This is a genomic window from Sphingomonas palmae (assembly GCF_900109565.1).
Lineage (GTDB): Bacteria > Pseudomonadota > Alphaproteobacteria > Sphingomonadales > Sphingomonadaceae > Sphingomonas > Sphingomonas palmae.
Genome location: NZ_FNZZ01000002.1, coordinates 113,568 through 228,910 on the forward strand (window position 1 = coordinate 113,568; position 115,343 = coordinate 228,910).

The following is a 115,343-nucleotide window of genomic DNA, read 5'->3' on the forward strand; positions in this document are numbered from 1 at the left end:
GCGATGCGTGGTCGGACAAGGTGGCGGGGTTCAAGGCGGGCGCCGACGATTACCTCGTCAAGCCGTTCCGCGTCGAGGAACTGGTGATGCGGCTGCGCGCGCTCGTCCGACGCGCCGCGGGTCACGCGCAGCCGCGGATCGCGTGCGGCCCGCTCGTCTTCGAGACCCAGACCGGGCAATTTGAACTCGACGGCCTGCCGCTCCGGCTAACCGCATTCGAGTGGCGCGTGCTGTCGCAGCTTATACTGCGTCGCGATGCGGTGATTGAGCGGCTCGAGTTGCTAGAACGCGTGTACGAAGGCGATGCGGACGTTGATTCGAACAGCCTGGAGGTGATCGTCGGCCGGTTGCGCAAGAAGATCGGCGCGACGCTGATCGAGACGGTGCGCGGCCGCGGCTACCGCCTCGCCTGCCCGGCGTGACGCGCGTGCGGCTGCTGCCCCGTTCGCTCCATGCGCGCATGCTGGCGCTGTCCGCGGCGGCGACGCTGGTCGCGCTCGTCATTGCCGGCTGGTCGATCGCGGCGGTGCTCGAACGCTTCGTCACCGCAGGGATCGACCGGCGACTGGACAGCGAGGTCGCGCTGCTGGCGACGGCGGTGAACGACGACGGCACGATCAATCGCGAACGCCTGCGACAACAGGTTGGCGTGCTGGAGGCCGGACGCGGGTGGCAGTGGCAGATCACGACACCAACAGCGACGCTGAGCTCGACTGATTTCGCCCCGCTGACCGTAGCTGCGCCGCCGCCCGGCGACCCGGCTCGACCGCCCGAACCTTCGCACTCGACGCCGCCCCCCACCGCGCGCGCGCCTGCTGCACCGCCGCCGCCGCCCTCACCGTCGCCACGACGCGCGCTCGATGGCGAGACCCGCGACGGCGCGTCGGTCCATGCCAGACGCGTGACGCTCGACACCCCCGCAGGTCCGGTCACGATCACCGCTGCTGCACCGCGCGATGTCATTCGCCAACCAATCCGCGAAGCGGTCGAACCGCTGCTGCTCGTGCTGGCGATACTGGGTGGGTTGCTGGGCGCGGCGTCGGTGGTGCAGCTGCGGCTCGGCCTGCGTCCGGTCAGGCGATTGCGCGACGAGGTGGCGGCGATCCGCGCCGGTCGGCGCGAGCGCGTCGACGAGGATCAACCGGCCGAACTGCTGCCACTCGCCACCGAATTGAACGCGCTGGCCGAGGACAATGCCGCTGCGCTCGCCACCGCAAGGCGATCGGCGGCGAACCTCGCGCACGCGCTCAAGACGCCGGTCGCGGCGCTTGCGCTCGATCTGCGTGACGAGCCCGCGCGGGCGGCGCAGGTCCGGCGCATCGACGACACGATCCGCCATCACCTGTCACGCGCGCGCGCGCAGACCGCCGATCCGCGAGCGCGCACTCCGCTCTCGCCAGCGCTCGCGGACCTGACCGCGACGATCGCGGCGATTTACCGCGATAAGAGTCTGGCGATCACGCAGGATCTGCCGACCGCTCCGCTCGCGCTCGCGATGGACCCGCGCGACGTTGATGAACTGCTCGGCAATCTGCTCGACAACGCGGCCAAGAACGCTGTGAGTCGGGTTACCGTACAGGTGGCTGCGGCGGACGCGCGCGCAGTCGCGCTGTCGATCTGCGACGATGGTGCGGGCATCCCGGCGGCGGATCGCGCGCGGGCCGAGCAGGTCGGCGTCCGGCTTGACGAACGCCGCGAGGGGCATGGCTTCGGCCTGTCGATCGCGGTCGAGCTCGCCGAGCTGTACGGCGGCACGTTGATGCTGGACGACGCAGCCGGCGGCGGATTGTGCGTGCGGCTGCGCCTGCCGGGCGGCGCCATCGATTGATCAGGTCAGGCGCCGGGCGCCGTAGCTGGACCGGTCCAGCCGCCCGCGGTGGCGACGTAGAGCCGCGCGACGTTGAGGAACTGCCGCGTGCGCGCGACAACCAGACCGTTACTCGCGCGCTGGTACAACCGTTCCGATTCGAGCACCTGCAAGATGCCCGAATTGCCCACCTGGAAGCTGCGGCGCGACAGGTGGCGCGACCGCTCCGCGACCTGCACCGACGATCGCTGATCCGCGACCGAGCGCGCGTCGTTCTGAATGGCGGATAGCAGGTCAGCAACCTGGCTGAACGCGACCAGCACCGTCTGCTCGTAGCTCGCCTGGCTCGCCCGCGCGCGGTCGACCGCCGCCGCGCGCTCGGCCTTGAGCGTTCCACCGTGGAAGATCGGCGCGGTCAGCCCGGCAAACAGGTCGTAGCCGCGGAACGCGTTCTTCACGAGGTCGCCGATCGCGGGCGCGCCCTGCGTCAATGTCGCGCCTAGCGTGATGTCGGGATATAGCCGGGCAGTCGCGACGCCGACCGCGGCGGTCGCGGCATGCAGCTCCGCCTCCGCCTGCAGGATGTCGGGGCGGCGGTGGACAAGGCTCGAGGGCAGCGCGACCGGCACCTGCGCGGGCAGGGTCAGCTGATCGAACGCGATGTCGTTCGCGGGCAGCGCTGAAGGCGTGGTGCCGAGCAGGGTCGCGAGCAGGTGCCGCGCTTCGGCCAGTTGCTGGTCGAGCTGCGGCAGGTCGCTGCGGTCGGCGGCGTACTGGCTCTGCGCGTTCAGCACCTCGACCAGCGTCCCCTCGCCGCCTGCGCGACGCTTCTCGGTCAGATCGACGTTGCGCTGATCGTCGGCGAGCAGCGCGCGCGCGGTGTCGATCTGGGCGTGGAGCGCGGCGATCGTCAGCACCTGATTGACCACCTGCCCCGCGATCGTCAGGTGCGCCGCTTCGGTCTGGCGCTGCTGCGCCTCGGCCTGCGCCGCGCTCTGCTCGACGCTGCGCCTGAGGCCACCGAACAGGTCGAGGTCGTAGCTGACGCCGCCGCCGACCGTGTAGAGGTGGAACTCGGGATTGCCCGCGGGTGCGAGCGGGTTGCTGCCCGAGAACCCAAATCCGGCGAGGTTCACCTGCTGCTGGTCGGCCCGCGCGTTGGCGTCGACCTGCGGCAGGCGACGCCCCGCGATCGCGCGCACCTCGTCGCGGCTGGCGGCGAGGGTCGCGTTGCTGGCAACGAGGCTGCGATTGTTGGCGATCGCCTGATCGACCAGTGCGTCGAGCTGGGCCGAGCCGAACGCGGTCCACCAGCGCAGTTGCGGTCCTTCGCCGAGCGCGATGCCAGCGGGCGTCACCTCGCCCGGCGACTGGTAGGCGGTGGCCGCCGGTGCCTGCGGACGCGTGAAGTTCGGACCGACCGTGCAGCCGGCGAGCGCGGTGGCGAGTGCGAGGGTGGCAAAACGCTTCATGGCAATCAGTCCATGTGGATCGTCGGGCCGTCGGCGGCACCGCGACGCGGGCGGCGCATCAGCAGCAGCAGCGGAACGACCGCGAGGGTGAGGATGAAGAGCAGCCAGAAGGCATCGACGTAGGACACCATCGCCGCCTGCCGCGTGATCTGCGCATTCAGTGCGGCGACCGCGCCGGGCGCATCGAAGTCGAAGCCGGAGGGCAGCACCGGATTGTCGGGGCGGATTTCCTCCACCAGCCGCGAGTGGACGGTCGCGCCATTGCGGATCGTCAGCGCCTGCAACACCGAAATGCCGACCGCCGAGCCGATATTGCGCGTCAGCGTGAACATCGCCGCGCCCTCGTTGCGGTATTTCGGGCTGAGCGTCGCGAAGGCGATCGTTGTCAGCGGCACGAACACGAGTCCGGTGCCGATCCCCTGGATGAACCCGGAAATGATCACCAGCCGCTCGTTCATGCCGAGCGTAAAGCCCGACATCATGTGGAGCGAATAAGCCGCAATCATGAACCCGGTGAAGATCAACAGCCGCGGGTCGACCGTCTTGATCAGCCGCCCGACGACGATCATCGAGATCAGCGTGCCGATCCCGCGCGGCGCGGTGACGAGGCCGGTCAGCACGACCGGATAACCCATCAGCGTTTCCAGCATCGTCGGCAGCAAGGCGAGCACCCCGAACAGCACGGTGCCGAGGAAAAAGCCGAAAATCGAACCTGTCAGGAAATTCCGGTCCTTGAACATGCCGATGTCGATGAACGGACGTTTCGCGGTCAGCGTGTGGACGACGAACAGATAGCCGAAGAACAGCCCCAACGCCGCCTCGATGCACACTTCGGTCGAGCTGAACCAATCCTTGGTCTGGCCGCGGTCGAGCATCAGCTGGAACGAGCCGATCGCGAGCGCGAGCATCGCGAAGCCGAACAGGTCGAGCCGCGGTTTCGCCGCGTCCTTCGTTTCCGACAGGAACGCCGACAGACCGGCAAAGGCGAGCGCGCCGATCGGCAGGTTGATGTAGAACACCCAGCGCCACGACAGATTGTCGGTCAGCCAGCCGCCGAGCGCGGGTCCGATGATCGGCCCGAGGATCGCACCCATCCCCCACACCGCCATCGCAGGGCCGTGGCGTTCGGGCGGGTTGATGTCGAGCAGGATGGCCTGGCTCATCGGCACCAGCGCGGCGCCGAACACGCCCTGCAGCAGCCGGAACCCAACTAGTTCGCCGAGGCTGTTGGCGATCCCGCACAGCCCCGAGACGGTGGTGAAGCCGATGATCGACCACAGCATCAACCGCTTGCGCCCGAACCGCCCGGCGAGCCAGCCGGTCAAGGGCGTCATGATTGCCGCCGCGACGATGTACGACGTCAGCACCCAGGTGATCTCCTCACCCGAGGCCGACACGCTGCCCTGGATATGCGGCAGCGCGACATTGGCGATCGTACTGTCGAGCGAGTTCATCACGGTCGCCGCCATCACCGACGCGGTGATGAAGCGACGCGACACCGCGTCGGGATAGGACCCTGTCATGGCTAACCCGCCGTCAGCGCTCGGCCGTGCCACCGCCGAACAGGTGGCGCTTGTAGCCGGTGTCGACGCTGACCTCGACGCTCAGCCCCGCGTGCAACGGCACGTTCGGCGGCAGGCGGTCGATGCTGAACTCGACCGGCAATCGCTGCACGACCTTGACCCAATTGCCCGTCGCGTTCTCGGCGGGCAGCAGCGCGAAGCTGTTGCCGGTGCCGGGGCTGAAGCTGGTCAGCCGCCCGGTCAGCTTCAGGTCGGGGAATGCGTCGACGTGGAAGGTCGCGGGCTGCCCGACACGCATGTGGTTGAGCTGGTCTTCCTTAAAATTGCCCTCGACCCACATCCGCGTGCCCGCGAGCGTGAAGACGGGTTTGGACGCGGTGACATAGCTGCCGCGCTGCAATTGATCGACCTTGGTGACGATGCCGTCCTGCGCGGCGCGCACCACCGTATAGCCGAGGTTGAGGCGCGCGCGCTCGAGCGCCGCCTGCGCGCGCTGCACCGCCGGCTGCACCGCGGTCGGTGCGTCGACGCTGCCGGTCAGCGTTGCTGCGACGCCCGCATTCTGCTGCACCGAAGTCTGGATCTGCTGGCGCGCGGTCTGCGCGGCGAGCACCGCCTGATCGTACTGGTTCTGCGACGAAATACCTTCGGCCAGCAGCGATTTCTGCCGTGCCGCCTCGCGCTCCGCATAGGCGAGCCGCGCGCGCGCCGCCGCCAGCGCGGCTTCGCCCTCGCGGTAGCTGGCGCGGGTGGACGACACCTGCGTGCGCGCGTTGGCGAGTTCCGCCGCCGCCTCGTCGACCGCAGCCTGGAACGGCGCGGGATCGATGCGGAACAGCACGTCGCCCGCACGGACGCGCTGGTTGTTGCGCACCAGCACCGCGACGACGGGTCCGCTGACGCTGGCGCTCACCGGCACCAGCCCGGCCTGAATGTAGCCGTTGTCGGTTTCCTGATAGCGCCCGCCGCTCAGGTAGAAATACAGCCCCAGCACCACCGCCAGGATCGGCGCCGCGATCAGCAGCGGCAAGCGCAGGCGATTGCGCCGCGTGCGTGGCTCGTCGGCGGCCTCGACCACCGGCGCTGGTTCGGTGACCGGAACCGAGTCGCGGAGCGTCTCGGGTGCCGGTCGTTGGTTCTGTGGGTCGTCCAGGCTCATGTTTCCTCACGGATCGGGCGCCGCACGGGCGGCGCGATCTCGATTGCTACCGCGCGTTGCACCTCTCGTTGATCAAACGCAACATGATAATACGCTACCTAATGATTATGTTGCATTGACCCAAGTACGCGATAGAGGTGCGCGGGATGAAGGAAGAGGAAGTCACCCCGGCAATCGCGCCGACAGCGGCGGTCGCCGAGCCCGCGGAGCAGCGCAGCCTCGTCGCGCAGATCAAGCTGGTGTCGAAGCTGCTGCGCAAACGCTTCGACGAGCGCGCGCGCGCGGTGGCGCTGAGCGAGGGTGCGGACCGGGGCGAGGCGTTGACGCAGGCGCAGTGGCGCGCGCTCGCCACCATTTACCTCAACGCCGGCTGCACGCAGAAGGAACTGGCCGAGAAACTCGAAATCGGCCCGGTCGCGACCGGGCAGACGGTCGACCGCCTCGAGCGATTGTCGTGGATCACGCGCCGCAGCGATCCGGGTGATCGCCGCGTCAACCGGCTCCACGTCACCGACGCGGCGCTGCCGATCCTGGAGCGACTGGGCGTTTTCGCCGACCGCGAGGATTATTTCGCCGCGGTCGGGCTCAGTCCCGAGAAGATGGCGACGCTCACCGCGCTGCTCGACGAGGTGATCGGGAATTTGTCATCGGCAAAGGAGCCGGGCGGGGTCAACTCTTCAGCCGCCACCCGCTCTTGAAGATCCACGCGATCACCGCGAGGCAGGCGACGAGGAAGCCGAGCGTCACGCCAAGGCTCAAGGCGATATCGACGTCGCCGCGTCCGAAGAAACTCCAGCGGAACCCGCTGACCAGATAGACCACCGGATTAAACAGGCTGACCGTCCGCCACGGCTGCGGCAGCATGTCGATCGAGTAGAAGCTGCCGCCCAGGAACGTCAGCGGGGTGATGAGCAGCAGCGGCACGAAGTTCAGCTGCTCGAAACTGTTCGCCCAGATGCCCAGAATGAACCCGAACAGGCTGAACGCGACCGAGGTCAGCAGCAGGAACGCGATCATCGCGAGCGGGTGCTCGACGACAACGGGAACGAAGAAGGCCGAGGTCGCGAGGATGATTGCACCGATCACCACCGACTTGGTCGCCGCCGCCCCGACATAGCCGATCACCAGCTCGATCGTGGAGATGGGCGCCGACAAAAGCTCGAAGATCGTACCGGTGAATTTCGGGAAATAGATGCCAATCGAGGCATTGCCGACGCTTTGCGTGAGCAGCGACAGCATGATGAGGCCGGGCACGATGAAGCTGCCGTAGCTGACCCCGTCGACATTCTGCATCCGGCTGCCGATCGCGCCGCCGAAGACAATGAAATACAGGCTGGTGGTGAGCACCGGCCCGATCAGGCTCTGCCACAACGTGCGCAGCGACCGCGCCATCTCGAAGCGGTAGATCGCCCAGATACCGTGAAGGTTCATGCCGGGAACGGTCATGCGCGTTCCTCCACCAGGTCGACGAAGATGTCCTCTAGGCTCGATTTCGATGTCTCCAGATCCTTGAACGCGATGTGCCGATCGCCGAGCGCGCGCAGCAGCGACGGAATGCCGGTGTCCTCCTGCGTCGCGTCGAACACGTAGCGGAGCGTGCGCCCGTCATTCTCCAAACTAAGCTGCCACTGCTCGAAGCCCGCGGGCACTGCGTCGAGCGCGTCGACCAGCGTCAGGTCGAGCTCGCGCTTGCCGAGCTTCTGCATCAGCGCCGTCTTGTCGTCGACCAGCAGCAGCCGGCCCTTGTTGATGACGCCGACGCGGTCGGCCATCTCCTCGGCCTCCTCGATGTAATGCGTCGTCAGGATGATCGTGGTGCCGCGTTCGCGCAGCGAGTGAACCAGCTTCCACATGTCGCGGCGCAGCGCCACGTCGACGCCCGCCGTGGGCTCATCGAGGAACAGGATCTCGGGCTCATGCGCCAGCGCCTTGGCGATCAGCACGCGGCGTTTCATGCCGCCCGACAATTCCATGATCTTGTTGTCGCGCTTGTCCCATAGCGACAGGTCGCGCAGCACCTGCTCGATATACGCGTTGTGCCCCGACCGCCCGAACAGCCGGCGCGAGAAGGTGACGGTCGCCAGCACGGTCTCGAACATGTCGACCGACAGTTCCTGCGGCACCAGCCCGATCAGGCTGCGCGCCGCCTTGTAGTCGGCGAGTGCGTCGTGCCCGCCGACGCGGATCGTCCCCGTCGACGGCGTCACGATGCCGCAGACAATGCTGATCAGCGTCGTCTTGCCCGCGCCGTTGGGGCCGAGCAGCGCGAAGATCTCGCCCTTGTTGATCGACAGATCGACGCCGTGAAGCGCGGTGAAGCCGCCCTTGTAGGTCTTTGACACGCCCGAAAGCGTAAGGATTGGTTCGGTCATGAAGTCCCCTTGTCGCTCGCAGATAGGAGCGCGCAGGCCAGATGGGAGGGGCCAAGCGGCATTGATCTCACGCCCTCACCCATGAAGGTGCGTTGTGACGCGACCGTGACCGGCCTAACGCGCATGTCATGGCGCAGAACCGACCCGCGTGATGACCCGAACGAGCGCGCCGCACGGCTGGGCGAACAGGACCGCGTGGCTGCGGCGCAAGCTGCGCGCGAGCGAGGCGGCGTTCATCGTCCTGTCGGTGGTCGTCGGCGCAGTGGCCGGGTTGAGCAGCGTGCTGCTGGGGACGCTGGCGCGCGCGGTGCAATCCTGGGCCTTCGCGCTTCCCGACGACGCGCGCCTGAGCGCCGCGCCCGCGCTTTCACCCGCGATACTCGTCATGCTGCCGATCGGCGGCGCGGTGCTGGTCGCGTTCAACTGGCTGGTCCGCGCACGCAGGCGACGGCTGGTCGACGCGGTGGAGGCGAATGCGCTCCACGGCGGGCGCATGTCGTCGATCGACAGCCTGGTAATCGCGGGGCAGACCGCGCTGTCGAACGGTTTCGGCGCGTCCGTTGGGCTGGAGGCGGGCTACGCGCAGCTCGGCGGCGCCGGCGCCTCGGTCGCGGCGCGTTGGCTGGGCCTCAGGCGCAGCGATTTCCGCACGCTTGTAGGTGCGGGTGCGGGTGCGGCGATCGCGGCGGCGTTCGGTGCGCCGCTGGCGGGCGCGTTCTACGCGTTCGAGATCGTGATCGGCGCCTACACGCCCGCCGCGATCGCACCCGTCGTCGCCGCCGCGCTGACCGGCGTGTTCGTGGCGCAGCTGTTCGGCGCGCGCCCGTATCTGATCGACGTGGCGACGCGCGCGCCGATCGAGACGCATCATTACCTGCTCTACGCCACCCTCGGCGTCATCTGCGCCGGCGCCGGCATCGCCCTCATGCGCGTGATCGCGCTCGCCGAGCAGGGCACGCGGCGGCTGCCGCTGCCCGATGCGCTGCGGCCGATCCTCGGCGGCGCGCTGCTGATCCCGATCGCGCTGATCTCGCCGCAGGTGCTCTCCGCCGGGCACGGCGCGCTCCACGCCGATCTGGCGGTCGGCGTGCCCCTCACCTTTGTCGCCACCATCCTGCTGGCAAAGGCGCTCGCCTCGATCGTGTCGCTGGGGTTCGGCTATCGCGGGGGATTGTTCTTCGCGTCGTTGTTCATGGGTACGCTCGTCGGGCACCTGTTCGCCGGGGTGCTGGCGACGGCGGGCTGGGTCGTGCTCGACCTGCGCGATGCGGCGATGGTCGGCATGGCGGCGCTCGCCGTCGCGGTGATCGGCGGGCCGATGACGATGGCGATGCTGGTGCTGGAGGCGACGCACGATTTCGCATTGACCGGCGCGGTGCTCGCCGCCGCACTGGTATCCTCGTCGCTGGTGCGCGAGACGTTCGGCTACAGCTTCTCGACGTGGCGGCTCCACCTGCGCGGAGAGACGATCAAGAGCGCGCGCGACGTCGGCTGGACCCGCATGCTGACGGCCGGAAAGATGATGCGCCGCGACGCGCGCGCGACCCCGGCCGACACCAGCGTCGCCGAGTTCCGCCGCCGCTTTCCACTCGGCGCGACCAGCCGCGTCGTGCTGACCGATGCGGAGGACCGCTATGCCGGGATCGTCCAGACCCCTGCCGCCTATGCCGAGGCGCTCGACACCAAGGCCGCGGTCGGCGAGCTCGCGATCAACCGCGACGCCGCACTCGCGCCCGACATGGACATTCAGGCGGTGATGAAGCGCTTCGACGCGTCGGGCGCGGACGAGCTGGCGGTGCTCGACGCCGACCGGCGCGTGCTCGGCTTGCTGTCCGAAACCTTCGTGCGGCGGCGCTATGCCGAGGAGCTGGAGAAGGCGCAGCGCGACCTGTTCGGCGAACGCTAGCGTCTTTTATTCGCACAGGCTCGATTCACGCGGCCGAACGTTCAGGCGCGATGAACGGTGCAACCATCGCTGATGCCACCATAATCTTGGGCTCGCCGCGTCCGGGTCTCAACCGCGGCAAAACCGTTCGAACAGGTAGCGACGCATCGTGACCACGCCGCAGTGGATGTCGATCGGGCTGCTCGTCGCGATGATGGGCATGTTCCTGTGGGGGCGGTTCCGCTACGACGTGACGGCGATCCTGGCGCTGCTCGCCGGCGTCGCGATCGGGCTGGTCAAGCCGGCTAAGGCGTTCACCGGCTTTTCCGACGACATCGTCATCATCGTCGGCTCGGCGCTGGTGATCTCGGCCGCGATGCAGCGATCGGGGTTGATCGAGAGCGCGCTGGGGGTGATCGCGCGGCGTGTCACCCGCGTGCGCTCGCAGTTGCTGGTCCTGACCGGCGCCGTCGGCGTGTCGTCGGCGCTGGTGAAGAACGTCGGCGCGCTCGCCATGCTGATGCCCGCCGCGGTGCAGACTGCGAAGAAGTCGGACGCCAGCCCGTCGGTCTTCCTGATGCCAATGTCGTTCGCGTCGCTGCTGGGCGGGTTGATGACGCTGGTCGGCACCTCCCCCAACATCATCGTCAGCCGCGTGCGCCAGCAGATGACGGGTCAACCGTTCGGCATGTTCGACTACCTGCCGACCGGGCTCGGCCTGCTGATCGTCGGACTGGCCTTCCTGCGCTTCGGCTATCGCCTGCTGCCGCGCGAGCGCCGCGCCGCACCGACGATGGGGGAAGCGCTCAACATCTCCGACTACGTGACCGAGGCGAGGGTCGACGAAGGATCATCGGCGGTCGGCGAGACGGTGGCGGCCTTCCTCGAACGCCACGACCATTCGATCACGATCACCGCGCTGCTGCGCAGCGGCGTTCGCACGTTCATCGCGCCCGACCTGACCATCTGCGCCAACGACACGCTCATCATCGGCGGCGACCCCGACACGCTGGAACGCGTGATCGCGGGCGATCATCTGGCGCTCGCCGGCCAGGACCGCGATGCCCCTAAGGGGAGCGAGGACGACGAGGTCGGCGTGATCGAGGCGGTGGTCACCAGCGAATCGGTGCTGGTGCGCCAGTCGGCCGGGCGGCTGCACCTGCAACAACGCTACGGCGTCAACCTGATCGCGATCTCGCGCGCGGGAAAGCGGCTGACCAAGCAATTGCGCGACATCGTGCTGCGCGCGGGCGACGTGATCGTGCTGCAAGGGCCGCTCACGCTGCTTCCTGAGCGGATGCGCGATTTAGGCACGCTGCCGCTCGCTGAGCGTCCGCTGCGGCTGGGCAGTTCGAAGCGCCGCTTCGTTCCGCTCGCGATCCTCGCCACCGCCATGTTCGTGACCGCGATGGGCTGGGTGCCGGTCGCGGTCGCGTTCTTCGCGGCGGCGGGATTGATCATGGCGAGCGGCGCACTGCCGCTGCGCGAAGCGTACGAGGGCGTCGAATGGCCGATCCCGATCATGCTCGGTGCGCTGATCCCGGTCAGCGAGACGCTGCGCACGACGGGCGCATCGGACGTGCTGGCGACCAGTCTCGCGCATCTCGCCACCTCGCTGCCCGCCTGGGGCGCGGTGGCGCTGATCCTGGTGGCGGCGATGGCAGTGACGCCGTTCCTCAACAATGCGGCGACCGTATTGGTGATGGCACCGATCGCCGCGGTGTTCGCGCACGATCTGGGCTACCGGCCAGAGGCGTTCCTGATCGCAACCGCAATCGGTGCGGGGTGCGATTTCCTGACCCCAATCGGCCACCAGTGCAACACTTTGGTGTTCGGACCCGGCGGTTATCGCTTCGGCGACTATGCCCGGCTGGGCGCACCGTTGTCGCTGCTGGTGGTGCTCGTCGGCACGCCGCTGGTCATGTGGACGTGGCCGCTGCAGTAATGCGTGACAGGCAGCCGTGGCGGTTGTCGGTTCGGACTGGAGCGGGTGAAGGGAATCGAACCCTCGTCGTAAGCTTGGGAAGCTTCTGCTCTACCATTGAGCTACACCCGCATTTCAACGCCTTAGCGTCGAAAAGGCCGTTGCTGGGTCCCGGTTTACAGTCCGGTTTACATCGGCGACGCCAGCCAATGCCATGAGCATCATCCTGCCGTCAACACGTATGCCGATACCGACGTTCGATAACGGACGGCGAAACGCGATCCAGGCGTCAATCCGCAAGGAGGCCACGGGCGATGCGTTTGCCCAAGGCGATCTGACGAGCGGTATCATCGACGTAGATACGGCGGATGCGCTCGACCTCCGCTTCGGACCAGCCCATGATGCTGGCGATCTCAGCATCCGTGAGGTCCGTCGTGGTCATGAGGTAGGTGGCGAAGGTGCCACGGGCATCGTGCAGATGCTTGTGCCGCCGGCCGGACTGGCCCGCCTCATCGACCTCGACATGAAAGATGCCCGCCAGCTTGGCGATACGGGAAACTTCCTTGGTGAGCGTGTCGAGGTTCCACGGTCGCCCCTTCGGGTTGACCAGCACCGTGTCGACACCTGACGCACGCGGCTGATCCTTCAGCTTCGCTAGGACGGCATCGAGCTCTGGAATCCGCGGAACTGTCGCGAAGTGACGGCGGCCTCGGCTGGTCTTCTTCGCCTTCTTGACGATCGCGAACTCGCCGATCGACGCCCACGTCAAGCGCGCGAGATCCTCTCGCCGAAGCCCGGTCACGGAGCAGAGAAGCAGGGCGTAATAGACGCAGCGATCTTTTTCTCCCGCAGCCTCTTCGAAGGCGAGCAGGTCGATCTTCGTCCACACGATCTCCGCTCGCTGCCCGTTGACGTAGATCTTCCCGATTTTCTCGGCGACGTTGATCCGTAATGAACCGCGCTGAATGCCGTATTTCAGCAGCGCGCGTAGCACGGTGACGCCGTTATCCGCCGCCCGCGGCGTGGCAGCACGCGCATCGCGCCAGTCTACGACTTTCTCGATCATGCGCTCATCGTTGAAAACCGCGAGCGGAACCTTGCCCCATTTCCCCTCGATCGTCCGCACGATCGAACCCCAGGTCTTCTTCGTATTCTCGCTCAGCCGCGACCATTCGGGACTCGCCTGCCACTTGTCGATGAGCGATTGGAGTGTCGTGGGATTCGGCTGCCGCGCTGCGTCCCGATCCCTCCTGGCGGCGGCGAGCCTTTCCAGTGCCTCGGTTGTCAGATCCGGCCGGGCTCCATCTGCCGACATGACGGGAGGACCGCCGCGCCATGCGTAGACGTGCCAACGGCTGCTCCCGTCGGCGAGACGCTTTTCGACGAAGTGCAGTCCCTTGATCACAGGCGCGCTTCCCATTCGCGGAAGATGTCTTCCGGTGTCGTCGCAGCGGGTCGCGTTGTTTCCGCAACGCTCAGGCGGATGGTGCCGTCGGTTTCGACCTCGAGCCTGCCGATTGGCAGACCGGCTTTCATTGCCGCTTGGATCGTGCGGCGGATCGCAACCGTGCTGATCGGGCTCTTCTTGCGCGATACGCGCACGCCATTTTCCTTTCGAGAACCGGTGGTCTCGAAATTGCCCTCATCCTCACCCTTGCCGGGGCGGATCGAACGGGTGTTCTGATCCGAACGGCCCGCGATCGTCGCGAGGCATTCGAACCCCAACCCGATGGGGTTCATCTCCTCTATCGAGGAGAGCAGCGGTTGGACGAACGGTGTCGGACCAGGCCGGGTTTCGTCCACCTCCGCACGGCGCGCTGACGCCTGGTGTGCGACGGGTTCTTTATGATCCAACACGAGAGCATGCTCACGGGCTGCCGCTGGCAGACCCCCGGCCTAGGTGACGACGTTGACCGAGGGCCTGCCAGCGGTAATTCGGAGAGCCTCGCCGCACCGAAGCGCGGCCGCAGCCGTGCTTCGTGAATCAGCGTGGTCCGGAATCGCTAAGAAGGGAAGAACCCCCGTCGCACTAATCTACATCAACTTTGGTCTGGTCGCGCGCTAGGGCAGCGAAAGGTGAAACGACCCAGAAGTCGCCATTCAGCGCGATCCGTGCACCTCCCAGAAGCGGACGCTCGTTCATCGTGGTCTTCGACGGCGGCTGTGCGCCCTAATTTCGGCCATTCGATCTTGGTTTCGATGATCCCGGAAACAGTCATTCGGTCAGCTTGCCTGCAACTCGCGTATTGGGCGCTAGCGCACAACCGAATCTGAGCGACGCGCCGCCTACTACCCGAAGAGGTCGCTGGACAACAAGTTGCCGGGTTCGGATCACCCAACCGACTGGCTTGATCCGTCGAACCGGCAAGTGATCGTGCGGTCCAACCTCGAAGACTGGATGGCGAAGGAAATCGGTCCCGGGCAGTTGGAAGGACCGGAGTTCTTCGACGTCTACTATCGCGAGCACGAGGGCGAAAATCCGTTTCGCGCACAGGCCGCGACGCGTGAGGGTTTGGTCGCGATCCTCGGCAGCCTCAAGGCGAAGCTGCAGGCCGTCTATCCGGATTACGCGCCGCTTCGACAAGAGCTCGACCGCATTGACATGTCGGTGAAGCTCGTCGGCCGGATGAAGCCGACCCAGGGCTGAATTCGAACGGCAACGCGCCAGCGGTGCGCTGCCTTCGTACCGAACCGGCTTTGCGTCGTCACGCGTCGCCTTCCGCATCGCGGGCTTGCTTTGCCGTGTCGACCCAATCCTCAAGTTTGATGTCGTCGCAATATTCTCGCTGCGCTTTCCGAAGACCATGATGGCGATCGATTGCGGCCAAACGTCCCTTCTCCACTTCCGCGAGAACGGCTTCGCTCGCGCCACATCGCTTTCCGATCTTGCCGATTCTCGACCAACTTTCCATCAGGCGTGGCGACGCCGCTATCGCGGTGGTCACGGCGGCATCGAACAGGGTCGCTCTTTTCACCGGATCAGATGCGCTGTCGTTTGCGTCGGTTTCCTGCGACCCGATTTCGTCCAGGGCTTTTGCGACGTCGATTACGAGTCTGAGAGCACGCAGGTCGTTCCTAAGCATCTCGAACACGCGGTCCGCGAACCGACTCTTCGCCAACCACCGTTGGACGTCGGACAAGCTCTCGAGAATTGCGTCCAGCTTGTCGTCGATGGTCTTCAGCCACCCGTCGAGCTGTCCAGCCATCTCGCCGCGTTCGAGCAACGCCACCCAAGCGGCGCAGTGCCATTCGCCCGTCGTCTTGATCTTGTTCGCGAGCATGACCTCGAAGGCGCGGGTCAGCCCGTCGACGGGTATCTTGTTTACGGTCCTTTCGATCGTGTCCTCGTCGTCGAACGACACCACGTTCGACAATGCGTCGTCGAACAAAGGATGTGTCGGGATCCTCGCCAACGATCGGATGATCGGTTCCCAAAACGGCCTGTTGCCGTGATGTTTGCCGTACCACCACAGCGGCTGCGGTCGGCCGACGAAAGTCCGGACACAGGCTTCAAACAGATCGGCCCCGAGCAGGTTCTCGAGCTCGCGAGGGTCGAGACCCGAGATGTCGTCGCGACCGGTGATCGCCTTCATGATCGCGGGATCAAGCTCTCGCCGGGTCAACATGATCGCCGAGAGCCAGCGCTGATCTTGACGGCCCTCGGTAAGCCAGCTGACGATCCGTATCCGCTCGTCGGCGTCGAATCCTTCCCAATTGTTCGCGATGTCGGCGGCGATAACCGTTCGTGCGCCGGTGTCCTCAATCGCGAACAGCTCTTCGAGCAGAGCGTGGCGCTGACCAGGTTTCGTGACGGCGACGAGCGAGTCGACCATCGCCAATTCGTAGTCGTCGAGAAAATAATCCCGTAGCCGCTCGATACACCGCCTCGTCCAAGCTTCGACGGCCGGGATCAGCTCTTCGGTCAGACCGGCGGCGACCGCGCTTTCCATGGTAGTGTTGAACCGACCGTTGTTGAGCGCGACGTTGGCAGGAAGCCTGTCGAGCACCGTCGGCACCAATCTGACGAAGATCGGCCAAGGCGGCGCGTCGCCGAACTCCTCTTCTCGGTCGAACATCACCAGGCGCGAGAACAGAACGCTGGCGGTCGCCATGGATGCAGCTTGATGTTCGACCGCCTCCATGAGTGCCTCGCGACGGTCGTCGTCGATTTCGGGCCAAACCTCCGCCAAGGCTTCGAACACGGCGATGCCGACCGCGGGGGCGCCGTCTGTGCGGAGGCGCTCGATGATCGGCCGATCGTCGACCCGTGGAATGCTGACCCAGATCCGCGCCGCTTCAGCGCGAACGAGTGCCTCGTCTGCGAGCAGGAAACGCTCGACGATCTTGGGCGTCATCGCCACCGGATGAGCGCGCAAAGCCGTCAATATCTGTCGCGACAATGGGAGATCGAGCCCGAGCGGCCGCCCTTGGTCGATCGCATCGAGATATGGCTGAACGACCGAAAGTGCGACGTCGTGCGATCGAAACAACGAGCCCTTCGACGAGAGAAACGCGACGCCGCGATCGACGACGATGTCGTCCAGATCGTTCAAGCCGTACTGTGCCCAGTGCGGCACCTGCTTGCGCATCTCTCGCGGGAGCCGTTCGGCGTGCTCCATCAGGAACGCGAAGCATGCGTCACGCGTCGCCGGAAAGATCGATCGCAAGCCGTCTTCGGCGACCGAATACGAGATCGGCTCTTCGGCATCGGCATCGAGCGTTTGGAGGATCCAACCGAGATTGCGCGCTGCCGAGAGCGACACGTCCGGCGAGAGCGAGCCGATCGCGCGAAGCAGTCGATCGCGGGTGAGCTCCTTGTCTCCGGGTAGGTCGGGCCGCAGCAGCATTTGCGCTCCGGCTCGCAGATAAGGGTGCGGGAAGTTCGTGCGGTGCTCGCGCTCTTCGATGACCCTGCGGCGAGCCAGCAGGTCGTGCGCCGCCTGCTGGTCCGCCGTCAGCGCCGGTGGAGCTGCGTAGTTCGGAAGCTCGGGTTCGGGCCCTCCCATGCTGACCACAGCCCATTTGGGCCGTAGGCCAGGCAAATCCTCTTTGCCGTCGATGACATAGGCGAGCTCGGTTCGGGACGCGCCTCGATCGGAACGCGTGGCGATCGCCGCCGTCGCCAGCATCGGTTCGACGGCTTGGTTCTTCGTCACGAGGATGCGTGCGAAATCGGAGGCATCGCTGTGCGCGAAAACCGCAATGGCTTCGTCGCCGATCGTATCCGGCAAGTCCGGTAACGCGTGGGCGAGATAGGTCAGCGCACCCGGACTGCGAAGGCGATCGTCGCTCGCGATCAAGGCGTCGACGCGGGCAATCGTGGACGCGGGAAGCGACATCTCGGACGCGGCGCTCGCCCATATTTCGGTGGCCTTGTCGGCGGCCAAGGGCTGCACGGGCGTCCAGCCGCGCGTTCCCAACGAACATTTCGACAGCTCCGATGAGCGGCAGATCTCGTAGAGTATGTGATCGACCTGGGCGACGATCAGCCGCCTGTCTCCACGGAGGCGTTCGACGAGCCGACGGAGATCGGCGAAATACGACGAAGCCTTCTCATGGGCCTCACGGGAGCCGAAGGGATCGTCGAGCAGAAATAGGCGTTCGCCACCCGATGCATCGGTCAGGAAACGGTCGGCCTCTTCGACGCTGGCGCCCTGTCGAACCTCGTAGCCGGCGCTCTGCAGCGCCCCGCCCAAAGCGCGTTGGGTCCAACTCTTTCCGGCCCGGGGCGGCCCGGTGAGCAACAAGACACCGTCGCTTCGAAGCCTGTCGAGCAGATCCGCTTCTAGACCGAGTGTAACGTAATCGGCCGGTGCGACGGCGGCGGGCGCCAGTTCGTCGAGGCGACGACGGAGCGTTTCGAGAACGTTGGCTTGCGATTTCTTCGCGGCGTCGAGGTCGTCGGTCAGCGCGGCGATGGTCCCACGAAGCGAGAGCGTATCGAAACGCATCGCGCGCAAGCGACCGTGCAGCCGCGTCTCGACGGTTGCCTGGATCTCTTCGGCGATGACGAAAACGCGCGAGAGCGCGCCGCGCAGCTTCGCCGACGACAACGCCGCGAGCTTGGCGATGTCGGCGCGACGTTTCGCGTCCAATGCCGACGTCGGCGTTCCCGCGGCGAGTAGCGTCAGCTCCGTGACGAAGTCGCCCAGTTCGGCGTGGCCGACTGTATGCGCCTTCGGGAGCTGTTCGAGATTCGGCTGGAGCCTGAACCGGCTCAACGGATCGGTAAGCCGACCCGACGTCACGAATAGAACCGCGCGGTCGGTCTCGTCGGCGAGTCGTTCGAGCAGGGAGCCGGTCGCCCTTCGGTCCGGATAATGAGTCAGGTATTCGGCCAACGCGCCGAGGGTGAGGTCTTCCAGCGTTCCCTTCACCTGGACTTCGAGCACGCGGATTGCCTGCGCTCCGCTCCACTCGAACACCGTGTCTTCGCCCCCGTTGGGCTCGGGCACCATCGATTGCAGCCCGGACGCACCGAGCGACAGCCCTAGGTCTAGGCAGACCAAGTCTTGGAACTTGTATTTCTCCGGACCCACGATCGCGATGTTCAAAATGCCGACTTCCTCGTCATGCCCAGGTCACAGCCGCGTACGCATCGCCGGTCTGAGGCGGTCTTGGATTACGAACTGATCTAGCCAAGCGATCTCGAGATTACAAAGGTGCGCGGAGCCATTTGGCAATGCTCGCAATCTCTCGCGCGTGGGTCTTAGCAGCTCGACCAGCGAGCAAAGCCAATGTCCACCTTGCGCGATCTGCCGCCCGGAAGCTGCCAGGCTGCGACCGGCCCACTTCCAGCCGTTCGGCATGCGGGACGCCAGGATGGCGGCTACTGCGCCGAAAGCGGTCCGACATCTTTTGGCATCATCACTAATGAAGCTGATTTGGGCAGTTAGCGAGGCGCGTCGATCGCGTTACACGGCCGCGAAATCCGGAGTTTGCGTCTGCGACCAAACCGGACGCAATGCTTGAACTTTGGAGATGGGCGCGATTGACCTGCTGCAAGCTGTATGCGAGCCATCGCTCGTGGGCGGGCCAGTGAAACGATACTCGAACAACGTCGTTACGACCGATCCCGACGATCATCAATGGGCGGTCGTTCTCGAGGCATGCGATATCGACGCGCTCGACGATGGCATGTTACGCCATGCGGTGGATGCGATCCGCGCCGCTTATGGCGAGCAGGAAATCCGCGACCTTGCCCAAAACGAACCGCTTCTCAACGTCCCCAATCCGGCCGAGGGCATCGGCGGCTTCGAGACCGATCATCTGATCAACGCCTTCCGGGCCTCGCTGCCCGATCCGGGGGCCGAAGGCGCCAAGCCCGTCCACCTCACCAATTACCGATCGGAGACCACCGAAATAATCGCGCGCGAAGCGCTGAGTGCCGTTTTCGGCATGGCCACACCACCGGCCCTTCATGCTACCAAAGGTAATCGCAACCAGCCGATTCTCGGGTTCGACGGCTGGAGCGTGATGAACAAATCTACCGGTGAGCTCGCGTTGGTCCTTATTCAGGTCAAGGGAACGGACGACGACAAGCGCCCCCCTGGCGAGGCGGCGAAGCTCATCGTCGAATGCGGAAAAGTCACGACCGAGATCGAGAAACTCAAGGGTTTCCTCATGGCGTGCGTGCTCCGCTGCAAGGATACTCAATATCGCTCACCGCTGCTCGAAATGGTCATCGAGCTCGAAAAGACTGGTAAGGTCGCCGATCTGGTGGTCGCGCCCGTGATCATCCGGGGGCTGGTCGATGCGGATCTCGACGACCTCTCAACGTTGAGAGCCGCCACGAGCGGTTTTGGTCATGCCAAGGCCCGCGGCATGACGCTTTCGCTGGGCGCAGAGCTGGGGAAATTCGGCCGAACCGCTATGGATGCGGCACGCCAGCATGACTGACGTCAAAAACATTCTCAACGCCAGCCACCTAGATACGTTGGTGTCAGCGCTCGACGATGCCGCATTCCAGGCCATACTCGATGCCAGCCGAAAGCCTCCGAGCGCCGACTTGATCGAGCTGAAGGTAGGCGCGCTGTTCGGTTACGAGGCATTGCTCGCCTCGACTGATCTTAGCTCGAGCCTGTTCGGCGCCGAGCCCCGCCTTGCGCGCGAAGCGCTTGACGGCAGCCAGCGTGTCTTCGAGCAATGGCAGGCATATATTTTCGCCGCGATCGAACGCCGAACGGTCGAGATGCGGGATCTGCTGCTCCTGACGGCGACCGGACTCGCGGCCCGCCGCCCGACCGAACTGCGCCAGTTGCTCGGGCTCGGCACCATCGATGCCTTGCTCAAGGACCCCGGCGGTAGCACTGCCTGGCCGCTGCGCGTGCAGGCGACGGTGTCTCGCGCACTGATCCTGACGGCGCGGCAGCGCGATCGGCACGATATTGAGGCGGCTCGCGCCTTGATAGCCAAGCTCGCCGAGCTCCAGGCCGGCGCCGATCGCGACTGGCTGGCGGAAGCACCGCGCGAAGATCAGGCCGCGCTCACCCTCCTCGCACTGTATCATGCCGCGCAGGCGACCGTCGCGATCGTCAGCTATTTGCTCGATGGCGAAGTGCGCGGCAAGCGCGGACAGACGCTCAATGTGCAAACCGAGCTCGAGATGCTGCTCAACAAGGCACATCAATACGCCGAGCTCTCTTCCGACCCCGAACTCATGACATGGACGCGGTCGATCGCGCTGATCGCGGCTAAGCTACGGTCGGATTCGATCTGGTCGAACGGTCTCAACATAACCCAGAAGATTGACGCTCTCATCCGCAACATGAGTGCGCGGGAGGGTGCAATCTACAGCATGCTCCCCTCGCAGCAGGAAGCGCTCAGCAACAACCTGCTCGACCCGCGGCAGGACGCGATCGTGCTGCAGATGCCGACCAGCTCTGGCAAGACTCTGATGGCCGAACTGGCGGCCGTCCAGACAGTTTCGAGTTACGAAGATGCCAAGATCGTCTATCTGACACCGACACGGGCGCTCGCGACCCAAGTCAAGCGCACGCTCGGCGCCGATCTTTCGGATCTCGATATTCTTGTCACCGCCGCCGGCGGCGCGTTCGAGGAAGATCCCTTCGAGCTGGCGCTCCTCGAACAGGCGAAAGGCGTCGTGGTCTCTACGCCAGAGAAGCTCGATCTGCTCTTGCGTGCACATAGCGACTGGTTCACCGGCGTGCGCCTGATCATCGTCGACGAAGCGCATCTTTTGAAGGACGGCGAACGCGGCGTTCGCCTCGAATTGCTGCTTGCCAATCTACGCCGCGAGCACACGCATATCCGTCTCCTGTTGCTCACGCCCTTTGTCGAGAATGCAAGAGACGTAGCCGACTGGCTGAGCGCCGGGCGCAGCCACGAAGTCGGCGTCCAGTGGCGGCCGTCGCGACTGATTGTCGGCCTGACCAAGCTCACCGGACGCGGGAGCACGCGCGCGATCGAGATCGAGTGGAAGGAGCCCCACCGCCCAAGCAATGCGATCAGTTCGACCCGGCTGCCGCTGACCGAAGCGGAGCGCGAGGAAATGAAACCGCCGTCGGCGCGGGCGAACGCCGTGATCCTGAGCAAACGGCTCCGAGCTTTCGGCCCATCGTTGGCGATGTTCCCGGGCTCGCGGCTCAACGCCGAGGTCGCCGCCCTTTCGATGGCCGCCACCAACCCAATCGTGGATGCAGCTGCAGCCCCTCCTGAATTCAGGGTCGCGATTGCCCTTGCAACCGCGGACTATGGGACGAATAGCGATCTCGTCAAATGTCTCAGCCGTGGTGTTGCCTTTCATCATTCGGCCTTGAGCGGCGAGTTGCGGTATCTCGTCGAGCGGCTCGCGACGCTCGGCGTGCTCGATTTCATCGCCGCCACGACAACGCTTGCCCAGGGCATGAACTTCCCGGTTTCGAGCGTCGTCATCCATTCGGTCACGAAGCCCCGCTCGGGGCCGTTGTCGGCGGGCGAGTTCTGGAACATTGCCGGGCGCGCAGGTCGTGTCGGCCTGTCCGAGAAAGGCGTCGTCGTCTTCGCCAATCCCGAGCATCGCGAGGACTGGGAACGCTACACCACCTATTTGAGCGAACGGATCGATTCCGCGCTCACCAGCGCGATCGGCCGGATCAACGAATCCGACACGATCAAATGGACCTACAAGATCAACGAGGGGATACGTCCCTTCATTCAGTATCTGGGCCATGCGGTCGCAAGCCTCGGCGTTCGCGAGACCCAGACCGAGCTCGAGCGGTTAGTCACGGCGAGCCTTGCCGGAAAGTCGGCTGAGACGCGCCACGCGTTGATGCGGTTGGCGCGGCGCTACGTGTCCGAAGTGTCGGGCAAGCAGTCCGGCTATATGAAGGCGGCCGACCAGACCGGACTGGCCTCCTTCAGCTTCGATGAGCTTTACGCCTCGATCGGTAGCGATCCGGTCCTGACGCGCGGCGACGCCTCCGAATTGCAGGCGCGTGACGGCTTGAAGCATCTAATCGACGCGTTGGTAAAGCTGCCAGAGCTGTCGCTCGCGCTCGAGAAAGGACATGGGGCGATCAACACCCAGCTCGTCGCCGACGTCGTCCATCAATGGATGAACGGCGCGGCGATCTATGAGATCGCACCCGCCTTCACGGGCAGCGACGAGGCCGAGCGAATTCGCGAAGCGGGCAAATATGTCTTCGGAAAGGTCTCGCAGACAGTGTCGTGGGGCGCCCATGCCTATCTGCGCGGCCGCGACATGATGACCGGCGACCAGCAGTCGCCCGATGACGAGCGCCGGATGTTGCCGGCCTATATCCAGTATGGCGTGAATGATCCGGGCGCGGTCTTGGCATCGATGTTCGGCGTGCCTCGTCAGGCAGCGACCGGCATTGCCGCCCAATATCACGCACGGCACGGCGTTCTTAAGCCCGGTGACAATATGCGCTTCCGAAGCTTCCTCGAGGGCAGTTCGATCGAGGTCTGGCGCGGCGCCGTGATGGGATCGCGCGTCGATGGCCTGGTGTCGGCGGAGGACCTTCGGCAGGTCTGGCGTGACGCTCAGGGCCTTCGTGCCGTTGGCGGCGCGTCAACGGTCTGACGCTTGCCGATGCCGACGAAACCTCTCACCCTCCCCAACGGCAAGACCTTCGTATCCCGCGGTGCGGCCGAGGCTCACTTCCTCGACATGCGGTGGCGGTATCCGCTCAACACGCCGATCGACGATCCTGCCGATCATGACGACCTGTTGAGCCTGCTCGAGCGATATGACGAGGCGATCCAAGACGGTCCTTCGAAAATCGGCACCGGTATTCTGCATTTCGAGACACGCCTGAACCGCACAAACGGGGGCGCGAATGTCGGCTTTTGGGCCGTTCGGCAGAACAATAGCGAAACCGACTTCAGCATCATCAAGGCGGTCGCCGCCAAGGGTTCGACCGAGGCGCAGCAATTTTCCGATGCGTGCCGCGTAGCGCTCGCTGACGATTTGAACGAGGCCAAACGCGTCCATTTCGAAACCTGGGGAGACCCCGCTGGGACGGTCGAATGCGAAGCAACGGGCGCGCGCATCGAACGGTCTCAGGCGCGCGCCGATTACGTCATGATGCCAATCCGCGACATCGTGAATGGCTTTCGCACCGCTAACGGTTGGGCCGAGAAACTACCGACCGGTGTCATCACCAAGCCAAACGACGCACAGACGATTACGCGATTTGAAGACCCGATCGCGGCGGAGGCGTTCAGGCGCTATCATCACGGCGTCGCACAAATACGCATCGTGGCCAAAGATGCCTCGGCGGATAAGTTGCGTGCAGGACGATCCACGCCTCCGAAGAGACCTCTTAGTTTTTAAGCGCCTACCACCGGCTACGGTTGCCATTATTGCAATCGAATAATCGCTTCCCAGCCACTAGCCGGCGTTCATCGCAATCCTGGGCGAATGACCGCTTTCGGCACCCGTGGCAGCGCCCTCCCACGACCGAATTGGGGCGCAGAGCTGCCAGTTCGGTTCGGCTGAACGAAGGTCCGCTTCTGCCGCCCCCCCCCCCCCCCCCCCCCCCCCCCCCCCCCCCCCCCCCCCCCCCCCCCCCCCCCCCCCCCCCCCCCCCCCCCCCCCCCCCCCCCCCCCCCCCGCCCGAAAGCGGTCAGTCAGCTCTCCACCATAAACGCACGTCTGGCCTTCCCCTTATTTTCGCCAGCTATCAGCCGGCTTCGGCCGGCTTCGGCAGGATGGGCGGCGTGCTATCAGAGTAGGTCAGCCAGTTTCGCCAGATCGTTGCGGTGCGAGCTTTAGTGAGGTTGATCCGGCAGCCCAAATTCATGGCACCGCGGATCGTGCCTTGGCCCCACGACTCGTAGACGGCCTCGCACTCAGCGTCGCGGTAGGCGATCCACGCCCGTTCCGCCAAGCGCAGCTTCGCCAGCGCGACCGTATCCTGTTGCTCCGTCAATCGCTTCGTTGCCGCCGCGTAATATCGATTGAGCTCGGTATCGGCGCGTTTGAGGTCGGCGGCGAGGCATTGCTCGACATCCCGCGTCGTCGAGCCGTCGCATGGGTTTCCGGCGGCCAGCAGCAACGCGGTGATGATGATCGACATATCTCTCCTTCCCCTACGGCCAGTCGATGCGCTTCGACCTATAATGTTTCGACCCGACCAGCCGCATCCGGCTCCCATGCGATCGACCAGATCGTCACCCGGTCCACCAACACCTGCACGGCCCAGGCGGCTACCGCCAGCGCCGCCCACGGCCATCCGCGCGTCAGCCACACGTCGAGGTGGAAGCCGTTGGCCGGCAGCGTTAGCCCACAGGCGATGACGGCCAGCCACTTGAGGCTGTTCATCGCAAACGACGCGCCGCTCATGATCCACAGCTTCGCGCTTGACGATCCCGGCCGCCATGCCGCCCACAGAAGCAGCGCAGCAGGCGCGCCAGTCCCGACCCACACCGTCCAATCCGGGCCAAGGGTCACCTTCGCGACCTTCGCGGCAACAAACGACAGCGCGCACAGCAGCAGGATCAGCGGCAGCGCGCGGAAGAAGCAGTTGGTGTTGAGCACGCCCACCAGCATCATTAGCCCGACGATCGCGACGGCTCCGATGAAGGCGATCATGATTGTGCGCCCTCAGAAGGCCGCGCGGTCGGTCTTGGGCGCGGCGTCATCGACGGCCGCGGCAAAGGCCCGCTCACGGTCGCGGTCTTGATCGGTGCCGTCCTGCAGTCGGATGGTGTTGTCGTTGTGGACCACCGACGCCGTAAGGTTCGGCAGCGCCCCGGGCCGACGCTGGAACGGCGTGATTGAGCCGCAAACGGACTTGAGCGGCGCGCTGCACCAGGCGAGCGTCATGCCTTGGTCGCGGCTGCCGTCGGGCTTGCCGTATTTGGCGACGACCTGGCGCAGGAAGGCGTCGCCCTTCATCACGTCCTGCGGCATCGTCAGAAAGACGCTGGTGACGGTCGACCCACCGACGGGCGCGGCGGTCAAGCTGACGGTGATCGTCTCGCGGTTCGGGCCGACGCCTTGAAGCTGTGTCATCACCCGATCGCTCATCGCCGGCGACGTGGCGGCACCGGTGCGACGCTGCGCCGCCTCCGCGCGGACGCGGGCCGCAAAGCTCGGGCCATAGCTCACGCCGTTGGTCGCGGGCATCGCATAGCCGGCCTTCACCAGCGCGGCGCGTGCCTCGCTCGCCGACATGCCGAGCCTAACCCCGGCAACGTCGAGCGGAAATGCCGGCGTCTCCACGCCATTGACGGCCGGAGGTGTCGCCGCAGCCGGCGTCCCAGCGGCGGTGGTGGCGGCGATCACGATGGCCGCGGCGGCGAACATCTTCTTCATGGTTCCTGCTTCTTGTTTCGGTCAGCGGATGGCGATGGCGATGAAGCCGGCGGTGTCGGACGCGCCCGCGACATGGCTTGCGTCGAAGGCACGCGCGACGCCGAACCGCAGCGAGGACGTGGGCGAGAGCGCGGTCGCCCAGCCGAGTTCGAGATCCAGTTCGCGAGCATCCGGGGCGAGATCGACCGCGACAGTGCGGGTCGCGAGCGCACCGCTGACGAGGTCGAACGACACCGGAGCCAGCAGCATCGCACGGGCGCGCTCGACCCGCAGGGGCGACGACATGCCGAGCGTCGCGCGGCCGCCGAATAGGCCGCGCGCGCCTTCGAGCGCGAAGGCGCTACCCATAAGCGGTCCGCCGAAACGCAACAAATCCGAGCCCCCCGACGCCCGGGTCGAGGACACAGTCGCGCGCGCGGTCAGGTCGACGCCTGCCAGCCTATGGCGATAGGTCACCGTCGCTAGTGTGGTCCGCGCGCCGGCCAGCCCAAGCGTCGCGTCGCCGCGCATGCCGAGCACCTGACCGCGTTCGGCAAGGTCGGACAGTTCGACCCCGAGGCCGAGCGGCATGGCGAAGCCGATGACCTGTTGCCGAAGACGCCCGTCCCGAGACGTGCCGCTCGAGAAAGAGGCCGACCAGCCCCCTCCAGACCATGCCGACATGCTGCCGACCGGCATCGACGCGATACCGCGCAGCGGCGAATTCGCCAGCCCGCTTCCGCCGCCGATGGCGACGTTGGTGACGAGCGTCACCTGCTGTCCGGCGGCGGGCGAGAAGGAGACGACGGCCGGCACGGTGGGACGAAGCCCTGAATAGGCGCCGACGTTGGTCGCGAAGCCGAAGCGCGCGGCCTCGGCTTGTGCCGCGCGCCACGACACATCCGTCTGCGTGACCATCGCACCGGCAAGCAGACCCGACCCGCGAGCGCGCACGCCGGCCGAGCCGGTCATCCCGTAGTCACGGCCGTAGCGGTCAAACACCGTCATGACGCCGACCTGTCCGGTCAGCGTTGCCGCCGCGGCCGATCCGCCGAACGGCGCGGAGGTCGTCAGCGACGAGAAGCGCGTCAGCACCGCATCAGCGGCAGCGAAAGAGGAAGCCGGCGCGTGCGCCTGCATCGCCTTCTCGACGTTGAGGATGCCCGCGCCGAAGACCGCGTCCACGCCGGGCGCCCCGGCATCGGTGGCGGTGTCGAGCAGGATGCGGCTGATCGCCTTGCCGCCCAGCTGCGGCCAATATTGCTTCAGGAGCGCCGCCGCTCCCGCAACCGCAGGCGCGGCGAAGCTGTTGCCGGTGACGCTGACCACGTTGCCGTCCTTGTCGACGACCTGGACGTTGTTGCCGCCGGCCGCGAGCATCCGGTCGGCGAGCGGCCCGGCGTTGCCGTTGGCGCTGCGCGGGTTGCCGTTCTGATCGACCCCGATCGCGAACAGGAACCAGTCCTTGTTGGCGCGGTCGGTGCCGACGAAGTTCTCCGCGAACTGGCCGGTGAAGCTGTCCTGCCCGGTCGCATTGTCGACCGAGTTGACCAGCAGCCGGTCGGCGAGCCGTACCTGATCCATCGCGGCGCGCTGGTCCTGCGCGATCTGCCCCGTGCCGAAGCCGTTGAGCGACAACACGCTGATGAACGCACCCTTTTCGACCGCATAGCGGATCGCAGGCGCGATCAGCATCGCGTTTGCGCTGCCGCTATCGGGGATCGGGCCGGTGCTGCCGGCGGTCTGGCCCGAGAGGTCGGCCCCGACGATCTTGAGCGCCAGCAGCGTCGACTCGGGTGCCAGCCCTTGCGGCCCCGATCCGTTGCGCGCAGCCAAGGCGACCGAGGCGACGGTCGTGCCGTGGCCCTGTTTGTCGTCGATCGCATAGGGCGCGAGCGTTTCCGCCGGGCAGCTCCCGCAGCGCGCGACGCGTTGTTCGAAGCCGGTGCTGTCCGCCGAGATCCGCCCGGCGAACTCTGGCGTCGTGCGATTGATGCCGGTGTCGAGCACCGCGATCGTCACGCCCTTGCCGGTGATGCCGCGGTCATAGGCGTAAGCCGCTTTGGCGATCACCACGGCGCCCGAGGCCTTGTATTCGGCGCTTTCGGCAGATGTTGTCGGCGAGGGAGCCGGGCTAGGTGCGGGCGTCGGCGCCGGAGTCGCTGTCGGCGGTGCGGTTGACCCGCCTGAGTTGACGCCGCCTCCGCCGCCACAGGCGGCCAGCAACAGTCCCGCCGAGATCACCGACATGTTCGCTATGCGCGCGCTACTCCCGCGCTTCCGTCCCTCTGCACCCAACGCCCGAACCCCCGTTCGCGTCGGTGCCGGTCGGCTCCAGCCGGCGGCACCGCCCCAGTTTGCGAGGCGGTGCCGGCCCGAAAGCCGGAAGTTGAGAACCCGTGACAAGACGAGCGCGAACGCTTGTGGGTTAGCTGCTGCCCAGGCGACGGCGGGAGGCGTATCCTTTTTCGGTCAACGGTGACGGGAAAGGAGCAGGTCATGTCGAAGAAGATCGTGGCGCCGGCCTATGTCGCGGCGATGGCGCGGGCGGAGGCGGATCCGGCGGCAGCGCGGTTCTGGGTCGGGCTGGACATCGGGTTCAAGAGCACGGCGGTATGCGTGGTCGATGTCGACGGTGCGGTGGTCCACCAGGTGTCGATGAAGAGCCACGCGACCGAGATCGGCCGCTACCTGCGCCGCAACTTCAAGTCGCACGTAACGCTGATCGGCATGGAGACGGGCGGCCTGTCGCCGCACCTAGCGGGCAAGCTGCGCGAGCAGGGCTTCCAGGTGGCGGTGCTCGATGCGCTCCAGGTCCACCGGGTGCTGTCGGTGAAGCGCAACAAGACCGACACCAACGACGCGCGCGGCATTGCCGAGATCACACGCAGCGGCCGCGACTATCTGACCGAGGTCTACGTCAAGTCGAACCTGTGCTTCGAGGTCCGGGCGTCGCTGATCATGCGCGACCGCCTGGTCAAACAGCGCCGCGAGACCGAGGCGATGATCCGCGGGCTGGTCCGGGTCTATGGCGGGCGGATCGAACCCGGCAGCGACAGCCCGGCGACGTTCCGCGAACGGGCCATCGACCAGTTGTGCCTCATTGCCGACACCGAAGGCGTCGACCTGCGCCCGCGCATCATCCCGCTCCTCGATCTGTGCGAGCGCTTCTACATCGAGGCCGGGCGGATCGAGCGCGAGCTGGACCTGCTCGCCGCGTCCAGTCCGGTGTGCAAGCGGTTCATGGAGATCCCCGGCATCGGCACGATCACCGCGCTGTCCTTCTACAGCGCGATCGAGGACCCGACACGGTTCCGGCATGTCGACGATGTCGCGGCCTATCTCGGCCTGACGCCGCGCGTCTACCAGTCGGGCGAGAGCCTGACACATGGCGGGATCAGCAAGATGGGCAACCAGCTGACCCGCACGCATCTAGTCGGTGCCGCGACCGTGATGCTGGCGAACACCAAGTCGTTCAGCACGCTGAAGGACTGGGGGATGAAGCTCAGCAAGCGGGTCGGCTTCAACAAGGCCAAGGTCGCACTCGCCCGCAAGCTGGCGATCGTGATGTTCAGCCTGTGGCGCGACGGCACACACTTCATGGCCAAGGCCGCCGACGTGGGGCCGCACCGCGACCTGATGCAGGCGCGTGCTACCGCATAGACAATTCCAGGTTCACACCAGGTTCGCCCGCACAAGAGCGGCGAAACCGTCCTCCCGGGAGGCGGAGGGACAGGAGACTTCGGGCCTAAAGGTGAGGTGGCGACAACCTCGTGACGCTTGTTGAAGCTCCACCCTTTGCACGTGAATGCCCATATTGCGGCAGGCGACAGGCCCAACGGCCATACCACGCGCCCGACCGCGAAGAGACTGTTGCACTCCGGGAGTGATGACGGGTGATCTTGCAAAGATCCGCGAAGGAGCAGATCATGAAGTAGTAGAAGAAGTCGGGATATCCCTCACACCGAGGGGCAGCAGCTAGAGACTTTAGGCCCAAAGGCCCTGGACATACGCGTCCGCCTCCCGGCCGAAACTGGTTCGACCGGGCATACGGCTACTTGTCATCAGGGTTCTCACGCCCCGGCCCACCTGCTGGTGAGCGGGCGCAGGTTAAGCGATCTGCCTGCCTGTCGGCAACGCAAATCGTCGCGACCTGATGTCGGGTATTGTTGACATGGTAAAGGGACGTTTACTTTTGTCGCAAGCACACGACATTCGTCGTGCGTTGCCGCGAAGTATTGGAGCCTGTTCGCTCACAATCCGGCCAAGTATTGACCGGGCGCATGCGGCTGGTCATATCGACCAGGATATGAACCCTTTTGGTATCTGATGTTGATCGCGGCGCTCATCGAGGCCCGCAGGTCGTCGGGCGTGTCGCAATCCACGCTAGCGGCACGCCTCGGCGTGCCGCTCCAGAAGATCAAGCGGCTCGAACGAGGCGTCGGTTCGGTCGAGACCCTTGTCGCGGTGATGACCGCGACCGACTTCCGGCTGACCGGTGTCGGGCCGGGCGACACCCTTGGTGCAAAACTGCGCGCCAGCCGGCTTCGGCGTGGCTGGACGGTGGAGAAGGCGGCGTCACGCGCGGGGATATCGCGCACGACGGTCGCCAGTCTCGAAGGCGGCAGTGGATCGGTCGCGAGCCTGCTCCGCCTGTTGACCGTGATTGCGCCGAAAGCCCGCCGCCGCGCCATGGAGCGCGCTCATTGGGGCGAAGGCGACAAGGCCGACCGCGACATCCGCTTCACGCCGCCCGAGTTCCTGGCCAGGATCAACGATGCGTTCGGCGCGATCGACCTCGACCCGTGCGGTCATGCGCTGAGCCCCGTAATCGCGAAGCGCCGCATCCTCCTGGAGGAAGGCGGCGACGGGTTCGTCGACGACTGGTCGGGCGGGCTCGCCTTCGTCAATCCGCCCTTTTCCCAGGCGCTGCGCTGGCTGAAGCACGCGCATCAGCAATGGTCGTGCGGGAACGTGGGCAGCATCGTCTGCCTCGTCCCCGCGCGCACCGATTCCCGCTGGTTCCACGAGACGCTGACCGTCCAGGCCGACATCTTCCTCCTGCTGGGCCGGGTCCGTTTCTCCGACATCCGCGGCCGGTCGCAGCATACGCCTTTCTCGTTGATGCTGGTGGCGTTCGGCACCTCGGCGCAGCAGCGGGCGCGCTGGGCGGAACTAGCTGAGGGGTATTGGCTGGCCCGCTCACGCGGGCTCGCCTCACTGCCAGATCGGCCAGTCGTTGATGACGACGCGGCCTGCGACATCGACGCCGCGCTCGACCAGCCGGCGCAGGCGCGCCTCGGCGCGGGCGATGCCCTGCTCGGCGTCGGCGGGCTTGAAGGACAGGTGGACGATCTCCGCCGGCGCGAGGCGGAAGCTGCCGCGGACATGCGGCTGCGGCAGCAGCAGCGCGCGCGACCCGGTCTTCGACAGCCACAGCCGACAACCGGGATGTGAGAAGCAGATCCGGTCGCGCGGCACGAAGATCGAGATGTCGGTCATGATGGTCTCGCCCGCCTGGTGCTCGAAGCTGAGGTGGACGAGGTCGGCCTGCGCATCGCAAGCCATCTGCCCCAGCCGCAGCCGCGCGAGCTGATCGAGGCGCTCACCGGCGAGCAGCGCCGCGGACGGCCGCAGCGTGCGGTTGCCCAAGAGCATCGTGGAGACGGCAGCGAGGTGAGTGCGGGCGGCGGCGGTGTTGGTCATCTGGTTCTTCCCGATTTCGTCCCCACCATCGGGGACACTCCATCGGTTCATCCCTTTCAGGCGGGCACCGGTCCGCCCCGGCCAGAGGCACCCGCGACGCCTGTCGCGGGTGCTCGGCGGCCTGCTCAGCCGGGCGTGAAGCGCGGCTCCCACTCGTCGCGGAACGTCTCCCACTCAGCCTCGAAGGTGGCCTGCGCCTCCCTGGCGACCAGATCACGATGCAGCTCGCCCCAGCCGCTGGCGCGGTGGACCCGTGCCAGCACCACACAATGCGCGTGCGGGCGGCGTGCCGACAGTTCATCGGCCGGCATATGCACGACGTTGAGGCTGGTCAGCCGGCGCTCGAGCGCGAGATGCTGGAGCGCGTACGTGCCGACCAGCGACAGGATGTCCGCCGCCTGCCAGCCGTGATCGAAGCGCATCGTCAGCACCGTGGCCAGCAGCTTCTGGTGCGGCTTGATCCTGCCGTCATAGCCCTCGAACAAGCCCTCCAGCGCATCCGGCTCGATAGCCACACCGGGCGCGGGCACCAGCCGGCTGGTCGTGCAGGTGATCGGCCACAGCCCGTCCGGCCCCCAGGCTGCGTCATCGGGCTTGCTCGGCTGGAGCTTGGCACGCGCGAGGTCGGCGGTGGTGTTGCGCTTGCCCTTCGCCTTCGGCCGCAGGAGGGCGAAGCCGAAGTCGGGAGTCGACCCGAGCGGATCGTCGAACAGCATGTCATCGGCATCGGCCGGGCTGATCCACGGGAGCGCGGCCATCAGCGGTCCCCCCACAGCTGCGCGAGGAAGGCGTCGGCCCGGTCGAGGCCGTCGATCGCCTCCTGGTCGTCCCGCGCGGGCGGATGCGACGCGACCTGCAGCCGGCGCTCGGTCAACTGCATCGACAGGTGCGGATCCTCGCTGTCGTGCGGGTCGGGGACCAGCCACGCCTTGCCATGCGACGACAGCCAGAGCCGCCGGCCATGGCACCAGACGTTCTCCTGCCGCCCCCACTGGCCGTAAGCGATATAGAGCGTGCGCCGGCCTTCGCTCGACGCCTTGACGACGAGTGCGTCGCAGCGCGCTTCGCGCATGCCCCTGTCGACGATGGCGAGATCGCCGCGCGTCGGCTCGATCGACGGAACCAGCAGCAGATCGGCGGAGGCGGCGTAGAACCATTCGCTGAACGGCGGGCGCAGCAACAGCCGGGTCGCCGGGTCCGATTGCCAGCCCACCAGCGTGGCGAGCGCCTGGGTCGCGGTCAGCGCCCGCATCTGCGCCAGCGCCCGCTCTTTGGTCATGATATACACAAGAAAGTCCTTGGGATTATGCGGGAGGTGGCGGGCTGCACGCCACCCTTCCGCACCTTCATTTTCGCCTTCACGGCACAGCCGCAGGCGTTCCCCAATCTTCCTTCCGCCGGCCCCGGCGGGTCTTCCCGGATGCGCGCGACGGGCTAGCGCTCAGGGCCCCTGGTGGGCAGGCCGACCGGTGTCGCAGAGCTTGTCGGCCCCTTCGGCTTCGCCGCTACGTGCCCGACCTCGGCCGATACGGCGGCGCCCAGCCTATGCATGGTGCCTGGCACCGGATTCAGACGCTGTGCGTCCGTCGCAGCCCGCGTCAGCGCCTGATGAACGTCGGGATGATCACCCCAATGCCGCAAGAGAAAGCGGATCGACTTCAGGTCCGAGATGCCTTCCAGATCAGGGCCGTGCGCCTTTATCGCGTCGAGCAGGCGCTTGATCTCCTTTGCCTGCAGGGTGGCGATGGCATTCAGGCGCTTCACGATCAGATACCGGAACTGGATGTTTTCGAGCAACGTCCGGTCATCCGCCGACAGCGCGGCAGCGCCGGGCTTCCCGGTCGCGGCGAGGATCGGAATTCGCTCTCTGGCAATGCGGTCCAGCAGCGCGTCGATGCGCTCGCGCACGTCAAGCGGCGGTCCCTTATCGAGCCGTGGGGCAATCGCTGGCGAGGGGTTCGGGGCAGCACTCCTGTCCTCGTCGTTGGCTGTTCGCCCGGCGGCATCACTTGCGTTGGCGACCATTTGTCCGGCCGGGGCTCGCCGCGCTTCCTCGCGTTTCACGGGTCGCGATGTGCCGGTCCATGCGCCTACCAATTTCAGCGATGGGGCCGAAGCGAGCGCGCCGACGGTTCGAAACGCCTGCTGCTCCGAAGACAGTTCGACAGGCGGCGAGAAATCCAGACCGGCCACCAGCTTCAGCCGGGCCTTCGCGCGTGCGAGTTCCGCCAGCCGGGCGTCGATCGCGACCTGTCGCAGGTGCAGTTGGCCGATTGCCTTGGCCGCCTCCAGAATGTCCGCTTCGCCAGCAGCGATGGCGGCCTCGACCTTGGCGAGGTGCTCCTCGGCCTCCCACCGGCGCTTGTCGATGGCCGCCCGATGCGACGCGCTTCCGCCCGTTTCCACAAGGCACCGGTCGCAGTAATCGAGCGTCGCCTGCGCCCGGGACCGCGCCTGCTGGCGGAGCCGGTCGTTCTCCCATGCGAGATCGCGGGTTTCCTCCAGCGCCCGTAGCACGGCGCGGCGTTCCCGGATCAGATCGGCACCGGCGGGCGATCCCGCGACGCTTTTCGCCAGCGCATCATCCTGCTGTTGCCACGGCTCGAAGAAATTCTCGGTCCGTTTCCGTTCGGTCAGCGCGGCATATTGCCAGCTAGCCGCGGCATTGTAGCGCCCGATTACGGTCGGCACGCCCGCCCGCTCCAGTGCGGCGGCACGGGTGCCGAGGTGTATCTCGGCCTCCTTTGCGATCCCGAGCGCCTTGTGGGACCGGGAGTCGATCCGGCGCTGGATACCCCTGAGCGCCAACCGCTCGTTAGAGATGGCGGCGAAACGTTCGCGCAGGTGGGGCACGAAAGCCTTGCCGGCGATCGCGGCGTTGTAATGCGCCGGCTGCTTGTCGGGCGCGATGCTGCGGGTGACTTCGACGATCTTCTCCTGCCGGTGCGGATAGCGGATGCGCGTCTCGCCCTTCCGCACGAATTCCTCGGTAACCTCGAAATCCCATTTATTGTGGTCGGCCAACCAAGTCGCCGGGCGATCATGTGCGATCACGTGGAGGTGAAAGTTGCGCTTGTCGTTGCCCGGCCCCGGCGCGTGGATCACCGCCGTATACATCATGCCCGTGGCTCGCCCTTCCGCATCTCGGGCGAAGGACCCGAGATGGTTGCAGAAGTCGCGGACGATCGCCGCACGGTCGCTGGGTCCAAGTTCGTGGGGCAGTTCGGCGACGTAGCGATACTGCGTGCGGCCGGCGGAACCGGGTGTATAGAAGACCGGCGGTTCCTTTTCCGGCCAGCCGGGTACCTGCCGCAGCACGCCGAGGATGGCCTCACAGGCGTCGTGCTCGACGTGATAGCGTTTCGCCTTGAACGGCTTCCCCTTCGTTTGACTGGTCGCCCAGCGCTCCCGCTCGGAGCGGCAATGGACGACGAACGCCGGCGGCAGTTCTGACGCCACCGCCTCAAGCCAGTCTCCGACGCCGCCGGCCCTGATGGTCAGCCCCGCATGCCCCTGCCGCTCGCAGCGGTCGACCGCTTCCCAATAGGCACGGCGGCGATCCGGATCGTTCGATATGTTGCTGAAGACCAGCGCGTGATCCGCGACCTCGAGCGCATCACTCCGCTCAACATAGCCGGCGTGATCAAGCGCCGACCCGATTTCGACGGCGTCGATGCGCTCGACATAGGCCGCATGGTTCGCTGCCAGACCGCCCGCCCTTGCCGCGCCGGACGAACGGGTCACGCAGCAGGCATGGAAGTGGAAGCTGGTTGTCATCCCGTCTGCCGCCCGCGGACGGCCGGGACATGGCAGCGGGGCCCCGAAGTCGGCGGCCATCGTCCAAGCGCCGCGGCCGCTGGCGGGTCGCTTTGCGGCTTCCTCTTTCGCCTGCTCCTTGATCCGGACCCGGCCGATCTGGAGCAACTGCTCGTCTTCCTCGCGGGCGCGCAGCAACGAGGCAAGCCTGCCATTCGCCGCCTCGATCTTCTGGCTGATCGCCCGCTCGCCGACCATCCCACGCCTCCGGCACGCCGTTCCGATGGCGTGATGGTATCAGTGTGGAATGGATCGGCGCCAACGGCCATACCCCCCATCGACACGGCAGCCACCGCCTTCCGGATCACCCGCCCGCGGATGAGGAGGACCGCGCCAGCAAGGCGCCATCCGGACCCGGCGATCGGGTCCGCGCACCAGCGTCGCTCGGGTTTACCCAGCGACGCGGAATTGCGCCTGAAATTTCCTTCTCCGCGGTCATGCCAATGCAGATTGATGGCCGATCGACCGACCTGCCTTTCGGCTTCCCGCTTGCCAACTGCGCTACAGCTTGAAGCAGTGCTCGCGGTGCCAGTTGAGAAAGTGCGGATGTGGCCGGTCGCCCCGGCGGTCTGGCAGGATCGCTCGCCCGCTCGGGTTGATAACCGAGCGGATGCTGTCCGGATCGTTCGCCTGGCGCGAGACCAGGATGCGGGCGTCGTCGGCCAGGCTGATGAGCCCGCGGTCGAACATCCAATGCGCCGTGCCGGAAAGGGCGAGGCCGTTGCTGACGATGTCGGGACCGCCAGCCTCGACCGGTCGGATGTGCGCGGCCTCGACCTCGGCCCGCCCGCCGCCGTTGATCAGCTTGAGCCCCGTGACCGCGCACCGCTCGTCATAGGCGCGCAGCACGATCCGCCGGAAAACGCGGTCACGCACGACGCGGGAAACGAGCATGCTCACCCGCTCGCGCGTCTCGTCGAAGCCGAAGGGCATTCGCTCCTCTCGGACCGCCGACGGCGCTTCGGAGGCGCCGACCCGCGGCAACAGCGGATTATCTTCCGCCAGGCCAAGGCCGACGATGCGGGCGAAGTCGGAGGCGGACAGCCCTCGCACAGCCGCCTGGGCCCGACCCGAGATACGGCCAGCCTCGTTGAGCACGCCGCGTTCGATCACGACGCCATCAGCGTCGGCGAAGGGAGCCGGGTTCGAGAAATCGAGGTAACTGCCGGGCTCAATTAGCGCGAGGTACATGCCGGGTGCGCTGGGGTCGGCAACTACCTGCTCAACCTTCGCCACGGCGAAATACCCGCGCGTGCCGGGCACTTTGCGCGGCTCGTAATACACAATCCAATCGCCGATGCAGGCGCGGACCCGGCTGAGATACTGCGGGGGGAACTGATAGCGCTCGGCCGGCGTGTCATCGTAGATCGAGTCCGACCGGTGAATGAAGACGCCGAAAGCCATACGGATACTTAGCGCGGGCAGACACCGCGTCAAACGAGAGCCTGACAGCACGTCACTATCCCGAGCCGCCAGAGGTTGGCCCATGACAGGGGGCCTCAGATTGCCTATCCTTCACCTGATGATCGAAGACCCGCCGATACGGGTCATGCAGCACCGGACCTGTCGCCCCCAATGAACGCCGTAGAGATCGAAGAAGCCGTATCCGACCTCGTCCAACAGCCGTTCGACGCCGCCGAATTCCCGTTCCAGTTCATCACCGCGTTCGGCGCCAAGAAGGCGACCGTCGACCGCCTGCGCGCGACGAAGAACGGCACCAACCAGTCCGACGTCGGCGGCGTCCTGCAGCGCAACAACATCCATATCGGCATCGCCCCCGCCGGGCAGGTCGGCGCGACGCTCGCCGCCCTGCGCGCCAGCCCCAAAACCACCAGCGCCAAGGCCAAGTTTATCCTCGCCACCGATGGCGAGACGGTGGAGGCCGAGGATCTGGTCGGCGGCGACGTCATCGCCTGCGCCTACACCGACCTGCCGCGCCACTTCGCGACCTTCCTGCCGCTGGCGGGCATCTCCACGGTCAAGGAGATCAAGAACAACCCCATCGACGTCAAGGCGACGGGGCGGCTCAACAAGCTGTATGTCGAGCTGCTTAAGGACAATCCGGACTGGGCGACCGAGGAGCGGCGGCACGAGCTGAACCAGTTCATGGCGCGGCTGATCTTCTGCTTCTTCGCCGAGGACACCGGCATCTTCCGCGAGAACCAGTTCACCGCCACCATCACGCAGATGAGCCATGCCGGGCACGGCAGCTGTGACGAGCAATGGGGCAACACTCACGAGGTGCTGACCGCGCTGTTCCGCGCGATGGACACGCCGGTCACGCACGAGGGCAATCTCGACGACCGCTATCGCCGCGCGGCGGGCATCCGGCCCTATGCCGACGTCTTCCCCTATGTGAACGGCGGCCTGTTTACCGGCGCGACCGAAAGCCCGCGCTTCAGCCGCACCGCACGCGCGTATCTGTTGCGCGCGGGCGAGCTGGACTGGAAGGAGATCAACCCGGACATCTTCGGTTCGATGATCCAGGCGGTCGCCGACGATGGCGAGCGCGGCGAGCTGGGCATGCACTATACCAGCGTGCCCAACATCCTGAAGGTGCTGAACCCGCTGTTCCTCGACGGCTTGCGCGAGCAGCTGGAGGCGGCGGGCGACAGCCGCCAGAAACTGCGCAACCTGCGGCGGCGGCTGGCGAACATTCGTGTGTTCGACCCGGCGTGCGGATCGGGCAATTTCCTCGTCATCGCCTACAAGGAGATGCGCGCGATCGAGGCGGTGATCGTCGAGCGGCTGGGCGGCGAGGCCAATCTGAAGCTGGACGAGCGGCGCAGCGTTATCCCCCTGAGCAATTTCTACGGCATCGAGATCAAGGGCTTCGCCGCCGAGATCGCCCGCCTCGCGCTGCTGATCGCCGAGTTCCAGGCGGACTGCCTGTACCTCAGCCAGCAGGAAGCGCGCGCGATGGTGCTGCCGCTGCACAAGACTGGGCAGATTACGGTCGGCAATGCGTTGCGGCGGGATTGGCTGGAGGTGTGTCCGCCGGTGCGGGTGACGGCGGGTGCGGAGCATGACCTTGGCGGACCGACGGGGCGGCTGGCGCTGGAGGCGAACGGGCTGGGAGAGGGCGCGGGTACAGAAACATATATCTGCGGTAACCCGCCCTATGTCGGCAGCACTTGGCAAACCGCTATCCAAAAGGCGGACTTAGAGGCAATCTTCGGCAGTCGAACTGATCTCTGGAAGTCACTCGACTATGTCGCGGGCTGGTTTATGAAGGCCGCCGATTTCGGCACAAGAACGACCGCGGCTAGCGCCTTCGTAAGCACCAATTCCATCTGCCAGGGTCAGCAGGTGCCTATCCTGTGGCCCCTCATCTTTGCAACCGGTCGCTCGATCGCCTTTGCACACACGTCTTTCAAGTGGGCCAATTTGGCGAGCCACAACGCAGGTGTGACTGTCGTCATCGTCGGGCTGGCCGACGAGCGAAAAGGTGCTACTCTTTTCGCTACAGACGGCAACGGCATTGTTACCACCAAGGCCGCGGATCACATCAACGCCTATCTTGTTGACGGTCCTGATGTTGTTGTCGGGAAGTCACCATGGCCGATCAGCGATCTTGCGCCGATGGATTTTGGCAGCAAGCCAGTAGATGGTGGGCATCTTCTGCTGGACTCCGCGGAGGTCGCCTCGCTTAACCTCACCCCGGATGAGCAGGCGCGTTTCATTCGCCGCCTCTACGGCTCGTTCGAGTTCATCAACGGCGTCATCCGTCACGCCATCTGGATCAGCGACGCGGACGAGAAAGACGCTCGCCTGATCCCGACTTTGGCGGCGCGTTTTGCTAAAGTGTCGGAGATGCGCGCGGAGAGTTCCAAGTCCCGGACGAGAGACGGTGCGCGCTGGCCCTACCGGTTCGATGAAAGACGGCAGAGCGGACGCGAGCAATTGATAGTTGTGCCTGCAATAAGTTCGGAGAATAGAGATTATCTCCCCTGTGGAGTTCTTCCGTCTGGTATAATCATAAACAACAAGTGCTATGCACTTTATGATGCGCCTATGTGGAATATGGCTTTAGTTGCATCTCGGATGCACTGGGTCTGGATCGCTACCGTCTGCATGCGTATGCGCACCGACTTCTCCTACTCCAACACCCTTGGCTGGAATACCTTCCCCGTCCCCAAGCTCACCGGACAGGACAAGGCCGACCTCACCCGCACCGCCGAGAACATCCTGCTCGCGCGCGAGGCGCATTTCCCCGCAACCATCGCCGATCTCTACGACCCGGAGAGTATGCCAGACGACCTGCGCCGCGCGCATGACGAGAATGACGAGGTGCTGGAGCGCATCTATATCGGCCGCCGCTTCCGCAACGATACCGAGCGGCTGGAAAAGCTGTTCGACCTCTACACCAAGATGACGGCGAGCCAGCCGAAGCCGAAGAAGGGCAAGAAAGCCGCATGACGCGCCTGTTCCGCATCACCGAACAAGGGCTGATTGAAAGCCGCCGCAAGCCGCTCGATCTGGAACGCCGGATCGAGGATTGGGTGGCGCGCGACCTCAGCCTGGTCGGCGTCGACGGCTTCGTCATCGGCCGTCAGGTCGCGACCGATCACGGCACGCGCATCGACCTGCTGGCGATGGACGAGGACGGCAACCTTATCATCATCGAGCTGAAGCGCGACCGCTCGCCCCGCGACATCGTCGGGCAGGTGCTCGACTATGCATCCTGGGTGCGACACCTGACCACCAAGGACGTGCACGATCTGGTCCGCACTGCCACCGGGAGATCGCTGCCGGACTTGTACCGCGACCGTTATGGCAAGGCGGTGCCGGAGACGCTCAACGCCTCGCACCAAATGATCGTGGTGGCGAGCGAGGTCGACGAGGCGACCAAGCGGATCATCGAATATCTGTCCGAGGAGCATGACGTTGGCATCAATGCCAGCTTCTTCAACATCTTTGGCGACCAGGGCCATGAATGGCTGACCACCGACAGCCTGCTCGACCAGGAAGAGGTGAAGGACCGCGCTGTGAAGAAGGCGAGGGCGCCTTGGTCGGGGCTCTATTATGTCACCGGCGGGGCGGAGGAAGACCGGCCGTGGGAAGAACTGCGCCAGCACGGCATCTTCAGCGCCGATGGCGGCCGGCACTATACCAATCAACTCGACCGGCTCGAGGTCGGCGCGCCAATCTTCTATTATCAGAAGAAGACCGGCTATCTCGGCTTTGGCCGTGTCACCACGCCCAAGACGCTCGCATCGGATTTCGTGCTGGCGGATGGCCGCAAGCTGACTGATGTGCTGCCGACCCGGTATCTGACGCAGTTCAGCGATGATCCCGATCGCGCGGCCTATGTGGTCGGAGTCGATTGGCAGCGCACCTATCCCCGAAACGAGGCCAAGACGTATCAGGGCATCTTCGCCAACCAGGCGATCGCCTGTAAGATCTACGACCAGCAGACCGCTGACTTCCTCCGCGAGCAGTTCGGCCTTGGGGCGGACGAGGCGACGGCATGAGCAAATTCGAACCGGGTGGCGACGCCAAGGCCATCTCGCGGATCGCGTCCGAACGATATGGCGGCTTCGCTGCCATGTTCGAAGAACATCATTGGGCGGAGCGCGGATCCGACATGATGCGAAAGGTGCAGACGCGGGTGAAGGAGCATTACGGCTCCGTCGCCGCCTTCGTCGACCATCACGATAAGGCTGACCAGTGACCGAGAACCGACCTATCCCCGCCGTCCGCCTCGTCACCGGCCAGACCGGCGCGTCTTCGAGCGCCAACGAACTCGGCATGCGGCCGATGCAGGCCCGCGCCTATGCCCATCGCGGCGAGCAATATCTGCTGATCAAGTCGCCGCCGGCCTCCGGCAAGTCTCGCGCGCTGATGTTCATCGCGCTCGACAAGCTGCACAACCAGGGCATTAGCCAAGCGATCATCGTGGTCCCGGAGCGCTCGATCGGCGGCAGCTTCGCCGACGAGCCGCTGTCGGCGCACGGCTTCTGGGCCGACTGGACCGTGAAACCGCACTGGAATCTTTGCAACACACCGGGCGCCGACGACGTGAAGGTCGCCAAGTCGAAGGTGAAGGCGGTCGGCGAGTTCCTGGCCTCGGACGACACGGTGCTGGTCTGCACCCACGCCACCTTCCGCTTCGCCGTCGACGAGCTGGGGATAGAGGCGTTCGATGGGCGGCTGATCGCGGTGGACGAGTTCCACCATGTCTCGGCGAACCCGGAAAACCGGCTGGGCGCCCAGCTGGGCCAGCTGATCGCGCGCGACAAGGTCCATCTGGTCGCAATGACCGGCAGCTATTTCCGCGGCGACGCGGTCGCGGTGCTGTCGGCGGAGGACGAGGCGAAGTTCACCACCGTCACCTACACCTATTACGAGCAGCTCAACGGCTATCGCTATCTGAAGACGCTCGACATCGCGTACAGCTTCTACACCGGGCGCTATATCGACAAGATCAACGACCTGCTCGACCCCGCGGTGAAGACGATCGTCCACATCCCCAGCGTCAACAGCCGCGAAAGCACCAAGGACAAGCATCGCGAGGTCGAGGAGATCATGGATCACCTCGGCACCTGGAAGGGCACCGATCCGGTCACAGGCTTCCACCTGATCGAGACGGCGGCGGGCGCGACGATCAAGGTCGCCGATCTGGTCGATGACGACCCCGCCAAGCGCGACCGCGTGGCGGCGGCCTTGAAAAGCCCGGAGGCACGGAGCAACCGCGACCATGTCGACGTCATCATCGCGCTGGGCATGGCGAAGGAGGGCTTCGACTGGATCTGGTGCGAGCACGCGCTGACCGTCGGCTACCGCTCCAGCCTGACCGAGATCATCCAGATCATCGGCCGCGCCACCCGCGACGCGCCGGGCAAGACGGTGGCACGCTTCACCAACCTGATCGCCGAACCGGCCGCTGCCGATGACGTGGTGGCCGAGGCGGTCAACGACACGCTGAAGGCGATCGCCGCCAGCCTGCTGATGGAGCAGGTGCTGGCGCCTCGCTTCGACTTCACGCCGAAGGATGCTGGGCCGAAGGACGGGTTCGATTATGGTCCTGACGGCTATCAGGAAGGCCGCACCAACGTCGGCTTCAACGAGGAGCGCGGCCAGTTCCATTTCGAACTGAAGGACCTGCTGCTGCCCCGCTCGACCGAGGGCAAGCGCATCTGCGCCGAGGACATCAACGAGGTCATCACCAGCTTCATTCAGGACAAGCAGGCGATCGAACGCGGCCTGTTCGACCCCGAGGTGGTCCCGGAGGAGCTGACCCAAGTCCGCATGGGCAAGATCGTCCGCGATCGCTATCCCGACCTCAGCGAAACCGATCAGGAGGCGATCCGCCAGCACGCCATCGCCGCGCTCAACATCACCCAGCAGGCGGCGAAGATCGTCACCGTGACGGCGACCGACGATGGCACGGGCGAGCTGAAGGCGAACACCTCGTTCGTGGACGGCGTGCGCAAGTTCATGAACGTGCGCGAGCTCGACATCGACCTGATCGACCGCATCAACCCGTTCGAGGCCGCCTATGCGATCCTCGCCAAGGCGATGAACGAGGGCACGCTGCGTCAGGTGCAGGCCGCGATCTCGGCGCGTAAGACCACGCTGACCGAGGAAGAGGCGCGTGCCTTCGCGATCCGCGCGGTCCAGTGGAAGCGCGAACGCGGCCGCGCGCCCGAGGCGACGTCGCAGGATCCGTGGGAGCGCCAGTTAGCGGAAGGCGTCGCCGCCTTCGCCCGCTTCCGCGCCAAGGCCCAGTCCGCAGGGGCCGCCGCCAATGGCTGACATGACCGACGACGATATCCTCGCCGAACTGGGCGTCGATCTGGCGCCCAAGAAGGTTCACGCCCGCACGCCGCGTGAGGAGCGAATCATCGCGGGCTTCGAAGATATCGTCCGCTTTCGCGAGGAGTATGGCCGGGTGCCCCAGCACGGGCAGGGCCGCGACATCTTCGAGCGGCTTTACGCCGTGCGCCTCGACCGTCTGCGGGCACAGCAGGACTGCCGCGAGTTGCTGGCGGACATGGACGTGCACGGCCTGTTGGACGGCGCGACCAATACCGATGCAATCGACGATCTGGACGACATCGCGCTGCTGGCCGAATTAGGTATCGAGCCTGAAGCGACGAACGACATCACCCAGCTGCGCAACGTCCGCTCGAACGCCGACCGGAAGGCCGCCGAAGAAGTGGCCAGTGCCAAGCGCTGCGAGGACTTCGCGACCTTCAAGCCGCTGTTCGATCAGGTGCAGGCTGACCTGGAGGCGGGCGTCCGCACGACCCGGCCATTCGTGCGCGACCTCGGCATGTCGAAGGCCGACATCAAGCAGGGCGAGTTCTTTATCGTCGGCGGACAGGTCGCCTATGTCGCGAGTATGGGCGAGCCGATCGAGGCGCCCAATGGAGAGACAGACGCTCGCCTGCGCGTCGTCTATTCCAATGGCACTGAAAGCGACCTGCTGCTCCGCTCGCTCCAGCGCGCGCTCTACAAGGACGAGGGCGGCCGCCGCATCACCGAACCGACCGCCGGCCCACTGTTCGAAGAAAAGGGACCGGCTCAGGAGGAGCCCGATCTGCTGTCAACGGGCACACTCTATGTGCTGCGCAGCCGCTCGACCCACCCGACGATCGCCGCACATCGTGATCTGATCCACAAAATCGGCATCACTGGCGGACCGGTCGAGGCACGTATTGCAGGAGCCGCCGATGACGCGACCTATCTGCTCGCCGAGGTCGACGTCGTGGCGACGTACAAGCTCTTTGACGTTCACCGCACCCGCCTAGAGGCGCTCATTCATCGCGTTCTGAACAAAGTCCGGTTCGACGCCGAAATCCCCGACCGGTTCGGCAAGCCGGTGCGCCCACGCGAATGGTTCCTTGTGCCACTACCCATCATCGACGAGATCGTGGCGCGCATCGCAGACGGGACGTTGGCAGGGATGATCTATGATCCCCAGTCCGTCGCTCTAATCCCGGCGAAATGACGCCAACTGGCCGATGCAGGGGACCAAAATTGGTTTACAGGCTGCTTGCTAAGCTATTGATTTCACGATGGCTGATTTAAGCCGGTTTACAGCAGAAACGGCAGTTTTCCGCCATTTCCTGTAGCTTGGGAAGCTTCTGCTCTACCATTGAGCTACACCCGCGGAGTCGACCTGCTTGGATCGGCCGCAGCGACAAAACTGATCAGCTCGTGACCGTCCTGCCGTCTAGGCCACGTGGCACGGTTGCACGAGCATAGTCAATGGGATTGCCGCCTCTGTGACTAATCGGCCCCGGTCCGATGTGAGTTCATACCGGTTTCGGCATCAGGCCGGGCTACCCTCTCAGACGGAGATAGCAGCGAACGGACGTTCGGCTGCGGTCGTGTAGCTTCGATAAGCGGACGCCGGTCCGAGGGTAACACCGGCACTCACGCCATTGTCGGCGAGTGCCGCCGTTCCGGATCAGATCGCACCTCACCGCGGTCCAAGCCCGGCGTTTACCGGTTGTTCACGCCCGCGTGCGACGGTAGCGGCGGAGGAGATCATGATGGTGGTTCACGACGCAGCGCCATTTTCACGGTCGATGACAGGTTCACCGCGTCTCCGGACTGCTATCTCGCCGATGTCTGATCCTCACTATCGCAAGTTCGGTGTCCTGCTGCTGCTGGCGATCAGCGCGCTGGGATGGCTCGCTTTGGTCTATTTCCTGCTGCGTTGAGCGCTACGATCAATACGCGTTGGGATGCAGTAGCACGCGCAGCGTAAGCGCGGCGATGCGGATGTCGCGCCAGATCGACCAGTTGTTGATATAGTCCAGATCGGCCTGCACGCGGTTGGTCACGTCCTCGGCGCATTGCGTCGCGCCACGCAGTCCACGCACCTGCGCCAGGCCGGTGATCCCCGGCTTGACCGCGTGACGATGCCAGTAGCGCTGGTCGATCTCCCAGAACAACGCATTTTCGGCGCGTGATCCGAGCGCGTGTGGCCTTGGTCCGACGATGCTCATGTCGCCGAGCAGGACGTTCAGAAGCTGCGGCACTTCATCGAGGCTGGTCTTGCGCAGGAAAGCGCCGACGCGGGTGATGCGCGCATCGTCGCGCAAGGTCGAAGTGCCGCCATCCGAATCGCAGACGTCGACGCGCATGCTGCGGAACTTGAGCACCGCGAACTGCCTGTTCGCCCGACCGACGCGAACTTGCCGGAAGAAGATAGGCCCACCGTCCTCCAGCCTGATCGCGATCGCTGCGGCAAGCGTGATCGCGATAATGCCGGGGAGAAGCGCGAAGACCACGGCGAGGTCGAAGGCGCGCTTTAGCACGGCGTCGGGGCGACGAAGCGGCCCGCGCGCGACCACCGCGGTCGGTTGATCGTGCGCGCTCCCCACCTCCAGGATGCCGAGCGCCTTTATCTCCGGCATGACGACGTGAACGTCGGTGCCGAGCGCTTTCAGCACCGCAACCCAGGCAAGGCGCGCTTCGGGTGCGACCGACAGAACGACGCGGTCGAAGCGGGCGCAGGCACGGCTGATCCGGTCGAGCATGTCGGGGCAGTCGAGCGACGGCCGCAATCCGCTGCCGCCGATCTCGATCGCGTGGGTGAAGATTTCGGATCGACCATTAGAGGCGTCATGCAGCAGGAGTTCGTCGATCAACCCGCGCGGCGAGAGCGCGAGGATCAGCCACGCGTTTAGGCTTCTGGCGGCAACAAGAAACAGGATCGCGAGCGCGAAGGCGACCGCTTGCTCGAGGCGCGAATAGTCCGCGCTGACCTTGAACGCGAAGCCGAGCCCGAGTGCCAGCAACGACACGATCGTGAACGACGACAGCGCGCGGCGCATTCCGCGTGCCGGCTGCATCATCGCGTCGCGGTCGAAGGCACCGCGGCTGGGGGACAGCGCGACGTACAGCGACAGGATGATGGTGGAAACGGCGGCAACGCGCTCGCCCGGATCGCGTCCCAGCACCAGCGAGGCGAGCACCAGTGCGGCGACGATTGCGATCAGATCGCCGCAGAACAGCAACATGCGGGCCTGAACCCGCCGCTGCGCACCCGAGAGCATAGGCGAATATTCGCGGCCCAAGCGCGCCGGCGCGTAGGTCGCGGTCGTGACTTCCTGCACTTCGAGCGCAATCAACGATGCCAGCCCCCCGACCCGTGCGCCGACACGGAATCGAGTTTCCGCGCGACGTCTGCGAGACGATAAGCACACCGGCGTCTGAGGTCAGCAGCGGACCTTTACAGTTGAACTTGCCCGAGCACGACGACTTGTAAATTCACGCGCAGCGCATTCCATACACAATCAAATTGACCTAGCTGCGTCTATTTACAGTCACATGGCTCGGAAATAACACGGGCTTGTTTACCGCTCCACCTAAATACAGATCAGTTATCTTGACTGTTCCGCTTACATGGCAGCAAGAATAAGCGAGCGTGACATTCGATCGGCGTCGGACGGCGCAAGCTGCGACGTTGACCGGATCGCAGCGATCAACCGGTTCGTGGTTCCGAGCACGAACGGGTCAGCACTGACCAGCGCTGATCCGGCAAACAAGGCATCGCTCGACATCCTTACGACAGGACGATCGATCGTTTCAGGCGTTCGCTGTACCACGAGCTGCTCACCGGTCATCGGCGACCCAAAATAGCCCTGCCGCTCCAGCGCCTGCTCGATCCGCGCGCGGTCGATCTCGTCCCTCACGGCGTTGACCAACTGGATACGACGCCCGATCGACGGGTGCGTGATCGACAGGTCGGCCCAGCGCGCGGGCGCCACGCGTCGAAGGAAACGCTCCGGCGCGCTGGTGTCGTAGCCTGCACGAGCGATCAGGCGCAGCGCGAGCTGGTCCGCTTCGATCTCCGCCTGCTTGATCCCGCTCTTGCGGCGCGTCTGCGGAAAAAACGACGCGTGGCACCCGTCGCTGGCGCGATGGTGCAGAATGTTATGCGCCATCTCGTGCGCTACGACGAAGGCAAGCTCGTCATCCGCCGCGGCCACGTCCAGCGCGCGCGTGGTGACCGCGACGTAGCGCCCGTCGGCCCAGGCGTTGACCGCGTTACCCGGCTGGAGCGTGGCCGTCCCGCCGCAGCCGCGATCACCGGCGAGCACGATTTGACGCTGCGTTCCACCGCGCTCGACCGTCAAAACAGCCGGGTTCGCGCGCAGCATGGTATCGAGTGCGATGTTGAACAACTCGACCCGCCGATAGGTCGCCCGAGAGCGGATTAGCGCCGCCCCCAGCGCCGTGACGTCGCGTCCGTTGATCGCGACGATTTCATCGTCCACGAGCAGCCCTGCTCGATCAGCCGCACTACCCGCGACCACCGCGCGAACCGCGAACCCCCGGCCCAGCCCCCGTGCCTGGACGAGCGTCCGGTCTCGCCGGTCGTAGCTGGCAAGATCGTGCAGCGTGAGGCCTGTGATCATCATCGGCGCGTCGCACCGATCACCGTTGGCAGACGCGAGGCGATACCCCACGAGCGCCAACCGGGCGTCGCCCGACGCCAGCGCCGCGTCGGAGAGACGGGCCGCCATCGCGCTGCCGCTGCCGAGCATCAGAGCCGCGGCAGCAACAAGGTACGATAATGCGTGGTGCAGATGCTTGCGGTCGAGCACGTGTCACTTCCTCTTGCTTCACGGGCAAGTGACACACGCGGGTGTATATATCGTTGAGCAGGCTGCGGGGCCGTTCTCTACGGCAGACGGAGCGTCAGCGGGGAAGCGCCGAGCATGTCGCTCAGAATCTAGCCCTGGAAGATGATGAAGAAGATCACCCGGCTACTTGGAAGAAGCGGCCAACAGATTATCCGACCTGTAAGGATTACCGATCCCGGATTGTAATGAATAACCGCTCACCTGCTTGACGCATGCAGAGGCACCGTGTTGTTTGCGGAAGCGTTCTGGGGGGCCGTTCGCTTGCGATTGTATTTATCGACAGCATTGCTGTTGCTGGCGGCGTGCGCCCCGGGACCGAGGCCGCAGGCGGCGACGGGCAGCAGCGCCTACGCGTCGCTGGAGACGACGTCGGTCGCGAATACCGGCGGTTATCGCCTGTCATCGGGCGACGAACTGTCGATCAACGTTTATTACGAGCCGGAGTTGAGCTTCGCCCGCGTCGTGGTCGACAGCGGTGGCAAGATTCCCTTTCCGTACCTGGGCTACGTGACCGCGGAAGGTAAAACCGCGGAAGAGCTCGCCAGCACGATCACCGCCGGCCTGTCCGGTCGCTACGTCGTCGATCCGCAAGTATCGATCTCGGTCCTGCAAGCCGCGTCGCAGAAACTGGTGGTCGAGGGTGAGGTGCAGAAGCCTGGAAGCTTTGCACTGAAAGGCCGCAGCAGCTTGCTGGAAGCGCTGGCGCTCGCCGGTGGGCCGCAGCGGACCGCCCGGCTCGACGAGGTGATCGTCTTTCGTCACCGCGCCGACGGCGATTATGCCGCGCGCTTCGATGTCGCGCGCATCCGCGCCGGGATCGACCGCGACCCCGTGCTCGAAGGCGGCGACACGGTCGTGGTCGGGATCAATCACGCGAGCCGAATGTACCGCGACATCCTGCAGGTCGCGCCGCTCCTCACGCTCGTGTTCCTGCGGCTGTGATCGCGCGGGTACCGGCATGAACGCCCCATTCGGCAGGATCGAGGCGGCGGTAGCGCCACCCCCTGCCCCGCTGTTCGCGCTCGATTTCGATCGCCTCTGGGTGCCGGTGCGCCGCTCGCTCGTCCCGATGGCGGCGATCGTCTTCGCGTCCCTCGCCGCGGCGCTGCTGGCCTTCGTGCTGATCCGCCCTTCCTTTCGCGCGGACGCGACACTGCGCATCGATGCCGCCGCCCAGCGCATCGTCGGCACCGAAGATGTCGCAGGCCCGGTTCAGGTCGCCGACATCGACCGGCAGATGGAAACGACGCTGCTGATGGCGCGCAGCGTGCCGGTTGCCGAGGCGGTGATGCGCGCGTTGAAGCTGTCGGCGGACGACACCTTCTTACGGCAGATGCACGCGGACCCAGCCCCCACGCCGGGCGAGCGTCGGCAGGCAGTGCTCGACCTGCTCGATCGTAAACGATCGGCGGCGATCATCCCCAACAGCCGGGCCGCGAGCATCGCCTTCACCTCGCCCGACCCGCAATTGTCGGCACTGATCGCCAACAGTTTCGCCGACCATCTCGTCCGCCGCGACGTGCAGCAGCGCGCCGACCAGTCGCGCTATGCCCGCGCTTTCCTGGAGAGCGAACTGGCGAACATCCGCACGCGCCTGTCGGAGAGCGAGCGCCGCGCCAACGATTACGCGCGCCGTGCCGCGATCATCGCGGTTCCCGCGCGCAAGAACCAGCGCACCGATGCGACGCTGACCAGCGACACGCTCGACCGGGTCAACCAGCAGCTCAGCGACGCCGCGCAGCGACGCATCCGCGCGCAAGCCGACTGGCGAGCGGTCGCTGCGCGTCCTCCGCTGTCGATCCCGGAGGTGATCGGCAACGCTGCGGTCCAGTCGCTGGTCTCGCAGTCGACTGACGTTCAAGCCAGGCTGAACGCTGCCGCGGCGCGGCACGGACCCGAACATCCCGAGGTACGACAATTGACGGCGCAGGCGACCGCGCTGCACCGCGAACTGACGCGGCTGGCGGACGGGATCAAGGCCGGCCTGCACACCCCCCTCGACAGCGCGACGCGCGACGAGGCCGAACTGGCGTCGCGGTTCGCTCGGCTGCAAACCAGCCGCTTGTCAGAGCAGGACAACAACGTCGCGCTCGCCATCCTGCAGCGCGAAGCCGACACCAACCGCAACCAGTATGACGCGCTTCTCGCCCGGCTCAATCAGTTGAACGCGGAAGCAGGGGTTCAGGTCAGCAACCTGTCGATCCTCGATCGCGCCGTGCCGCCCGATCGCGCGTATTTTCCCAGCCTGCCACTGTTTGCCGCCATCGGCCTGCTGCTCGGCGTGGTCGCGGCGACGCTGTTCCTGCTGGTGCGAGAACTGCTCTTCGTTCGCCTGCGCACCCCCGCCGACGTCGCAGCTCGACTGAGCCTGCCGGTCATCGCCGCGATCCCGATTGCGCGCGGCGAGAACGAGGCGAGGCTGGAGAGCAGTTACGGGGAGGCGCTCGCCGCGCTGCACGTCGCCAGCGATCGCGGGCTGCCGGCATCGGTGCTGGTCACGAGCGCGTCGATCGGCGACGGCAAGTCGACCACCGTCCACGCGCTGGCTCAAGCAGTCGGCGCGACCGGCAAGTCCGTTCTGGTGATCGACGCCGACCTGCGCCGACCGGTCCAGCATCGGCTGTTCGATGTCGCTGGCGACTATGGGCTGACCGAGGTGCTTGCCGGGCAGCGCGCGCTTGCCGACGCGACGCAGCGAAGCGGAGTAACCGGTGTCGACGTGCTCGCGGCCGGTACTCGCCCGCCGCAGCCGGCCATCCTGCTCGCGAGCCCGCGCTTGCGCGACACGATCGAGGCGGCGACGCGTGCCTATGATCTCGTCCTGATCGACACGCCGCCGATCGTCGGGGTCGGCGATCCGTTGCTGCTCGCGGTTCGGGCGCAAACGGTCCTGTTCGCGATCCGCGCCGACACCAGTCGCGTCGCGACGGTGCAGGGCGCGATCGGCAAACTCGCCAAGCTCGGCGTCACGCCGCTCGGCGCAATGCTCACCTTTTACCGACCGACCGGCGCCGAGGAATATGACTACGGGATCTACCGTCACGAGGCTGCTGAGTAAGTGGTGCGCAGTGAAGGCAGGCGCCGGTTTGCGTTGGTCGCGGCAATCGCAGCCGGGTTGAGCGTCGCGCTCGCGCTCGCCGACCTTTCTCGCGCCGCGGCCGAGCGGAGCGTGCTGCAAACAGCGCCGACTCGGCAGGTCATCGTCATGGACCCGCGCCCGCCCGCCGACCGCGTGCGCTACGCCGCCGCGATTCCCGACGCCCCGTTCGACGCGGCACTGCTCAATCGGTGGCTCGCTGCGACGCCCGCGGGCACGAAGCGCGCGGCGGGTTTCGCGCTGCTGCGTCGCCTGGGCTTCCGCGACACCGCCTCGCAGATCGACATCATCGCCGACAGTCTGCAACGCGGCGACGATGGGCAAGTCCTGCTGCGCCTCGACGCGCTGCTCGCCCGGCAGGTGGCACCTCGCGCGCTCATGTCGATTCTGTCGCAGATGGAGCGTGCGCCGCGCTGGCACGCCCTCGTGGTTGAGCGGCTGAACGCGCGTCCGGCGTGGCGCAACCGGTACCTGTTCAACGCCGCGGCCTTGGATGACGCCATCGGGCGGCGCGCACGGCTCGCGACCGTAAGCGGCCTGGCAGACGGCGTGGAACGTTGCCGCGTGGCTGCCTTCGCTTCGCGTGAGAGCTGGAAGCGCGGCGATGTCGCGCTGGCGGACGCGTTCTGGCGGCGCGGCGAGGCCACGGATCGCGGCGCATCCACCGATCGCTTTCCGTTCGATTGGGAGACCGGCGCTAGCGTCGACTTGGAGGGAACGCGAGTGAGCCGCGGCGACCTGGTGGCGTTCAGCTTTCGCTGGAACGGTCACGGGAGCGACGCCTTCGCATCGCGCCACGTGCTGGGACCGCTCACGAGAGGCGCGACTCTGACCAGCGTCGACGCAAAACCCGACGTGCTCGACCGGATCGACGTGCACTATCGTTGCCAGGGCGGTGGCTGGCGGGTGGCGCTCCGAGCCGCCGGGACGAACCACGCGACGTTCCGCGTCGGCGATCCCCTCACCTGCGCGGCGGGCGAGATCGCCGTTGTGCCGGTCGACGCAGCTAACGCCGGCGCGAACGGCGAGACGGTAATCGAGTTCACCCTGCCCCGCGTGCGACCTGACACGCGGCGCCCGTGACGGTCGATGCTTCCCTCGCTCAGCGGTTACGCGATTGGCGCCGCTGGCCCGAGACGTTCGGGCGTGTGACCAACACGCATCACTACGTGCCGCAGATCGACGGTCTGCGCTTCCTCGCGATCGCGCAGGTGGTGCTCTACCACGCTGCTCTTCGCGGGCAGCGCGCGGCGGATCCGGCCGCGATGCCGGACGGGGGCTGGTTCGCCTGGCTGCCGAACGGCATCGCGGGAGTGGAACTGTTCTTCTTCATTTCCGGCTACATCATCGCTTACCTGTTCCTGACCGGGCGACCGCCGCGATTGCGCGCCTTCTACCTTCGCCGGGTTTCACGGCTGGAGCCGCCGTACATTCTGACCGTCCTCATCTGCTTCGCCGCGTTCGCATCGGTGGGCGGCAACGTCGGACCGAGCCCGGCGCTGCGCCACGCCGATGCCACTACGCCGCTGTGGAAAAACCTGCTCGCCAGCCTGTTCTATCTTCACGGGACGATGTTCGCGGCGTCGCCGCGCGTCAATCCTCCGCTGTGGACGCTGGAGATCGAAATCCAGTTCTACCTGCTCGCGCCGTTCATCATCGGTGCCTACACGGTGGTGCGGCGTACCGGCGCGCGCGCGGTGATCGCGACCGGAGCGGTCCTGGCCACGCTGGTCCTCCAAGCGCTGCTCGACCCGTTCGCCCGCACCCACTATTCGCTTGCGGCACATCTGTTCCCGTTCCTGCTCGGCATCGCGGTGAGCGACTGGGCGGCGCGCCGCCGTCCGTTCGCGGCGCCAGCCGCCGCGTGGGCCGACGCCGCACTCGCGATCGGCCTGCTGCTGTTCGTGGCCGGATCGATGCTGTTTTACGTTCGGCTCGGGTCCATCGGGCGAGCCAGCGTCCTATTGTGCCGTGGCGCTGCGATCGTGCTCATCTATCTGGGCGCAGCGCGAGGGATCAGGGGCCGGCGCTGGCTCGGCAATCGCTGGATCGCGCTCGTCGGCGGCGCCTGCTACTCGATCTACCTGCTCCACGTTCCGCTGCTGCAGATCGCGTCGCGCGTGATGCTGGGGCCGATCGACTGGTCCGGTCGGCCCGCTCTGGCGGTCGCGGCCGTTTACCTGTTCGTCCTGCCCGTCGTCGTGATCGGCTGCATGCTGTTCTACGTGACCGTCGAGCGGCCGTGCATGAACCGCGATTGGCCGCGTGCTCTGGCGCGACGATTGCGTCTTATAGGAGCGCGACGATGATCGGGCGGCTTTACGTCGCTGCCAGCCTGTTCTTCGCGCTCAATCTCGCGCAGACGCTCGGGCTGCCGTACGCGAATGTGTTCGAGAAGGGATTGTACCTCGCGCTCGCGGCGGCGGTGCTGATCCGACGCCGGTTCGATGCGGTCGCATTCGCGCTGATGACCGCCACGTTGCTGCTGACGATCGTGCTGGGGCTGCTCACGTCGTTTCCGCACTTCAGCTGGATGACGTGGCTGCTGTCGGTCAATCAGTTCGCCATCATCTACGTCCTGACCGGCTTTCTACCGAGCGAGCGCGATGCCGAGACGATCTTGCGCACCAGCGCGTGGTTGCCGCTCGTCTGCGTGCTCGCCGGCGCGATTGGATCGATCACGACCGGCCGCGCGATGTTCGGTACCGAATGGGCGACCGGCACGGCGCGGTTGCAGGGATCGCTCATCCCCGCGTTCCTGTCGGGACTATCCGCGACCGGGATCGTCGCCAGCCTGATCCTGGGGCTGGAGTGGCGCCGTTTGCGCTATCTGGCGCTGACGGCGACCGACCTCGTCATCCTGATCCTCGCCGGCGGCCGCGCCGCGTTGGCGGTCGCGGTGTTCGTGTCGGTCTGCCTCGTCGCGTTCAGCCGCATGGTCCACGTGCGCGACAAGCTGGTGCTGTTGATGGGCGCGATCGCCGCACTGCCGATCTTTGCCGCCGTCGCCGTGCCGTTCGCGCTGCGGCGGCTGGTCACGAGCACCGACAATGGCCGCGTAGAGATGGCGGCCTATCTGCACACGCTGGCCGAGCGCTATCCGTGGACCGGCATCGGGTTCGGCCACCAATATTGGCAGACGCCGCAGGACATCGTCGTCGTGGTCGGGTCACCCGCCGCGCACAACGACTTCCTGCGGCTGACGGTCGAACTGGGCGTGATCGGCGTAGGACTGTTCTACCTCGCGTTGACCGCCGCGATGCTGCGCGCTGCGTGGCGCGATGAAGCGTTCAACGTCACCGCGCTCGCCGCATGGATCGGCTTTCTGCTGCTGTCGCGCAGCGACAATGCGCTGGCGACGCCGGCCTATTTCCCGCTGCTGATCGTGTGCGTGCTGCCGCGTTCCTCGTCGGCCGGGCGGGAGGCGTCGTTCGTCTTCCCTCGTTTTTCCACCGGGCACGAGGCGCTCGATCCCGCATGATCCGCCACTATGCCTGGTCTGCCGCGCGGCAATGGGGTCAGCGGCTCGGCACCGCGCTGACCTTCGTGATTCTCGCGCGCATTCTGTCGGCCGAGCAGATCGGACTGTTCAGCGCGGCGCTCGCGATCATGGCGTTGGCCGAACTGGTGAACGAGAATGGCGCCGGCGACGCGGTGATCCGCAACCGTGACGCGACGCCCGCTGCGATCAGGGCGCTCGGCCGCGTCAACGTCGCGGTATCGATCCTGCTCTCGACGGCGTTCGTGCTTTTGGGCGGACGGATCGAGGCATGGTTCGGAACCCCCGGTCTGCGCCCGATCGTGTCGGCGCTGTCGATCGTTCTGCTACTCAACGCCTTTGTCTACATTCCCGCGGCGGTTCTGCGCCGCGACATGGCGTTCGCCAGGCTCGCCCGCATATCGCTCGGCAGCACCGTGCTCGGCTCCCTCGTCGGGATTGCGGGAGCGTTCGCCGGACTGGGTGTGTGGGCGCTGGTGGCACAGGCACTGACCTTCGCCGGCAGCACCGCGGTGCAGATGAATCTGAGCGGCGGGATCCGCTCCGCCGAGCCGGCGGATCTCCGCGCCGCGCGGCCGCTGTTCGCATTCGGCGGCTTCGTCATGCTTGGCAACCTGTTATCCTATGTCTCGACCCGCGCGATCGAGCTGGCGCTGCCGTTTCACTATGATGCGGCGGTTCTCGCGCTCTACGTCATCGGCAGCCGGTTCTACTTCGTCGCGGCGCAGATGGTCACCGCCGTCCTGCTCGACGTTACCATGTCGCGCCTGTCGGCGCTGTGCGGCCATCGCGCGGCCTTTGGAGAGGCACTGGCGAGCGCCACCGAGACGGGCGCCATGATCGGCGGTGCAATCTTCTTCGGGCTCGCCGCAATCGCGCCGGAGTTCTGTCGATTGGTGTTCGGGCACACGGGGGCCGCGGCGTCGCCGTTCCTCGCGGCCGTAGCTGTTGCGGGCAACGTCCTGCTGCTCAACTACGTCGCGCAGGTCGCGCTCAAGGCGCTGGGGCATAGCAGGACGATCGCGCTGACGAGCGGCGTGCAGGCGGCGTTGGCGCTGCTGGTGCTCGTGCCGGCGTGGCCGGTTCCGGCTCTCGCGCGCGTGGCGCTGGTCAACGCGCTGGTCTTGCCCGGCCTCGCGGCGCATCTGCTGATTCTGCGTCGGCTGCGCGTGGTGTCGCTCGCAGGGTTGGCGCGCGGAATCGCTCCGGCGTGGGTGGGCGGCGCGCTGATGTTGCTAGTCGTCGCCGGCGCGCGCGCGAGGATCACCGTCGATCTGCCCGACGCGCTCGCGCTACCCGTTCTGATCGGCGGCGGCGCGGTGGCGTATCTGATCGTGGTGACGATCGCTGCCGGACGCGGATGGCGCCCGCTTGCCCTGCGGCACGTCGCCAAGCCTGCCTGAGCTTCATCGCCATACCTGGCGGGTAAGGCCGCGATCCTGCCGGGTCGATCGGCGTAAGCCATCGCAAATCGGCGCTGTCCTACACGTCAGGCGTGGTCATATGGGCGCAATCCTCTGCAATCCGGGGGATCACATCATGACACGCGATTATTCGACCGCCGACACCGCGCCTGCCACGATTGCGTTCGCGATCCAGCCCGACGATGTCGCGCCCGTGCCGCTGACGCCGCGCGGCATCTATGTCGGCAAGGGCGGGACGGTGATCGTGCGGCCTGCAGACGCACAGGTGGATGTGGCGTACCGCAACCTGCCCGACGCCAGCTACATCGCGCTCAGGGTCTCGCACGTTCGCGCCACCGGCACGACCGCCGGCGACCTCGTCGGAGAAGCATGATGGCATTGCCGGTCTCAGGCGCCGCGCGGCTCGTCCGGCGATCGGGCGGGCTAGGCGCACGCGCCATCGCACCACTCGCCGCGACGGCTGCGTCGCAACCGCTCACCGCGGCCTATTCGCTCCGGCGCGTGGTGCCCGCCTACGCGGGCGCGTGCCTACAGGTGCGCGACAGCGGCAATGTGCTGCGCACGCTCACCTTCAAGGCCGACGGGACATATGATGCGCCGGCGGCGATCTGGTCCGCCTATGGCGACGGCCGCAGCTTCAGCGTCGCCACCTGGTACGATCAGAGCGGCAACGGCCATCATCTGATCAGCTCGTCGCGGCCCGCGCTGGTCTTTCCCGCCGCGCCCGCGAGTTACGACGGCGCCTATGTCGACTTCACGGCCAAGGCGCAGCATCTCGCCACCACGTCGACGCCGTTGGCGGTCGGGGGCAGTGCCAACCTGTCGCTGTTCGCGATCAGCGCCACGCGCGGTTGGACCAGTGCGGCTATTCACCCGCGCGACCCGGCGGTCTATTCGGCCGCGATCGGTCCGCTGATCGGCTACGGCACTGCGGCAGCGGGCGTGCTGGTGGTCGGCGCCGATGGGCCGGGCGCGGAGACGACGCTGTACGGCGCCAGCGGAGCGCTGCTGGTCGACGCCAGCACTGAATTCGCGAACCGCTGGCGCAACTGGTGGTTCAACCAGACGGGGGCGACCGTCTCCGGCGGCGGCGACACGCGCACCTTGTTCACCGCGCGGCCGCACACACGAGCGCATTCCAGCGGCAACCGGCTGGTGGTGGGAAACAACGGTGCGCTCAATCAGTCGGCCAATGCGTCGCTTCGCGAGCTGCTGGTGTTCAACGGCAACGGCGCGCTCGCCGACCGGGAGTGTGCGGGGATCGCAGCGTGGCAGCGCCGGTCCTGGGGCGGGCTCGTCACCAACCGCTTCCCTGACCGCTTCGTGGCGATCTTCGCCGGCCAGTCGAACGCGCAATATTACGCGGTCGACAGCGTCAGCGGTGACGGCAGTGCGGGCAGCAACGCGCTCGCCCGCGTGTTCGTGCCCGACCTGTCGGCGCGCCTGTCGATCCCGGCCGACTCCTTACGCGAACTGACCACCTATTGCAGCAGCACCGCGATCGGCGGGTCGTCGGTCCTCAAGCGTGCGAACCCGGGCTCGGACAAATATTGGTGGGACGGCGACGCCGGCACGCCGGGACCGAGCCTGACGAGCGCACTCACCAACCTCGACTTCGGCAATGCGCCGGGCAAACGCTATCGCCGCTGCGTCATCATGTGGTCGCAGGGCGAGGCCGAGGCGCTCTACTGGTCGGCCAACACCGGCGACGCGGCGGTCGCGGCGGACTGGAAGGCACAGACCAAATTGGTGTGGGCGGCACTGCGCACCAAGATCGGCTACGATTGCCCGATCGTGATTCAGCCGCTCGGCAACCAGACCGGCGCGCAGTCGCAGATGGAGGCGCTGCGTACTATCCAATCGCAGCTCGCCGCCGAGGTACCCGGCGTCACCATCGCGCCCGAGACGACCGATCTGGTGCGGCAGGACAATGTGCATTTCGCCTCCGCGCTGAAGGGGCCGAACCAGTCGCCCGCGGGCTACGATCTGGCCGCCACCAGGCTAGCCGCGGCGCTCGCCCCGCTATTGCTTACGATACCGCCGCGCTGAGCGGCGAAACGATTGACAACAAGTCACCGCTCACGAACGTTCGACCCAGGGACGTTCGGGGGGCGAACCGATCTTGAGCAAGCGTGTTCTCGCCATCGCATCCGCGGGTGGCCACTGGGATCAGATGATGCGGCTGCGCACCGCGTTCGTCGGGCATCAGGTGACGTTCGTCACCACCCGCGACGGCGTGGCGCAGCGCGCCGGTGTCGTCGCGAGGCTGGTGCCCGACTGCAACCGCCATGAACGATTGCGAGTGATCGCGTGCGCCGCGCGGCTCGCGCTGCTGATCCTGCGCCGACGGCCGCAGGTGATCGTCACCACCGGCGCGCTGCCCGGCGTGATCGGCATCGCGCTTGGCCGGGCGATCGGCGCGCGAACCTTGTGGATCGATAGCATCGCCAATGGCGAGCAGATGTCGCTGTCGGGCCGGCGTGCCCGCACCCTGGCGACGCAGTGCCTCAGCCAATGGCCCGATGTCGCCGCGACCGAACAGGTCGGATACTCGGGCGCGGTGCTGTGATCCTGGCGACGGTGGGCATGCAATTGCCCTTCCCCCGCCTGATCCGCGCACTCGACGCGATCGCGGGTCGCCACGGCTTGCACGTCGTCGCGCAGGCGATCGAGCCGGTCGCCGGCCTCGTCCACCTCGACCAGCGCGCCAGCCTCTCGCCGGCCGAGTTCGACGCGCTTGCACAGGCGTGCACGCTGATCGTCGGTCACGCCGGTATCGGCACGATGCTGTCGGCGGCAGCGCACACCAAGCCGCTGGTGCTTTTCCCGCGTATCGCGGCGCTTGGCGAGCATCGCAACGAACACCAGCTCGCGACCGCGCGCCACTTCGGCGGGCAGGTCGGCATCACGATCGCGCATGACGCGGCCGAGCTCGAACACGCCTGCCTGCGCCACGACGCACCGCCCTATCGCCCAGCCGAGCAGCCACGCTATCGCGCGCTCGTCAGCACGGTGGCCGATTTCGTGAGTGCTGACTGACGTGCCCAGCCTCAACAATCTCATTGCGCTGCAGCGGCTCATGATCCGCGCGCGCATCGCGGTCTGCAATCGTTTCTGGGGCATGCACATCCACCCGACCGCGCGCCTGTCGCGCTCGGCGAGGCTCGACCGTACGCACCCACGCGGCCTTCACGTCGGTCGCCACAGCTACGTCGCATTCGACGCGGCGATCCTGACGCACGACATGGTGCGCGGCCTGCGCACCGACACGATCATCGGCGACGAATGCTTCATCGGCGCGCGAAGCGTCATCCTGCCGGGCGTGCGCGTCGGCAACAACGCGGTCGTCGCCGCCGGGTCGGTCGTGACGCGCGACGTGCCCGCCAATTCAATCGTCAGCGGCAATCCGGCGAGCGTCCTGCGCTCGGGTATCAGCACCGGGCATTACGGCGTGCTGCAGAGGTCATGACCAGTGGCACAGCCAAGCCGCTCGAGGTCGGGCCCGACGCGGACATCTATTTGTTCAGCACCACCGATCTGGCGTCCGGGCGACACGACGCGCTGCACCGCATGGTGCGGTCGGTCGCGCAGGCACGCGACGAGCGGCCCGCGCGCGTCATCCGCCTGCTGCTACTATTACAGAATGCCGCCGACCATCCCGCGCCTGATCTGCCCGACTGGGTCGAGGTACATGCCGTACCCCGTCTCGTGCCGCTCAGCACCGCCCGCAACATCTTGCTTCAACGCGTCGATCTGCCTTGCGACCCGGCTACCGCGAGCGTTATCGCCTTTCCCGACGACGATGCCTGGTATCCCGCAGGATCGCTGCATTTCATAACCGACCTGATCGCGCTCGATGCCGCTGCCGACTTCGCCGTCTGTCGCTCGGGCAATGCCGCGCACTCGCCCAGGATCGACACGCGCGATCAACGCATGCGGCTTCAGCAGGCGATCTCCTACGGCAGTTCGAACACGATCTTCGTGCGTGCCAGTCTGGCCAGCCGACTAGGCTTGTTCGACGAGCAGCTCGGGCTGGGTACACCGGCGGTGGCGGGCGAGGATACCGACTACGCTATCCGTGCCTGGCATGACGCGCGCCGCGCCCGCTTCGTCGATGCAGCGCTGGTCGGCCACCGTGACAACGATCCGCTTCTGAAAAGGCGCTATTTCCACGGCGCGTTGCAGGCGATCCGCAAACATCGATCACGCTCGTTCGCCGCGAGAGTGGCATTCATACGCAAACGACTGATCGGTCTGCGCCTGCGGCTGCGGCTGCGCTAATTGGCGATTTCATAATCAATCGTTGATTTAGTCCGACTAAGTTAGGCTCGCACCAAAACACACCTCACGGAGGCTAGAGCATCTCCACCGACATTCTAACATCCTAAGTGACACTTTCCCCAGCAGTTCCTTACTGTTCGACGCCGGATCGATTGACCTGCCTCTCTCAACGTTCTTTATCGATCATCTTGGCAAATAGTGGGGTCCGAGACATGCGACGCTTAGCTGCGATTAGCACCGTTATCGCCGTTGCCACCGCCTCGCCTGCGGCGGCACAGACAAGTCCTTCGCAGGCGAGCACTGCCAACAAGCCCTCGGTGCAGACGCGGTCGCGAGCGGAACGTGTTCCTACGCCCGCGCGCCCCGACGTCAGACAATCGAATAATTTCTTCGGCCTGCCATTGCTGTTGCCGTTGTTGGGGCTGGGCGGCGCAGGGGCGGCGCTCGCGGCGAGCGGCGGCGGCAATGACGCGAGCGCCACGCCACCGGCAAGCCCGCAATAGGTCAGGCCGGCTGCACTAGCTCGAATGTGCCGATAACGCCGCGCGCCGCGCACGCTCCGCACCCGTTGTTGCGCCTGCTCGACCGAAGCCTCGTGGCAGGTTTGGCGCTGCTTGTCGTTCTCGGCGGGTCGGTGTTGCAGCCGTCGTGGCGGGCGGTGCTGTTCGCAGCGTGGATCGTGATCGCGGCGGGTGTGGCGACATGGCGCATCATCCTTGATCGGCGCGCGTTTCCCGCGACGCTGCTCGGCCTCGCGCTCGCGCCGCTCGGCGTCGTGCTTTTCCAGCTTTGCCGTATTCCGGTCGCGTGGCTGAGCCTGTCAGAGGGGCAGGCGTTCGCGACCAGCGTTCGCGCGTTCGTCGGACCAGCGGTAACGGCGTCGATCTCGGTTGATCGTGTCGCAACCGCTTCGGCGGCAGTGCCGGTCGCGGTCTTCTCCGCCACGTTTCTGCTGCTCCACACCCGGCCACGTCGCGAATGGCGCCCGGTCTTCGCGTCGTTTGCAGTCCTCGGCGCGGTGAGCCTCGTGCTCGCCTTTGTGCAATTCGGCTCTGGCGGACGATGGTGCGACTTCTACCATTCCGCCCACGCCGCGAACGCACCCGGGTTCTTCGCCAACCGCAATCACGGTGCGACCTTTCTGGCGTGCTGCCTTGCCTTTTACGGGGCGCTGATCGGGGCGCAGACGACGCCGGGGGCACGCCGGTACATGCTGTTCGCCGCGGCCGCGCTCCCAGCACTGGCAATTATTGCATTGTCGGGATCACGTGCAGGCCTCGTGATCGGTGCCGTCATGGCAAGTGCAACACTGCTGGCGTTCCCGCGCGATCGCAGCGATGTGCGAGCGGCCGATATAATCGCGCGCTTTGCCGGGTTAGCCCCCATCGTCGGTTTCGGTGCGATCGCCGCACTGGTCTCGCTCAACGGCGATACTGCCGGTCGAATAAGTGGGGTGAGCGGCGATCTGCGCTGGTCGATATGGGCGCATGCCCGCGATCTGGTGCTGCTCTACTGGCCGTGGGGCAGCGGTCTGGGCACCTTCGCGCAGGTCTACACGCTGATCGAGCCGGTGGGCGAGTTGCATCCCTTCTACATAAACCACGCGCACAACGACTTTATCGAGTTGTTCGTTGAGGCGGGGGCGTTGGCGACCGTCCCGATCTTGGCCGCACTGCTGTTCGGATGGCGGAGCCTGGCCGCGCCTGCGCACTACAGCCAGCATGACATTTTGGAGCGGCGCGTCGCGATAATCGTGGTCGCCGGTCTGCTAGCGCACTCGTTCGTCGATTACCCGCTTCGCACGCCGACGCTCGCGATCGTGCTCGCGGTGGCGCTCAGCATGCTGACGCCGCGAGCGAGTAGTGGAAGCCTCGCATCGGGAAGCCTTCAGGCTGATCGGCGTTGAACCTCTCCGACAGGCGCCGCCGCCGTCAGTCGTCGCGCCTGCTCGAACTGAAGGCGCGCTTCGATCAGCCGCAGCACGGCGGTAAACTCGCTGCGATATTCGTGCCAGCGCGTCTGCATCGCACAGGCAGGCCAGCGCGCGACATGTTCGCGAAAGGTGCGCTCGTCCTGATCGCAGCGCTCGCGCAGGTCCCGCGTGTTTTGCAACCTCGACAGCAGCAGACGCTCGAGCGCCATGTGACGCAGCAGATCGCTCGTCAGCGACCAGCGCAGGCGCGCAAACGTCACGGCGCAGGCCGGTCCGTCCGAACCGAGCTGATCGCGCAGCGCCGCGACAAGGCTGTGAACGCGGTCGTGATCGTCGTGCATCGCTTGCTCCTTCAAGGTCGATGCCCGCAACCTCGCGGCGGGAAGCTTAACGAAATTCTTCGGCCGCCAAATGGACGAAGTGAGTTCGACCAATGTCTTAGCGAGCCTTTCCAGCGCTGTGATCAACCCGGGGCCGCACTCAGCAAGGTGCGGATCTGCGTGGCGAGGTGGATCGGATCGAAGGGTTTGAGGATCGTTCCCGCCGCCCCCAGCTCGCGATATTCGGAGACCTCGGGCGGGCGCCCGCGCGCGGTCATGAACACGACGGGCACGCGCGCGAACCTTGGGCGCTCGCGCATTCTCGCCCATGTTGCAGGGCCGGAAAGCTCAGGCATCATCACGTCGAGCAGCACCACGTCGGGCGTCCAGCCGCCGCGCCGGTCTAGCAACGCCAGCGCCTCTTCCCCGCTCGCGGCCATGTGCAGGTCGATCGCCGGATCGAGCTGGAGCGACATGGCGACGATGGTGCGGATGTCGTCGTCATCGTCGACGTAGAGGATCGACAGCCCGGAGCCCGCCACCTTCATGCCCGTCGCGCTGCCAGGACATGCCGGATCGTCGCGCGCAGGTCGGGCAATGAGCGCCGCGACTTGATGAGCACCGCATCGACCCGCGCCGCCATGTCGGCGTCGATATCGTGCGCCGAATAAAGGATCGTGGGGATCGCGACGCCGTTGCGGTCGACCAGCGCCGGCAGCAGGTCGAGACCGGTACCCTCGACCAGATGCAGGTCGAGGATCGCGAGAGCGGGCGCCGCATGCTCGATCACCGCGCGGGCGCTCGGCAAGTCGCTGACGGTGATCAGCCGCGCATCGTCGCGGAGCAGCGCGGCGGTGACATCGAGCAGGTCGCGGTCGTCATCGAGATGGAGAATCGTCGGCCTGGCCGTCCCCGTACGCGCGATCGCGGTCCGCAACGCGGTGTCGAGCCGCTCGGGCTCGATCGGATCGGGGATCCAGTCGACCAGGTCGAACGGCACCAGCACGTCCTCCTTACCCCGGGCGGTTGCGGAAACGATCACGATCGGCAGCGCTCCCCCGCGCTTCGTGCGTCGCACCGCCTGTGCGAACTGGAAACCGTTACCATCGGGCAGTTTGAGATCGAGCAGCAACGCGTCGAAATCACGCTCCGCGATCGCCGCATGCGCGGCATGCGCGCTGGCGACCACTGTGGCGGAGCGTCCCGTTGCCGCGACGGCATCGGACAGCCTCGCGACGGTCGCTGCGTCGCCGCTGCAGACGAGCACGCCGCCGGGCGCGTCATCTGGAACACGGGCGTCGCCGGCCTCGCGCGCGAGCTCGAGCGAGAAGGCGAAGCGGGTTCCGCCGCCTGGACGATCCTCGAACCAGATCCGACCGTCGTGGCGCTGGATGATCTCACGCGAGATCGCGAGCCCCAGACCGGTGCCGGTGCCCTGCTGCTCGTTCGCGCGCTCGAAGCGGCGGAACAGGCGCTCGCGGAAAGCCGTCGGGATGCCCGGTCCCTCGTCGTCGACCATGACGCGTGCCATGCCATCGACGCGCGTTGCCGAGACGGTGACGGCGCGTCCGGGCGGGCTGACGCGAACCGCATTCGAGACCAGATTGCCGATCACCTGCATTAACCGGTCGGCGTCGCCAAGCACGGTCAATTCCTGCTCGCCCGCATTGCAGCGGACCGTCACATCGCGCGCGCTGCCTGCGCCCTGCATGTCATCGCACGCGCGCGCCGCGATTGCGGCGAGATCGACGGGCACGCGCTCGATCTGCAGCTGGTTGCTCTGCATGCGATCGAGGTCGAGCATGTCGTTGATCAGGCGGATCAGCCGGCGTGCGTTGCTTTCCGCGATGCCGACCAATCGGTTGGCCGCGTCGGGGAGGTCCCCCGCCGACCCTGCGCGCAGAAGGCCGAGCGCCCCGACGACCGAGGTCAGCGGCGTGCGCAATTCGTGACTGATGGTGGAGATCAGTTCGTCCTTGATCGCTTCCGATCGCTTGCGCGCCGACACGTCGCGCAGGGAGACGACGACATGCTCGCCATCGGCAAGCTTCATGACGCCAAGTGCCGCATCGACGGTAACGGTGTGCCCGTCTCGGTGACGCAGCGGTATGTCGGTGCGATACGGCGCAGCGATCGCGCCGTTGCGCAGCCCGATCCACTGCGGGAACGTCCGGTGAAGCTCGTTGGGCAGCAACGCAATCGCGGACACGTCGCGCCGCTCGACCTCGGCCGGCGAAAAACCCAGCAACTGCTCGGTCGCGCGATTGATCAGCTCGATCGTCCCACTGGGATTGAGGATCACGATCGGATCGATCGTACCGTCGAGAATGGAGCGATAGCGCGTCGCAGCATCGAACGTCGCGACATCGGCGCGGTAACGCTGCTGCCGCTGCCGCCTGATTGCGACCAGCGCGAGCAGGAACAAGGCCACAGCGACCACCGCGGTCAGGACGATGACGCGACCGGTGCTCGCCACGTGGGCCTTTACCGCACGCGCGCCGGCATCGCTGATGCGCTCCTCCTCTGACCGGACGATTGCGGCGTCGCGGCGCAGTTGCTCCATCAATGCGCGCCCATCACCCCCGGCAACACGGTTGATCGCGGGTTGCAGCCCGTTACGGCGGCGCAGCGCGATCACCGCGTCCATTTCATCGATCTTGGCGTCGATCGCAGTCTTCATGCGCCGAAGCGCGTCGTGTTGCACAGGCGTATTGGAGCCGTCTGCGTCGATCTGCGAAAGGAGGGTAGTGACCGCGCGTTTTGCGGGTTCGTACGGCGTCATGAAGGCCGCATTGCCCGTAAGGATGAAGCCGCGCTGTGCAGTTTCGGCCTGTTCCAGCGACCCGAACAAATCGTAGATTAGCACCCGCTTCTGAAAGGACGCGCGGGTTTGCTCGTTCGATTGCTCGAGTGCGCTAAACTCCGCGACGTTCCACCATGCCAGCGTGGCAAGCAGGGCGGGGATCAGCAGCGCAATTGCGACCATACGCCAGCGCGCTGGCCGCCTGGGCGGCGCGATTGCCGAACGCTGCGAACCTTCGCCCGCACCGAAGCCGATCCGGGCGCCGAAGCCGAACCCCGGGATATCGTGACCGCGCCCGCTCTCTGCCGACGCGGGAGAGGTCACGCGTGCCGCTCCGAGCCTGCGTCGCCCAACAACGGCTGAACCGCGAGCAAGGCCTGCGCGCGATTGTTGACGCCCAGCTTGCGAAAGATCGCGGTCATGTGCGCCTTTACCGTCGCCTCGCTGATGTCGAGATCGCCCGCGATCTGCTTGTTGAGGCGCCCGTCGGCGAGCGCCAGCAGCACGCGAAGTTGCGCGCCCGACAAGGTCGCGATGCGCTCGCGCGCCGTCGCCACCGCACCTGCCTCACCATCGGACGGAAACACCGGCGTACCCGACAGGATCGTCCGCAGTCGTTGTGCGATTGTGTCGATCGGCTGGCTCTTGAACAGATAGCCCGCCGCCCCGAGCGCGCGCGCAGCGTCGATCAAGACGCTATCCTCACGCGCGGTAATAACGACGATCGGCGTCGAACCCGCCGCGTGTTGCAGCGCCAGGAAGCCGGAAAAGCCCTTCGCATCGGGCAGCATCAGGTCGAGGAGTACGAGCGCGTAGCCGCTGCGCCGCGACGCGATCGCTGCCTGCGCCTCGCCGATCGACCCTGCCTGATCGACCACGCTTCCCGGCAGCGCGGCACGCGCGGCCAGTGACAACCCCTCGCGGGTCAATGGATGATCGTCCGCGATCAGCACACGCTGACCTGTGGTCACAACAATCCCCCTTCCCTTTGCGGGTTTTTACAGTTTATCGGCCAGCCCCGAACCGACACTTCGACGAAATGCTATAGCTGGCGCGCGAGTTCCGAAAGGGAAATTTTGCTAACCTACCCTAAAGTCGTCGTCGCCGATGACGAGATCATCAACATCCGGTTTCTGGAACATTGCCTGACGCACGCGGGCTGGCAGGTGATGTCGGCGCAGGACGGACAGCAGGCGGTCGACCTTGTGGCCAGCCAGCGCCCCGATCTCGTCATGCTCGACATCAACATGCCCGTGCTCGACGGGTGGCAGGCAGCGGCGGCGATCCGGGGATCGTCCGGCGCCGCGGCAGGCATGCCGATCATCGCCTTCACCTCGCTGCGTGTCGGGGAAGATGAACTGCGCCGGCGCGGGTTCGACGGCTGCCTCTCCAAGCCGTGCGATCCCGCGCATCTGGTGCAGGAGGTGGCGCGGTGGCGACCGGGTGGTGAACTGGGCGGCGTAGAGCGGTTGGCCGCCGTTTTCGCGCCCGCGGAGCTCGACGCGTTGATCAAGCGGTTGCGCGATCAGCTGGCAGAGGCGATCGCGAATGCGCCCGATCCTGCCACCGCGCACCGGATCGCCGGGGCTGCGGGCACGCTCGGTTTCGCGCAGGTCAGCGAGAGCTGGCTGGCGCTCTCCACCGGCGAGGACTCGGCGCGCGCGCGTGCTTACGCGGATGCCCGACGCGCGATCGCGGCGATCGATCGCCGCTTGTGCGCCGACCGCGTGACCGGCTGAATACAGAATACACGTAAGACTTCGGTCTAATCGGCGGAACCGAATAGCGGCTGGCAAGAAGTTGTTTACCGCCGCGGCGTTTTTCGAACGGGTCACCAGCACGGAGACCCTTCGATGTTCCGTTCCAATACTATCCTCGCTTCCGTCACCGCCGCGGTGCTCGCCGCCGCTGCTGCCACGCCCGCGCTCGCCGATACGGCGACGGGAACGATCGCGGTGGCGCTCAACGTCACCAACGCTTGCGTCGTCAACGGCGCCGGTTCGGCCTCGGCCAACCTCGGCTCGCTCGGCTCGATCCAGTTCCCCGACCAGCCCGGCATCTTCGGCAACGTCGACGGTCAGCTGATCGGCTCGCTCGGCACGCTGCAGGTGCAATGCTCGCCCAACGTCGCGCCGGTGCTGACGATCGGGTCGGGCGCGAACGACAATGCGGGCAAGCGCCGGATGGCGTCGAACGGCAACACCGTCGCCTACCGCCTGTTCACCGACTCGGCGCGCACCAACGAGATCGGGATCGGGCAGCAGCTGCCGCTCGGCACGATGTCGACCGCGGCGGTCAGCGTGCCGATCTACGCGCGCGTGACCTCGGCGGGGCAGCTGCTCGCCGCGGGCAGCTACACCGATACCGTTCAGGTGACCCTGACCTGGTAACGATGGCGCGCGGGGCGGGAGCCGGGACCATGACGTGCCTGTCGCGTATCGCACGCTTGGTCGCCCGCATCGCCGCGACGATCGGCGCCCTCTTCATTGGCGTCGCGCACTCCGAGACGCAGCGCAGTTTTCAGGTATCCGCCGCGATCGTGAAGGGCTGCGTTGTTGCCGCCAACGGCGCGTCGCAGCTGGGCCGGATCGATTTCGGCACGGTTGCGGGAACCGCGCGAGGTACGCTCGACGCGGCGATGGTGTCGGGTGGCACCAGCGGCATCGCGATCGAGTGCACGCCCGACACCGACGTGACCGTCACCGCCGACATGGGCGAGAACGCCAGCGGCGGGGTCAGACGGATGAAGGTGGGCGGCGGCGGCACCGGCTTCGTCGCGTACCAATTGTTCGCCGACGGAAGCAGCACCGCCTGGACGACGCAGGCACTCGCCTACCGCTTCGCGATCGGCGCGACCAAGCGAACGCTGCCGATCGTCGGCCGCGCGCAGCTGACCGGCGCGATGGCGGCGGGCAGCTACGCCGACACCGTCCGCGTGACGATCGCGTGGTGACCCATCTTGCAAGGACCAGTGCCGTGATCCGCACCCGCCTCCTCATACCCGCAGCGATCGCGGCGGCAGCGCTGCTGCCCGCGGCGGCGGAAGGATCGACCGTCGTCATCTGGCCGGTCGACCCCGTCATCAAGCCGGGCGAGCAGTCGACGTCGCTGTGGCTGGAGAACACCGGCCAGACGCCGGTCACGCTGCAGGTGCGGTCGTTCGGCTGGTCGCAGGCGGACGGCAAGGACGCGCTGGACCAACAGGACGAGGTTGTCGCGAGCCCCCCGATCGCGACGGTCCAGCCGGGTCGGCGCCAGCTGGTCCGCGTGATCCGCCGCGCAACCGCGATCGCGGCGGCGACCGCAGCGGCGCCCGAGCAGAGCTACCGCCTGATCGTCGACGAACTGCCGACCCCGCCCGCCGCCGGCGAGGCCGAGCGCATGAGCGCGCGGCTCGCCGTTCAGATGCGCTATTCCATTCCCTTGTTCGTCTACGCGGCTCCCCCCGCCGCGCAGCAACCGCACCTCGTCACCCGCTACAGTGCGGGTGACGGGGGGCGCATGATCGAGATCCGCAACACCGGCACGGGTCACGCGCGGCTGACCGACGTGCGGATCGTCAACGCGGGACACGAGCAGGTGGTGAAGCCGGGGCTGGCCGGATACGTCCTGCCCGGCGCGACCCTGCGGTTTGCGCTGCCTGGCGGAACGGTCGGCGCGGTCAAGCTCGGCGTCAACGGTCGCGACGAACTGCTCGCGCCGGACGCCTGACGCCGACGCGCCGCGATGTCGCTCGCCTCCGTACTGCTGGCTGCGTTGCTCTCCGGTGCAGCGCCGAGTGCTGCTCCGAGCGGAGCCGATGCGCCGGTACCGACGGCCGCCGAAGCGCAGCAGGCAAATTCGGCGCTGTTCGTAGCGCTGGTAGTGAACGGCGTCGAGACACCCGATCTGGTCAGCGTCGAGCAGCGCGGCGCGCGTTTCATCGTCGCGCCCGACGCGCTGCGGCGTGCCGGACTGTCGGTGCCCGGCGCCGCGCCGGTCGATGTCACCGCGCTGCCTGGCGTCGCCGCGCGCTACGATCAGGAGCAGCAGCGCCTGATCCTCGACGTTCCGCTTGCGCTGCTGCCGACGCGGCGCATCGCGGGAACGCCGCTGGCATGGACGCCGCCCGTCGTGAGCACGGGCGCGGTGCTGAACTACGACCTCTTCGTGCAGAACAGCGGCGGCGAGACCTTTGCCTCGCTGTTGAGCGAGCAGCGCGCCTTCGGGCCCTGGGGCACGATCGCGAACACCGCGGTGTGGCGCAGCGGCGGCAGCGGCATCGGACAAGGCGTGATCCGGTATGACACCACCTACCGCTACGTCGACGAGGGCCGCGTGCTGAGCGCCGCCGCGGGTGACGTCATCTCGGGCGCGCTCACCTGGTCGCGCGCGGTGCGGATCGGCGGCGTCCGCCTGACGCGCAGTTTCGAGACGCGTCCCGACCTGATCACGGTACCCCTGCCCGATTTCGCGGGTCAGGCGGCGCTGCCGTCGGGCGTCGACCTGTTCATCAACGATTATCACCAGCAGCATAACGACGTGTCGCCGGGCCGCTTCGTGCTCGATCAGGTGCCGGTCGTGAACGGCGCGGGCGAGGCGCGGATCGTCACCACCGACGCGGTCGGGCGGCAGATCGCGACCGTGATCCCCTTCTACGTCGCGCCCGAGCTCCTGCGCCCGGGCCTGACCGATTTCTCGATCTATGCGGGTGCGCTCCGGCGCGATTACGGGATCAAAAGTTTCAGCTACGGACGCGGAATCGTGAGCGGTGCGGTGCGCCACGGTCTGACCGACCGGCTGACCATCGAAGCGCACGGCGAGGGTGCCGACGACCTGCTGCTCGCCGGCGCGGGCGCCGTCTGGTCACCGGGACGGATCGGCGCGGTGCACGGATCGCTCGCCGCCAGCCGGCGCGAAGGCAGACAGGGCACGCGGCTGACGATCGGCTACAATTATGTCGGGCGATCGTTCAGCGCCGGGATCGAGCGTGTGTCGCAGAGCCGCGACTTCGCCGACCTCAGCAGTTTCGATCTCGCGAAGTGGAACGGGCGACAGAGCAACCTGCGCGCGACCGTCAGCACGCGGCTGGCGTCGCTCGGCAGTCTGGGTCTGGGGTACATCGACGCGCGCGCGCGTGACGGCACGCGCGCGCGGATCGCGTCGGCCTCCATGTCGCTGCCGGTCGGCACCCGCTCCTCTTTGTTCGCCGCCGCCGATTACGATTTCACGCGTCGCGGGCTGAGCGCGCAGGTGCGTTTCGTCATGCCGTTCGGGCGCAACACGGTCGCCAGCGCCGGCATCGCGCACACCCCCGATGGCGCGACGCGCATCCAGGCCGACGCGGCGCGCGCGGTGCCGACCGACGGCGGGCTCGGCTGGTCGGCGAGCGGCGCCTATGGCTCGCGCGGCGATTTCGTCGGACAGGCGAACGCGACCTATCGCACGCGTACCGTGACCCTGGAGGCGGGTACCGCGCGCGCGCCGGGCACGTCGAGCGTCTACGCCAGCGCGAGCGGGTCGGTGGTGCTGCTGGGCGGCAAGCCGTATCTCGCCAACGAATTGCCGAGCGCGTTCGCGGTGGTCACGACCGGCATGCCGGGCGTGCCGGTCTTTTACGAGAACCAGCCGGTCGGGCGCACCGCACGCGACGGGCGATTATTCGTGCCGCGCGTCGTCGCCTACCACCCCGGACAATTCTCGATCGACATCGCCGACCTGCCCGCGGTCGCGCAGGCACCCGTCATGTCGCAGCGGGTGGCGTTCCGCGAAGGCACCGGCGGCGTCGTCGCGCTGACCGTGAGCGCGGTGCACAGCGCGGTGGTGAAGCTGGTCGATACCGCGGGCAACGTGATCCCGGCCGGCACCCCCGTCACCGTCGTGGGAGCGGCGCCGACGGTGGTCGGCTGGGACGGCGTCGTCCTGATCGAGGGCAAGTCGGGCGCGGTGACGGTGACCGCTCCGCGCGTCGGGGGCGGTAGCTGCACCGGGTCGGTCTCCATCCCCGCCGATCTCGGCGCCGCCGCCAATCTGGGAGCCGTGACGTGTCGCTGATCGCCCGCCTGCTCGCCCTGTTCACCGGCGCCCTCGCCGCGCTGCTGTTCGCCGCACCGGCACAGGCGGCGAACTGCACCGTCACCGCCGCGACCGGCGCCAATATCGGCAGCCAGACCTCGTACACGGTGATCGGCGGCACGGTGCCGACCGTCACCACCACGGCCGGGCTCGACTGCCCCGGCGCCTTGCTCAACCTGCTATCGGCCGATTACGCGCGCGCCACCGCGACCAGCAGCAACGGCTTTGCGCTGCGCAGTGGCGCCGGCGACGCGATCGCCTATCGCCTGTCGGCCGATCCGAGCGGCAGCTTCACCTTCACGCAGGGCGGCACGGTCGATTACATGAACCCGCAGCTGCTCTCGCTGCTGGGGCTCGGCCAATCGAACCTGTCCACGCCGCTGTACGTCAAGCTGACCGCCTCACCCAACGTGCCAGCGGGCACCTACACCGACACGGTTACCGTGAACTGGCAATGGTCGATCTGCCGCGGCATCGGCGCGCTCGGCGCATGCATCCTGCGCGAGACGGGCAGCGGGACCACCATCCTGACGGTGACGATGATCGTGACCAAGGATTGCCGCCTGACCGCGCCACCGGTGTCGTTCGGCAGCGCGCCGCTGGTGTCGAAGTTCACGCCCGTCACGCAGGCAGTGCAGATCGCGTGCACCAAGGGGGCAAGCTACGCGGTCAGCTTCACCGCCGGGGCAGCCGGCAACGCGCGTCCGTGGCGGACCATGTCCGATGGCGCGGGCAATGTGCTGCGCTACAACATCTATCGCAGTGACGGCACGACCGTGTGGGACGAGAGCAATCCGCTGCCGGTCGCGACGCTCGGCACCGGCGCGACGGCGCCCGATCAGGCGACCGCTTATATCGCCCGGATCGACACCACGCAGGCGACGCCGCCTGCGGGCAGCTACACCGATACGATCAGCGTCCTCGTCACGTTCTGATCGCAAGCGGTCGTTGGGGAAACCGATCGTTTCAGCCGATCAGTTCCTCCAGATTGCCGGAGGGCGAGAGGCGCGCGAACATGCTGGTCAGCAGATCGACCGACGCCTGCATGCTGCCCGGATCGTCGATGAACTCGCGCCCCAGCGCCATGCCGCGCACCGCCCATACCACCAGCCGGATCGCCGCGGGATCGCGCACCGTGGCGCCGATCCGGTCGAAGAAGGCGCTCGCCGCCGCTTCCTCGATCGCCTGCTGCGCCGGTCGGATCAGGCTGGCGAGCTCGGGATCGCTGCGCGATGCGACAAAGATTTCCAGCACCGCGACGCCCGATGGGCGCGACAGCACTTCCCACGAGATGGCGGGCCAGTCCGACACGCGGGTGCCGACATGGCGGTCGCGCTGGATCTGCTGATAGGCGGCGACCTCCTGTTCGAACACCCATCGCACCACCTCCGCGATAAAGGCGGCGCGCGTCGCGAAATGGTGCGTGATCGCGCCGCGGCTGACGCCCGCCTCGTCCGCGATCTCCGCGTTGCTGGCGCCGCTGTAGCCCAGGCGGCTGATCGTCGCGACCGCGGCCGCGAACAGCGCGGCGCGCGTCTCCGCCGTCCGTTGTTCCTGTGTACGTCGCAGGATGTGTACCTCGCTCTTGCCGGATCGGCGAGCGACACTGACCGGTTCTACGGCGGCGGGCAAGACTGGGGGGTCCTGCCCGCCTGCGCGTTCAGAAACGCCACTCGAACGCGCCGCCGATCCGCCGGAACGCATTGTCCGGAAGCGTTTGTACGTATTGACCTGCGGAGAAATTGCCGGGGAAGATCGCTGCGGCGTAACGCTTGTCGAACAGGTTGCGCACGAACACGCTGACGCGCGCGTGGTCGCCGATGTCGCCGATCCCGACGGTCGCGTTGACCAGCGAGTAACCCGGCTGGATCGTGTTCGGATCGTTGATCGCGTACAGGAAACGGCTGCGATAGCGCCAGTCGGCGTTGACGAAGACCTTCAGGTCGTCGCCGATCGGCTGCTGGAAATCGGCGGCGAGGCTGGTCGTCCACTTCGACGCGCCGACCAGCGGCGTGCCGCGCGCGTTGAAGCTCGGACCCGGCAGGTTGCACCCCTGTGCCGCGGTCTGCCCGAAATAGCAGGCGACGTTGTAATTGCCGTATTCGGTGTCGAGGTAGGTGACGCCGCCCGACAGCGTAATGCCGCGCGCCGGGCGCACCGACGCCTCCGCCTCGACGCCGCGGGTCTTGAGCGTGCTGGCATTGCCGGTGCGGAACGAGCCGAGCCCGCCGTTCAGCGCCGGATCAAACACCTGCGCCTGGAAATCTCGGAAGTTGTTGATGAACCCGGCCAGGTTCAGGCTGACGCGGCGGTCGAGCAGGTCGAACTTGCCGCCGACCTCGTAGGCGTCGACCTTCTCCGGATCGACGTCGAAGGCGACGCCCGCGGCCGAGCTGACCGCCGGTCCTTTGTAACCGCGCGTGTAGGTCGCATACAGGTTCGCGGTCGGCGCGAGCGCGTATTCGACGCCGCCGCGCGCGGAGAAGCCGTCGGCGTTGCGGTCGCGGTTGATCGGCGCGGGCAGCGCGCCGATGCAGCTCCGCCCGCCGCTCAGCGCGAAGACGATCAGGTTGCACACGCCCGGCGCCTGCGTGACCGTGGTGGTCGAGTCGATTTCGTCACGCGTGTAGCGCCCGCCCGCGATCAGCTTCAAGGACGAGGTCAGGTTGAAGGTCAGCTGCGCGAAGGCGGCGTAGCTGTTGGTGCCGTAGTCGAAGTTCGACTGACCCTGCACGGGCGAGAGCCGCACCGGCACAGAGGCCGGGAGGATACCGAACGTTCCCGCCTGCAGGATCTGCGCGTCGATGTGCTGGCGGAAGTAATAGAGCCCCGCGGTGTAATCGACCGCGCTGGTGCCGTTGTTCGATACGCGCAGTTCCTGCGACAGCTGATATGACTGCGAGTTGGCGATGTTGGTGTCAAAGAAGGCAACCGGCGTCTGGTCGACGTCGTTGTTCGCGCGCGCGTGCAGGTCGCGGTAGGCGGTGACCGAGGTGACTGTCAGCGGACCGGCGTCGTAGCTCGCCGACAATTGCGCACCGAAGCTGCGCTCGTCGCGCAGCACGTTCGTGCTGCCGATCGCGGTCTTGTTGTTGGTCGGCGAGGCGACGACGCCCAGCGCGGTGTTCTGCGCGCGGACGAAATTGGCCGGCGCGAACGGACGAAGTGCCAGCGGGATCGGCGTCGGATCGTTGCCGCCGAAGTTGCGGATCGTCGAATAGGCCTCGATCCCGCTGTTGTTCTGGTAATCGACGATCGCGTAGAGGCTCAACCGGTCCGTCGGCTCCCACAACAGCTTGCCCGTGCCGAAATAGCGGCGCACGGGATCGAGCCGGCCTGGGCCGACGAGCTCGGTCGAGGGCTTCTGATACTGATAGCCGCCGACGACGCGCAGCGCCGCCTTGTCGCCGATCGGCAGATTGACCACGGCCTGCGACTGGACCTGGTCGCGGCTGCCGGCCTGGACGCGGCCGTTGCTGCTGAACTCACCCAGTTGCGGACGATTGGTGGTGATCGAGATGAGGCCGGCGGTCGTGTTCTTGCCGAACAGCAGCCCCTGCGGCCCGCGCAGCACCTCGACCCGCTCGACATCGGCGAGCGAATTGAGCGGCACGTAGCGCGGCAGCGTGATGTTGACGTCGTCGACCGCGATGCCGACCGCCGACTCGATGCCGTAATCGAACGAATTGGTGCCGACGCCGCGGATCGCGAAATTGGGCACGCCGGGCGTCGCGGTAAAGTTGAGGCTCGGCGCGCGCTGCGTGATGTCGGCGAGCTGGTTCGCGCCCGTTTCGCGGATCGACTGACCGTTCACCACGGTGATCGCGATCGGCACGTCGCGCAAGCTCTGCGCGCGGCGCTGCGCGGTGACGATGATGTCGCCGCCGGTCGCGTCGGTGGCGGGATCGGCGGCGGCGGTTGCCGGCGCGGTCTCCGTGCTGGCGCTCGGGCTGGCGGGCGGCGGCAGCGTCTGCGCCGCGGCCGAGGTACCGATCACCATCAAGCTGCTGCCTGCCAGCAGTGCCAATCCGCGCATGTGCTTTTCCATCCTCGCCTGATCACGCGGTTTTCGCCGCTTGACAGGGATCATGCTTGCGAAGAAACATACTGTCAAGCATGCACGTAATAATTTGTGATGGCGTTCGTGTCCATCGTGGGGGAGCGTTGAGAATGGTCCGGCAATTTCTGATGTACGCCTCGGCGTCGAGCCTGGCGGCACTTGCACTGGCTCCCCTCGCCGCTGCGCAGCAGCGCGCGCCCGAGCGGCCGAGCGAGAACGCGGACGCGCGGGCGAGCGCGACCGAGCGCGCGATGCGCCCCGACGAGCGTACGACGCTGACCCACGGGCTGTGGGCGATCCCGCTGATCCCCAACGTCAAGATCCCCGCCGACGCGGTTACGGGAGCGGGCTACGTCGCCGGCATTCCGCGGCTGGGCGTGCCTGCGCTCAAGGAAACCGACGCGAGTCTGGGTGTGTCGTACATTGCCGGGTTGCGCGGCGATGGTGCCACGGCACTGCCGTCGGCGACCGCGATGGGATCGACCTGGGATCCCGAATTGATCCGCCGCGGCAGCGCCATGATCGCGGGCGAGGCGCGCGCCAAGGGCTTCAACGTCCTGCTGGGCGGCGGCATCAACCTGATGCGCGATCCGCGCAACGGCCGCACGTTCGAGTATTTCGGCGAGGACCCGCTCCATTCCGGCGTGCTCGGCGGTGCCGCGATTGCGGGCGTGCAGTCGCAGCACGTCCTGTCAACCGTGAAGCATTTCGCGCTCAACGCGCAGGAGACCGGTCGCCACGCGGTCGACGGGCTGCTCGCCGACGCCGCGTTCCGCATGAGCGACCTGCTCGCGTTCGAGATCGCAATCGAGCAGGGCAAGCCCGGTGCGGTGATGTGCGCGTACAACCGCGTCAACGGCGCCGCGGCGTGCGGCAGCGATTACCTGCTCAACCAGGTGTTGAAGCGCGACTGGAGCTATCCCGGCTTCGTCATGTCCGACTGGGGAGCGGTGACGAATGTCGACCAGGCGCTCGCGGGGCTTGACCAGCAATCGGGCGCGCAGATCGACAAGCAGATATTCTTCGGCGCTCCCCTCGCCGTGGCGGCCGCGCGCGATCCCGCCTATGCCGCGCGCGTCGCTGACATGAACCGCCGCGTGCTGCGCTCGATCTACGCGCTCGGGCTCGACTTCCCGCGGACACCTGCCGCCGTCGATGTCGCGAGCAACGCGCGCGTGTCGCAGGCGGTCGCCGAGCAGGGTATCGTGCTGCTGCGCAACGAGCGCGCGCTGCTGCCCTTGTCGAAGGACGTGCGATCGATCGCGGTGACCGGCGGCTACGCCGACGCGGGCGTCCTGTCGGGCGGCGGGTCGACGCAGGTGCAGCCGATGGGCGGACCTGCGGCGTCGATCCCGATGGGCGGTGAGGGCCCGCTCGCCAAGTACAACAACCAAACCTACCACGGCACCGCGCCGCTCGCCGCCATCCGCGCGATCGCACCGAAGGCGAGCGTCACCTTCCGCAACGGTCGCTATTTGTCGGAGGCGGTCGCCGCGGCGAAGGAAGCCGAGGTCGCGATCGTGTTCGCGACGCAGTGGATGGCCGAGGGTGCCGACGTGCCCGACCTGTCGCTGCCCGACGGGCAGGACGCGCTGATCGCCGCAGTGACCGCCGCAAACCCTCGCACTATCGTGGTGCTGGAAACCGGCGGTCCGGTGCTGATGCCGTGGCTGAAGGATACGGGCGCGGTGATCGAGGCCTGGTACGGCGGCGTGCGCGGCGGTGACGCGATCGCGGCGACCTTGTTCGGCGACAGCAATCCGGCGGGGCGCCTGCCGGTAACCTTTCCCGCGTCGCTCGACCAATTGCCGCGTCCGGCGCTGCCGTATGCCGGGCTGAGCGAGAAGCAGTTCGCGGCCGGACTGGCAGCCGGCAAGCACTATCCGATCGATTACAATATCGAGGGCGCCGATGTCGGCTACCGCTGGTTCGCGCGCACGGGTGCCGCGCCGCTGTTCCCGTTCGGCTACGGGCTCAGCTACACCAGTTTCGACCACGGGTCCTTGAGCATCACCGCTGGCGCACAGCCGCGCGCGCGCGTGACGATCCGCAACACGGGCGCACGGGCCGGCAGCGATGTCGCGCAACTCTACCTCGTTGCAACGCCGGCGGGAAAGACGCTGCGGCTGGCCGGCTTCACCAAGGTCGCGCTGCAACCCGGCGCGTCTGCGACTGCCGACATCGCGATCGACGCGCGCCTGCTCGCCGCCAGCAAGAACGGGCGCTGGACCATGCCCGGCGGGCGCTACACCTTCGCGATCGGCCGCTCCGCCACGGACTTGGGCGAGCGCGTGACCATCACCCTGCCCGCGCGAACGTGGCGTTGATCGGGGGACGGCGTCGCTGTTTACCGCGAGGTAGCCGTGCGCCTCACGAATGGCCTCCCGTCCGCCCCCCGCGTCGAGCGCAGGCGAAGTAGCCATCCCGCCGCAGCCACGTACGCGAGTCGAACCTTGTGAGCGGAGCAAAATGAAACGAGGCGACAGCCCTCAAGCGACGCAGTGTCACCTGATGGCTGGCAAGTCGGACTAGGCAGTAGCATTCCAGCCATTGGCAGCCGAGGCAGCGGCGGCGGCCTTGTGCAGCGTCTCATTCGACAGGCATGCATGGCGGGTGGGGGTGCGGAGCTGTGTGTGCCCCAACATTTGACCGATCACGAACAGAGACTAACCCGAGTTCGCCATGTTGGACGCTATCGAGTGCCTGAAGTCGTGAACCGGTAGGTCCGGCACTCCTGCCCTGATTTGGGCGGTGTTCCACGCGTTAAAGAAGTTGTGGAACGGCTGCATGATCCTCGGGTTCGGCAGCCGGTCAGCAGCAGCAGCGGTAGAGCCGAGCAGCGGGATGCGACTCTGCGCGACCGCAGCGTGTAATCTGCGAGGCTTGTCTTGTGTCGAAAAGCGCTCGAACCCTGACGCCTTTACATCGGTGCGAGAGCCATCAACGCCACTGTGCCGATCACGCGGCGATCCAGATCGCCAGTCGCGCTGCCGTCAGCCTGCCTTGATGTCGAAGTCGAGACGATCCGTGTCGAAGCCGGCGGGGCCGGGTTGCGCGTAGATTTCACGTTCACGGATGCGCGGGCCGCCCACACGGCTTATGATTTCACGACCTGAACCGCTCAAGGTCACATGGTCGTTGCCAACCGCGATGCTTGCACCGCGCATCGTGCCGGGCGTGTAGTTCACGATCAACGAATACCCCGTGGCCGCATTGCAATATTCCAGCAGTTCGCCGAGCCGGTAGCCGCTGTCCGAAGCGGCGAGGCTCGGCGTGTGGGCGAGCCTGCATAGGACAGGCACATTGTAGCGCAGGTTGAACGTGCTGCTGCTCACGCCCTCGGCCTGTATCGCCGAGGCCGGTAGCAACGCCAGTGCTGCGCCAGCGCAGAGAAGAGTCACCTTCCTCATCGAACTACCTCTGTCGAACCTATCACTAAGCTCTATCGCGCATCCGTTAAGACCAGCTTGCGAAGCTGAGTTAACGAAGACTCCACCTTTCAACTCGGTCGCACTTCGATGAGTTCCCCTGTGCGACTCGTCCTTGCCGGTATCGTCAGCAACAGCGACTCGCCGGAGCGGATGGGCATAGAACAACCGGAACGTAGGGCAGCCGTACTGCCCCTTGAGAAGCGCTAAGGACGTGCCTCGCCTTCGAGAGTTGTAAATAAGTGCGATCGCAAGCTTCATCTATTGTACAAAAACACTGTTCGAGAAACGTTTTGTAAGAATCTATCGAACGGTTAACCAGTTATTAACTCGACTCAATCCGGTCCTCGCTCTTAGAGAAAAGCCATACCGAATTGGCGGTCCGAGGGGGGCTTGGCCATGAAGAGACAAGAAAGATCGGCGCGCACGCTCAGTGTGCGTCGGATGAATACGTACGCCATCGCAATGACGACGATGTTGTTTGGCGTGTCGAATGCTCAAGCGACTGAGCTGCATGACGTGAAATCGGTCGAACTGAACATTCATGGCCGTGTGCAGGAGCGTTGTGAACTGGGCTCGATGGGTAACGTAAGTTTCGGTGACTTGCGGCGACCGGGTCTTTCGAGTGCCATGCATGTGCTGTTGAACTGCAATGTCCCTTTCGACCTGCGTATTCAGGCCGCCAACGGCGGGCTGGCGAACGCAGAACATCCTGAGGGAGAAGGGCCTTACGCCGGAACACTGCCGTATGTCGTCGGCGTGAGTATCCCGGTGATGAAGCCTCAGGCGGCGCTGGTCACCCGCTCCTTCGAGGGACGCGAGCTGATCGGGGGGTCGACGGTTTCAAGCGGCGGGGGCGTCGCGTTCGACGGCATGCAATTGTCGGTCGCGCTGGGAAGTCCGCCCTCTGAGGCGGGGCTGCTGGCCGGCAAATACGGCGAGACGATCGTGATTACCGTCTCGCCAAGCTGATTTCAGAAGATCTTAGCCGACGCCCGACGTGCTGGCCAGGTTTCCAAGCCTGATCGCCGGACGGCTGACGGCGGCCAAGAAAGTCCTGTCACGTGGACGGGAAAGTGGAGCGTAGAAAAAACGTCAACCGGCCAGCGCGGGTCAGCGATGGTCATCTGCAGAAGGGGAATACCATGAAGAAGTTTCTGATGAGCACTGCCGCCGTCGCCATGACGCTGTCGAGCGTTGCCGCCACGGCGCAGACCCACAAGTCGGCCGACGAGATGACGCAGTTCTCCGCAGCGGCGGTGCCCGAAATTTCCCACATCGATCGTCAGTACATCATTTTCCCGTTTGTTTGGAAGGATGTGAAGGTCGTCGATCAGGCCGCTCAGACGTCGGAGCAGCAGTTCAACAAGAACATCGGCAGCAAGTATGCGCAGAGCGGCAACGCGCCCGACAACACCGACTCGGCTTCGTCGGACGCCAGCGCCAACAAGCAGACCTTCACCATCTCGGGTACGGTCAGCAAGGACTGCTCGTTCTACGGCGGCGGTTCTTCGTCGCACAACATGGGGCTGAACACGATCGGCATCCGCACCAACAACGACGCCAACGTGTCGCAGGCCTTCGCTCAGGCGTCGGACATCAACGCCAGCTTCCGCACCGAGACTGCGGGCTGCAACACCAGGAACACCGTGTCGATCAAGACCGCCGGTGCGCTGATGAACACGACCACCACCGACTATGACAGCGACGAGTTCACGAACTCGATCCCCTACACGGTGGACGCGACCTGGACCGGCGTGACCTCGGGCGCGAAGAAGGGTTCGAAGCAGGAAATCCTGACGACCGCCGGCGTGTCGAAGACCTACCCGCTGACCGGTGGCGCATGGCGCTCGGCCTTCGACATGCAGGTGAACGCACCGGCGCAGCCGAAGGGTCTGGTTTCGGGCACCTACAGCGACACGATCGAAGTGACGCTCGCGGCGGCCTGATCGGCTTCGACCTTGAACGGGGAAGGGAGGGCCAGCCGGCCTTCCCTTCTTCTTAACTGTTCATCTGCCTAAACATCGCCGTCACGAATCCCGGGGGGGATCAATTCGATGTTCAAGAACAAGCGCGCCGCGCGTCGCGTGGTGTCATGGGTGATCGCGCTCCTCGTCGCAGCCGGTTTCGCCGGTGTCGCCGCGGCGATGAGAGTGTCGCCGATGGTCGTCGAGATGTCGTCAACCGGCAGCGGCGCAGTGGCCCGCATCGAGGTGCAGAACCTCAACCAGGCCAACCTTCCGTTCGAAACGCGCGTCACGCGCATCGATTACGACGACAAGGGCGAGATGGTCGAAACGCCCGCGGACGGCGACTTCCTCGTCTTTCCGCCACAAGGCATGCTCACACCCGGCGCGCGACAGGTCGTGCGCCTGCAATGGGCCGGCCCCGCCGATCTGGCGTCGAGCCGCGGTTATTACGTGTCGGTCAACCAATTGCCCGTGCAGCTGACACCCGGTGCGGAGCAGAGCCCCGCGGCGCAGGTTCAGGTGGTCTACCACATGAAGGCGTTGGTCGTGGTCGCGCCGCCCGGTGCCAGCCCCAAGGTCGAGGTCGTATCGGCCAAGCCCGTCACCATCCTGCCGCCGCCCCCGCCGGGCGCACCCGGTGCCAAGCCAGCCGCAGCAGTAGCCGCCGCAGCCCCGGCGACCCCGCCCGTGCCGGGCGTTGAGGTAACCGTGCGCAACACCGGCGCGCGCTATGCGATGATGGCGGGGGCAACCTGGACGATCGAGGGCAAGGACACGGCGGGCAAGCCGCTGACCGTTACGCTGACGCAGGATGACCTGAACCGCAGCGTCGGCGTCGGCTATCTCGCCGCGCTGACCGGTCGCCGCACCTTTCAGGTGCCGACGGGTACCGCATTCGGTCCCGGGCCGATCAAGGTCCGCTTTGGCAAATGAAGGCGCGTCATGCCCTCCTGATAGGAGCGGCTGCATCAGCCTTCATGATACCACCGCCCTTCATGGCGGTGAGGGCCGACGCGCAGGTCAGTGTGCCCCTGCCGGGCGCCCGTCGCCCGGCTACGCCCGCGCCCACGCCCCCGCCCGTCCAGCAGCCGCCGGTCACGGTTCCGCTTCCCGGCCGGACGCCGCCGACCCCGACCGTGCCCGTCACGCCGGACGGGCGCCCCGATATCAACCCGTACCACCGCGACATCGCACTTACCGTGCCGCTGACCTTTCGCGATCAGACGCTGGGTGAATTGCCGGTGCAACTGACCGCGGACAGCCGGTTCAGCGTGTCATCGGCGCCCTTCCTCAAGCTGATCGGCAACCTGCTCAATCCGGCCGCTCGGGCAAAGCTGTCCGCGGTGCTGTCCACGCGCGAATTCTTCAGCGTCGACGATCTTGCGTCCACCGGCGTGTCGATCAACTTCGATCCCGGCGCACTGGCGATCGTGGTGCTCAAGATCGAGCCGACTGACCGCGCGCTGGAATCGCTCTTCGCGGCACCCCGTCGTGACAGCGAGACCGCCGATGTCGAGCCGGCGTTCTTCTCCGCCTACGTGAACGTCAGCGCGAGTGCGAGCAAGCTGTGGGGCTATGACGATCGCTTCACCAAACCCAATTTCTACCTGAACGGCGCGTCGCGCATCGGCCCGGTCGTGATCGAGGGCAACGCCCAATTCGCCGACAGCGGGCTCGCGTTCGGCAACGGGGGGTACCGGTTCGACCGCAACTTCGTTCGCGCGGTGTACGATCAGCCCGAGGCGTTTCGGCGCTTCTATCTCGGCGATCTGACGCCGGAAACGCGCGGGCAGCAAACCTACGTGCAGATGGGCGGCGTCGGCGTCACCCGCTCACGTCGCCGCTTTGACCCGTTCCGCTCGGCGATCCTGCAGGGCAATCGCCAGCTGGTGCTGCAGCGAGCGTCCACGGTCGACGTGATCCGCAACGGATCGCTGTTGAAGCAATTCCGGCTCGACCCCGGCTCGTACGACCTCAGTTCGCTTCCGCTCCTGACCGGCAGCAACAACGTCCAGGTCCAGGTGCACGACGATGCGGGCGTGGTGCAGAACATCGCGTACAATTCGTACCTCGACCCGATCGACCTGCAGCCGGGCGATTACGAATATGGCGCTTATTTCGGAAAGACATCGGACCGGTTCGGTCGCACACCGGTCTATTCGGGCGATCTCGCCTTCACCGGCTATTATCGCAAGGCCTTTGTCGATCGTCCGGCGCTGGGATTCGGGTTGCAGGCCAGCAGCCGCGTCCAGAACGTCATCGGGCAGACGCAATTCATCCTTCCGAACAGCAGTCGCCTGCAATTCGATCTGGGCCTCAGCCGCGTGAAAGGATCGGGGTTCGGCTACTCGTTCGGCACTTCCTACGAATTGCTGATCGACCGATCGGGCAACATCGATTCGCTGACGTTCAGCGGCGACTATCTGTCGCGGCGCTACGGCGGGCTCGGGTACACGCTTCCCGACAACAGCAGCGCGTGGAGCGTCTCGGCGCAGTACGACCGCCAGCTCATCACCAACCTGTCGCTGCTGATCGGCGCCAGTTACGTCCACAACCGCCGCGACATCGGAGACAATTACCGTATCGACGCCAACACCGCCTACCGGTTCTCCCCCAAGTGGAGCGTGCGTGGCGGCGTGAACTACACCAAGTACAGCGGAATCCTGCAAAGCAGCGGCCTGGGCTTCGCCTTGTCGCTCGTCTATCAGCCGAGCTACCGCGACCGGGTCGAGGTTCAGCACGATAACAGCATCAACACGACGTCGGCGTCGTACATCCATTCGCCGTCGGGGTTAATCGACAGTGTGGGCTACGGCGCGGTGCTCGGGCGCAGCCTCGGCTCGTCCAACGCGCAGGCGTTCGCCAACTACACCGGCAACCGTTTCGACGCTTCGATCAGCCACGCGAGCTTCGGAACCGATTTCAGCCACCTCACGCAGGCGCAGGCGACTACGATCCAACTTGGAACATCGCTCGCATTCGCCGGTGGGCATTTCGGCGTCGGTCGCCAGGTCACCGACAGCTTCGCGATCCTCTACCCGCACGAAACGTTGAAGGGGCATCAGATCGTCGCAGGCCAGTCTCTCGCCGAGAACGATTACCTCAGCAAGAGCGGGCTCCTGGGCGGCGCCGTGAACGGTTACCTCACGTCCTACAATCTGCAGTCGGTGCAATACGACATCAAGAACCCGCCGCCGGGCTATGATGTCGGCGCGGGCGTGGTCCGCATCCGCCCCCCCTATCGCAGCGGCTACGCCCTGAAGATCGGCACGGACGCGTTCGTCAGCGCAACGGGAACGCTGGAGACCGCCGCGGGCAAGCCGGTGATGCTGGCCGGCGGAACCATCAAGGCACTCGACGGCAAATCCGCGCCGACCACGCCGTTCTTCACCAACTCGATCGGACGTTTCGCGGTGCAGAACCTGCGTCCCGGCGCCCGTTACCGCGTGGAGCTGTTCTCCGACGGTTCCGCCTTCGAAATTTCGGTGCCCAAGACAACGACCGGTCTGGTCGATCTGAAAATCGTTCGCCTTCCCGCCGCGCCATGAGGAATACGCCTATGTCCGCCGTCAAAGCTGGTTTGCTCGCGCTGCTCAGCACGCTGTCTGCGGCTGCGGCCACGGCGCAGGTCAATCCGGCGCACGGCGCGGGGCAGGTTCCGCAATGCCAGCTTCACATCAACGTTCCCGCAGGCAGCTGGATTGTTGACGGCTTCGACCCTTTCGCAGGCACCGATCCGGGTGCAAGCTTCGATGTCCTGTTCGTCAACACAGGCGACCGCGAGTGCCGGTTCTTTCCGCTGTTCCAGCTCGATCAGGCACCATTCGGCATCCAGGCCGAGTCCGGACCGCGGGTACCGTACACGCTGTACGACGATCTCTCGAATTACGATGCGACCCCGCTCGGCGGACGGACGCTTCGCCGTGCCGTTGCGCAACCGGTGATCATCGCGCCGCACGGTCAGCAGGCCGGGCGTTACACCTTCCATACCCAGGCCAGCAGCCTGCCCGGCGACGGGTTCTTCACGCAGCGCCTGATCCTGGAGGCGGAGGACGTCAACGGAACGCCGATCATAGACCGTCAGATCCTGCTCGGAGTGCGCGTGCTGCCGAGTGCGGTGATGACGCTTGCGGGCGCATTCACACGGGTGAACGGACAGGCGGACGTCGATCTGGGCACGTTGCAGACCGGCATCGCGCCGGTGCCGTTGCAGCTTCAGGTGCGTAGTACGCGCGCCTACCAGCTGAGTGCGGAGTCACTGAACGGCGGCAGGCTGCGGCTCGGCACGACGGGATGGTATGTTCCGTACGATCTGATCGTGAACGGGCAGCAGAAACCCGCATCGGGCGGCCGTGTTTATGAATCCGCACGCACTACGGGTAACCATCAGGAGGTCTTGCCGCTCGGATTTCGCATCGGCTCCGTCGAACAGCATCGCGCGGGCATCTATTCCGACCTCCTGACGCTTACGGTGGCGGTTCAATAAACAGGGTGTCAGCTTGTCGGGCTCTTCGGATTAGGGCTGTTGCTGATCGATCATGTCCGGAAAGCGAAGAGTAGAAGCTGCCGACATCACAGCGTCCGCAATCAATTGCTCAAGCCAAACGATGATGAAACGAACGTTCAGCCGCCGTCAAAGCATTCAGACTCTGAGTGCCAGTGTGAACAATCAGTTCTGGCGGAGCCTGCCGCAAGCCGGTCCAGCTAAGACCCGCGTAAGTTCCCAAGCCAACAGCCGTTAGCTCAGGTGCTACTGCTTCGTTATGCAAGCACTTACAAAGGATGGTACCGCTTAAGGGCCTCAGACCTGTGACCCGATGCATCAAGAGCGCAGTGCTGTCCCGAAAGCAGGTTCATAGCGCCGACCCCACCCACCGGGAGGCAGCTACGGCAGCAGCAGCGACGCGTCCCCGTAGGAATAGAAACGGTAGTCGTTCGCGATCGCGTGCGCGTAGGCGGTCTGCATCCGCTCCAGCCCCATCAGCGCCGAGACCAGCATGAACAGCGTCGAGCGCGGCAGGTGGAAGTTGGTCATCAGCCCGTCGATGCCGCGAAAGCGGTAGCCGGGCGTGATGAAGATCGACGTGTCGCCCTCGAAGGCCTGGATCGTGCCGTCTTCGTGCGCCGCGCTCTCGATCAGGCGGAGCGACGTGGTGCCGACCGCGATCACGCGTCCGCCGCGCGCGCGTACCGCGTTCAGCCGGTCTGCCGTCGCGGCGTCGATCCGGCCCCATTCGGCGTGCATGCGGTGGTCGTCGGTATCTTCCGCCTTGACCGGCAGGAACGTGCCCGCGCCGACGTGGAGTGTCAGCGTCGCGTGCTCGACCCCCGCTGCGGCCAGCGCTGCGAGCAGATCAGGGGTGAAGTGCAGCGCCGCGGTGGGGGCGGCGACCGCGCCCGCCTCGCGCGCGAACATCGTCTGGTAGTCGTCCTGATCGCGCGCGTCGGTGGCGCGCTTGCCCGCAATATACGGCGGCAGCGGCATCTGCCCGGCACGCTCGAGCAGCAGTTCGACCGGCTCATCGCCGTGGAAATCGAGCGCCCAGCTGCCGTCCTCGCCGCGTGCATTGGCGGTGGCTGCGACGCCGTGGCCGAAGTCGATCGCGTCGCCGTCGCGCAGCCGCTTCGCATTGCGCACGAACGCGCGCCAGCGCCGCGGTCCCTCGCGCTTGTGGAGCGTCGCGCCGATCCGCGCCTGACCGCGCATGCCCTCCAGCTGCGCCGGGATCACGCGCGTGTCGTTGAAGACGAGCAGGTCGCCCGCGCGGAGTTGATCGGGCAGATCGGAGACGACGCGGTCGTGCAGCCCCGCGCCGTCGACCACCAGCATCCGCGCGGTATCGCGCGGCGCGGCCGGGCGCAGCGCGATGCGCTCGTTCGGCAGATCGAAATCGAACAGGTCGACGTTCACGCGCCTACCCTTCCCTCAGCTCAGCGCGATCAGCGGCGCGGGCTGCGCTTCTTTGCCGGGGCGGGCGTCGGCGCGGGTGCGGGCTTCGCCCCCGGCAGCGTCACGTCGCCGAGCGCGGCGGGGATCACTGCTTGCGCGGGCGCGGGCTGGTACGCGGGCGGGTTGTCGCTGGCGATATAGGCGTGGAGGATGCGCGACGGGTTCGCCGGCGGCTCGCCGCGCTCGATCGCGTCGACGTAGTTCATGCCGGTCATCACGCGACCGAACACGGTGTATTTCTTGTCGAGCTGCAAACGCGGCTGAAACACGATGTAGAACTGGCTGTTCGCGCTGTCTTCCTTCTCCGCGCGCGCCGCCGCCACCGCGCCGCGCACGTGCGGCAGGTAGTTGAACTCGGCCGCCACGTCGGGCAACTGCGACCCGCCGGTGCCGTCGCCCTTGGGGTCACCGCCCTGCGCCATGAAGCCGTCGATCACGCGGTGAAACGTCAGCCCGTCGTAGAAATGCTGCCGCGTCAGCGTCTTGATCCGCTCCACCATCTTGGGCGCGACATCGGGCCGCAGCAGGATCGCGACGCGACCGCCGGTCGACAGGTCGAGCAGCCAGACGTTCTGGAGATCGGTGGTCGGCAGCGGCTGCGCGGGCGAAGCGGCTTGCGGCGCCTGCGCGAGGGCGGGCAGCGCCAGGAACGACAGGATCAGCGACAGGAAAGCGGCGAGAAAGCGCATCGGGCCTACACGGGTGATGACAGGGACGGCGCTCACCTAAAGCAATTCGCAGCTTGCGCCAAACTGAATGGCGCGTGGGACTCGCCAAACCGAATGGCGCGGGCCTCAGCTGCCACGACGCCCGACCACCTCGACGCGCGCGACCACTTCCTCGCAGATCGCGGGCGTCACGAACTTGCGGATGTCGCCGCCGAAGATCGCGATCTCCTTGACCAGCTTCGACGCGATCGGCTGCAACGCGACATCGGCCATGAGGAAGACCGTCTCGATCCGGTCGTTCAGCTTCTGGTTCATGCCGGCCATCTGGTACTCGTACTCGAAATCGGCGACCGCGCGCAGGCCGCGCACGATCACGCTGGCGCGCTCACGCTCGGCGAAGTTCATCAGCAGCGAATCGAATTGCACGACGCGCACGTCGCCGGAGATGGCGGCAACCTCGCGCTCGACCATCGCCATCCGCTCCTCGACCGAGAACATCGGCGACTTGGACGGATTGGTGGTCACACCGATCACCAGCCGGTCGACCAGCTTCGCGCCGCGCCGGATAATGTCCATGTGACCGAGCGTCACGGGGTCGAAGGTGCCGGGATAGACGCCGATGCGGGGAAGGCGTTCGCTCGTGTCGGCCATGCTCAGCGATCCCGCTCGACGACGAAGCGGGCGATCTGGCGCAGCAGGTCGGCCTCGGCGCCATAGTGGCGCAGGTGATCGAGCGCTTGGTCGACCAGCATCCGCGACTGTTCGCGCGCGCGGGGGACGCCTAGCAGCGAGACGAAGGTCTCCTTGCCCGCCGCCTCGTCCTTGCGCAGTTTCTTGCCCGCCAGTTCCTCGTCACCCTCGACGTCCATCAGATCGTCGACGATCTGGAACGCGAGGCCGAGGTCGTGGGCGTAGCCGCGCAAAGGCGTGCGCTGTTCCGGGGACACGCGGCCAAGGATCGCGCCCGCTTCCACCGCGGCGCAGATCAGCGCGCCGGTCTTCAGCTGCTGCAACCGCGTGACCGTACCGAGGTCGAACGTCTCGCCTTCCGCGACCAGATCCATCATCTGCCCGCCCGCCATGCCCGCAGGCCCGGACGCGCGCGCCAGATCGGCGATCAGTTCGGCGCGCACGCCCGCGTCGGGGTGCGTTGCCGGGTCAGCCAGCACCTCGAACGCGAGCGCGTGGAGGCAGTCGCCTGCCAGAATCGCGGTCGCCTCGTCGTACGCCTTGTGAACGGTCGCCTTGCCGTGGCGCAGGTCGTCGTCGTCCATCGCGGGCAGATCGTCGTGAACGAGCGAATAGACGTGGATCGCCTCCAGCGCGGTCGCCGCACGTCCCGCCTGATCGGGGTCGACATCGAACAGCCGCGCGGTTGCGAACACGAGCAGCGGGCGCAGCCGCTTGCCCCCGCCGATCGCGGCGTGGCGCATCGCCTGATACAGCCGGGCGCGCGCATCATCGGGGACGGCGAGAAGCGCGTCGAAGCGGCGATCGATCTCCGCCTGCACCTCGACCAGCGCGTCGGCGAGGCTGGGCGTAGCCGGCTGAACGGGCGCGGAGCTCATCCGGCGTTGAAGGCTTGCACGCCCGCGGGCCTGCCGTCGGCTCCGACGCGGATCGCCTCGATCCTGGCCTGCGCCGCGTCGAGCCGGTCGGCGCAGCGCTGCCGCAGCACGCTGCCGCGCTCGTACAGCCGGATCGCATCCTCCAGCGGGGTGTCGCCTGATTCCAGCTTGCCGACGATGCCTTCCAGCTCGCGCATCGCTTCCTCGAACGACAGGTTCTCGATCGCCTGATCCATGTGCGCGGCTATGCGGCAGCGCGGCAGTTCGGGTCAAGGATCGACGGAAGCGCTCACCCCGCCTCGGCGCGGATCTCGGCGAGCAGGTCCTTGCGGCTGAGCTTGCCGATCATCGTCTTGGGCAGGCCTGCTCGCACCACCACCGCGTCGACGCGCTCGTGCTTGCCGAGCCTGGGGTTGAGCCAGGCGAGCAGTGCGGCGCCGTCGCTCGCGCCCTCCCCATCGGTGTCGTTCAAGGTGACATAGGCGCGCGGCACCTCGCCGCGATAGGCGTCGGGCATGCCCACGACCAACGCCTCCTTGATCGCGGGGTGATTGTAGAGGATTTCCTCGATCTGGCTCGGGAACACCTTGAACCCGCCGACCGAGATCATGTCCTTCAACCGGTCGACCACTTGGACGAAGCCGTCCTCGTCGATCACGCCGACGTCTCCGGTGCGCAGCCACTGCTCGCCGTCGAGCGTTACGAACGCGTCGGCTGCGGCTTCCGGGCGGTTCCAGTAACCCGCCATCACCTGCGGACCCTGTGCAACGATCTCGCCCGGCTCACCCGCGGCGACTTCTCTCGTCGCGTCCTCCTTGTCGACCAGCCGCAGCCGCGTGCCCGGCACCGGCTGCCCGATCGTGCCCGGGCGCTGCTCGCCCTCGTACGGATTGCACGTCAGCACGCCAGAGCTCTCCGACAGGCCATACCCTTCCACCAGCCGCGCGCCCGTCGCCGCCTGCCACTTGTCGCGCAGCTCCGCGGGAAGCGGCGCACCGCCCGACACGCACATGCGCAGCGACGAAAAGTCGGTCCCGGCGAACTTCGCGTGATCGATCAGCGCCTGGTACATCGTCGGCACGCCGGGCAGCGCGGTCGCCTTCGTCCGCGTGATCGCGTCCAGCACCTGCCCCGCCTCGAACCGCGGCAGCAGCACCATCTCGCCGCCGTTCAGCACGGTGCGGTTGAGCACGCAGGTGTTGGCAAAGACGTGGAACAGCGGCAGCGCGCCGACGATGCGGTCGACCTCGTCGCGGTGCGGGTCGAGCGAGGCGACCTGTCGCGCGTTGGCGGTAAGATTCGCGTGCGTCAGCATCGCCCCCTTGGGCGCGCCGGTCGTCCCGCCGGTATATTGGATCAGCGCCACGTCCTCGACCGGATCGATCGCGGACGCCGCGAACGCACCGTCATTGTCGATCAGCGCCGAGAACGCGGTCACGCGCGCGTCGTCGGGGCGCTTGGCCACCTCTTTTCCTCGGAACAGGCGGTAGACGAGCGACTTCGCCGGCGGCAGCGCGCCCGCGACCGATCCGACGATCAGCCGCTCGAGCCCGCTCTGGTCGAGTACCTTGAGGGCGGTCGGCAGTAAGGCGCTGGCCGAGATCGTGAACAGCACGCGCGTGCCCGAGTCCTCGACCTGGTGGACCAGTTCGTCGACCGTGTAGAGCGGCGAGAAATTGACCACGGTCGCGCCGAGCAGCAGCGCGCCGTAGTAAGCGGCGACGTAGTGCGGCACGTTGGGCAGGAAGAGACCGATCCGATCCCCCTTGCCGTAGCCGAGTGCTGCGAGCCCGGCAGCGACCCGCCGGGCGCCGTCCGCGACCTCGGCGTAACTGTAGTGCCGCCCCAGAAAATCGATCATCGGGCGCGTCGCGTGGCGCTCGGTCGAGGCCGCGAACAGGTCGGGCATCGACATCGGCGGCAAGTCGACCTCCCAGGGCGTGGGGTGACGATATCGGGACTGCCAGGCGCGTTCGTCGGTCATTGACACGCGTGTAAGCAACAGCCGCGTACGCTTCAATCGACGAAGCGTGACTTTACGTGTCCGTCAACCGCTCACCCCGTGATGCGCGGTGCGGTCCAGGTGTAGAGCACGGAGAAGCCCACCAGCCCCAGATCGATCGCGGCCTGGATGCGGTGCGGCGACGTGTCGCGCGCCTCGTGCGTCATGATCTTCAGGTCGGCCGAGGGGTGTTTGAACGCGACCAAAGCGAGCGCGGCACCGGTGGCGGCAATGGCGATGCGACGGCGCTGGTTCATCGAACTCCCCTCTGCGCATCCGTGTACAAGATCGCCGGCGTCGCGAAAAGGGCCGCGACGACGGCGCCGCTCAGGCCGCGAGCGACAGGCTCGCCACGCGCGCGCGGTCGCGCCCCGCCGTCTTGGCGGCGTAGAGCGCCTGATCCGCCATCCGGTACATCGCCGCCCAGTCGCCCTCGCTCTCCAGCGCGCCCGCGTGGCTGCCAACCGAGACGGTGATGGTGAGGTCGTACGGCATGCGTGCCGCGCGGACCGCGTCGAGGATCATGTCGGGCAGCCCGCGCGTATCGGCGGGCACGAGGATCGCGAACTCCTCGCCGCCGATGCGCGCGACCAACGCACCGTGCGGTGCCGCGACGCGCAATGCGCGCGCGATGCGGCGCAATACCTCGTCACCCAGATCGTGACCGAGCGTATCGTTGACCTGCTTGAAATGATCGACATCGGCGAGGACCAGCAGCTGCGGCGCGCGCGCACCCTTGGCCAGCGCCTCGCGCAGAAACGACCGTCGGTTGAGCAACTCGGTCAGCGGATCGGTATCGGCAAGCATCCGCGCGGCGAGTTCCTCCGCGCGCGCCGCGTCCCGCTCCACCGACAGCAGGCGGATGCGGTAGGAGATCGCGACGCTCGACACCAACGCCTCGACGGTCATCGCGGCGAGCGTCGAATTGTCGAGCCAGGTGCTCGACGCGATCAGGTGCAGGCTGCTCATCGTGCGGATTGCGGCCAGCAGGAACGGCGCGGCCCAGGCGACGCCGAACACCCACAGGTAATTGCTGCGCTCGCGCCGCGCGCGCAGCAGGATCACGCCCGCCAGGATCGTCAGCAGCGCGAAACCGAGCGAGTAAAGCAGGTCGAGCAACCGCGCCTGCCACGGTGCCAGCAGCACGAACGCGGCGGCGGTGAGCACCAGATACGCGCCGACCGCGTTCGTCGCCCACGTTGTACGCCGCCCGAACACGCGCGGCTCGAAGAAGTGACGCGCGAACCGCAACGCCATCAGCGCCGCGGCGGCGAGCGCGACGTAATTGACGCGCAACCGCGCGAGATTGCCCGGCTCCGGCCACAGCCACGCCATCGCGCCCGACGACGAGAAGGCGTAGGTGGCGAGTGCGGCGACCATCCCGCAATAAGCGAGCTGGAAGCGGTGCCGAAGCGCCGACCATAGCGACAGATTGTACACCAGCAGCGCCAGGCAAAGCCCGCCGAAGCCGCCGTACAGCGCGGCGAAGACGAGGTTTCGTCGGACGCTCTCAGCCGGCGTGGCGAGCCGCGCGTTGGAGACGATGCCGCGGACGTTGGCGGCTCCGCGCACGTGCCATAATATCTGCGTCAGCGCGGCGCCTCGCACCGGCACCGGCTGCTCGAACACCGCGCCGAGTGCGATCGATCGCGCCGCGCCCTCGTCGTCGATCACGCGGCGCACCACGACCCCGTCGGCGTAGCGGAAATAGATCGTCGCGCCCTGCTGCCACAGGCTCCACGACCGCAGCACGCGCGCGCCGGTCTCCACGCCCGCGGGCAAGGCGGTGGCGCGCACCCAGAAATCGCCGGCGCCGAAGCGCAGTTGCGGCGTGGTGCAGTCGAACCGCGTGCGCGTGCGCAGCATCATCCAGGCGGTGTCATCGGTTCGCACCGGGGCGACACAGGTCGCGACGGCCTCACCCGCGGTCGCACTCTGCGCCGCCGCGGGACGCATCAACAGAAGCGCGAGCGCGAATGCGGCAGCGATTGATTTCCAGAACACACCGACGGGCATGCCCGACCGTATCGTCGCCGGTACGAAGATATCGTAAATTCCGGCCTTACCGGCCGCTCGCCGTCCAGCGATCAGTGGCGTTCAGCGTGCTCCGTTCAACCCCGCGCCGACATCCGCCTGCGGCAGGTAGCGCGGGGGCACGCGCGCGTGCGACGCCTGCTCGTACGCGTAACCTGCGCCGAGCACGCGCTGGTCGTCGCCGCGCGTGCCAATGAACGACAGCCCGACCGGCAGGCCGCGGACCAGCCCCATCGGCACGGTCAGGTGCGGATAGCCCGCGATCGCGGGAAGACTGGCCGCGGACGGCCCGCCATATTGATCGCCGTAGACGGGATCGCTCAGCCACGCCGCGCCGTAACTCGGCTCGACTAGCACCTGCGCCCCCGCCTGCGCCAGCATCGCGTCGACCCCCTGCGCGCCGGCGAGCCGCAGCGACTTGGCGCGTGCGGCCTTGTAGGCAGGGTCGGACAGCCCCTTGGTTTGCGCCGCCTTCTCGAACGTTTCCTGCGCGAAGAACGGCATCTCCGTGCCCGCGTGCGCGCGGTTGAAGGCGATCACCTGATCGAGCGTGCGCGTTTGTACGGCCTGGGGCGTGGTGGCGAGATAGCTGTTCAGGTCGGCCTTCAACTCGGTCAGCAGCACCTGGAATTCGGCCTCGCCCAGCCCGTCGAGCTTGGGCGGCGTGACCTCGACCAGCGTCGCGCCCTGTGCGCGCAGCACCGCGAGCGCGGCGTCGAAGCGCGCGGCGAGATCGGCGGGCAGAGCGCGCGGGCGAATGACGCCGACGCGCATTCCCAACAGCGCCGCGGTCGACAGCCCGGCGGTATAGTCGCGCACCTGCGTGCCCGCGGTTGCCGGATCGGCCGGATCGGGCGCCGACATGGCGGAGAGGAGCAAGGCGGCGTCGCGGACGCTGCGCGCCATCGGCCCGGCGGTGTCCTGGCTGTGGCTGATCGGGACGACATGGGTGCGGCTGACGAGCCCGAGCGTCGGCTTGAACCCGACCAGACCATTCAGCGACGACGGACAGGTGATCGACCCGTCGGTTTCGGTACCCACTGCCGCCGCTGCGAAGCTCGCCGCAACCGCCGCGCCCGATCCCGACGACGATCCGCAGGCGGTGCGGTCGAGCGCGTAGGGGTTGCGCACCAGCCCGCCGACCGCGCTCCACCCACTCATCGAATGGTCGGAACGGATGTTAGCCCATTCAGACAAATTGGTCTTGCCCAGGATCACCGCGCCCGCCGCGCGCAGCCGGGCGACGAGCGGCGCGTCGCGGCCGGTCACGTTGGCGGCGAGCGCGAGGCTGCCCGCGGTAGTGGCGACCCGGTCGGCGGTTTCGACATTGTCCTTGATCAGGATGGGTACGCCGTGGAGCGGCCCCCGTATGCGTCCGGCCTTGCGCTCGGCATCGAGCACGCGCGCCTGCGCCAGCGCGTCGGGGTTGAGCGCGATCACGCTGCGTAGGCTCGGCCCCTTGCGATCCATCGCGGTGATACGCGCCAGATAGGCGCGGGTCAGATCGACGCTGGTCGCGCGCCCCGCGGTCATCGCCGCCTGCACCTGCTCGACCGATTGCTCCTCGACTGGCACGGTGCGCGCCGCGACGGAGAGTGGTGCCGCGAGCATCGTGGCGGCGAGCAGCAGGCGCGAGAAACGGTTGATCATGCGCGAATGATGCGGCGCGCGTCGGCGAGGCGCAAGCGGGTTACCGGCCAGTATAGGTAAACACGACGGGCACGATGATCGGCATGTCCTCGACCTTGCCCTCCCGCGTGACGGGGACGATGCGGAAGATCGGCGACATCTTCACCGCCGCCTGCCCGAAGCCCGATCCGTTCGGGATTTCGGCGAGCGCGCGGCAGCTCTTCGGCGGGCCAATCTTGGGCACGACGCATTCGAGGATCGCCTTGCCCGACAGTCGCGCGGCGCGGGCGCGCTCGGGCCAGTACGGCTTCATCTCCAGGTTGGTCGGCACCTGCTGCCAGCGCGCGCGCACCGGCTTGCCGCGGCCACGACCCGCGCCGTTGCCGTCACCCTTCCCGCTGCCGGCGCCCGCACCCTCGCTGCTACCGATCCCGGCACCCATCGCCGCGCTGCCCAGACCCGCGATCGAGTCGGCCGCGGGGGCGAGCGACGTGGCGAAGCCGTCGGCCGTGATCGGCGCCGCGCGGATCGGTGACTGGTCGAGCAGTGCCGGCGGCAGCGGAATCTGCGGCAGTGGCGCGGGCGGGCGCTCGACCTGCGTGTTCCGGGGCGAGGCGCGCCCGGCCGAGGCGCCACCGGGATCGTCGTTGTGTGTCGTCGCAGGATCGGGCGGGACACGGGCCGGTGTCGGCGGTACCTCCATCGCTGGCTCAGGCGGCGGTGGCACGTCGAAGGTCTTCAACGCGGGCACCGGCAGGCTGCGCGGCAAGGGCGAGACCGGCGACCATAGCAGCAGCGCGACGACCGCCAGATGCAGCGCGACCGACGCGCCCGCCCAGCGTGTCCGACGCGGATCGTGTCCCAGCGCTGATCGTCGGTAGAGCGTAACCGAACTCCGCGAGGTGGATGGACGAGTTTGACGCCGACCCGCGCACGGTCAAGCTGCTTCCAACGTGTTATTTCTTACAGTCGGCAACCGCTGGTCTAACCCCGGTCCCGGCCCTATCTCGCGCGACATGAACCCTAATGGTGTTATCTGGTCGGCGGCGGTGTGGATCATCCCGCTGGTGATCGCGATCGTCTTTCACGAGGTAAGCCACGGCCTCGCCGCACGTGCGCTGGGCGATCCGACCGCGGCGCAGCTTCGTAGGCTGTCGTTCAATCCCCTACGCCACGTCGATCCGATCGGCACGGTGGTGCTGCCGCTGATGCTCGCTATCGCCAAGGCGCCGGTGTTCGGCTGGGCAAAACCGGTGCCGGTCGACGCGCGGCGGATCACGCGCACCAACCCCCGCACGGGCATGCTGCTGGTCGCGCTCGCGGGACCGGGGATGAACTTGGCGCTGGCGTTCGTCGGCGCGCTGCTGCTCGGCATCTTCGCGCACTGGGTCGGTGAGCCGGCGGACGGCAGCGCGGCGGCGTTCATCGGCGCGAACCTCGTCAACTTCCTGCTGATCAACGTCTTTCTCGCGCTGTTCAACCTCATCCCCCTGCCCCCGTTCGACGGCGGGCACGTCGTTGCAGGCCTCTTGCCCGAACGCGCGGCGCTGCAATGGGACAAGCTCGCGCGCTTCGGCTTTCCGCTGCTCATCATCCTGCTGCTGGTGCTGCCCGCGCTGGTGCCGGGCGCCAACATCGTCCAGCGGCTGGTCGCACCGCCCGCGCAGGCGCTGACGCAACTCTACCTCCGCATCGCGGCGGCGATCGCCTGAGATGCACGGCTGGCTGATCATCGACAAACCCGTAGGGCTGGGCTCGACGCAGGCCGTCTCGGCGGTAAAGCGCGCGCTGCGCATCGCCGGCGCGGCAAAGGTAAAGGTCGGGCACGGCGGCACGCTCGATCCGCTGGCGAGCGGCGTGCTCCCGATCGCGCTGGGCGAGGCGACCAAGCTCGCCGGGCGGATGCTCGACAGCGACAAGGTTTACGCCTTCACGCTGGCCTTCGGCACGCAGACGACGACGCTCGACACCGAGGGCGAGGCGATCGCCACCAGCGACGTGCGCCCGACCACCGCCGAGATCGACGCGGTACTGCCGCGCTTCACCGGCGCCATCGCGCAGGTGCCGCCGGCCTATTCGGCGCTAAAGGTCGGCGGGCAGCGCGCCTATGATCTGGCGCGCGCGGGCGAGAAGGTCGTGCTCGCCTCGCGCGACGTCACGATCCACAGCCTGACGCGCGAGGGCGATGACGCGGCGGACACGTCGCTCGATCAGGTCACGCTGGTCGCGCACGTATCGAAGGGCACCTATATTCGCAGCCTGGCGCGCGACATCGCGCAGGCGCTCGGCACGGTCGGCCACGTCACCTGGCTCCACCGGGTCAAGGCGGGGCCGTTCGCGCTCGCGCAAGCGATAACGCTGGACAAATTGGACGCGGCCGCTAAGGCATCGGCGCTTGAACCGTTACTCCTGCCATTGAGGGCGGGGCTGGACGACATCCCGGCCTTTACCCTCACCCCCGACCAGGCAGGCGCGCTCCGACAGGGGCGGGTGCTGGACGGGATCGCCGCCGACGATGGTCTCGTCTTCGCGTGCACGGGCGACACGCCCGTCGCGCTGGCCGAGGTCGAAGCCAACCAGCTTCGCGTCGTTCGCGGCTTCAATCTGTGAACCGATGTCGAGGATAAAGATACAATGTCGATCACCGCAGAACGCCGCCAGGAACTCGTCAAGGAACACGCCCGCGCAGAGGGTGACACCGGTTCCACCGAGGTCCAGGTCGCGATCCTGACCGAGCGCATTCGCAACCTGACCGAGCATTTCAAGGGCCACGCGAAGGACAACCACTCGCGCCGCGGCCTGCTCATGATGGTCAACAAGCGCCGCTCGCTGCTCGACTACCTCCGCAAGAAGGATGGTCAGCGGTATCTCGATCTCATCGCGAAGCTCGGGCTTCGCAAGTAAACGGTGGAGGGCGGCTCTCGGGCCGCCCTTTGCTTATCGGCGCCTTCGCAATCCGGCGAAGGGCGCATGGGGCGATCAACAGCCCCGCACCGCGCAGGCCGGACAGCCTGCACCAAGAGGCCCCGGGTGCATCGGGCATCCGGTCCAAAGGAAATCATATGTTCGATACCAAGAAGGTCAGCATCGAATGGGGTGGCAAGACCCTGACGCTGGAAACCGGCAAGGTCGCGCGCCAGGCCGACGGTGCCGTGATCGCGACGCTGGGCGAGACGGTCGTGCTGTGCGCGGTCACCGCCGCCAAGACGGTCAAGGAAGGGCAGGACTTCTTCCCGCTCACCGTCCACTATCAGGAAAAGTTCTCGGCCTCGGGCCGCATCCCCGGCGGCTTCTTCAAGCGCGAGCGCGGCGCGACCGAGCGTGAGACGCTGGTCAGCCGCCTGATCGACCGTCCGATCCGCCCGCTGTTCCCCGAAGGTTTCTACAACGAGATCAACTGCATCGCGCAGGTGCTGTCGTACGACGGCGAGAACGAGCCCGACATTCTCGCGATGGTCGCCGCTTCCGCCGCGCTGACGATCTCGGGCGTGCCGTTCATGGGCCCGATCGGCGCCGCGCGCGTCGGGTACAAGGACGGTGAGTATCAGCTCAATCCGACCGACGCCGAGGTGCTGAACGGCGACCTCGACCTCGTCGTCGCCGCCACGCACGACGCGGTGATGATGGTCGAATCGGAAGCCAAGGAGCTGTCCGAGGACGTGATGCTCGGCGCCGTCATGTTCGCACACAAGGCGAGCCAGGACATCATCAACGCGATTATCGATCTCGCCGAGCAATCGGCTAAGGATCCGTGGGAGCTGGCGCCGGTCGAGGACAAGTCGGCGAAGATGGCCAAGCTCAAGAAGGCCATCGGAAAGGACATGGAGGCGGCCTACAAGCTGACCGACAAGCAGGCGCGTCAGACCGCGGTCAACGCCGCGCGTACGAAGGCACGCGAGGCGTTCGCGTCGCTCAAGGATAGCGATCCGGCCGAGTATCTCGGTACCTTGAAGCTGGTGAAGAAGCTCGAGGCCGACATCGTGCGCGGCGCGATCCTCAAGACCGGTCGCCGCATCGATGGCCGCGACACCAAGACGGTGCGTCCGATCGAGGCGGAGGTCCACTTCCTGCCGCGCGCGCACGGCTCGGCGCTGTTCACCCGCGGCGAGACGCAGACGATCGCGACCACCACGCTCGGCACGCGCGACGCGGAGCAGATGATCGACGGCCTGAACGGCCTGTCGTACCAGAACTTCATGCTCCACTATAACTTCCCGCCCTATTCGGTCGGTGAAGTCGGTCGCTTCGGTGCGCCGGGTCGCCGCGAAGTCGGCCACGGCAAGCTCGCCTGGCGCGCGCTGCACCCGGTGCTGCCGTCGAAGGAGGAGTTCCCCTACACGATCCGCGTGACCTCGGACATCACCGAGTCGAACGGCTCGTCGTCGATGGCGACGGTTTGCGGCGGTTCGCTGTCGATGATGGACGCCGGCGTGCCGCTGAAGCGCCCGGTGTCGGGCATCGCGATGGGCCTGATCCTTGAGGGCAAGGACTATGCGGTCCTGTCCGACATCCTGGGTGACGAGGATCACCTGGGCGACATGGACTTCAAGGTCGCCGGCACCAGCGAGGGCATCACGTCCTTGCAGATGGACATCAAGATCGCCGGCATCACCGAGGAGATCATGCGCGTCGCCTTGAAGCAGGCGCATGAGGGCCGCGCGCACATTCTAGGCGAAATGGCGAAGGCGCTCGACTCGACGCGTACCGAGCTGTCGGCGCACGCGCCGCGGATCGAGACCTTCACGATCGACAAGTCGAAGATCCGCGAAGTGATCGGCACCGGCGGCAAGGTGATCCGCGAGATCGTCGCGACGACCGGCGCCAAGGTCGACATCGACGACGAGGGCGTGATCAAGGTGTCGTCGTCGGACCAGAGCCAGATCGAGGCCGCGATCAACTGGATCAAGGGCCTGGTCGAAGAGGCCGAGGTCGGCAAGATCTACAACGGCAAGGTCGTCAACATCGTCGACTTCGGTGCGTTCGTGAACTTCATGGGTGGCAAGGATGGCCTCGTCCACGTGTCTGAGATGAAGAACGAGCGCGTCGAGAAGCCGACCGACGTCGTCTCCGAGGGCCAGGAAGTGAAGGTCAAGGTCCTCGAGATCGATCCGCGCGGCAAGGTCCGCCTGTCGATGCGCGTCGTCGATCAGGAAACGGGCGAGGAGCTGGAGGACACGCGTCCGAAGCGCGAACCGCGCGAGGGCGGCGAGCGCGGCGATCGTGGTCCGCGGCGCGACGGCCGCGGCGGCGGTGACCGTGGCCCGCGCCGCGAAGGTCGTGGTGACCGCGGCGGCGACCGCGGACCGCGTCGCGAGCGCAGCGAAGGCGGCAAGGACAACGGACCCGATCCCGAGTTCGCCCCTGCGTTCCTGACCGGTGACCGCGACTAAGCGCCAGCTGTCAGCGATGACATGAGAAGGCCCCCGGCAGCGATGCCGGGGGCCTTTTTGCTGGTCTTGACCGGTGTGTTATCGTGCCGGTCATGAGTGACGATGCGCATGCGAAGGTCAGCGTCAGCGCAGCCGACACATCACGTCATCTCCGTCCAACAAGAGCGGCCACATGCCTCGGACGCGCGCCTCAGCCGTGCAGCGCGCGGCGCAGCGCCTCGATGCTGTCGCGGCGTGCCGCTTGCGCAACGCGCGCGTCGGGCACGATGTTAAAGGCGTGGAACGCGCCCGGATAGACGTGCAGCTCGCACGGCACCCCGGCCGCGATCAGCCGCTTGGCGTAATCGAGATCCTCGTCGACGAAGAGGTCGATCGCGCCCGTCGCGATGTAGGTCGGCGGCAGTCCGGCAAGATCGCTCGCGCGCGCGGCCGCAGCGTACGGTGATACGTCGTCGCCGCCGGGCGCATGGCCGAGCAGCGCCGTCCAGCCGAACGCATTCTTGTCGGCGTTCCAGACGAACTCGCCCGCGGTCGGGTGCGGCGCGCGCACGCAGGTACGGTCGTCGATCATCGGATAGATCAGGTGCTGGAACACGAGTTTATACTCGCCGCGGTCACGTGCGAGCAGCGCCAGCGCGGCGGCGAGCCCGCCGCCCGCGCTCTCCCCCATCACGCCCAGCCTGCGCGTGTCGATGCCGAGCGTCGCAGCGTGTGAGACGACATGCGCCAGCGCGGCGTAGCAATCCTCAATGTTGCCGGGGAAATGCGTCTCAGGGGCCAAGCGATAGTCGACCGACACGATCGCGCAGCCGAGCTCCGCCGACAGCGAACGGTGGATGTCGCGGAGGTCATCAACCTTGCCCGCCACGTAACCGCCGCCGTGCATGTGCAGGATACATGGCAGCGCACCCTCGGCGTCGCTCGGGCGGTAGCAGTGCAGCGGCACCTCAGGCGCGCCGTCGCGCCCCGGTGCCACCACCACCTGCTGATCGACCGCGACCGGCGGCATCGGCGGGCGCGGGAAGGTCCGCGCGCGGACGAGCGGCAGCGTCTGCTCGTTCAGCTCGAACACGGGCAGCAGGTCGAGCAAGCCGACTAGTTCGGGGTCGACCAGGTGGCGCGTGTTCATGGCGGTGCTGCTCAGAAACGTCAGTTGCGGAAGCTCGGATCGATCCGGTCGAGTTTGCGCAGCAGCGCTGGCCAAGCGAGCTTTTGCGCTAGACCGCCCATGCCCTTCGGGTTCGACTGACCCGCGACCTTGTGCTCGACCCCTTGCGGCGGATTGTTGAGATGCTCGCGTCCAGCCGACAGCATCATCACCTGCGCCTCGCACGCGCGCTCGAGGAAGTAGAGCCTGAGGAAGCACGAAGCGACGGTGTCACCGACCGCCAGCGTCCCGTGGTTGCGCAGGATCATCGCGTTCTTGGTGCCGATGTCGGCGACGAGCCGCTCGCGCTCGTCAAGGTCGGTCGCAATGCCCTCATAGTCGTGGTAGGCGACATCGTGCTGCGCGATCATCGCGGTCTGCGTGTGCGGCAAGAGCCCGAACTCCATCGCCGACACCGCCTGCCCGTGCGGGGTGTGGAGATGCATCACCGCCGCGGCATCCTCGCGCGCCATGTGGATCGCGGAATGGATCGTGAAACCGGCCGGGTTGACCGGGTGCTCGCTCTTGCCGACCGGATTGCCCTCGACGTCGATCTTGACGAGGCTCGACGCGGTGATCTCCTCGAACATCATGTCGTACGGGTTGATCAGGAAATGGTGCTCGGGTCCCGGCACCCGCGCGGACAAATGCGTGAAGATCAGATCGTCCCAGCCGTATAGCGCAACCAGGCGGTAGGCGGCCGCGAGGTCGACCCGCGCCTCCCACTCGCCCGGCGCATAATGCGATTGGCTGTCCACGGTCGCGAGCGTTGCCATGACGTGATCCTCTCCGTTTCGTTTCGCAACGTCATACCGCAGGATCGAAGACGCGTCACCCCTGCCCGACGCATGCCGCTCATCCAACGTACCGCAGCCCGCAAGCATGTGCAGGCGCAGACAGCATGCGTAATCGCGCCCGTCTGGATCGTTGCGCTCGGTGACGAAACGGCCATAGAGCAGCCACATGGCGGTGATGGCGCGCGTGCGCGACTTCCTTCGTGAAGAACAATGGACGTTCGCGCAGCACGAACTGCCGGCGCTGCCGGGCTCGCCCGGGTCGCCCGATCATCCGACGCGCCGACGGATCGCCTACGGGTTGATCGGCGTGCTGCTCGGGCTGACCGCGGGGTTCGGCAACGCGTTGATCACCGCCAACACGACCACGCTGCAGGGCGCGCTGGGGCTCGATCCGGCCGAAATCGCTTGGCTGCCGACGGTCTACGTGATGACCAACGTCAGCATCAACCTGCTGATGATCAAGTTCCGGCAGGAGTTCGGACTTCGGCCTTTCGCGATCATCTTTCTCGCACTCTACGTCATCGTCACTTTCGCGCACCTGTTCGTGCGCGATTTCAGCTCGGCGGTGCTGGTGCGCGCGGCGGGCGGCATGGCGGGCGCACCGATCAGCAGCCTCGCCCTCTACTACCTGATGCAGTCGTTCCCGGCGAAGTGGCGGCTGCGCGCGGTCGTCGTCGGGATCGGCGTGCCGCAATGCGCGACGCCGATGGCGCGGCTGTTCTCGCCCGACCTACTGGCGATGAGCCAGTGGCGCACGCTCTACCTGTTTGAACTAGGGCTCGCCGCGATGAGCCTTGCCGCCGTGATCGCGCTTCGGCTGCCACCGACCAACCGGGTGAAGGCGTTCGAGCCGCTCGATTTCGTCACCTTCGTGCTCTTCGCCGGATCGATGGCGCTGTTCGCCGCGGTGCTGGGGCTCGGGCGGCTCGAGTGGTGGACGCAGGCGAACTGGATCGGCTGGGCGATGATCGCCGCGATCCCAATGCTCGCCGCCGCACTGCTGATCGAGAGCGGGCGCGCCAACCCGCTGCTCAACACGCGCTGGCTGGCGAGCGCGGACATCCTGCGCTTCACGATCGTCACGATCATGGCGCGCATCGTGCTGGCGGAGCAGACCACCGGGGCGGTCGGACTGCTGACCGTGCTGGGACAGAACAACGACCAGCTCGTGCCGTTCTTCCTGATCCTGACACTGGCGACCGTCGCCGGCGTGGCGGCGAGCGCGATCACGCTCAACATCGAGAAACTGGCGCACCCGATCATGCTCGCGGTCGGGCTGGTCGCGATCGCGGCGTTCATCGACTCGCACTCGACCAGCCTGACGCGCGCGCCGCAGCTTTACGCGACGCAGGGACTGATCGCGTTCGCGGGCGCGTTCTTCCTCGGTCCCGCACTGCTGTTCGGCATGACGCGTGCGCTGGCGGCGGGGAGCGGTCACATCATCAGCTTCATCGCGCTGTTCGGCATCATCAACTCGATGGGCGGCCTAGGCGGCGCAGCGCTGCTCGGCACGTATCAGGTGGTGCGCGAGAAGGCGAACAGCGCCGCGCTGGTGCAGGGCGTCGACGTGACCGATCCGATCGTCACGCAGCGCATCCAGGCGGGCGCATCCGGGGTCGGCCGCGTCGTCGGCGACCCGAGCCTGCGCAGCGCGGAAGGTGCGGCGCTCTTGTCGCAATCGGCGACGCGCGAGGCGAATGTGCTTGCCTACAACGACGTGTTCCGGCTGGTCGCATTGCTCGCCGCGTTGACCTTCCTCTACCTCCTCTTCCTGCTGGTGCGGCGCGCGATCCGCGCGCGTCGCGGAGTTGCCGCATGACCGACCCGCGTTCCCCCAACGTTTCTCCGACGCCGATGACCGAGGAGAAGATCGCCGAGCAGGGCGGCACACCCACGCCCGAGCCAGTCGCGGCACCCTCACCCACTCCCATTCCCGCTGCCGCCACACCGCAGGGGTCGGGCTGGCGCCCGCCGCAGCTGAAGGCGGGCTCGGTCGTGCTGATCGTAGTGCTGGCGCTCGCGGGGCTCGCCGCAGTTCTGGCGGCGTGGCGGATCTGGCCGTTCAACCCCGACGACCAGTCGACCGACAACGCCTATGTCCGCGGGCGCGTGACCGTCATCAGCCCACAGGTGTCGGGCTATGTCACGCGCGTGCTGGTGCGCGACTTCGCCAATGTCGAGCAGGGACAGCCCTTGGTCGAGATCGACCGCCGCATCTACGCGCAGCGGGTCGAGGCGGCAGCGTCGCAGGTCGAGGCGGCGCAGGCGACGCTCGCCAACTCGCGCCAGCAGGCGGCAAGTCGGCAGGCGAGCTTCGGGGCGCAGGAGGCCGCGGTCGAGAATGCGCAGGCGCAGCTGATGCGCGCGCAGGCCGACATGGCGCGCGTCAACGATCTGGTGAAGGACGGCTCGGTGTCGCTACGCGAACGCGACCAGACGCTCGCCGCGCTGCGGCAGGCGCAGGCGGGCGTGCGGCAGGCGCAGGCGGCGCGCGAAATCGCGAGCCAAGACATCCGAACGGTCGAGGTTGGTCGCGGCGGGCAGCAGGCCGGCGTGTCGGGGGCGGAGGCGCAGCTGCGGCTCGCGCGCATCGACCTCGCCAACACGCTGATCCGCGCGCCCGAGCGTGGCCGGCTGTCCGAGGTCGGCGTGCGCGTCGGGCAATATGTGACGGCGGGATCGCAGCTGATGTTTCTCGTGCCGCCCGAAGTGTGGGTGATCGCCAACTTCAAGGAAGCGCAGACCGCGCGGATCGCGGTCGGGCAACCGGCGAGTTTCACCGTCGACGCGCTCAACAACGCGCGCATCCGCGGTCATGTCGAGCGCATCTCGCCCGCGGCGGGCAGCGAGTTCGCGGTGCTGAAATCGGATAACGCAACCGGCAACTTCACCAAAGTGCCGCAGCGGATCGCGGTGCGCATCCGCATCGATCCGGGTCAGGCACTCGCGCAGCGGCTGCGTCCGGGCATGTCGGTGCAGGCGCGCGTCGATCTGAACGGCGCGCCCGCGGTGCAATGATGCGCGCGGCTCCTCTCTTCGTCACACTTCTGCTCGCGGGCTGCACGCTGCCGGGCAAGCGCGCCGAGGCGCCCGCCGCGGCCGCGGTGGTGCCACCACCCGCGTGGCGGACGCAGACGCCGCCGGGGCAGCCGATCACGCAAGCCTGGTGGACCAGCTTCGGCGACGCGCAACTGACCGCGCTGGTCGAGCGAGCGCTCGCCAACAACCTCGACATCGCGGTCGCGGCGGGGCGCGTCGAGGAAGCGCGCGCGGCGGAAGCGCTGGCGCGCGCGCAGCTGTTGCCGTCGATCGGCGGACAGGTGCCTGAGACGCAGGGCCAGACGCTCAGCCCGTTCGGTACGCCCAGTCGCGCGCTGGGTGTCCAACCCGCGGTCACTGCGAGCTTCGACCTCGACCTGTTCGGGCGGCTGAAACAGGCGAGCCGCGCGGCGCGCGCGCAATTGCTGGCGAGCGAGGGCGCGCGTGACACGGTGCGGCTCGCGGTCGCGGCGAGCACGGCGACGGGCTACATCACCTTGCGCGCGCTCGACCAGCGGCTGGAGATCGCGCGAGGGACGCTTGCCGCGCGCAGCGACGCGCTCAGGATCGCGCGACGGCGGTTTGAGACCGGCTATTCGTCGCGGCTTGAATTGAGACAAGCGCAGGCGGAGTACGCCGCGACCGCGCAGTTGGTGCCTGCCGCGCAGCTCGCGATCAGCCGGCAGGAGAATGCGCTATCGCTGCTGACGGGCGACGCGCCGCGCAGCATCCCGCGCGGGCTGTCGCTCGAGCGGTTGCAGCTGCCGCCGATCCCGGACGGTTTGCCCGCCGACCTGCTGCGGCGCCGGCCCGACATCTTCCAGGCCGAGCAGACGCTGGTCGCCGCCGACCGCTCGCTCGACAGCCAGCGCGCGGCGATGCTGCCCAATCTGGCGCTCACCGGCTCCGTGGGCGTGGTGCTGTCGACTGCGCTGTCGAACCCGGTCGGCGTGTTCTCATTGGGCGCAAGCATCCTGTCGCCGATCTTCGACGGTGGCCGGTTGCGTGCGCAGGAGCGTGGCGCGGTGGCGCGGCGCGATCAGGCCGCGTTCGCCTATCGCCGCACCGCGCTGACCGCGTTCCGCGAGGTCGACGACGCACTCGCAGGGTATCGCCGCATCGCGCAGCAGGCGCAGGACCTGTCCGATCAGGCGGCGGCGGCGCGCGGTGCGCTGGAGAATGCGACCAACCGCTACCGAGCGGGCTATTCGGCGTACATCGAGCAGCTCGACGCGCAGCGCAGCCTGCTCAACGCGCAGCTGTCGCTGGTGCAGGCCGAGGCCGACCGGCTGACCAACTTTGTCGCTTTGTATCAGGCGATGGGCGGTGGCTGGTCGCGCGCGGAGATCGACGCGACCGCGCGCTGACAATCAGGCCGTTCCCGCGATCCGCGCTTCCTCGTCGGCGTCTTCCACCTCGTCCATCTCGCGCGCGTCGAGCTTCGGCGGCTGTGCGATGAAGGAGGTGATGATGAAGAAGCCGAGGTTCATCGCCTGCGTCAGCGCGCCGCCCGCGAGCAGCAGCCCCGCCATCGCCGCGCGCGGCCCAGCGATCGTGTTGCTCATCTCCAACCCCGCGCTCAAGAACAGCAGGTCGCGGTTGGGGATGATCGGCAGGCGCGAGATCACCATCTGCGCGGTCAGGAAGACGAGCCACGTGCCCCAGCGCTCGGCAGGCAGCACCACCGCCCATTGCGCCGCCTGCAACAGCACGACGAGCGAGGTACGCGAGACGTGGATGCCGAGCACGCTGATGGCCTGCCCCGCCGTCAGCGCGATCAGGTGACGGCGCAGGCGGTAGAGCACCGGCAGCACGAATATTGCGGCGAGGATGCCAGCGACGATCAGCGCGGGTCCGGGGTGGAGCCAGTCGATGATCCGCCGCGCATTGCCGGTGGCGGCGAACAGCACCAGCAGCACGGACGTGACGAGGCCCGACGACACCGCCGACAGGATCGCATTGTCCTTTAAGGCGACCAGAATGCGCTTGGTCTTAAGCCCGAAGCTGCGCTTGAGCCAGATCGCGAACATCAGCTCGCCCGAGTAACCGACCAGCGCGCTGTTGTAGACGCGCTTGCGGATCAGCACCGGGAACGCGCGCGGCAGCGCCCGGCGAAAGATGGTGCGGTAGATCACCGTCTCGGACGCGGGCAGGACCAGGAAATTTACGAAGAAAAGGATGTAGAACAGCGAGTTGGTCGGCAGCGACGTGACCACTTGCCGCCACCCGATCGCGCGCACCTTAAGCACGAGCCAGGTGAACATCGCGGCGAAGAACAGCACGCGCAGTGCGATCGCGACGCGCTTGGCATCCTCGGTTCCCGCCCAGGCGCGTACCCGCGCTGCGAGCGTCATCAGAACAGCCCGAGCGCGCGCGAGTGCGCGAAGAAGGCGTCGAAGGACGTCCGCTGCCTGGGTGTCAGGCGAAAGCGCGAGTAATCCTCCGGTCGCCCGAGCAAGCGGCGCACGCCCCACTCGATCCGGTCGCGCGGGGTGAGCGCGATGCGCTTTTCGAAATGGGTGCGCTCCCACGTGTTATTGCCGTGGAAGCAGCGGATCAGCAGCGCCGCCTCGTCCTCGTCGAGCAGCGTGAACCCCAGCCGCCGCCACGCGTCGCGATAGGTGCTGTCCTCGCCGCGACGCTCCAGCGGGTAGCGGATGTCGTCGCGGCGGCGGTGCAGGATCGTGCTCGGCACCCCGCCCTGGAACCAGCCGATATACGGACGTTCCAGCCACTCGGGCTCGGCCAGATGCATCAGCGCGACCGGGCACCAGCACGCGGCACGGTCGCCCAGCACAACGATCTGCCGCGCCAGCCGCTCGGGATCGAACCAGTCGTCGTCGTCCCACTGCGCGATCAGGTCGCCGCGCGCGAAATCGAGCGACAGGTTGCGCAGTGCGCCGAGCGTGGTCGCGGGGTCCTTGGCGATGCGGTGATGGATCAGCCGATCGGCGGGCACGCGCGACAGGATGGGCGTGTAATCCTGCTCGCCGTCGTCAACGACGATCAGTTCGCGATTGGGATAGGTCTGCGCCAGGAAACAGTCGACCGATCGCTCGGCGAGCGCAATACGGTCGGCGGTCACCATCAGGCACGAAATACGCGGGCCATCATCACCAAACGGCCGAGGTACGGGCTTCACGCCATGATCCTAGTCAGCGCGAAAGCGTGCTGGTATCCGCCGCGCCTTGACATGACACGCATCGTCTTCGTTCTTTCCTACCCGACGTATCACAGCGTCGCCGATCCCGCGGAGTGGCTGCGCTGGGACAATCGCGACCGCCGGATGCCCGCGCTCCTATCGGCGCTGGGGGCCGATGTCGAGTTGTGGGGCGTGGCGCGCGAGGACGCGATCTTGCGCTGCGATCCCGATCTGGGCGCACCCTACACGCTCAGGCTGTTCGCGCGAGACGGCGGGGGCAAGAAGTCGCGCGATCATTACAGCGACGCGATGGTCGCCGCCGCGCGCGCCGACGCGGCCGACCTGTTCGTCGTGATCGGCAGCAACGGCGGCGTAGGCTATCGGCTGTTCGACCGCGTGCTTAAGCCCGAGGCGCGCCGCTTCGCCGTCATCATCGGCGGCGATTACTGGAGCCGGCTGGTCCCGCATGCTGCGATGGTATTCACCGAATCGGAGCTGCAGGAACGCGCGCTCGCCCGCCCGCGTGTGCCGTGGCGCGCCGCCATCCCGTATGCGCGGATGGAGCGACTGCCGAAATCGATCGACACCGAGCGCTTCCGCCCGGTAATGGGCGAGCGGCGGCGTGACGTGATCGCGGTCAGCCGCCTGACGCGGTGGAAGAGCTTCTCCGAGGTCGGCGCATTGTCGGTCGAGCACCGCGTCGCGGTGGCGGGCGGCGGCCCTGATGCGGACGCGCTGGCAAAGCGTTATCCCGAGATCGACTGGCTCGGCCATGTGCCGAACGCCGCGATCCCCGCGCTGCTCGGCTCGGCGGCGCTCTATTTTCACGCCGGTCGGCGCGATTACTTCCCGCGTGCGATCGTCGAGGCGATGGCGTGTGGGCGCCCGGTGGTCGCGTTCGCCGACCGGATCAGCGCCGACGTGCTGCCGGCAAACTGCGGGCTGCGCGTCACCAACCGTAACTATCGCCACGAGGTCGCCGCGCTACTCGCCGATCCGACGCGGATGGCGGCGATGGGGCTGATGGCGCGCGCACACGCGCTGGCGACGCATGGGCTCAGGTCGAGCGAGCCCGCGTGTGAGACGCTGTTGCGGCTGGCGCGGGGAGACGCGTGATGGTGCCCGAATGGACGGTCGTTCTCGCTTACTACAACGAGGTCGATTACCTCACCACGACGCTTGCCAGCCTCGACGCGCAGACGCTCAAGCCCTTTCGCCTTATCCTCGTCGACAACGCGTCGGACGACGGTTCGGCCGAGATCGCGCGTGACGCCGCGGCGGCGATGCAGGGCGTCGAGGTGACTCACCTGTTCGAGGCGCAACCCGGCAAGATCCACGCGTTGGAAACAGCCAACCCGCACATCACCACGCCGTTCGTCGCCTTCACCGACGCCGACACCTTCTACCCGCCCGACTATCTCGCCACCGCCGCGCAGGCGTTCGCGGCAGGCGGCGAGCGCATCGTCGCGGTGATGGCGACCGACGTCACCGATCCCGCCGACGGCCCCGCCGCGCTTGCCAAGCGTCGCCACAACCAGCGCGTCAGTCGCTTGTGGCCGAAGCAGACGCACACCGGCGGCTACGGCCAGTGCTTCCGCACCCAGGCCTATATCGCGGCGGGTGGCTACACGCACGCGCACTGGCCCTACGTGCTGATGGATCATGAGATCATGGAGCGCGTGCTCGCGCACGGTGACGCGATCTACCCGTATGACCTGTGGTGCGTCCCCTCCCCGCGGCGTTCCGACCGGACGCGCGTGCGCTGGACGCTGGCGGAGCGGCTGCTCTACCATTTCACCCCGCATGGCGCGAAGAACTGGTACTTCTACCGCTTTCTCGGCCCCCGCCTCGCGCGGCGCCGGCTGACGCACCTCAATTTGCGCGAGAAGACGTGGAAGGCTGAAACCTGACGGTCACACTTGTGTTGCCCGAATATCACACCATCTAGTCGGCAAGTTATCAGGGGACAGACATGAACCTCGACAAGTTTACCGACCGCGCGCAGGGCTTTCTCCAGTCCGCGCGCACCGTCGCGATCCGCATGAACCATCAGCAGATCGCGCCCGAACATCTGCTGAAGGCGCTGCTCGAGGACGAGCAGGGCATGGCCGCAGGGCTTATCGCACGTGCCGGCGGTGACGCGCGCCGTGCCACCAGCGAAACCGACGCCGCGCTCGCCAAGATCGCATCCGTGAGCGGATCGGGCGCGCAGACGCCACCGGGGCTCGGCACCGACACGGTGCGCGTGCTCGATCAGGCCGAGGAGATCGCGAAAAAGGCGGGCGACAGCTACGTCACCGTCGAGCGGATGCTCGTCGCACTCGCGCTATCGCTGAACACCGCCGCGGGCAAGGCGCTCAAGGCCGCGGGCGCGACGCCTGAGGCACTCAACAGCGCAATCAACGAGCTGCGCGGCGGCCGCACCGCCGACACGCAGAGCGCGGAGGACCGCTACGATGCGCTCAAGAAGTTCGCGCGCGACCTGACGCAGGCGGCGCGCGACGGAAAGCTCGACCCTGTGATCGGCCGCGATGAGGAAATCCGCCGCACCATCCAGGTGCTCGCGCGTCGCACCAAGAACAATCCTGTCCTGATCGGCGAGCCCGGGGTCGGCAAAACCGCGATCGTCGAGGGGCTGGCCTTGCGGATCGCCAACGGCGACGTGCCCGATGGCCTCGCGGACAAGACGCTGATGGCGCTCGACATGGGCGCGCTGATCGCGGGCGCGAAATATCGCGGCGAGTTCGAGGAGCGGCTGAAAGGCGTCATCGACGAGGTCAAGGCCGCCGAGGGCGACATCATCCTGTTCATTGACGAGATGCACACGCTGATCGGCGCGGGCAAGTCGGAGGGCGCGATGGACGCGGGCAACCTGCTCAAGCCCGCACTCGCGCGCGGCGAGCTTCACTGCGTCGGCGCGACCACGCTCGACGAGTACCGCAAACACGTTGAGAAGGACCCAGCGCTACAGCGGCGCTTCCAGCCCGTCTTCGTCGGCGAGCCGACGGTCGAGGACACGATCTCGATCCTGCGCGGATTGAAGGACAAGTACGAGATGCACCACGGCGTGCGCATCACCGACGGTGCGCTCGTCTCGGCCGCGACCTTGTCGAACCGCTACATCACCGACCGCTTCCTGCCCGACAAGGCGATCGACCTGATGGACGAGGCGGCGAGCCGCATCCGCATGGAGGTGGAATCGAAGCCCGAGGAGATCGAGACGCTCGACCGCCGCATCCTGCGCCTGAAGATCGAGCGCGAGGGGCTGCGCCGCGAATCCGACGAGGCATCGCGCGACCGCTTCGCCAATCTGGAGGAAGAGCTCGCCAACCTCGAACAGCAGTCGGCCGAGCTGACGACGCGCTGGCAAGCAGAGAAGGACAAGATTGCGGGCGAGGCGAAGCTGAAGGAACAGCTCGACGCCGCGCGGCTTGAGCTGGAGCAGGCGCAGCGCCAGGGCGATCTGGCGAAGGCCGGCGAGCTCTCCTACGGCCGCATCCCCGCGCTCGAACGGCAACTCGCCGAGGCGCAGGCGACGACCCAGGGCGCGATGCTGCGCGAGGAAGTCACCGCCGATGATATCGCGGGCGTCGTCAGCCGCTGGACCGGGGTTCCGGTCGAGCGGATGCTGGCGGGCGAGCGCGAGAAGCTGCTCGGCATGGAGGAAGTGCTCGGCAAGCGCGTCATCGGCCAGGCCGCCGCGGTCCGCGCGGTCTCCACCGCGGTGCGCCGTGCGCGCGCGGGATTGCAGGACCCAAACCGTCCGCTCGGCAGCTTCCTGTTCCTTGGGCCAACGGGCGTCGGCAAGACCGAGCTGACCAAGAGCCTCGCCGAGTTCCTGTTCGACGATCCGAACGCAATGGTGCGGATCGACATGAGCGAGTTCATGGAGAAGCACGCGGTCTCGCGGCTGATCGGCGCGCCGCCGGGCTATGTCGGCTACGAGGAAGGCGGCGTGCTGACCGAGGCGGTTCGGCGGCGTCCGTACCAAGTCGTGCTGTTCGACGAGGTCGAGAAGGCGCACGGAGACGTGTTCAACGTGCTCCTGCAAGTCCTCGACGACGGCCGCCTGACCGACGGACAGGGCCGCACGGTGGATTTCAGCAACACGCTGATCATCCTGACCTCGAACCTCGGGTCACAATTCCTCGCCAACATGCCCGAGGACGCGGACGTGGAGACGGTCGAGCCCCAGGTGATGGACGTGGTGCGCGCGCACTTTCGGCCCGAATTCCTCAACCGGCTGGACGAGATCATCCTGTTCCACCGGCTGGGTCAGGCGCATATGGGACCGATCGTCGACATCCAGGTGTCGCGCGTCGGCCGCCTGCTGGCCGACCGCAAGGTGACGCTCGACCTGACTGACGCCGCGCGGGCGTGGCTGGGGCGCGTCGGCTACGATCCGGTCTACGGCGCGCGGCCCTTGAAGCGGGCGGTGCAGCGCTACCTGCAGGACCCGCTCGCCGACCTGATCCTGCGCGGCGAGGTCAAGGACGGCACGACCGTCCACGTCGACGAGGGTGACGGCAAGCTCGTCTTGTCGGCGGCGTAAGCGCCCAGCGTCCGGGCAGGCCGTGATTGGCCCGCCCGGACGTGCCTACACCTCGTATCCCAGCTTCTCGCACCACGGTCGCAACAGCGCGGCAGCGTCGCCGAAATAACGTTCGTAGCGCCGCCAGCGATCGATCGCGCGCGTGTAGATCGGCTCGGTCACCTGCGAGTAGCTGGCGGTGGCTATATGGCCGCGGCGGCTGGCGCTCGCCTGATTGTCGAGGAGCTCATCGTTCCACGGCACGTCGAGGAAACGCATCAGCGCGCGCAGCTCCGCGTCGGGATCGGCGACGAGCCGCTCGTAGCGGAAGCGATGCACGCTGAGCGGTAGCTGGCGCTCCGCATTCGCGAAGCTCGTCATCGCCGCGTCGTAGAGCGCCGCCGCCTCAGGAAGCGAGGTCAGGTGCCGCATCGCGAAATTGAGCTGGAAATTGGCCATGAAGCAGCTCAGCACGACGTCGAACGGATGCCGCTCGACGAAGATCATCCGCGCGTCGGGGAACATGCGGTACAGCAGCGGTGCGCGCGCCAAGTGGAGCGGAAACTTGTCGACCACCACCACATGGCGGTCGTTCGGTGCGACTTGCGCGAGCAAATCGAAATAGCGCTGCCGCAGCTGATCCGGGTCAGCGCGGTCAATCCCGCCGGCTGCGCGCGCCTCCGCCTCGATCGTGCCGACGATCGGCAGTTCCTCCATCACGTGGAAGTGCGGGTCGTTCATCAGTAGCGTGTCGAGCAGGGTCGTGCCCGAGCGCGGAAATCCCATGATGAAGACTGGCGAAGCCGGCGTGCGCGCCGCTGACGTGGCCGCGTCACGCACAGTTGCGGCGAGTCGCCCGTCGCCTTCCTGACGGACGCGGGTCAGGTAATCCGGCTCTTCACCCGCCCCCGCCCCAGCCAGCGCGGCTTGGTTCATCAAGGTGAATTCGGCGAAGGCTTCGTCAGCCTTGCCGCGCCGCTCGGCGATGTCGGCACGGATATGATGCCGCCGCGCCGGCGCCACGTCGGTGCCGATCCGATCCGCCTCGCGCGCCGCCTCGTCCAGCCGGTTGCGCCGCCGGTACAGCCATGCCGCGATCAGCGCGACGTGCTCGTCCGCAACGCTGTTCCTGCGCGCTTGCGCCACGAGCTGGTCGAGGTCGTCGACCCTGTTCAGGTTCTCATACAACAGGCCGAGTTCGGCGTAAGCGTCGGCGCGTTCCGGCGCGACCGTGATCGCGCGCGAGAGCGTCTCGACCGCGCGGTCGAAGTTCCTGCTGTTCGCTTCGGCAAGGCCGTGGTGGAAAATGATGTCATAGTCGCGTGGCAGCAACCCGGCCGCGCGGCGGGTCCACGACAGCCGGTGTTCGTCGCGACCGGCGGCGATCAGCGCCTTCGCTCCGTTGACGTGCGGTGCGACCTCCTTGGGTGCGATCTGCACCGCGCGCTCGAATGCCTGGATCGCGTCGTCGTGACGCTCAAGCGCGGTGTAGCTGTTGCCGATGTTGTTCCAGCTCTGCGCGTCGCCGGGTTGCAGCCGCAGCCACGCGGCGTAGCGCGTCGCCGCCTCGTCGTGGCGGCCCCGCTCGGCCGCGAGATAGGCGCGCACCCTGAGCGCACGCGGGTTCGCCTCGTCGAGCAGCCGGGCAGCCTCGTCTGCCTCCTCCAGCGCGCGCGTGTCGATCAACGCCGCGACCAGGTTGAAGCGACTTGCCTGATCGGCGGGATCGAGCGCCACCGCGCGGCGCAGCAGCGTCGACCCCTCTGCCGGGTCTCCGCTCTGGCACGCGAGCAGCCCCGCCATCGCCGGCAGCACCGCGTCATCGGGCAGCTGCTCCATCGCCGCCGCCAACCGCGTCCGCGCACCGCCCCGGTCGCCTGCGCGCCAATCCGCCGCGGCAGCGGTCAGCACCTGTTCTCTCATGCTCGTCATGGTGCCGCGGGATAGGCGATATCGAACGCGACGGTAAGGCGCTCCCCGCTCGCGAACGGCATCGTGCCGTGCCACGTCGTCGAGGGAAACAGCACCAGCTTGCCGGGCTGCGGCTCAATCATCGCGGTCGGCGCAAGGTCGAGACCGAGTTCGGCCGGCGGTGCGCCGATCGCGAGCCAGCCGGCATGCGCGGGCTCATCAGCGGTTCGTTCCGGCAGGTTGATATACAGTGCCGAGCTGATCCAGCCGGCGGGGTGGACGTGGCTCGAATGGTGGCCGCCTCCACGCAGCCGCACCGACCATGAACCGGCGAAGCGCGGGCGCGTCTGTCGTGGCGAGCCCAGCAGCGGATGGCGCGTGTCCGCCGGCGGCAGCGCATCGATGTAGCGCCGCACGCACGCGCGTATTTCCTCGCGCAACTGCTCGATCTCGGGATCGATCCGCGCGAGCAGCATGCCCTCGGTCTGCGTGCCGCCGTTGACCGACTGGTTGAGGTGCGGACCGCCCGCGTGGTGGCGATCGCGCAGGAACGCCGCCAGCCGGTCGAGCGGCAGCACTTTCGACAGGTCGTGCTGCTGCACGAGACCCGCTTGCGCGTCGAGCCAGTCGTG

At 66.8% G+C, this 115,343-nt stretch carries 92 protein-coding genes and 1 tRNA gene (2 of these 93 cut by a window edge); 51 read left to right on the plus strand and 42 right to left on the minus strand.

The window, feature by feature from the left end; genetic code table 11:
• Together BMW51_RS05175 and BMW51_RS05180 are read left to right on the plus strand one after the other, a co-directional pair.
• Positions 1-422, plus strand: partial view of a response regulator gene (locus BMW51_RS05175; RefSeq protein WP_093004108.1) — the 3' portion only. The gene continues 241 nt to the left of window position 1, outside the view; the window shows 422 of its 663 coding nt (coding positions 242-663); its start codon lies off the left edge, out of view; its stop codon occupies positions 420-422.
• Between the two features lie 38 nt (positions 423-460).
• A complete protein-coding gene (locus BMW51_RS05180; RefSeq protein WP_177171577.1) occupies positions 461-1,828 on the plus strand; it encodes a sensor histidine kinase in 1,368 nt (455 codons plus the stop codon).
• A gap of 5 nt (positions 1,829-1,833) precedes the next feature.
• Here the strand turns inward: BMW51_RS05180 and BMW51_RS05185 are convergent, their stop codons facing one another.
• From BMW51_RS05185 to BMW51_RS05195, 3 genes are read right to left on the minus strand one after another with little or no spacing between them, the layout of a single operon-like run.
• A complete protein-coding gene (locus BMW51_RS05185; RefSeq protein WP_093004112.1) occupies positions 1,834-3,279 on the minus strand; it encodes an efflux transporter outer membrane subunit in 1,446 nt (481 codons plus the stop codon).
• 5 nt (positions 3,280-3,284) lie between these two features.
• Positions 3,285-4,802, minus strand: a complete 1,518-nt coding sequence (locus tag BMW51_RS05190) for a DHA2 family efflux MFS transporter permease subunit (RefSeq protein ID WP_093004114.1) — start codon at positions 4,800-4,802, stop codon at positions 3,285-3,287.
• Between the two features lie 13 nt (positions 4,803-4,815).
• A complete protein-coding gene (locus BMW51_RS05195; RefSeq protein WP_093004116.1) occupies positions 4,816-5,961 on the minus strand; it encodes an HlyD family secretion protein in 1,146 nt (381 codons plus the stop codon).
• A gap of 146 nt (positions 5,962-6,107) precedes the next feature.
• Between BMW51_RS05195 and BMW51_RS05200 the strand changes: the two genes are divergently transcribed.
• On the plus strand, positions 6,108-6,659 hold the full coding sequence (locus BMW51_RS05200; protein WP_093004118.1) for a MarR family winged helix-turn-helix transcriptional regulator: 552 nt from the start codon (positions 6,108-6,110) through the stop codon (positions 6,657-6,659).
• Here the strand turns inward: BMW51_RS05200 and BMW51_RS05205 are convergent.
• Both BMW51_RS05205 and BMW51_RS05210 read right to left on the minus strand, forming a co-directional pair.
• Entirely contained in the window at positions 6,631-7,407 is a 777-nt protein-coding gene (locus BMW51_RS05205) for an ABC transporter permease (protein WP_425440971.1), read from the minus strand. The genes BMW51_RS05200 and BMW51_RS05205 overlap by 29 nt on opposite strands.
• Entirely contained in the window at positions 7,404-8,333 is a 930-nt protein-coding gene (locus BMW51_RS05210; RefSeq protein ID WP_093004120.1) for an ABC transporter ATP-binding protein, read from the minus strand. Before BMW51_RS05210 ends, BMW51_RS05205 begins: the two co-directional genes overlap by 4 nt.
• A gap of 151 nt (positions 8,334-8,484) precedes the next feature.
• Between BMW51_RS05210 and BMW51_RS05215 the strand changes: the two genes are divergently transcribed.
• Together BMW51_RS05215 and BMW51_RS05220 are read left to right on the plus strand one after the other, a co-directional pair.
• Positions 8,485-10,239: a chloride channel protein gene (locus tag BMW51_RS05215; RefSeq protein ID WP_093004122.1), complete on the plus strand. Its 1,755-nt coding sequence runs from the start codon at positions 8,485-8,487 to the stop codon at positions 10,237-10,239.
• A 148-nt stretch (positions 10,240-10,387) separates the two neighbouring features.
• Positions 10,388-12,163 (plus strand): SLC13 family permease, encoded by a 1,776-nt coding sequence (locus BMW51_RS05220; RefSeq protein WP_093004124.1) that lies wholly within the window; start codon positions 10,388-10,390, stop codon positions 12,161-12,163.
• 37 nt (positions 12,164-12,200) lie between these two features.
• Here the strand turns inward: BMW51_RS05220 and BMW51_RS05225 are convergent.
• From BMW51_RS05225 to BMW51_RS05235, 3 genes are all read right to left on the minus strand, one after another.
• Positions 12,201-12,274, minus strand: a tRNA-Gly gene (locus BMW51_RS05225).
• Positions 12,275-12,431: 157 nt separating this feature from the next.
• On the minus strand, positions 12,432-13,547 hold the full coding sequence (locus BMW51_RS05230; protein WP_177171540.1) for a tyrosine-type recombinase/integrase: 1,116 nt from the start codon (positions 13,545-13,547) through the stop codon (positions 12,432-12,434).
• Positions 13,544-13,882: a hypothetical protein gene (locus BMW51_RS05235; protein ID WP_093004128.1), complete on the minus strand. Its 339-nt coding sequence runs from the start codon at positions 13,880-13,882 to the stop codon at positions 13,544-13,546. Before BMW51_RS05235 ends, BMW51_RS05230 begins: the two co-directional genes overlap by 4 nt.
• A 628-nt stretch (positions 13,883-14,510) precedes the next feature.
• Between BMW51_RS05235 and BMW51_RS05240 the strand changes: the two genes are divergently transcribed.
• Positions 14,511-14,789, plus strand: coding sequence for a DUF5623 domain-containing protein (locus BMW51_RS05240; RefSeq protein ID WP_093004130.1), 279 nt, complete (start codon positions 14,511-14,513; stop codon positions 14,787-14,789).
• A gap of 58 nt (positions 14,790-14,847) precedes the next feature.
• On the opposite strand, the gene BMW51_RS05245 is transcribed toward BMW51_RS05240, so the two are convergent.
• The gene (locus tag BMW51_RS05245; RefSeq protein ID WP_093004132.1) at positions 14,848-18,696 is read right to left on the minus strand and encodes an nSTAND3 domain-containing NTPase; all 3,849 of its coding nucleotides are present in this window, start codon (positions 18,694-18,696) and stop codon (positions 14,848-14,850) included.
• Between the two features lie 427 nt (positions 18,697-19,123).
• Here BMW51_RS05245 and BMW51_RS05250 point away from each other — a divergent pair, with 427 nt between their 5' ends.
• Genes BMW51_RS05250 through BMW51_RS05260 form a run of 3 tightly spaced genes read left to right on the plus strand, consistent with a single transcriptional unit; the run spans position 19,124 to position 23,939 of the window.
• Complete coding sequence (locus tag BMW51_RS05250) at positions 19,124-20,041, plus strand: hypothetical protein (RefSeq protein WP_093004134.1); 918 nt, start codon at positions 19,124-19,126, stop codon at positions 20,039-20,041.
• Entirely contained in the window at positions 20,034-23,186 is a 3,153-nt protein-coding gene (locus tag BMW51_RS05255; protein ID WP_177171541.1) for a DEAD/DEAH box helicase, read from the plus strand. Before BMW51_RS05250 ends, BMW51_RS05255 begins: the two co-directional genes overlap by 8 nt.
• A gap of 9 nt (positions 23,187-23,195) precedes the next feature.
• A complete protein-coding gene (locus tag BMW51_RS05260; protein WP_143051802.1) occupies positions 23,196-23,939 on the plus strand; it encodes a DUF3223 domain-containing protein in 744 nt (247 codons plus the stop codon).
• A 349-nt stretch (positions 23,940-24,288) separates the two neighbouring features.
• Here BMW51_RS05260 and BMW51_RS05265 read toward each other — a convergent pair whose 3' ends face one another.
• From BMW51_RS05265 to BMW51_RS05280, 4 genes are read right to left on the minus strand one after another with little or no spacing between them, the layout of a single operon-like run.
• The gene (locus tag BMW51_RS05265) at positions 24,289-24,684 is read right to left on the minus strand and encodes a lysozyme inhibitor LprI family protein (RefSeq protein ID WP_093004140.1); all 396 of its coding nucleotides are present in this window, start codon (positions 24,682-24,684) and stop codon (positions 24,289-24,291) included.
• A 38-nt stretch (positions 24,685-24,722) separates the two neighbouring features.
• The gene (locus tag BMW51_RS05270; RefSeq protein WP_093004142.1) at positions 24,723-25,199 is read right to left on the minus strand and encodes a hypothetical protein; all 477 of its coding nucleotides are present in this window, start codon (positions 25,197-25,199) and stop codon (positions 24,723-24,725) included.
• A 12-nt stretch (positions 25,200-25,211) separates the two neighbouring features.
• Complete coding sequence (locus BMW51_RS05275; RefSeq protein WP_093004144.1) at positions 25,212-25,925, minus strand: hypothetical protein; 714 nt, start codon at positions 25,923-25,925, stop codon at positions 25,212-25,214.
• A 21-nt stretch (positions 25,926-25,946) separates the two neighbouring features.
• A complete protein-coding gene (locus BMW51_RS05280) occupies positions 25,947-27,980 on the minus strand; it encodes a S8 family serine peptidase (RefSeq protein WP_093004147.1) in 2,034 nt (677 codons plus the stop codon).
• 423 nt (positions 27,981-28,403) lie between these two features.
• Between BMW51_RS05280 and BMW51_RS05285 the strand changes: the two genes are divergently transcribed.
• Together BMW51_RS05285 and BMW51_RS05290 are read left to right on the plus strand one after the other, a co-directional pair.
• Positions 28,404-29,567: an IS110 family RNA-guided transposase gene (locus BMW51_RS05285; protein ID WP_093004149.1), complete on the plus strand. Its 1,164-nt coding sequence runs from the start codon at positions 28,404-28,406 to the stop codon at positions 29,565-29,567.
• Between the two features lie 666 nt (positions 29,568-30,233).
• Complete coding sequence (locus tag BMW51_RS05290; protein ID WP_093004151.1) at positions 30,234-31,361, plus strand: DNA N-6-adenine-methyltransferase; 1,128 nt, start codon at positions 30,234-30,236, stop codon at positions 31,359-31,361.
• A gap of 374 nt (positions 31,362-31,735) precedes the next feature.
• On the opposite strand, the gene BMW51_RS05295 is transcribed toward BMW51_RS05290, so the two are convergent.
• The 4 genes from BMW51_RS05295 to BMW51_RS05310 form a co-directional block, all read right to left on the minus strand.
• On the minus strand, positions 31,736-32,368 hold the full coding sequence (locus BMW51_RS05295; protein WP_093004153.1) for a hypothetical protein: 633 nt from the start codon (positions 32,366-32,368) through the stop codon (positions 31,736-31,738).
• Positions 32,368-32,898 carry a hypothetical protein gene (locus BMW51_RS05300; RefSeq protein WP_143051803.1) on the minus strand — a complete coding sequence of 177 codons (531 nt, stop codon included), beginning with the start codon at positions 32,896-32,898 and terminating at the stop codon, positions 32,368-32,370. Before BMW51_RS05300 ends, BMW51_RS05295 begins: the two co-directional genes overlap by 1 nt.
• Positions 32,899-33,044: 146 nt before the next feature.
• Entirely contained in the window at positions 33,045-35,624 is a 2,580-nt protein-coding gene (locus BMW51_RS05305; RefSeq protein ID WP_093004157.1) for a MobA/MobL family protein, read from the minus strand.
• Positions 35,625-35,927: 303 nt separating this feature from the next.
• On the minus strand, positions 35,928-36,830 hold the full coding sequence (locus BMW51_RS05310) for an HNH endonuclease (protein WP_093004159.1): 903 nt from the start codon (positions 36,828-36,830) through the stop codon (positions 35,928-35,930).
• A gap of 171 nt (positions 36,831-37,001) precedes the next feature.
• Here BMW51_RS05310 and BMW51_RS05315 point away from each other — a divergent pair, with 171 nt between their 5' ends.
• From BMW51_RS05315 to BMW51_RS05335, 5 genes are read left to right on the plus strand one after another with little or no spacing between them, the layout of a single operon-like run.
• On the plus strand, positions 37,002-39,845 hold the full coding sequence (locus BMW51_RS05315; RefSeq protein ID WP_093004161.1) for a class I SAM-dependent DNA methyltransferase: 2,844 nt from the start codon (positions 37,002-37,004) through the stop codon (positions 39,843-39,845).
• Entirely contained in the window at positions 39,842-40,900 is a 1,059-nt protein-coding gene (locus BMW51_RS05320; RefSeq protein WP_093004163.1) for an endonuclease NucS domain-containing protein, read from the plus strand. Before BMW51_RS05315 ends, BMW51_RS05320 begins: the two co-directional genes overlap by 4 nt.
• Positions 40,897-41,100, plus strand: a complete 204-nt coding sequence (locus tag BMW51_RS05325; protein ID WP_093004165.1) for a hypothetical protein — start codon at positions 40,897-40,899, stop codon at positions 41,098-41,100. Before BMW51_RS05320 ends, BMW51_RS05325 begins: the two co-directional genes overlap by 4 nt.
• Positions 41,097-43,184 (plus strand): DEAD/DEAH box helicase, encoded by a 2,088-nt coding sequence (locus BMW51_RS05330; RefSeq protein WP_093004167.1) that lies wholly within the window; start codon positions 41,097-41,099, stop codon positions 43,182-43,184. Before BMW51_RS05325 ends, BMW51_RS05330 begins: the two co-directional genes overlap by 4 nt.
• A gap of 1 nt (position 43,185) precedes the next feature.
• Positions 43,186-44,382, plus strand: coding sequence for a GIY-YIG nuclease family protein (locus BMW51_RS05335; RefSeq protein ID WP_342723398.1), 1,197 nt, complete (start codon positions 43,186-43,188; stop codon positions 44,380-44,382).
• 727 nt (positions 44,383-45,109) lie between these two features.
• On the opposite strand, the gene BMW51_RS05340 is transcribed toward BMW51_RS05335, so the two are convergent.
• Together BMW51_RS05340 and BMW51_RS05345 are read right to left on the minus strand one after the other, a co-directional pair.
• On the minus strand, positions 45,110-46,516 hold the full coding sequence (locus tag BMW51_RS05340; RefSeq protein WP_143051804.1) for an exopolysaccharide biosynthesis polyprenyl glycosylphosphotransferase: 1,407 nt from the start codon (positions 46,514-46,516) through the stop codon (positions 45,110-45,112).
• 270 nt (positions 46,517-46,786) lie between these two features.
• Positions 46,787-47,995: a M48 family metallopeptidase gene (locus BMW51_RS05345; protein WP_143051805.1), complete on the minus strand. Its 1,209-nt coding sequence runs from the start codon at positions 47,993-47,995 to the stop codon at positions 46,787-46,789.
• A 306-nt stretch (positions 47,996-48,301) separates the two neighbouring features.
• Between BMW51_RS05345 and BMW51_RS05350 the strand changes: the two genes are divergently transcribed.
• The 13 genes from BMW51_RS05350 (at position 48,302) to BMW51_RS05415 (ending at position 62,241) form a co-directional block, all read left to right on the plus strand.
• The gene (locus tag BMW51_RS05350) at positions 48,302-48,976 is read left to right on the plus strand and encodes a polysaccharide biosynthesis/export family protein (RefSeq protein WP_218139365.1); all 675 of its coding nucleotides are present in this window, start codon (positions 48,302-48,304) and stop codon (positions 48,974-48,976) included.
• Positions 48,977-48,992: 16 nt separating this feature from the next.
• A complete protein-coding gene (locus BMW51_RS05355) occupies positions 48,993-51,092 on the plus strand; it encodes a GumC family protein (protein ID WP_177171542.1) in 2,100 nt (699 codons plus the stop codon).
• A gap of 33 nt (positions 51,093-51,125) precedes the next feature.
• Positions 51,126-52,214: a hypothetical protein gene (locus tag BMW51_RS05360; RefSeq protein WP_143051807.1), complete on the plus strand. Its 1,089-nt coding sequence runs from the start codon at positions 51,126-51,128 to the stop codon at positions 52,212-52,214.
• Positions 52,211-53,440, plus strand: a complete 1,230-nt coding sequence (locus tag BMW51_RS05365; protein WP_093004179.1) for an acyltransferase family protein — start codon at positions 52,211-52,213, stop codon at positions 53,438-53,440. Before BMW51_RS05360 ends, BMW51_RS05365 begins: the two co-directional genes overlap by 4 nt.
• Positions 53,437-54,612: an O-antigen ligase family protein gene (locus BMW51_RS15835; RefSeq protein WP_143051808.1), complete on the plus strand. Its 1,176-nt coding sequence runs from the start codon at positions 53,437-53,439 to the stop codon at positions 54,610-54,612. Before BMW51_RS05365 ends, BMW51_RS15835 begins: the two co-directional genes overlap by 4 nt.
• Positions 54,609-56,033, plus strand: a complete 1,425-nt coding sequence (locus BMW51_RS05380) for an oligosaccharide flippase family protein (RefSeq protein WP_177171543.1) — start codon at positions 54,609-54,611, stop codon at positions 56,031-56,033. Before BMW51_RS15835 ends, BMW51_RS05380 begins: the two co-directional genes overlap by 4 nt.
• A 136-nt stretch (positions 56,034-56,169) precedes the next feature.
• On the plus strand, positions 56,170-56,427 hold the full coding sequence (locus BMW51_RS05385; protein WP_093005044.1) for a spike base protein, RCAP_Rcc01079 family: 258 nt from the start codon (positions 56,170-56,172) through the stop codon (positions 56,425-56,427).
• Positions 56,427-58,103 (plus strand): hypothetical protein, encoded by a 1,677-nt coding sequence (locus tag BMW51_RS05390; protein WP_093004187.1) that lies wholly within the window; start codon positions 56,427-56,429, stop codon positions 58,101-58,103. Before BMW51_RS05385 ends, BMW51_RS05390 begins: the two co-directional genes overlap by 1 nt.
• A gap of 73 nt (positions 58,104-58,176) precedes the next feature.
• A complete protein-coding gene (locus BMW51_RS05395) occupies positions 58,177-58,623 on the plus strand; it encodes a UDP-N-acetylglucosamine transferase subunit ALG14 (protein ID WP_245708297.1) in 447 nt (148 codons plus the stop codon).
• A 17-nt stretch (positions 58,624-58,640) separates the two neighbouring features.
• Positions 58,641-59,093, plus strand: a complete 453-nt coding sequence (locus BMW51_RS05400; protein WP_177171544.1) for a glycosyltransferase — start codon at positions 58,641-58,643, stop codon at positions 59,091-59,093.
• The gene (locus tag BMW51_RS05405; RefSeq protein WP_245708298.1) at positions 59,083-59,523 is read left to right on the plus strand and encodes an acyltransferase; all 441 of its coding nucleotides are present in this window, start codon (positions 59,083-59,085) and stop codon (positions 59,521-59,523) included. The genes BMW51_RS05400 and BMW51_RS05405 overlap by 11 nt, the downstream gene beginning before the upstream one ends.
• On the plus strand, positions 59,520-60,335 hold the full coding sequence (locus tag BMW51_RS05410; RefSeq protein ID WP_093004193.1) for a glycosyltransferase family 2 protein: 816 nt from the start codon (positions 59,520-59,522) through the stop codon (positions 60,333-60,335). Before BMW51_RS05405 ends, BMW51_RS05410 begins: the two co-directional genes overlap by 4 nt.
• A gap of 595 nt (positions 60,336-60,930) precedes the next feature.
• Positions 60,931-62,241, plus strand: coding sequence for an O-antigen ligase family protein (locus BMW51_RS05415; protein WP_143051809.1), 1,311 nt, complete (start codon positions 60,931-60,933; stop codon positions 62,239-62,241).
• On the opposite strand, the gene BMW51_RS05420 is transcribed toward BMW51_RS05415, so the two are convergent.
• Genes BMW51_RS05420 through BMW51_RS05435 form a run of 4 tightly spaced genes read right to left on the minus strand, consistent with a single transcriptional unit; the run spans position 62,223 to position 66,362 of the window.
• On the minus strand, positions 62,223-62,702 hold the full coding sequence (locus BMW51_RS05420; RefSeq protein ID WP_143051810.1) for a hypothetical protein: 480 nt from the start codon (positions 62,700-62,702) through the stop codon (positions 62,223-62,225). The genes BMW51_RS05415 and BMW51_RS05420 overlap by 19 nt on opposite strands.
• A 29-nt stretch (positions 62,703-62,731) precedes the next feature.
• Complete coding sequence (locus BMW51_RS05425; RefSeq protein ID WP_093004199.1) at positions 62,732-63,136, minus strand: response regulator; 405 nt, start codon at positions 63,134-63,136, stop codon at positions 62,732-62,734.
• Positions 63,133-65,715 (minus strand): ATP-binding protein, encoded by a 2,583-nt coding sequence (locus tag BMW51_RS05430; protein ID WP_143051811.1) that lies wholly within the window; start codon positions 65,713-65,715, stop codon positions 63,133-63,135. The genes BMW51_RS05425 and BMW51_RS05430 overlap by 4 nt, the downstream gene beginning before the upstream one ends.
• Entirely contained in the window at positions 65,712-66,362 is a 651-nt protein-coding gene (locus BMW51_RS05435) for a response regulator transcription factor (protein WP_093004203.1), read from the minus strand. Before BMW51_RS05435 ends, BMW51_RS05430 begins: the two co-directional genes overlap by 4 nt.
• Positions 66,363-66,467: 105 nt before the next feature.
• On the opposite strand from BMW51_RS05435, the gene BMW51_RS05440 reads away from it, so the two are divergent.
• The 6 genes from BMW51_RS05440 to BMW51_RS05465 all read left to right on the plus strand — a co-directional run bounded on the left by BMW51_RS05440 (position 66,468) and on the right by BMW51_RS05465 (position 72,380).
• Positions 66,468-67,130 carry a response regulator gene (locus tag BMW51_RS05440; protein WP_177171545.1) on the plus strand — a complete coding sequence of 221 codons (663 nt, stop codon included), beginning with the start codon at positions 66,468-66,470 and terminating at the stop codon, positions 67,128-67,130.
• A gap of 114 nt (positions 67,131-67,244) precedes the next feature.
• Positions 67,245-67,781, plus strand: a complete 537-nt coding sequence (locus BMW51_RS05445; protein ID WP_093004207.1) for a Csu type fimbrial protein — start codon at positions 67,245-67,247, stop codon at positions 67,779-67,781.
• Positions 67,782-67,810: 29 nt separating this feature from the next.
• Positions 67,811-68,344 carry a Csu type fimbrial protein gene (locus BMW51_RS05450; RefSeq protein ID WP_177171546.1) on the plus strand — a complete coding sequence of 178 codons (534 nt, stop codon included), beginning with the start codon at positions 67,811-67,813 and terminating at the stop codon, positions 68,342-68,344.
• Between the two features lie 23 nt (positions 68,345-68,367).
• Positions 68,368-69,102, plus strand: a complete 735-nt coding sequence (locus BMW51_RS05455) for a fimbrial biogenesis chaperone (protein WP_177171547.1) — start codon at positions 68,368-68,370, stop codon at positions 69,100-69,102.
• A 15-nt stretch (positions 69,103-69,117) separates the two neighbouring features.
• Complete coding sequence (locus BMW51_RS05460) at positions 69,118-71,424, plus strand: fimbria/pilus outer membrane usher protein (RefSeq protein WP_093004214.1); 2,307 nt, start codon at positions 69,118-69,120, stop codon at positions 71,422-71,424.
• On the plus strand, positions 71,415-72,380 hold the full coding sequence (locus tag BMW51_RS05465; protein ID WP_093004216.1) for a Csu type fimbrial protein: 966 nt from the start codon (positions 71,415-71,417) through the stop codon (positions 72,378-72,380). Before BMW51_RS05460 ends, BMW51_RS05465 begins: the two co-directional genes overlap by 10 nt.
• Before the next feature lie 31 nt (positions 72,381-72,411).
• On the opposite strand, the gene BMW51_RS05470 is transcribed toward BMW51_RS05465, so the two are convergent.
• Positions 72,412-73,077: a TetR/AcrR family transcriptional regulator gene (locus BMW51_RS05470; protein WP_177171548.1), complete on the minus strand. Its 666-nt coding sequence runs from the start codon at positions 73,075-73,077 to the stop codon at positions 72,412-72,414.
• 28 nt (positions 73,078-73,105) lie between these two features.
• Positions 73,106-75,481 (minus strand): TonB-dependent receptor, encoded by a 2,376-nt coding sequence (locus BMW51_RS05475; RefSeq protein ID WP_143051812.1) that lies wholly within the window; start codon positions 75,479-75,481, stop codon positions 73,106-73,108.
• A 134-nt stretch (positions 75,482-75,615) separates the two neighbouring features.
• Between BMW51_RS05475 and BMW51_RS05480 the strand changes: the two genes are divergently transcribed.
• Positions 75,616-77,832 carry a beta-glucosidase gene (locus tag BMW51_RS05480; protein ID WP_093004222.1) on the plus strand — a complete coding sequence of 739 codons (2,217 nt, stop codon included), beginning with the start codon at positions 75,616-75,618 and terminating at the stop codon, positions 77,830-77,832.
• Between the two features lie 666 nt (positions 77,833-78,498).
• Here the strand turns inward: BMW51_RS05480 and BMW51_RS05485 are convergent.
• A complete protein-coding gene (locus BMW51_RS05485) occupies positions 78,499-78,915 on the minus strand; it encodes a hypothetical protein (RefSeq protein WP_245708299.1) in 417 nt (138 codons plus the stop codon).
• A gap of 417 nt (positions 78,916-79,332) precedes the next feature.
• Here BMW51_RS05485 and BMW51_RS05490 point away from each other — a divergent pair, with 417 nt between their 5' ends.
• From BMW51_RS05490 to BMW51_RS05510, 5 genes are all read left to right on the plus strand, one after another.
• Positions 79,333-79,905 carry a hypothetical protein gene (locus tag BMW51_RS05490; protein ID WP_143051813.1) on the plus strand — a complete coding sequence of 191 codons (573 nt, stop codon included), beginning with the start codon at positions 79,333-79,335 and terminating at the stop codon, positions 79,903-79,905.
• A 173-nt stretch (positions 79,906-80,078) separates the two neighbouring features.
• Positions 80,079-80,882: a hypothetical protein gene (locus BMW51_RS05495; protein ID WP_093004226.1), complete on the plus strand. Its 804-nt coding sequence runs from the start codon at positions 80,079-80,081 to the stop codon at positions 80,880-80,882.
• A gap of 108 nt (positions 80,883-80,990) precedes the next feature.
• The gene (locus BMW51_RS05500; RefSeq protein WP_093004228.1) at positions 80,991-81,836 is read left to right on the plus strand and encodes a fimbrial biogenesis chaperone; all 846 of its coding nucleotides are present in this window, start codon (positions 80,991-80,993) and stop codon (positions 81,834-81,836) included.
• A 44-nt stretch (positions 81,837-81,880) separates the two neighbouring features.
• Positions 81,881-84,451, plus strand: a complete 2,571-nt coding sequence (locus BMW51_RS05505) for a fimbria/pilus outer membrane usher protein (RefSeq protein ID WP_245708300.1) — start codon at positions 81,881-81,883, stop codon at positions 84,449-84,451.
• A gap of 11 nt (positions 84,452-84,462) precedes the next feature.
• Positions 84,463-85,389: a hypothetical protein gene (locus tag BMW51_RS05510; protein ID WP_093004230.1), complete on the plus strand. Its 927-nt coding sequence runs from the start codon at positions 84,463-84,465 to the stop codon at positions 85,387-85,389.
• 399 nt (positions 85,390-85,788) lie between these two features.
• On the opposite strand, the gene queA is transcribed toward BMW51_RS05510, so the two are convergent.
• From queA to BMW51_RS05560, 10 genes are all read right to left on the minus strand, one after another.
• Positions 85,789-86,814, minus strand: a complete 1,026-nt coding sequence (gene queA / locus BMW51_RS05515; RefSeq protein WP_093004232.1) for a tRNA preQ1(34) S-adenosylmethionine ribosyltransferase-isomerase QueA — start codon at positions 86,812-86,814, stop codon at positions 85,789-85,791.
• 29 nt (positions 86,815-86,843) lie between these two features.
• Positions 86,844-87,542, minus strand: coding sequence for a peptidylprolyl isomerase (locus tag BMW51_RS05520; RefSeq protein WP_093004234.1), 699 nt, complete (start codon positions 87,540-87,542; stop codon positions 86,844-86,846).
• A gap of 105 nt (positions 87,543-87,647) precedes the next feature.
• Positions 87,648-88,172, minus strand: coding sequence for a pantetheine-phosphate adenylyltransferase (coaD, locus tag BMW51_RS05525; RefSeq protein WP_093004236.1), 525 nt, complete (start codon positions 88,170-88,172; stop codon positions 87,648-87,650).
• Positions 88,173-88,174: 2 nt separating this feature from the next.
• Entirely contained in the window at positions 88,175-89,089 is a 915-nt protein-coding gene (locus BMW51_RS05530) for a polyprenyl synthetase family protein (RefSeq protein WP_093004238.1), read from the minus strand.
• The gene (locus BMW51_RS05535; protein WP_093004240.1) at positions 89,086-89,325 is read right to left on the minus strand and encodes an exodeoxyribonuclease VII small subunit; all 240 of its coding nucleotides are present in this window, start codon (positions 89,323-89,325) and stop codon (positions 89,086-89,088) included. Before BMW51_RS05535 ends, BMW51_RS05530 begins: the two co-directional genes overlap by 4 nt.
• A gap of 53 nt (positions 89,326-89,378) precedes the next feature.
• A complete protein-coding gene (locus BMW51_RS05540; protein WP_093004242.1) occupies positions 89,379-91,073 on the minus strand; it encodes a long-chain-fatty-acid--CoA ligase in 1,695 nt (564 codons plus the stop codon).
• A 71-nt stretch (positions 91,074-91,144) separates the two neighbouring features.
• Positions 91,145-91,348, minus strand: coding sequence for a hypothetical protein (locus BMW51_RS05545; protein WP_177171549.1), 204 nt, complete (start codon positions 91,346-91,348; stop codon positions 91,145-91,147).
• Positions 91,349-91,418: 70 nt separating this feature from the next.
• A complete protein-coding gene (locus tag BMW51_RS05550; RefSeq protein ID WP_245708301.1) occupies positions 91,419-93,107 on the minus strand; it encodes a GGDEF domain-containing protein in 1,689 nt (562 codons plus the stop codon).
• A gap of 81 nt (positions 93,108-93,188) precedes the next feature.
• A complete protein-coding gene (locus BMW51_RS05555) occupies positions 93,189-94,775 on the minus strand; it encodes an amidase (protein ID WP_093004244.1) in 1,587 nt (528 codons plus the stop codon).
• A gap of 40 nt (positions 94,776-94,815) precedes the next feature.
• Positions 94,816-95,523, minus strand: coding sequence for a TonB family protein (locus tag BMW51_RS05560; protein WP_093004246.1), 708 nt, complete (start codon positions 95,521-95,523; stop codon positions 94,816-94,818).
• Between the two features lie 247 nt (positions 95,524-95,770).
• Here BMW51_RS05560 and BMW51_RS05565 point away from each other — a divergent pair, with 247 nt between their 5' ends.
• From BMW51_RS05565 to pnp, 4 genes are all read left to right on the plus strand, one after another.
• Positions 95,771-96,466 carry a site-2 protease family protein gene (locus BMW51_RS05565; RefSeq protein ID WP_093004248.1) on the plus strand — a complete coding sequence of 232 codons (696 nt, stop codon included), beginning with the start codon at positions 95,771-95,773 and terminating at the stop codon, positions 96,464-96,466.
• Position 96,467: 1 nt separating this feature from the next.
• On the plus strand, positions 96,468-97,364 hold the full coding sequence (truB, locus tag BMW51_RS05570) for a tRNA pseudouridine(55) synthase TruB (protein WP_093004250.1): 897 nt from the start codon (positions 96,468-96,470) through the stop codon (positions 97,362-97,364).
• A 24-nt stretch (positions 97,365-97,388) separates the two neighbouring features.
• The gene (gene rpsO / locus BMW51_RS05575; RefSeq protein ID WP_093004252.1) at positions 97,389-97,658 is read left to right on the plus strand and encodes a 30S ribosomal protein S15; all 270 of its coding nucleotides are present in this window, start codon (positions 97,389-97,391) and stop codon (positions 97,656-97,658) included.
• Positions 97,659-97,816: 158 nt separating this feature from the next.
• A complete protein-coding gene (gene pnp, locus BMW51_RS05580) occupies positions 97,817-100,144 on the plus strand; it encodes a polyribonucleotide nucleotidyltransferase (RefSeq protein WP_093004254.1) in 2,328 nt (775 codons plus the stop codon).
• A gap of 190 nt (positions 100,145-100,334) precedes the next feature.
• Here pnp and BMW51_RS05585 read toward each other — a convergent pair whose 3' ends face one another.
• Together BMW51_RS05585 and BMW51_RS05590 are read right to left on the minus strand one after the other, a co-directional pair.
• Complete coding sequence (locus BMW51_RS05585; RefSeq protein ID WP_093004256.1) at positions 100,335-101,273, minus strand: alpha/beta hydrolase; 939 nt, start codon at positions 101,271-101,273, stop codon at positions 100,335-100,337.
• Between the two features lie 20 nt (positions 101,274-101,293).
• Positions 101,294-102,067 carry a class II aldolase/adducin family protein gene (locus BMW51_RS05590; RefSeq protein WP_093005056.1) on the minus strand — a complete coding sequence of 258 codons (774 nt, stop codon included), beginning with the start codon at positions 102,065-102,067 and terminating at the stop codon, positions 101,294-101,296.
• A 187-nt stretch (positions 102,068-102,254) separates the two neighbouring features.
• Here BMW51_RS05590 and BMW51_RS05595 point away from each other — a divergent pair, with 187 nt between their 5' ends.
• Genes BMW51_RS05595 through BMW51_RS05605 form a run of 3 tightly spaced genes read left to right on the plus strand, consistent with a single transcriptional unit; the run spans position 102,255 to position 106,494 of the window.
• Entirely contained in the window at positions 102,255-103,907 is a 1,653-nt protein-coding gene (locus BMW51_RS05595; protein ID WP_177171550.1) for an MFS transporter, read from the plus strand.
• Positions 103,904-105,106 carry an HlyD family secretion protein gene (locus BMW51_RS05600; protein ID WP_093004258.1) on the plus strand — a complete coding sequence of 401 codons (1,203 nt, stop codon included), beginning with the start codon at positions 103,904-103,906 and terminating at the stop codon, positions 105,104-105,106. Before BMW51_RS05595 ends, BMW51_RS05600 begins: the two co-directional genes overlap by 4 nt.
• Complete coding sequence (locus BMW51_RS05605) at positions 105,103-106,494, plus strand: efflux transporter outer membrane subunit (protein WP_093004260.1); 1,392 nt, start codon at positions 105,103-105,105, stop codon at positions 106,492-106,494. Before BMW51_RS05600 ends, BMW51_RS05605 begins: the two co-directional genes overlap by 4 nt.
• A 3-nt stretch (positions 106,495-106,497) precedes the next feature.
• Here BMW51_RS05605 and BMW51_RS05610 read toward each other — a convergent pair whose 3' ends face one another.
• Both BMW51_RS05610 and BMW51_RS05615 read right to left on the minus strand, forming a co-directional pair.
• Entirely contained in the window at positions 106,498-107,481 is a 984-nt protein-coding gene (locus BMW51_RS05610; protein WP_093004262.1) for a hypothetical protein, read from the minus strand.
• Positions 107,481-108,269: a glycosyltransferase family A protein gene (locus BMW51_RS05615; RefSeq protein WP_143051814.1), complete on the minus strand. Its 789-nt coding sequence runs from the start codon at positions 108,267-108,269 to the stop codon at positions 107,481-107,483. Before BMW51_RS05615 ends, BMW51_RS05610 begins: the two co-directional genes overlap by 1 nt.
• Positions 108,270-108,320: 51 nt before the next feature.
• Between BMW51_RS05615 and BMW51_RS05620 the strand changes: the two genes are divergently transcribed.
• From BMW51_RS05620 to clpB, 3 genes are all read left to right on the plus strand, one after another.
• The gene (locus BMW51_RS05620) at positions 108,321-109,385 is read left to right on the plus strand and encodes a glycosyltransferase (protein WP_177171551.1); all 1,065 of its coding nucleotides are present in this window, start codon (positions 108,321-108,323) and stop codon (positions 109,383-109,385) included.
• On the plus strand, positions 109,385-110,179 hold the full coding sequence (locus BMW51_RS05625; RefSeq protein ID WP_093004268.1) for a glycosyltransferase family 2 protein: 795 nt from the start codon (positions 109,385-109,387) through the stop codon (positions 110,177-110,179). Before BMW51_RS05620 ends, BMW51_RS05625 begins: the two co-directional genes overlap by 1 nt.
• Before the next feature lie 62 nt (positions 110,180-110,241).
• A complete protein-coding gene (gene clpB, locus BMW51_RS05630; protein ID WP_093004270.1) occupies positions 110,242-112,821 on the plus strand; it encodes an ATP-dependent chaperone ClpB in 2,580 nt (859 codons plus the stop codon).
• A 45-nt stretch (positions 112,822-112,866) separates the two neighbouring features.
• Here the strand turns inward: clpB and BMW51_RS05635 are convergent, their stop codons facing one another.
• Together BMW51_RS05635 and BMW51_RS05640 are read right to left on the minus strand one after the other, a co-directional pair.
• Positions 112,867-114,732, minus strand: a complete 1,866-nt coding sequence (locus BMW51_RS05635; protein ID WP_093004272.1) for a tetratricopeptide repeat-containing sulfotransferase family protein — start codon at positions 114,730-114,732, stop codon at positions 112,867-112,869.
• Positions 114,729-115,343, minus strand: the 3' end of a protein-coding gene (locus BMW51_RS05640; protein ID WP_093004274.1) for a putative 2OG-Fe(II) oxygenase. The gene runs 939 nt beyond the window's last position; the window shows 615 of its 1,554 coding nt (coding positions 940-1,554); its start codon lies off the right edge, out of view; it ends in the stop codon at positions 114,729-114,731. Before BMW51_RS05640 ends, BMW51_RS05635 begins: the two co-directional genes overlap by 4 nt.

Bases quoted from the DNA above. Each gene is read 5' to 3' on its own strand.
- BMW51_RS05180 (WP_177171577.1), top strand. From the start codon at position 461: ATGCTGGCGCTGTCCGCGGCGGCGACGCTGGTCGCGCTCGTCATTGCC.
- BMW51_RS05185 (WP_093004112.1), bottom strand. From the start codon at position 3,279: ATGAAGCGTTTTGCCACCCTCGCACTCGCCACCGCGCTCGCCGGCTGC.
- BMW51_RS05190 (WP_093004114.1), bottom strand. From the start codon at position 4,802: ATGACAGGGTCCTATCCCGACGCGGTGTCGCGTCGCTTCATCACCGCG.
- BMW51_RS05195 (WP_093004116.1), bottom strand. From the start codon at position 5,961: ATGAGCCTGGACGACCCACAGAACCAACGACCGGCACCCGAGACGCTC.
- BMW51_RS05200 (WP_093004118.1), top strand. From the start codon at position 6,108: ATGAAGGAAGAGGAAGTCACCCCGGCAATCGCGCCGACAGCGGCGGTC.
- BMW51_RS05205 (WP_425440971.1), bottom strand. From the start codon at position 7,407: ATGACCGTTCCCGGCATGAACCTTCACGGTATCTGGGCGATCTACCGC.
- BMW51_RS05210 (WP_093004120.1), bottom strand. From the start codon at position 8,333: ATGACCGAACCAATCCTTACGCTTTCGGGCGTGTCAAAGACCTACAAG.
- BMW51_RS05215 (WP_093004122.1), top strand. From the start codon at position 8,485: ATGACCCGAACGAGCGCGCCGCACGGCTGGGCGAACAGGACCGCGTGG.
- BMW51_RS05235 (WP_093004128.1), bottom strand. From the start codon at position 13,882: ATGAACCCCATCGGGTTGGGGTTCGAATGCCTCGCGACGATCGCGGGC.
- BMW51_RS05250 (WP_093004134.1), top strand. From the start codon at position 19,124: ATGGGCGCGATTGACCTGCTGCAAGCTGTATGCGAGCCATCGCTCGTG.
- BMW51_RS05255 (WP_177171541.1), top strand. From the start codon at position 20,034: ATGACTGACGTCAAAAACATTCTCAACGCCAGCCACCTAGATACGTTG.
- BMW51_RS05260 (WP_143051802.1), top strand. From the start codon at position 23,196: ATGCCGACGAAACCTCTCACCCTCCCCAACGGCAAGACCTTCGTATCC.
- BMW51_RS05265 (WP_093004140.1), bottom strand. From the start codon at position 24,684: ATGTCGATCATCATCACCGCGTTGCTGCTGGCCGCCGGAAACCCATGC.
- BMW51_RS05270 (WP_093004142.1), bottom strand. From the start codon at position 25,199: ATGATCGCCTTCATCGGAGCCGTCGCGATCGTCGGGCTAATGATGCTG.
- BMW51_RS05275 (WP_093004144.1), bottom strand. From the start codon at position 25,925: ATGAAGAAGATGTTCGCCGCCGCGGCCATCGTGATCGCCGCCACCACC.
- BMW51_RS05285 (WP_093004149.1), top strand. From the start codon at position 28,404: ATGTCGAAGAAGATCGTGGCGCCGGCCTATGTCGCGGCGATGGCGCGG.
- BMW51_RS05290 (WP_093004151.1), top strand. From the start codon at position 30,234: ATGTTGATCGCGGCGCTCATCGAGGCCCGCAGGTCGTCGGGCGTGTCG.
- BMW51_RS05295 (WP_093004153.1), bottom strand. From the start codon at position 32,368: ATGGCCGCGCTCCCGTGGATCAGCCCGGCCGATGCCGATGACATGCTG.
- BMW51_RS05305 (WP_093004157.1), bottom strand. From the start codon at position 35,624: ATGGTCGGCGAGCGGGCGATCAGCCAGAAGATCGAGGCGGCGAATGGC.
- BMW51_RS05310 (WP_093004159.1), bottom strand. From the start codon at position 36,830: ATGGCTTTCGGCGTCTTCATTCACCGGTCGGACTCGATCTACGATGAC.
- BMW51_RS05315 (WP_093004161.1), top strand. From the start codon at position 37,002: ATGAACGCCGTAGAGATCGAAGAAGCCGTATCCGACCTCGTCCAACAG.
- BMW51_RS05320 (WP_093004163.1), top strand. From the start codon at position 39,842: ATGACGCGCCTGTTCCGCATCACCGAACAAGGGCTGATTGAAAGCCGC.
- BMW51_RS05325 (WP_093004165.1), top strand. From the start codon at position 40,897: ATGAGCAAATTCGAACCGGGTGGCGACGCCAAGGCCATCTCGCGGATC.
- BMW51_RS05335 (WP_342723398.1), top strand. From the start codon at position 43,186: ATGACCGACGACGATATCCTCGCCGAACTGGGCGTCGATCTGGCGCCC.
- BMW51_RS05355 (WP_177171542.1), top strand. From the start codon at position 48,993: ATGAACGCCCCATTCGGCAGGATCGAGGCGGCGGTAGCGCCACCCCCT.
- BMW51_RS15835 (WP_143051808.1), top strand. From the start codon at position 53,437: ATGATCGGGCGGCTTTACGTCGCTGCCAGCCTGTTCTTCGCGCTCAAT.
- BMW51_RS05380 (WP_177171543.1), top strand. From the start codon at position 54,609: ATGATCCGCCACTATGCCTGGTCTGCCGCGCGGCAATGGGGTCAGCGG.
- BMW51_RS05385 (WP_093005044.1), top strand. From the start codon at position 56,170: ATGACACGCGATTATTCGACCGCCGACACCGCGCCTGCCACGATTGCG.
- BMW51_RS05390 (WP_093004187.1), top strand. From the start codon at position 56,427: ATGGCATTGCCGGTCTCAGGCGCCGCGCGGCTCGTCCGGCGATCGGGC.
- BMW51_RS05400 (WP_177171544.1), top strand. From the start codon at position 58,641: ATGCAATTGCCCTTCCCCCGCCTGATCCGCGCACTCGACGCGATCGCG.
- BMW51_RS05410 (WP_093004193.1), top strand. From the start codon at position 59,520: ATGACCAGTGGCACAGCCAAGCCGCTCGAGGTCGGGCCCGACGCGGAC.
- BMW51_RS05425 (WP_093004199.1), bottom strand. From the start codon at position 63,136: ATGAAGGTGGCGGGCTCCGGGCTGTCGATCCTCTACGTCGACGATGAC.
- BMW51_RS05445 (WP_093004207.1), top strand. From the start codon at position 67,245: ATGTTCCGTTCCAATACTATCCTCGCTTCCGTCACCGCCGCGGTGCTC.
- BMW51_RS05450 (WP_177171546.1), top strand. From the start codon at position 67,811: ATGACGTGCCTGTCGCGTATCGCACGCTTGGTCGCCCGCATCGCCGCG.
- BMW51_RS05460 (WP_093004214.1), top strand. From the start codon at position 69,118: ATGTCGCTCGCCTCCGTACTGCTGGCTGCGTTGCTCTCCGGTGCAGCG.
- BMW51_RS05475 (WP_143051812.1), bottom strand. From the start codon at position 75,481: ATGCGCGGATTGGCACTGCTGGCAGGCAGCAGCTTGATGGTGATCGGT.
- BMW51_RS05480 (WP_093004222.1), top strand. From the start codon at position 75,616: ATGGTCCGGCAATTTCTGATGTACGCCTCGGCGTCGAGCCTGGCGGCA.
- BMW51_RS05485 (WP_245708299.1), bottom strand. From the start codon at position 78,915: ATGAGGAAGGTGACTCTTCTCTGCGCTGGCGCAGCACTGGCGTTGCTA.
- BMW51_RS05490 (WP_143051813.1), top strand. From the start codon at position 79,333: ATGAAGAGACAAGAAAGATCGGCGCGCACGCTCAGTGTGCGTCGGATG.
- BMW51_RS05495 (WP_093004226.1), top strand. From the start codon at position 80,079: ATGAAGAAGTTTCTGATGAGCACTGCCGCCGTCGCCATGACGCTGTCG.
- BMW51_RS05500 (WP_093004228.1), top strand. From the start codon at position 80,991: ATGTTCAAGAACAAGCGCGCCGCGCGTCGCGTGGTGTCATGGGTGATC.
- BMW51_RS05505 (WP_245708300.1), top strand. From the start codon at position 81,881: ATGATACCACCGCCCTTCATGGCGGTGAGGGCCGACGCGCAGGTCAGT.
- BMW51_RS05510 (WP_093004230.1), top strand. From the start codon at position 84,463: ATGTCCGCCGTCAAAGCTGGTTTGCTCGCGCTGCTCAGCACGCTGTCT.
- BMW51_RS05520 (WP_093004234.1), bottom strand. From the start codon at position 87,542: ATGCGCTTTCTCGCCGCTTTCCTGTCGCTGATCCTGTCGTTCCTGGCG.
- coaD (WP_093004236.1), bottom strand. From the start codon at position 88,172: ATGGCCGACACGAGCGAACGCCTTCCCCGCATCGGCGTCTATCCCGGC.
- BMW51_RS05530 (WP_093004238.1), bottom strand. From the start codon at position 89,089: ATGAGCTCCGCGCCCGTTCAGCCGGCTACGCCCAGCCTCGCCGACGCG.
- BMW51_RS05535 (WP_093004240.1), bottom strand. From the start codon at position 89,325: ATGGATCAGGCGATCGAGAACCTGTCGTTCGAGGAAGCGATGCGCGAG.
- BMW51_RS05540 (WP_093004242.1), bottom strand. From the start codon at position 91,073: ATGACCGACGAACGCGCCTGGCAGTCCCGATATCGTCACCCCACGCCC.
- BMW51_RS05545 (WP_177171549.1), bottom strand. From the start codon at position 91,348: ATGAACCAGCGCCGTCGCATCGCCATTGCCGCCACCGGTGCCGCGCTC.
- BMW51_RS05550 (WP_245708301.1), bottom strand. From the start codon at position 93,107: ATGCCCGTCGGTGTGTTCTGGAAATCAATCGCTGCCGCATTCGCGCTC.
- BMW51_RS05555 (WP_093004244.1), bottom strand. From the start codon at position 94,775: ATGATCAACCGTTTCTCGCGCCTGCTGCTCGCCGCCACGATGCTCGCG.
- BMW51_RS05565 (WP_093004248.1), top strand. From the start codon at position 95,771: ATGAACCCTAATGGTGTTATCTGGTCGGCGGCGGTGTGGATCATCCCG.
- truB (WP_093004250.1), top strand. From the start codon at position 96,468: ATGCACGGCTGGCTGATCATCGACAAACCCGTAGGGCTGGGCTCGACG.
- rpsO (WP_093004252.1), top strand. From the start codon at position 97,389: ATGTCGATCACCGCAGAACGCCGCCAGGAACTCGTCAAGGAACACGCC.
- pnp (WP_093004254.1), top strand. From the start codon at position 97,817: ATGTTCGATACCAAGAAGGTCAGCATCGAATGGGGTGGCAAGACCCTG.
- BMW51_RS05585 (WP_093004256.1), bottom strand. From the start codon at position 101,273: ATGAACACGCGCCACCTGGTCGACCCCGAACTAGTCGGCTTGCTCGAC.
- BMW51_RS05590 (WP_093005056.1), bottom strand. From the start codon at position 102,067: ATGGCAACGCTCGCGACCGTGGACAGCCAATCGCATTATGCGCCGGGC.
- BMW51_RS05595 (WP_177171550.1), top strand. From the start codon at position 102,255: ATGGCGGTGATGGCGCGCGTGCGCGACTTCCTTCGTGAAGAACAATGG.
- BMW51_RS05600 (WP_093004258.1), top strand. From the start codon at position 103,904: ATGACCGACCCGCGTTCCCCCAACGTTTCTCCGACGCCGATGACCGAG.
- BMW51_RS05605 (WP_093004260.1), top strand. From the start codon at position 105,103: ATGATGCGCGCGGCTCCTCTCTTCGTCACACTTCTGCTCGCGGGCTGC.
- BMW51_RS05610 (WP_093004262.1), bottom strand. From the start codon at position 107,481: ATGACGCTCGCAGCGCGGGTACGCGCCTGGGCGGGAACCGAGGATGCC.
- BMW51_RS05620 (WP_177171551.1), top strand. From the start codon at position 108,321: ATGACACGCATCGTCTTCGTTCTTTCCTACCCGACGTATCACAGCGTC.
- BMW51_RS05625 (WP_093004268.1), top strand. From the start codon at position 109,385: ATGGTGCCCGAATGGACGGTCGTTCTCGCTTACTACAACGAGGTCGAT.
- clpB (WP_093004270.1), top strand. From the start codon at position 110,242: ATGAACCTCGACAAGTTTACCGACCGCGCGCAGGGCTTTCTCCAGTCC.
- BMW51_RS05635 (WP_093004272.1), bottom strand. From the start codon at position 114,732: ATGACGAGCATGAGAGAACAGGTGCTGACCGCTGCCGCGGCGGATTGG.